This window comes from Flavobacterium sp. KACC 22761, from assembly GCF_034058155.1.
Taxonomy (GTDB): Bacteria; Bacteroidota; Bacteroidia; order Flavobacteriales; family Flavobacteriaceae; genus Flavobacterium.
The window spans coordinates 57,672-173,014 of the sequence record NZ_CP139148.1; the positions used below are offsets into that span (position 1 = coordinate 57,672).

94 protein-coding genes and 1 other RNA gene (1 of these 95 only partly in view) are annotated in these 115,343 nt (G+C 33.8%); 44 read left to right on the plus strand and 51 right to left on the minus strand.

Annotation, left to right across the window (positions count from 1 at the left end; genetic code table 11):
* Positions 1-219 precede the first annotated feature (219 nt).
* Positions 220-1,641: an RtcB family protein gene (locus tag SCB73_RS00240; protein ID WP_320568202.1), complete on the minus strand. Its 1,422-nt coding sequence runs from the start codon at positions 1,639-1,641 to the stop codon at positions 220-222.
* Between the two features lie 368 nt (positions 1,642-2,009).
* Between SCB73_RS00240 and SCB73_RS00245 the strand changes: the two genes are divergently transcribed.
* The 8 genes from SCB73_RS00245 to SCB73_RS00280 all read left to right on the plus strand — a co-directional run bounded on the left by SCB73_RS00245 (position 2,010) and on the right by SCB73_RS00280 (position 12,022).
* Positions 2,010-2,624: an HD domain-containing protein gene (locus SCB73_RS00245; RefSeq protein WP_320568203.1), complete on the plus strand. Its 615-nt coding sequence runs from the start codon at positions 2,010-2,012 to the stop codon at positions 2,622-2,624.
* Between the two features lie 264 nt (positions 2,625-2,888).
* Entirely contained in the window at positions 2,889-3,926 is a 1,038-nt protein-coding gene (locus SCB73_RS00250) for a helix-turn-helix transcriptional regulator (RefSeq protein WP_320568204.1), read from the plus strand.
* Between the two features lie 220 nt (positions 3,927-4,146).
* Entirely contained in the window at positions 4,147-4,605 is a 459-nt protein-coding gene (locus SCB73_RS00255) for a MarR family winged helix-turn-helix transcriptional regulator (protein ID WP_320568205.1), read from the plus strand.
* 58 nt (positions 4,606-4,663) lie between these two features.
* Positions 4,664-7,054, plus strand: a complete 2,391-nt coding sequence (locus SCB73_RS00260; protein ID WP_320568206.1) for a 3-hydroxyacyl-CoA dehydrogenase/enoyl-CoA hydratase family protein — start codon at positions 4,664-4,666, stop codon at positions 7,052-7,054.
* Positions 7,055-7,094: 40 nt separating this feature from the next.
* Positions 7,095-7,448: a four helix bundle protein gene (locus SCB73_RS00265; RefSeq protein WP_320568207.1), complete on the plus strand. Its 354-nt coding sequence runs from the start codon at positions 7,095-7,097 to the stop codon at positions 7,446-7,448.
* A 58-nt stretch (positions 7,449-7,506) separates the two neighbouring features.
* Positions 7,507-8,688, plus strand: a complete 1,182-nt coding sequence (locus tag SCB73_RS00270; RefSeq protein ID WP_320568208.1) for a thiolase family protein — start codon at positions 7,507-7,509, stop codon at positions 8,686-8,688.
* A gap of 232 nt (positions 8,689-8,920) precedes the next feature.
* A complete protein-coding gene (locus SCB73_RS00275; RefSeq protein ID WP_320568209.1) occupies positions 8,921-10,711 on the plus strand; it encodes an acyl-CoA dehydrogenase family protein in 1,791 nt (596 codons plus the stop codon).
* 216 nt (positions 10,712-10,927) lie between these two features.
* On the plus strand, positions 10,928-12,022 hold the full coding sequence (locus tag SCB73_RS00280; RefSeq protein ID WP_320568210.1) for a glycoside hydrolase family 18 protein: 1,095 nt from the start codon (positions 10,928-10,930) through the stop codon (positions 12,020-12,022).
* 78 nt (positions 12,023-12,100) lie between these two features.
* On the opposite strand, the gene SCB73_RS00285 is transcribed toward SCB73_RS00280, so the two are convergent.
* The 4 genes from SCB73_RS00285 to SCB73_RS00300 all read right to left on the minus strand — a co-directional run bounded on the left by SCB73_RS00285 (position 12,101) and on the right by SCB73_RS00300 (position 14,603).
* The gene (locus SCB73_RS00285) at positions 12,101-12,586 is read right to left on the minus strand and encodes a hypothetical protein (protein ID WP_132989919.1); all 486 of its coding nucleotides are present in this window, start codon (positions 12,584-12,586) and stop codon (positions 12,101-12,103) included.
* Positions 12,587-12,668: 82 nt separating this feature from the next.
* Positions 12,669-13,583 (minus strand): transporter, encoded by a 915-nt coding sequence (locus SCB73_RS00290; RefSeq protein ID WP_320568211.1) that lies wholly within the window; start codon positions 13,581-13,583, stop codon positions 12,669-12,671.
* Positions 13,584-13,620: 37 nt separating this feature from the next.
* Positions 13,621-14,142, minus strand: coding sequence for a DUF4251 domain-containing protein (locus tag SCB73_RS00295; RefSeq protein WP_320568212.1), 522 nt, complete (start codon positions 14,140-14,142; stop codon positions 13,621-13,623).
* 35 nt (positions 14,143-14,177) lie between these two features.
* The gene (locus SCB73_RS00300) at positions 14,178-14,603 is read right to left on the minus strand and encodes an META domain-containing protein (protein WP_320568213.1); all 426 of its coding nucleotides are present in this window, start codon (positions 14,601-14,603) and stop codon (positions 14,178-14,180) included.
* Positions 14,604-14,816: 213 nt separating this feature from the next.
* Between SCB73_RS00300 and SCB73_RS00305 the strand changes: the two genes are divergently transcribed.
* Both SCB73_RS00305 and SCB73_RS00310 read left to right on the plus strand, forming a co-directional pair.
* Positions 14,817-15,344, plus strand: coding sequence for a superoxide dismutase family protein (locus SCB73_RS00305; protein ID WP_320568214.1), 528 nt, complete (start codon positions 14,817-14,819; stop codon positions 15,342-15,344).
* A gap of 111 nt (positions 15,345-15,455) precedes the next feature.
* On the plus strand, positions 15,456-16,658 hold the full coding sequence (locus SCB73_RS00310) for an LETM1-related biofilm-associated protein (RefSeq protein ID WP_320568215.1): 1,203 nt from the start codon (positions 15,456-15,458) through the stop codon (positions 16,656-16,658).
* A gap of 39 nt (positions 16,659-16,697) precedes the next feature.
* Here the strand turns inward: SCB73_RS00310 and can are convergent, their stop codons facing one another.
* From can to SCB73_RS00330, 4 genes are all read right to left on the minus strand, one after another.
* Entirely contained in the window at positions 16,698-17,333 is a 636-nt protein-coding gene (can, locus tag SCB73_RS00315; protein WP_160782203.1) for a carbonate dehydratase, read from the minus strand.
* A 119-nt stretch (positions 17,334-17,452) separates the two neighbouring features.
* Positions 17,453-19,102 carry a SulP family inorganic anion transporter gene (locus SCB73_RS00320; protein ID WP_320568216.1) on the minus strand — a complete coding sequence of 550 codons (1,650 nt, stop codon included), beginning with the start codon at positions 19,100-19,102 and terminating at the stop codon, positions 17,453-17,455.
* Positions 19,103-19,180: 78 nt separating this feature from the next.
* Positions 19,181-19,465 (minus strand): hypothetical protein, encoded by a 285-nt coding sequence (locus SCB73_RS00325; RefSeq protein ID WP_132989912.1) that lies wholly within the window; start codon positions 19,463-19,465, stop codon positions 19,181-19,183.
* A 122-nt stretch (positions 19,466-19,587) separates the two neighbouring features.
* Positions 19,588-20,067: a Dps family protein gene (locus SCB73_RS00330; RefSeq protein WP_320568217.1), complete on the minus strand. Its 480-nt coding sequence runs from the start codon at positions 20,065-20,067 to the stop codon at positions 19,588-19,590.
* Between the two features lie 106 nt (positions 20,068-20,173).
* Between SCB73_RS00330 and SCB73_RS00335 the strand changes: the two genes are divergently transcribed.
* Positions 20,174-21,118, plus strand: coding sequence for a LysR substrate-binding domain-containing protein (locus SCB73_RS00335; protein ID WP_132989910.1), 945 nt, complete (start codon positions 20,174-20,176; stop codon positions 21,116-21,118).
* 31 nt (positions 21,119-21,149) lie between these two features.
* On the opposite strand, the gene SCB73_RS00340 is transcribed toward SCB73_RS00335, so the two are convergent.
* Both SCB73_RS00340 and mnmC2 read right to left on the minus strand, forming a co-directional pair.
* Positions 21,150-21,347, minus strand: a complete 198-nt coding sequence (locus SCB73_RS00340) for a hypothetical protein (protein WP_026730370.1) — start codon at positions 21,345-21,347, stop codon at positions 21,150-21,152.
* A 165-nt stretch (positions 21,348-21,512) separates the two neighbouring features.
* Positions 21,513-22,178, minus strand: a complete 666-nt coding sequence (mnmC2, locus tag SCB73_RS00345) for a tRNA (5-methylaminomethyl-2-thiouridine)(34)-methyltransferase MnmC2 (protein WP_320568218.1) — start codon at positions 22,176-22,178, stop codon at positions 21,513-21,515.
* A gap of 311 nt (positions 22,179-22,489) precedes the next feature.
* Here mnmC2 and SCB73_RS00350 point away from each other — a divergent pair, with 311 nt between their 5' ends.
* Positions 22,490-23,560: a branched-chain amino acid aminotransferase gene (locus SCB73_RS00350; protein WP_320568219.1), complete on the plus strand. Its 1,071-nt coding sequence runs from the start codon at positions 22,490-22,492 to the stop codon at positions 23,558-23,560.
* A 277-nt stretch (positions 23,561-23,837) separates the two neighbouring features.
* Here SCB73_RS00350 and SCB73_RS00355 read toward each other — a convergent pair whose 3' ends face one another.
* The gene (locus SCB73_RS00355) at positions 23,838-24,179 is read right to left on the minus strand and encodes a hypothetical protein (protein ID WP_320568220.1); all 342 of its coding nucleotides are present in this window, start codon (positions 24,177-24,179) and stop codon (positions 23,838-23,840) included.
* A 126-nt stretch (positions 24,180-24,305) separates the two neighbouring features.
* A complete protein-coding gene (locus SCB73_RS00360) occupies positions 24,306-24,686 on the minus strand; it encodes a pyrophosphohydrolase domain-containing protein (protein ID WP_026730373.1) in 381 nt (126 codons plus the stop codon).
* A gap of 81 nt (positions 24,687-24,767) precedes the next feature.
* On the opposite strand from SCB73_RS00360, the gene SCB73_RS00365 reads away from it, so the two are divergent.
* From SCB73_RS00365 to SCB73_RS00385, 5 genes are all read left to right on the plus strand, one after another.
* Positions 24,768-24,956 carry a hypothetical protein gene (locus tag SCB73_RS00365; RefSeq protein WP_132989906.1) on the plus strand — a complete coding sequence of 63 codons (189 nt, stop codon included), beginning with the start codon at positions 24,768-24,770 and terminating at the stop codon, positions 24,954-24,956.
* A gap of 190 nt (positions 24,957-25,146) precedes the next feature.
* Positions 25,147-26,367 (plus strand): SRPBCC family protein, encoded by a 1,221-nt coding sequence (locus tag SCB73_RS00370; RefSeq protein WP_320568221.1) that lies wholly within the window; start codon positions 25,147-25,149, stop codon positions 26,365-26,367.
* Positions 26,368-26,426: 59 nt separating this feature from the next.
* The gene (locus SCB73_RS00375) at positions 26,427-26,969 is read left to right on the plus strand and encodes an RNA polymerase sigma factor (protein WP_320568222.1); all 543 of its coding nucleotides are present in this window, start codon (positions 26,427-26,429) and stop codon (positions 26,967-26,969) included.
* A 33-nt stretch (positions 26,970-27,002) separates the two neighbouring features.
* Positions 27,003-27,416 (plus strand): hypothetical protein, encoded by a 414-nt coding sequence (locus SCB73_RS00380; protein ID WP_320568223.1) that lies wholly within the window; start codon positions 27,003-27,005, stop codon positions 27,414-27,416.
* 17 nt (positions 27,417-27,433) lie between these two features.
* The gene (locus SCB73_RS00385; RefSeq protein WP_320568224.1) at positions 27,434-27,892 is read left to right on the plus strand and encodes a sensor of ECF-type sigma factor; all 459 of its coding nucleotides are present in this window, start codon (positions 27,434-27,436) and stop codon (positions 27,890-27,892) included.
* A gap of 86 nt (positions 27,893-27,978) precedes the next feature.
* On the opposite strand, the gene SCB73_RS00390 is transcribed toward SCB73_RS00385, so the two are convergent.
* Entirely contained in the window at positions 27,979-29,040 is a 1,062-nt protein-coding gene (locus tag SCB73_RS00390; RefSeq protein WP_320568225.1) for a WD40/YVTN/BNR-like repeat-containing protein, read from the minus strand.
* Positions 29,041-29,276: 236 nt separating this feature from the next.
* On the opposite strand from SCB73_RS00390, the gene SCB73_RS00395 reads away from it, so the two are divergent.
* The 3 genes from SCB73_RS00395 (at position 29,277) to SCB73_RS00405 (ending at position 34,009) form a co-directional block, all read left to right on the plus strand.
* Complete coding sequence (locus SCB73_RS00395) at positions 29,277-30,536, plus strand: hypothetical protein (RefSeq protein ID WP_320568226.1); 1,260 nt, start codon at positions 29,277-29,279, stop codon at positions 30,534-30,536.
* A gap of 134 nt (positions 30,537-30,670) precedes the next feature.
* On the plus strand, positions 30,671-32,647 hold the full coding sequence (locus SCB73_RS00400; RefSeq protein ID WP_320568227.1) for a KUP/HAK/KT family potassium transporter: 1,977 nt from the start codon (positions 30,671-30,673) through the stop codon (positions 32,645-32,647).
* 147 nt (positions 32,648-32,794) lie between these two features.
* Positions 32,795-34,009, plus strand: a complete 1,215-nt coding sequence (locus SCB73_RS00405; RefSeq protein ID WP_320568228.1) for an RsmB/NOP family class I SAM-dependent RNA methyltransferase — start codon at positions 32,795-32,797, stop codon at positions 34,007-34,009.
* Positions 34,010-34,124: 115 nt separating this feature from the next.
* Here SCB73_RS00405 and SCB73_RS00410 read toward each other — a convergent pair whose 3' ends face one another.
* Together SCB73_RS00410 and SCB73_RS00415 are read right to left on the minus strand one after the other, a co-directional pair.
* On the minus strand, positions 34,125-35,168 hold the full coding sequence (locus tag SCB73_RS00410) for an AMP-binding protein (protein WP_320568229.1): 1,044 nt from the start codon (positions 35,166-35,168) through the stop codon (positions 34,125-34,127).
* Between the two features lie 21 nt (positions 35,169-35,189).
* Complete coding sequence (locus SCB73_RS00415) at positions 35,190-36,107, minus strand: CPBP family intramembrane glutamic endopeptidase (protein WP_320568230.1); 918 nt, start codon at positions 36,105-36,107, stop codon at positions 35,190-35,192.
* Positions 36,108-36,218: 111 nt separating this feature from the next.
* Between SCB73_RS00415 and arsC the strand changes: the two genes are divergently transcribed.
* The 3 genes from arsC (at position 36,219) to fumC (ending at position 41,334) form a co-directional block, all read left to right on the plus strand.
* Entirely contained in the window at positions 36,219-36,563 is a 345-nt protein-coding gene (gene arsC, locus SCB73_RS00420) for an arsenate reductase (glutaredoxin) (RefSeq protein ID WP_320568231.1), read from the plus strand.
* A gap of 95 nt (positions 36,564-36,658) precedes the next feature.
* Positions 36,659-39,118 carry a TonB-dependent receptor gene (locus SCB73_RS00425; protein ID WP_320568232.1) on the plus strand — a complete coding sequence of 820 codons (2,460 nt, stop codon included), beginning with the start codon at positions 36,659-36,661 and terminating at the stop codon, positions 39,116-39,118.
* A gap of 830 nt (positions 39,119-39,948) precedes the next feature.
* Positions 39,949-41,334: a class II fumarate hydratase gene (fumC, locus tag SCB73_RS00430; protein ID WP_320568233.1), complete on the plus strand. Its 1,386-nt coding sequence runs from the start codon at positions 39,949-39,951 to the stop codon at positions 41,332-41,334.
* A gap of 189 nt (positions 41,335-41,523) precedes the next feature.
* Here fumC and SCB73_RS00435 read toward each other — a convergent pair whose 3' ends face one another.
* Positions 41,524-42,732, minus strand: a complete 1,209-nt coding sequence (locus tag SCB73_RS00435) for an NAD(P)-dependent oxidoreductase (RefSeq protein WP_320568234.1) — start codon at positions 42,730-42,732, stop codon at positions 41,524-41,526.
* 240 nt (positions 42,733-42,972) lie between these two features.
* Between SCB73_RS00435 and SCB73_RS00440 the strand changes: the two genes are divergently transcribed.
* Both SCB73_RS00440 and ssrA read left to right on the plus strand, forming a co-directional pair.
* Complete coding sequence (locus SCB73_RS00440) at positions 42,973-44,175, plus strand: serine hydrolase domain-containing protein (RefSeq protein WP_320570110.1); 1,203 nt, start codon at positions 42,973-42,975, stop codon at positions 44,173-44,175.
* 255 nt (positions 44,176-44,430) lie between these two features.
* Positions 44,431-44,828: a transfer-messenger RNA gene (ssrA, locus tag SCB73_RS00445) on the plus strand.
* A 247-nt stretch (positions 44,829-45,075) separates the two neighbouring features.
* On the opposite strand, the gene SCB73_RS00450 is transcribed toward ssrA, so the two are convergent.
* From SCB73_RS00450 to SCB73_RS00485, 8 genes are all read right to left on the minus strand, one after another.
* Positions 45,076-47,316: a peptidase domain-containing ABC transporter gene (locus tag SCB73_RS00450; protein WP_320568235.1), complete on the minus strand. Its 2,241-nt coding sequence runs from the start codon at positions 47,314-47,316 to the stop codon at positions 45,076-45,078.
* Between the two features lie 39 nt (positions 47,317-47,355).
* On the minus strand, positions 47,356-49,788 hold the full coding sequence (locus SCB73_RS00455) for an outer membrane beta-barrel family protein (RefSeq protein WP_320568236.1): 2,433 nt from the start codon (positions 49,786-49,788) through the stop codon (positions 47,356-47,358).
* 365 nt (positions 49,789-50,153) lie between these two features.
* A complete protein-coding gene (locus SCB73_RS00460; RefSeq protein ID WP_320568237.1) occupies positions 50,154-52,088 on the minus strand; it encodes a B12-binding domain-containing radical SAM protein in 1,935 nt (644 codons plus the stop codon).
* Entirely contained in the window at positions 52,085-52,801 is a 717-nt protein-coding gene (locus SCB73_RS00465; protein ID WP_320568238.1) for a hypothetical protein, read from the minus strand. Before SCB73_RS00465 ends, SCB73_RS00460 begins: the two co-directional genes overlap by 4 nt.
* Positions 52,780-53,262 (minus strand): GNAT family N-acetyltransferase, encoded by a 483-nt coding sequence (locus SCB73_RS00470; protein WP_320568239.1) that lies wholly within the window; start codon positions 53,260-53,262, stop codon positions 52,780-52,782. Before SCB73_RS00470 ends, SCB73_RS00465 begins: the two co-directional genes overlap by 22 nt.
* A 24-nt stretch (positions 53,263-53,286) precedes the next feature.
* The gene (locus tag SCB73_RS00475; RefSeq protein ID WP_308069052.1) at positions 53,287-53,589 is read right to left on the minus strand and encodes a hypothetical protein; all 303 of its coding nucleotides are present in this window, start codon (positions 53,587-53,589) and stop codon (positions 53,287-53,289) included.
* A 243-nt stretch (positions 53,590-53,832) separates the two neighbouring features.
* Entirely contained in the window at positions 53,833-54,609 is a 777-nt protein-coding gene (locus SCB73_RS00480; protein WP_320568240.1) for a helix-turn-helix domain-containing protein, read from the minus strand.
* Between the two features lie 1,072 nt (positions 54,610-55,681).
* Positions 55,682-57,778 (minus strand): beta-galactosidase, encoded by a 2,097-nt coding sequence (locus SCB73_RS00485; RefSeq protein ID WP_320568241.1) that lies wholly within the window; start codon positions 57,776-57,778, stop codon positions 55,682-55,684.
* 309 nt (positions 57,779-58,087) lie between these two features.
* On the opposite strand from SCB73_RS00485, the gene SCB73_RS00490 reads away from it, so the two are divergent.
* Positions 58,088-58,960, plus strand: a complete 873-nt coding sequence (locus SCB73_RS00490; protein WP_320568242.1) for a DMT family transporter — start codon at positions 58,088-58,090, stop codon at positions 58,958-58,960.
* Between the two features lie 109 nt (positions 58,961-59,069).
* On the opposite strand, the gene SCB73_RS00495 is transcribed toward SCB73_RS00490, so the two are convergent.
* Together SCB73_RS00495 and SCB73_RS00500 are read right to left on the minus strand one after the other, a co-directional pair.
* On the minus strand, positions 59,070-60,497 hold the full coding sequence (locus SCB73_RS00495) for a SusD/RagB family nutrient-binding outer membrane lipoprotein (protein WP_320568243.1): 1,428 nt from the start codon (positions 60,495-60,497) through the stop codon (positions 59,070-59,072).
* Between the two features lie 12 nt (positions 60,498-60,509).
* Complete coding sequence (locus tag SCB73_RS00500; RefSeq protein ID WP_320568244.1) at positions 60,510-63,698, minus strand: SusC/RagA family TonB-linked outer membrane protein; 3,189 nt, start codon at positions 63,696-63,698, stop codon at positions 60,510-60,512.
* Between the two features lie 797 nt (positions 63,699-64,495).
* Between SCB73_RS00500 and gndA the strand changes: the two genes are divergently transcribed.
* The 6 genes from gndA to SCB73_RS00530 all read left to right on the plus strand — a co-directional run bounded on the left by gndA (position 64,496) and on the right by SCB73_RS00530 (position 70,703).
* Positions 64,496-65,905, plus strand: coding sequence for an NADP-dependent phosphogluconate dehydrogenase (gndA, locus tag SCB73_RS00505; RefSeq protein ID WP_320568245.1), 1,410 nt, complete (start codon positions 64,496-64,498; stop codon positions 65,903-65,905).
* Positions 65,906-65,933: 28 nt separating this feature from the next.
* Entirely contained in the window at positions 65,934-67,466 is a 1,533-nt protein-coding gene (zwf, locus tag SCB73_RS00510; RefSeq protein WP_320568246.1) for a glucose-6-phosphate dehydrogenase, read from the plus strand.
* Positions 67,447-68,163, plus strand: a complete 717-nt coding sequence (gene pgl, locus SCB73_RS00515; protein WP_320568247.1) for a 6-phosphogluconolactonase — start codon at positions 67,447-67,449, stop codon at positions 68,161-68,163. The genes zwf and pgl overlap by 20 nt, the downstream gene beginning before the upstream one ends.
* A gap of 142 nt (positions 68,164-68,305) precedes the next feature.
* Positions 68,306-68,815 (plus strand): Crp/Fnr family transcriptional regulator, encoded by a 510-nt coding sequence (locus SCB73_RS00520; RefSeq protein ID WP_320570060.1) that lies wholly within the window; start codon positions 68,306-68,308, stop codon positions 68,813-68,815.
* A 291-nt stretch (positions 68,816-69,106) separates the two neighbouring features.
* Positions 69,107-69,877 (plus strand): putative quinol monooxygenase, encoded by a 771-nt coding sequence (locus SCB73_RS00525; RefSeq protein WP_320568248.1) that lies wholly within the window; start codon positions 69,107-69,109, stop codon positions 69,875-69,877.
* A 40-nt stretch (positions 69,878-69,917) separates the two neighbouring features.
* Complete coding sequence (locus SCB73_RS00530) at positions 69,918-70,703, plus strand: type 1 glutamine amidotransferase domain-containing protein (RefSeq protein ID WP_320568249.1); 786 nt, start codon at positions 69,918-69,920, stop codon at positions 70,701-70,703.
* A 61-nt stretch (positions 70,704-70,764) separates the two neighbouring features.
* Here SCB73_RS00530 and SCB73_RS00535 read toward each other — a convergent pair whose 3' ends face one another.
* Positions 70,765-71,340, minus strand: a complete 576-nt coding sequence (locus tag SCB73_RS00535; protein ID WP_320568250.1) for a Crp/Fnr family transcriptional regulator — start codon at positions 71,338-71,340, stop codon at positions 70,765-70,767.
* 217 nt (positions 71,341-71,557) lie between these two features.
* Between SCB73_RS00535 and SCB73_RS00540 the strand changes: the two genes are divergently transcribed.
* From SCB73_RS00540 to SCB73_RS00550, 3 genes are read left to right on the plus strand one after another with little or no spacing between them, the layout of a single operon-like run.
* Positions 71,558-71,803 carry a 2TM domain-containing protein gene (locus SCB73_RS00540; protein WP_320568251.1) on the plus strand — a complete coding sequence of 82 codons (246 nt, stop codon included), beginning with the start codon at positions 71,558-71,560 and terminating at the stop codon, positions 71,801-71,803.
* The gene (locus tag SCB73_RS00545; RefSeq protein WP_320568252.1) at positions 71,790-72,347 is read left to right on the plus strand and encodes a cupin domain-containing protein; all 558 of its coding nucleotides are present in this window, start codon (positions 71,790-71,792) and stop codon (positions 72,345-72,347) included. The genes SCB73_RS00540 and SCB73_RS00545 overlap by 14 nt, the downstream gene beginning before the upstream one ends.
* A gap of 18 nt (positions 72,348-72,365) precedes the next feature.
* Entirely contained in the window at positions 72,366-72,923 is a 558-nt protein-coding gene (locus SCB73_RS00550) for a carboxymuconolactone decarboxylase family protein (RefSeq protein WP_320568253.1), read from the plus strand.
* A gap of 86 nt (positions 72,924-73,009) precedes the next feature.
* On the opposite strand, the gene SCB73_RS00555 is transcribed toward SCB73_RS00550, so the two are convergent.
* Both SCB73_RS00555 and SCB73_RS00560 read right to left on the minus strand, forming a co-directional pair.
* The gene (locus SCB73_RS00555; RefSeq protein ID WP_320568254.1) at positions 73,010-73,651 is read right to left on the minus strand and encodes an NAD(P)H-binding protein; all 642 of its coding nucleotides are present in this window, start codon (positions 73,649-73,651) and stop codon (positions 73,010-73,012) included.
* 187 nt (positions 73,652-73,838) lie between these two features.
* The gene (locus tag SCB73_RS00560; protein ID WP_320568255.1) at positions 73,839-74,399 is read right to left on the minus strand and encodes an NAD(P)-binding domain-containing protein; all 561 of its coding nucleotides are present in this window, start codon (positions 74,397-74,399) and stop codon (positions 73,839-73,841) included.
* A gap of 180 nt (positions 74,400-74,579) precedes the next feature.
* Here SCB73_RS00560 and SCB73_RS00565 point away from each other — a divergent pair, with 180 nt between their 5' ends.
* Positions 74,580-77,627: a ligand-binding sensor domain-containing protein gene (locus tag SCB73_RS00565; RefSeq protein WP_320568256.1), complete on the plus strand. Its 3,048-nt coding sequence runs from the start codon at positions 74,580-74,582 to the stop codon at positions 77,625-77,627.
* Here SCB73_RS00565 and SCB73_RS00570 read toward each other — a convergent pair.
* The 15 genes from SCB73_RS00570 to SCB73_RS00640 form a co-directional block, all read right to left on the minus strand.
* Positions 77,624-78,250 carry a response regulator transcription factor gene (locus tag SCB73_RS00570; protein ID WP_320568257.1) on the minus strand — a complete coding sequence of 209 codons (627 nt, stop codon included), beginning with the start codon at positions 78,248-78,250 and terminating at the stop codon, positions 77,624-77,626. The genes SCB73_RS00565 and SCB73_RS00570 overlap by 4 nt on opposite strands.
* Before the next feature lie 144 nt (positions 78,251-78,394).
* Positions 78,395-80,257, minus strand: a complete 1,863-nt coding sequence (locus SCB73_RS00575; RefSeq protein ID WP_320568258.1) for a TonB-dependent receptor plug domain-containing protein — start codon at positions 80,255-80,257, stop codon at positions 78,395-78,397.
* Positions 80,258-80,393: 136 nt separating this feature from the next.
* Positions 80,394-82,439, minus strand: a complete 2,046-nt coding sequence (locus SCB73_RS00580; protein ID WP_320568259.1) for a protein-disulfide reductase DsbD family protein — start codon at positions 82,437-82,439, stop codon at positions 80,394-80,396.
* Between the two features lie 143 nt (positions 82,440-82,582).
* Positions 82,583-85,399, minus strand: a complete 2,817-nt coding sequence (locus SCB73_RS00585; RefSeq protein WP_320568260.1) for a M16 family metallopeptidase — start codon at positions 85,397-85,399, stop codon at positions 82,583-82,585.
* Positions 85,400-85,410: 11 nt separating this feature from the next.
* Complete coding sequence (locus SCB73_RS00590; RefSeq protein WP_320568261.1) at positions 85,411-86,793, minus strand: TlpA family protein disulfide reductase; 1,383 nt, start codon at positions 86,791-86,793, stop codon at positions 85,411-85,413.
* Between the two features lie 26 nt (positions 86,794-86,819).
* Positions 86,820-88,295 carry an aspartyl protease family protein gene (locus SCB73_RS00595; RefSeq protein WP_320568262.1) on the minus strand — a complete coding sequence of 492 codons (1,476 nt, stop codon included), beginning with the start codon at positions 88,293-88,295 and terminating at the stop codon, positions 86,820-86,822.
* A 1-nt stretch (position 88,296) separates the two neighbouring features.
* Positions 88,297-89,169 carry a thioredoxin family protein gene (locus SCB73_RS00600; protein WP_320568263.1) on the minus strand — a complete coding sequence of 291 codons (873 nt, stop codon included), beginning with the start codon at positions 89,167-89,169 and terminating at the stop codon, positions 88,297-88,299.
* A gap of 65 nt (positions 89,170-89,234) precedes the next feature.
* Positions 89,235-90,710, minus strand: coding sequence for a PKD-like family lipoprotein (locus SCB73_RS00605; RefSeq protein WP_320568264.1), 1,476 nt, complete (start codon positions 90,708-90,710; stop codon positions 89,235-89,237).
* Positions 90,711-90,743: 33 nt separating this feature from the next.
* Positions 90,744-91,514 (minus strand): DUF4843 domain-containing protein, encoded by a 771-nt coding sequence (locus tag SCB73_RS00610; RefSeq protein WP_320568265.1) that lies wholly within the window; start codon positions 91,512-91,514, stop codon positions 90,744-90,746.
* A 15-nt stretch (positions 91,515-91,529) separates the two neighbouring features.
* The gene (locus tag SCB73_RS00615) at positions 91,530-92,975 is read right to left on the minus strand and encodes a RagB/SusD family nutrient uptake outer membrane protein (RefSeq protein WP_320568266.1); all 1,446 of its coding nucleotides are present in this window, start codon (positions 92,973-92,975) and stop codon (positions 91,530-91,532) included.
* Positions 92,976-92,980: 5 nt separating this feature from the next.
* On the minus strand, positions 92,981-96,298 hold the full coding sequence (locus tag SCB73_RS00620) for a SusC/RagA family TonB-linked outer membrane protein (protein WP_320568267.1): 3,318 nt from the start codon (positions 96,296-96,298) through the stop codon (positions 92,981-92,983).
* A gap of 171 nt (positions 96,299-96,469) precedes the next feature.
* Positions 96,470-97,618 carry a FecR domain-containing protein gene (locus SCB73_RS00625; RefSeq protein ID WP_320568268.1) on the minus strand — a complete coding sequence of 383 codons (1,149 nt, stop codon included), beginning with the start codon at positions 97,616-97,618 and terminating at the stop codon, positions 96,470-96,472.
* A 173-nt stretch (positions 97,619-97,791) separates the two neighbouring features.
* The gene (locus tag SCB73_RS00630) at positions 97,792-98,382 is read right to left on the minus strand and encodes an RNA polymerase sigma-70 factor (RefSeq protein ID WP_320568269.1); all 591 of its coding nucleotides are present in this window, start codon (positions 98,380-98,382) and stop codon (positions 97,792-97,794) included.
* Positions 98,383-98,790: 408 nt separating this feature from the next.
* Complete coding sequence (locus SCB73_RS00635; RefSeq protein WP_320570061.1) at positions 98,791-100,485, minus strand: ribonucleoside-diphosphate reductase subunit alpha; 1,695 nt, start codon at positions 100,483-100,485, stop codon at positions 98,791-98,793.
* Positions 100,486-100,497: 12 nt separating this feature from the next.
* Complete coding sequence (locus SCB73_RS00640) at positions 100,498-101,472, minus strand: ribonucleotide-diphosphate reductase subunit beta (protein ID WP_320568270.1); 975 nt, start codon at positions 101,470-101,472, stop codon at positions 100,498-100,500.
* A gap of 549 nt (positions 101,473-102,021) precedes the next feature.
* Between SCB73_RS00640 and SCB73_RS00645 the strand changes: the two genes are divergently transcribed.
* The 3 genes from SCB73_RS00645 to SCB73_RS00655 all read left to right on the plus strand — a co-directional run bounded on the left by SCB73_RS00645 (position 102,022) and on the right by SCB73_RS00655 (position 104,197).
* Positions 102,022-102,900: a helix-turn-helix domain-containing protein gene (locus SCB73_RS00645; protein WP_320568271.1), complete on the plus strand. Its 879-nt coding sequence runs from the start codon at positions 102,022-102,024 to the stop codon at positions 102,898-102,900.
* 72 nt (positions 102,901-102,972) lie between these two features.
* Entirely contained in the window at positions 102,973-103,800 is an 828-nt protein-coding gene (locus SCB73_RS00650) for a Rossmann-fold NAD(P)-binding domain-containing protein (protein ID WP_320568272.1), read from the plus strand.
* Between the two features lie 10 nt (positions 103,801-103,810).
* Positions 103,811-104,197 (plus strand): DUF5367 family protein, encoded by a 387-nt coding sequence (locus SCB73_RS00655; RefSeq protein ID WP_320568273.1) that lies wholly within the window; start codon positions 103,811-103,813, stop codon positions 104,195-104,197.
* Positions 104,198-104,404: 207 nt separating this feature from the next.
* Here the strand turns inward: SCB73_RS00655 and SCB73_RS00660 are convergent, their stop codons facing one another.
* From SCB73_RS00660 to SCB73_RS00680, 5 genes are all read right to left on the minus strand, one after another.
* Positions 104,405-105,652 (minus strand): MFS transporter, encoded by a 1,248-nt coding sequence (locus SCB73_RS00660; RefSeq protein WP_320568274.1) that lies wholly within the window; start codon positions 105,650-105,652, stop codon positions 104,405-104,407.
* Between the two features lie 16 nt (positions 105,653-105,668).
* Positions 105,669-105,896, minus strand: a complete 228-nt coding sequence (locus tag SCB73_RS00665) for a hypothetical protein (protein WP_320568275.1) — start codon at positions 105,894-105,896, stop codon at positions 105,669-105,671.
* Positions 105,897-105,902: 6 nt separating this feature from the next.
* Positions 105,903-106,499: a TetR/AcrR family transcriptional regulator gene (locus SCB73_RS00670; protein WP_320568276.1), complete on the minus strand. Its 597-nt coding sequence runs from the start codon at positions 106,497-106,499 to the stop codon at positions 105,903-105,905.
* Positions 106,500-106,721: 222 nt separating this feature from the next.
* Positions 106,722-108,323, minus strand: a complete 1,602-nt coding sequence (locus SCB73_RS00675; RefSeq protein WP_320568277.1) for a family 43 glycosylhydrolase — start codon at positions 108,321-108,323, stop codon at positions 106,722-106,724.
* A gap of 72 nt (positions 108,324-108,395) precedes the next feature.
* Positions 108,396-108,995: a murein L,D-transpeptidase catalytic domain-containing protein gene (locus tag SCB73_RS00680; protein WP_320568278.1), complete on the minus strand. Its 600-nt coding sequence runs from the start codon at positions 108,993-108,995 to the stop codon at positions 108,396-108,398.
* 349 nt (positions 108,996-109,344) lie between these two features.
* Between SCB73_RS00680 and SCB73_RS00685 the strand changes: the two genes are divergently transcribed.
* The 3 genes from SCB73_RS00685 to SCB73_RS00695 all read left to right on the plus strand — a co-directional run bounded on the left by SCB73_RS00685 (position 109,345) and on the right by SCB73_RS00695 (position 111,865).
* Positions 109,345-110,466 (plus strand): hypothetical protein, encoded by a 1,122-nt coding sequence (locus tag SCB73_RS00685; RefSeq protein WP_320568279.1) that lies wholly within the window; start codon positions 109,345-109,347, stop codon positions 110,464-110,466.
* A 98-nt stretch (positions 110,467-110,564) separates the two neighbouring features.
* The gene (locus SCB73_RS00690; RefSeq protein ID WP_204251647.1) at positions 110,565-110,999 is read left to right on the plus strand and encodes a hypothetical protein; all 435 of its coding nucleotides are present in this window, start codon (positions 110,565-110,567) and stop codon (positions 110,997-110,999) included.
* Positions 110,999-111,865 carry an IS3 family transposase gene (locus SCB73_RS00695; RefSeq protein ID WP_320568280.1) on the plus strand — a complete coding sequence of 289 codons (867 nt, stop codon included), beginning with the start codon at positions 110,999-111,001 and terminating at the stop codon, positions 111,863-111,865. Before SCB73_RS00690 ends, SCB73_RS00695 begins: the two co-directional genes overlap by 1 nt.
* A 57-nt stretch (positions 111,866-111,922) precedes the next feature.
* Here SCB73_RS00695 and SCB73_RS00700 read toward each other — a convergent pair whose 3' ends face one another.
* Complete coding sequence (locus SCB73_RS00700; protein WP_320568281.1) at positions 111,923-112,393, minus strand: YybH family protein; 471 nt, start codon at positions 112,391-112,393, stop codon at positions 111,923-111,925.
* 302 nt (positions 112,394-112,695) lie between these two features.
* Between SCB73_RS00700 and SCB73_RS00705 the strand changes: the two genes are divergently transcribed.
* Both SCB73_RS00705 and SCB73_RS00710 read left to right on the plus strand, forming a co-directional pair.
* A complete protein-coding gene (locus SCB73_RS00705) occupies positions 112,696-113,145 on the plus strand; it encodes a response regulator (RefSeq protein ID WP_320568282.1) in 450 nt (149 codons plus the stop codon).
* A gap of 10 nt (positions 113,146-113,155) precedes the next feature.
* Positions 113,156-115,343, plus strand: the 5' portion of a protein-coding gene (locus SCB73_RS00710; protein ID WP_320568283.1) for a PAS domain S-box protein. It continues 1,043 nt past the right edge of the window; only the first 2,188 of its 3,231 coding nucleotides appear in the window; the start codon lies at positions 113,156-113,158; its stop codon lies beyond the right edge, outside the window.

The following is a 115,343-nucleotide window of genomic DNA, read 5'->3' on the forward strand; positions in this document are numbered from 1 at the left end:
TATCGGGAGCAGAGTCGCTAAGTTTTTTTTAGCCACAGATTATTAAGATTAAAAGGATTATTTTAAAATCTGTTGAATCTGCAAAATCTGCGTGAAAAAATTCTTTGCGAACCTTGCGTAAATCTTAGCGAACTTTGCGGTTAAAATTATCATAAAGCGTTAGACGCACTGCCGTGCGCCTCTACACTGAAAACTGCGACCGCGACTGAACACTAAAAATCAATCCTCACGGCTTCCGTCATCAGCCATTCTCACTAATTTCGGTGTAAACTTCGCTATAACATCCACTAAATCCTGTTGTGCTTCCATCACCTGATTGATATCTTTATACGCCATTGGGGCTTCGTCCAGACCAGCTCCGATAAGCGTAACGCCATGATCTTTCAGAATCGATTTCATTTCGTTTTGTGTGATGTTTTTTATCGCTTGGGTTCTGCTCATTTGTCTTCCTGCTCCATGCGAAGCCGAATTAATGGCGTTCTCCTCGCCTTTTCCTCTCACCAAAAATCCCGGTGCGGTCATACTTCCCGGAATGATTCCCATAACGCCTTTTCCGGCTGGGGTTGCTCCTTTTCTATGTACGATCACTTCTTCGCCGTTCCAGATTTCTTTCCAGGCAAAATTATGGTGGTTTTCGACTTTGGCTAAAATCGTCGCACCCAAAGCACGTTCCATTTTGTTATGGATAATCTCGTGACAAGCCGAAGCGTAATCTCCCGCCAAATTCATCGCCAGCCAGTATTCCTGACCTAATTGCGAATTCATATCTAAATATGCTAAGTTTTTTGCTACTTCTGGAAGTTTACACTCATCTTTGGCGATTTTAGTATAATGTCCCGCAATTGTTGCTCCCATTCCGCGTGAACCGGAATGCGTTAACAAAGTGACGTATTTTCCTTTTGGGATATTCAAAACCGCATCGTCTTGCGCAAATTCCATGATTCCGAATTCCACAAAGTGATTTCCACCGCCTGAAGATCCTAATTGCGACCAGGCTTTATCTTTCAATTTCTTCACAAACGGATTCATATTGAAAGTTTCGTTCTCCAAAACCGCATGATCTGATTTGTACTGACCGTGAAATCCGTGACCTGCTCCAAAAATAGAATTCGCGATTAATTCTTTTTTGAATTTTGCTTCGTTTTCAAAGTAAAAATCTTCGGGAATATCATAGACCGACAACGCCATTCTACATCCAATATCAACTCCAACACCATACGGAATAATGGCATTTTTTGTGGCTAAAACGCCGCCAATTGGTAATCCGTAACCTTGGTGCGCGTCCGGCATTAAAGCTCCGGCAACTGTAACAGGCAATTTCATGGCAACTTCCATTTGTTTTCTAGCTCCGTCTTCAATATGATCCAATCCGTAAGCCGAATACGCATTTGGATTTTCATTTAAAGCGATGAAATCTTCTGGTTTTTCATTCGATTTTTCGATTAAAGCCACAGCCAGTTTGCTGAAGATTTTATCGTCGATATAATTTTCTGGAGTTTCTAAGACGTTTTTATAATGAGCAATCATTTCGTCACGTTTAAATCCGTGTCTTTTGCTGTTTATTTTTAAGGCAATTCCAATTATTTTTCCTTCTGGAAATCCTAATTCTAATATATCTGTTCCGTTTATTTGTGTTTTCATTTTTTTGTTTTTAAGAGACATTGCCAAGCGTAGGCATATTTCTCGCAAAGTCGCTAAGACGCAAAGTTTTTATTTATTAACACGCCGTTTGTCATTTCGACGTAAGGAGAAATCTTCGCAAGTAACTCCGCAATCAAAATCGCCAATCTTTGTAGAGTTTCTCGTAGAGATTTCTCGTTCCTCGAAATGACAAACTTTGTGTTTAAACCTAGCAATGCCTCATAAATTTACATTATTTAAATAGCGTCTAATTAATATGCTTTAAAAATTAAATTATTAATTCGTTTTAACATTACAAAGATTTCAAAACCACTACGCAATTATTTTGCGCAGTAAAAAAAGAATTTTAAATTTGAGTAAAAAACAAAATGAATTTAAAGGAAATTTATTCTGAATTACTCTCAAAAATTGGCTTTTCGGCAAATGAAATTCAGCAAAACTGGTTGGATTTAGAAAAGGCATATTCCCATAAATCAAGGCATTATCACAATCTCACGCATTTAAAAGAAATGATTGCCAGTTTTGAAACGTATCGCGGTAAACTTCAAAATCCGAATGAAATAATATTTTCTATTTTTTATCATGATTTTGTTTATTCGGCTTCTAAAAAAGATAACGAACTCAAAAGTGCTGAATATGCTTTATCTATATTACCAAAAAATAGCGATCTGAATAAACAATTAGTTTTTGATGCGATCTGCGCAACACAACAGCATCAGCAAAATGAAATTGAAGACATTAATTGGTTAATCGATTTTGATTTGAAAATCCTCGCTAAAGATTGGGAAGATTATAAAATCTATTTTGAACAAATTCGGAAAGAATATCGCATTTATCCTGATTTTCTATACAAACCCGGACGCGCAAAAGCGTTGAAACATTTTCTGGAAAATGAGTTTATTTTTCAAACGGATGAGTTTAGGAGTTTGTATGAAGAAAAAGCTCGGGCTAATATTGAAAAAGAGATTGCATTATTAACGTAAATGCGTGAGGGATTGAGGCGGTATCCTTTTGTGAAATGAAATGGAACAAAAGATATAGCCGAAAGCCCGACCCGCCTTTTTCGGCGGGGCACGCCCAAAATATACAACGCAGAATTAATCTCGCAAAGACGCGAAGTCGCAAAGTTTTTTATTTTTTGCCACAGATTAAAGGATTAAAATGATTAAAAAAAATCTGCCAAATCTGCCAAATCTGCGGGAAACAAAAACTTAGTGCCCTCGCGCCTTTGTGGCAAAACAAAAACAATGTCACAAAACAAAAACGCCTTAATACGCTACAAAACCATCGACAAATGTCTTCAGAATAAATACCGGCAATGGACATTAGAAGATTTAATCGAATGTTGTTCTGAAGCTTTATTTGAATACGAAGGACGACCAAATCCAATCAGCAAGCGAACCATTCAAATGGATATTCAACTCATGCGAAGTGAAAAATTGGGTTATAATGCGCCAATCGTGGTTTACGATAAAAAGTATTATAAATATGAAGACGAAGATTTTTCGATAACCGATATTCCGCTGACGGAAACCGACATGAATGTTTTGACCGAAACTGTTTCGATGTTAAAGCAATTTAAAGATTTCTCTTTATTCAATGATGTATCGGATATTCTACAGCGATTGGAAGATAAAATCTATGCCGAGAAATCGCATACCAAACCTGTTATTTATTTGGATAAAAACGAAAAATTAAAAGGGCTTCATTACCTGGATGAAATTTATCAGGCGATTATCAAGAAAATGGTTCTAATTATTACTTACAAATCTTTTAAATCTGCTGAAGAAACGAAATTTCATTTTCATCCATTTATATTAAAGGAGTTTAATAATCGCTGGTTTTTGATTGGAAAGAGAAAAGAATCGCAACCCATTACTAATTTGGCATTAGATAGAATTATTTCAATTGATTACGATTTCAACCTTCCTTATATAGAAGAAGATTTTGATGCAGATACTTATTATAAGAATGTAATTGGTGTTACTGTCAATTCAGGTTTGCAACCAAGGCGAATTGAACTTTGGGTTGATGCCAAAAATGCTCCTTATGTACTTACAAAACCTTTGCATTCGTCACAACGCTTAATTAAGGAAAATGAAGATCAAAGCATTATTGTTCATATTTTTCTTTTGCCTAATTATGAAATGGAACGCATTCTCTTAGGCTTTGGAGACGGAATCGAAGTGCTCCGACCCGATTATTTAAGAAATCGGATGAAAATGATTCTGCAAAAGGCACTTAATAAATATGAAACCGAAAATAAATCCGAAATAAATCCGTAATTCATTACAGAAAACTGAAATAAAGCTGTTTTAAAAACGAGAAACCCTTTTTTAAAGCATGAAAAATGTTAAAATCTCAAAAAAGAATAGTATATTTCAGTTAAAATTTAACCGCAAAACCCTAGAAACCAAAGACATTTTTTAATTAACCAAAAATTTATTTAAAAATAATATGCATGCATAGTATTTTTTAATTATATTTGAAATCGATATAGTTACTATGAAAGATAAAACGATAGATTATATTTTGAGAGCAACATGGCAAGCTGTTTCAAGAATGTATAATGAAGAAGCTGCAAAGTATGATGCCACAATGGCCACAGGATTTGCGCTTTTGAGCATGGACAAAGAAGAAGGAACGCCATCAACTGCTTTAGGGCCTAGAATGGGCATGGAAGCAACAAGCTTGACCAGAACCTTAAAATCTATGGAAGAAAAAGGCTTGATTGTTCGCAAAAAAAATCCAAGCGACGGAAGAGGCGTTTTGATCTATCTGACCGAATTTGGAAAAGAAAAAAGAGATTTATCTAAAAATACAGTTCTGAAATTTAATGAATCGGTAAGAAAACATGTTTCGGACGAAAAGCTGAATCATTTTATCGAAGTTGCTGAAATCATCAACGAGTTAATTCAGGACAAAAACATATTTAATCAAACAGAAAACGCAGAAAACGAATAGTATTTCATAAGATCAGAAATAATTCAAAAACTGCAAAAAAACAAACAAGTAACAAATTATGAAACGCACAATTAAAAAAGTTGCTGTAATTGGATCCGGAATTATGGGTTCAGGTATAGCTTGTCATTTTGCCAACATTGGTGTTGAAGTTTTACTGCTTGACATCGTGCCTCGCGAGTTGACAGAAGCTGAAGCTAAAAAAGGATTAACGCTTGAAAGCAAAGCCGTTCGCAACCGTGTGGTAAATGACCATTTGGCGAACTCATTAAAATCAAAACCATCTCCTATTTACAGTCAGAAATTCGCCAACAGAATTACGACTGGAAATACTACAGATGACATGGCAAAAATTGCTAATGTTGATTGGATTATCGAGGTTGTTGTAGAGCGTTTGGACATTAAGAAATTAGTTTTTGAACAAATCGACAAATTTCGTAAACCGGGAACTTTGGTTACTTCGAACACTTCTGGTATTCCAATTCATTTTATGAGTGAAGGAAGAAGCGAAGATTTTCAACAGCATTTCTGTGGAACACACTTTTTTAACCCTGCGCGTTACTTAAAATTATTTGAAATCATTCCTGGCCCAAAAACTTCAAAAGAAGTATTGGATTTCTTAAACGATTACGGATCTAAATTCTTAGGAAAAACTTCGGTTGTTGCTAAAGATACTCCAGCGTTTATTGGAAACAGAATTGGTATTTACGGAATCCAAAGTTTATTCCACCTTGTAAAAGAAATGGGATTGACTATCGAAGAAGTTGATAAATTGACAGGACCAGTTATCGGTCGTCCAAAATCAGCTACTTTCCGTACGGTTGACGTTGTTGGTTTAGATACTTTGGTACACGTTGCCAATGGTATTTACGAAAACTGCCCGAACGACGAACAACACGAATTGTTCAAACTTCCTGATTTCATCAACAAAATGATGGAGAATAACTGGTTAGGAAGTAAAACGGGACAAGGTTTCTATAAAAAAGTAGATAAAGATATTCTTTCTTTAGACTTAGATACATTAGAATATAGAGCGGCAAAAAAAGCAAATTTTGCAACTTTAGAATTAACTAAAACTATCGACAAACCAATCAATCGTTTTAAAGTTTTAGTAAAAGGAACTGATAAAGCAGGTGAATTCTACCGTAAAAGTTTCGCTGGAATGTTCGCTTACGTTTCAAACAGAGTTCCTGAAATCACAGACGAATTCTACAAAATTGACGACGCTATGAAAGCTGGTTTCGGATGGGAAAATGGTCCATTCGAAATCTGGGATGCTATTGGTGTTGAAAAAGGAATTGAAATCATGAAAGCGGAAGGTTTAGAGCCTGCTGCATGGGTAAACGAAATGTTAGCTTCTGGAAGCAAGAGTTTTTATACTGTAAAAGAAGGAGCAACTTATTTCTATAACATTCCAACAAAATCACAAGAAAAGGTTCCTGGACAAGATTCATTTATTATTCTGAACAACATTCGCGAAAGCAAAAAAGTTTGGAGCAATAGTGGAGCCATCATTCAGGATTTAGGAGACGGAATCTTAAACTTAGAATTCCAGTCTAAAATGAATACAATTGGTGGTGATGTACTTCAAGCCATCAATAAAGCAATCGACTTATCTGAAAAAGAATATCAAGGTTTAGTTATTGGTAACCAAGCGGCGAATTTCTCTGTTGGAGCTAATATCGGAATGATTTTCATGATGGCTGTTGAGCAGGAATATGACGAATTGAACATGGCAATTAAATTATTCCAAGACACCATGATGCGTGTTCGTTACTCTTCTATTCCAGTTGTGGTTGCCCCTCACGGAATGACTTTTGGCGGTGGATGCGAAATGAGCTTACATGCTGATAAAGTAGTTGCTGCAGCAGAAACGTATATGGGATTAGTTGAATTTGGTGTTGGAGTTATCCCTGGTGGTGGTGGTTCTAAAGAAATGACTTTAAGAGCTTCAGATTTATTCCGCAAAAACGACGTGGAATTGAACGTTCTTCAAGAGTATTTCTTGACAATTGCAATGGCTAAAGTTTCGACTTCTGGTTATGAAGCCTTTGATACTGGACTTTTACAACACGGAAAAGATGTTATCGTAGTAAACAAAGATCGCCAGATCGCTGAAGCTAAAAAACATGCATTGTTAATGGCTGAAGCGGGTTATACACAACCAATCAGAAGAAACGATATTAAAGTTTTAGGAAAACAAGCTTTGGGTATGTTTTTAGTTGGAACAGATCAAATGCAAGCTGGAAAATACATTTCTGAGCACGACAAGAAAATCGCAAACAAACTGGCTTATGTAATGGCTGGAGGTGATTTATCTGAAGCAACTTTAGTATCTGAACAATATTTATTAGATATCGAACGTGAAGCTTTCTTGAGTTTATGTACAGAAAGAAAAACTCTGGAGCGTATTCAATATATGTTAACTAAAGGAAAACCACTTCGTAATTAGTATTGAGTATTAAGATTTGAGTATTAAGATTAAAACAATTATGCATCAATTTGAAAAGTTGAAAATCTGGCAAAAGGCTATGGATATTGTAGAAAACGTCTACAAAGTTTGTGCAGAATTACCCTCAGATGAAAAATTTAACTTAATAAGTCAAATAAAAAGATGTGCAGTATCTATCCCTTCAAATATAGCTGAAGGTTCTGGTAGAAATTCTAATAATGAGTTTGCTCATTTTTTAGGAATTGCAAATGGTTCAACTTATGAATTAATCACTCAATTAATGATTTCAAAACGTTTGAAATTAATAGCTGAAGAAAAAATATCAACTATAATAAATCAATTAGTAGAAGTCAGCAACATGAATTTTGCGCTTCAAAGATCTCTAAAAAAATAATAACTATATCGATTGGCAGTCTTAATACTTAATACACCAATCTTAATACATTTTATAAATGAAAACAGCATATATAGTAAAAGCATATAGAACAGCAGTTGGAAAAGCTCCAAAAGGTGTTTTTAGATTTAAAAGACCTGATGAATTAGCAGCTGAAACCATTCAGTTTATGATGGACGAACTGCCTGATTTTGATAAAAAACGCATCGATGACGTTATGGTAGGAAACGCCATGCCGGAAGCAGAACAAGGTCTTAACGTTGGACGTTTGATCTCTTTAATGGGATTAAAAGTAGAAGACGTTCCTGGTGTAACAGTAAACCGTTATTGTGCATCTGGATTAGAAACTATCGGAATGGCAACTGCTAAAATCCAGTCAGGAATGGCAGATTGTATCATTGCGGGTGGTGCTGAAAGTATGAGTTATATCCCGATGGGAGGTTACAAACCAACTCCAGATTATAAAGTTGCTGCTGCAGGTCACGAAGATTACTATTGGGGAATGGGTTTAACTGCTGAAGCGGTGGCTAACCAATACAAAATCTCAAGAGAAGATCAGGATGAGTTTGCTTACAACTCTCACATGAAAGCTTTGAAAGCACAAGCAGAAGGAAAATTCGACAAACAAATCGTTCCTATTACTGTTGAGCAGACTTTCATCAATGAAAATGGTAAAAAAGAAACAAAATCATACGTTGTTAACAAAGACGAAGGACCAAGAGCTGGAACTTCTAAAGAAGCTTTAGCAGGTTTAAGACCCGTTTTTGCTGCTGACGGAAGTGTAACAGCAGGTAACTCTTCTCAAATGAGCGACGGTGCAGCATTCGTTTTAATCATGAGTGAGGACATGGTTAAAGAATTAAATCTTGAGCCAATTGCCAGATTAGTAAACTTTGCTTCTTCTGGTGTTGAGCCAAGAATTATGGGAATCGGTCCTGTAAAAGCAATTCCGAAAGCCTTAAAACAAGCGGGATTAACATTAAACGATATTGAGTTAATTGAGTTAAACGAGGCTTTTGCTTCACAAGCTTTAGCAGTTACTCGCGAGTTAAACATTAACCCAGAAATCGTAAACGTAAACGGTGGAGCGATCGCTTTAGGTCACCCTCTAGGATGTACAGGAGCAAAACTTTCTGTTCAGTTATTCGACGAAATGAAACGCAGAGGTAATAAATACGGAATCGTGAGTATGTGTGTGGGGACTGGACAAGGTTCTGCAGGGATTTACGAGGTATTGTAAGGAAGTATTCTCTCCTATTTGTCATTTCGACGAAGGAGAAATCACACTAGTAATTCGACAAAGTAGCCATCTAGTTTGTCATTCCGAGGAACGAGGAATCTCCGCGACAATTTTCTGCAAAGTTTGTCAATCGTTGTAGAGCTACTTGCGGAGATTTCTCCTTCGTCAAAATGACAAGATTGAGGAATAAGCATAAATAAAAAGATACTAAAACAACAAAAAAATAAAAGTCATGAGCGACAAAACAAGAGGAGGTCAATTCCTAGTTAAAGAAACAAAATGCGAAGATATCTTCACACCAGAAGATTTCTCGGAAGAGCAGTTAATGATGCGTGACTCTGTAAAAGAGTTCGTTGACAAAGAATTATGGGCGCATAAAGATCGTTTTGAGAAAAAAGATTACGCTTACACAGAAGCTTCTATGCGTAAAGCTGGAGAACTTGGACTTCTTGGAGTTGCGGTTCCAGAAGAATACGGCGGATTAGGAATGGGATTTGTTTCTACAATGTTAGTTTGTGACTACATTTCTGGAGCAACAGGTTCTTTCTCAACTGCTTTTGGTGCTCACACCGGAATTGGAACTATGCCAATTACACTTTACGGTACTGAAGAACAAAAGAAAAAATACGTTCCGCTATTAGCTTCTGGAGAATGGTTTGGAGCTTACTGTTTAACTGAGCCAGGCGCAGGATCTGATGCTAACTCAGGAAAAACTAAAGCAGTTTTATCTGAAGACGGAAAGTACTACTCTATTACAGGACAAAAAATGTGGATTTCGAATGCAGGTTTCTGTAGCGTTTTCATTGTTTTTGCTCGTATTGGAGATGATAAAAATATTACAGGTTTCATCGTAGAAAACGATCCTTCAAACGGAATTTCTATGAATGAAGAAGAGCATAAATTAGGAATCCGTGCTTCTTCTACTCGTCAGGTTTTCTTCAACGAAACAAAAGTTCCAGTTGAAAACATGTTGTCTGAAAGAGGAAACGGTTTCAAGATCGCAATGAATGCTTTAAATGTTGGTCGTATTAAACTTGCTGCTGCTTGTTTGGATGCTCAAAGAAGAGTTACTTCTGGAGCTGTAAAATATGCTAACGAAAGAATTCAGTTCAATACTTCTATTTCATCTTTTGGAGCTATCCGTGCTAAATTAGCTGAAATGGCAACTAACGCTTATGCTGGAGAAAGTGCTTCTTACCGTGCTGCAAAAGATATCGAAGACAGAATCGCTGCTCGTGAAGCGGAAGGAACTTCTCATCAAGAAGCTGAATTAAAAGGTGTTGAAGAATATGCTATCGAATGTTCTATCTTGAAAGTTGCAGTTTCTGAAGACGTTCAATCTTGTTCTGACGAGGGAATTCAGATTTTTGGTGGAATGGGATTCTCTGAAGACACTCCTATGGAAAGTGCTTGGAGAGATGCTCGTATCGCTCGTATCTATGAAGGAACAAACGAAATCAACAGAATGCTTTCTGTAGGTATGTTGATTAAAAAAGCAATGAAAGGACACGTTGATTTACTTGGGCCAGCAATGAAAGTTCAAGAGGAATTAATGGGAATTCCATCTTTTGATACTCCAGATTTCTCAGAATTATTCTCTGAAGAAAAAGGAATCATCGCTAACTTGAAAAAAGTTTTCTTAATGGTTGCCGGAAGCGCTGTTCAAAAATATGGTCCTGAATTAGATGCTCACCAACAATTGTTAATGGCAGCTTCTGATATCCTGATCGAAATCTACATGGCTGAAAGTACAATTTTGAGAACTGAAAAATTAGCAAAAGCTCAAGGCGAAGAAAAAGTTCAGGAGCAAATCGCTATGGCAAAATTATACTTATACAAAGCGGTTGATATCGTAAACTTAAGAGGAAAAGAAGGAATCGCTTCTTTCGCTGAAGGTGACGAACAACGCATGATGTTAATGGGACTTAAACGTTTCACAAAATACACTAATCTGCCAAATGTTGTGGCACTTAGAGAAAAAATTGCAGGAAAATTAGTTGCAGAGAACACTTATTGCTTCTAATATAAAAATAGTTTTTAGCTTTTAATTTGTTTAAGCCCGCGCAAGTCCGAAAATGCGCGGGCTTATTTTTTTGTTTTCATCTGAAAGACAGAACCTGAAAACGCAATATTTTTGCAGTAATTTGCAAATAATTCGTTAAAATTCAAATTAAAACGTTTTAGTATAGTTAAATATTAAATTCATTCCAGTATATTTAGCATTCTAAAAAACTAAAATATGAAACAACTTAACCTAATTACAATTTTATTTTTTCTGGTGCTATCCACAAATTCATTTGCACAGAAAAACAAAAAACTGGACATTATCGCTTATTACACAGGCGATTCTAATCTTATTGATCAGTACGAAGTCAATAAATTGGACCAAATTATATTCAGCTTTTGCCATTTAAGAGATGGTAAATTAAGCGTTGATTCTCCAAAAGATTCTTTAACGATTAAACACCTAGTTTCTTTAAAAGCAAAAAATCCGCAATTGAAAATTATTCTTTCGCTTGGCGGATGGGGTGGTTGCGAACCTTGTTCTGCTGCTTTTTCAACTGCTGAAGGTCGTTTGAAATTTGCAAAATCAGTAAAAGAAGTAAGTGATTATTTTAAAGTTGATGGTTTAGATTTAGATTGGGAATATCCTTCAATCGAAGGTCTTCCAGGACATTTGTATCAAGCTGCTGACAAACCAAATTTTACTGATCTTCTTAAAATTTTGCGTTCAACATTAGGAAAAAAATACGAATTGAGTTTTGCTGCAGGAGGTTTTCAAAAATGTTTGGATGAATCTATAGACTGGAAAGGTGTTGCGCCATATGTAAATCGCATCAATATTATGAGCTACGATTTGGTAAACGGATATTCTAAAGTTACTGGACATCATACACCATTATACAGCACAAATCCGAAAGAAGAATCAACCGACAGAGCAGTTACTTATTTAATAAAACAAGGAGTTCCTGCAGAAAAATTAGTTATAGGAGGCGCTTTTTATACCAGAACATGGAAAAATGTAGAAAATATCAATAATGGTTTGTATCAAGCTGGAGAACACACCCAAGGAGTTGATTTTAAAAACTTTGACACTACTTATACAGAAGCAAATGGCTGGAAATATTTCTGGGATGATAAAGCAAAAGCACCTTATTGGTACAATGCTCAAACCAAAACCTTTGCAACATCAGATGATCTTAAATCGATAAAAGCCAAATCAGAATATGCAAAACAAAAAAAACTGGGAGGCATTATGTTTTGGGAACTTACATTAGATAAAACGCATGACGGAATGGTTAACGCTATTTACGAAGTTATAAAAGCAAAATAGTTTTAAAATAATAAAACGGCAGTTATTTCAAAAATAGCTGCCGTTTTTTTTATTTGGGAAGATTCTCTAAAAAATTGTTTATTGAACCTTTGTTTTATCCAATTCTCCTATAAACGGAATTGCTTCTAAAATTTCGCTTCGGATGATTGTTTGCAAATAAACTTCAAGCTGAATAAACTTTGCCGCATTTATAGCACCAATTGCTTTCTTTGCTTGATTATATGTCTTTTCATATAATTTTTCATAAGCGATATGATTCTTTAAAGTTCCTTTTGCCAATTCATCGGCTTTGGCATCTGTCAAGGTTGCATAATTGGCGGCATAATCATTAATAAGCTGAAATTTTGTTTGGCCTAAAGCTTTACGCTCCGTTTCGTAATTATCATAAACTTTGGTAAAAGCCGCAGCTTGAGTATCTGACAAATTCATATACTGTTTTACTAAATCACTTTTAGATTTTCCGTAAAGACTTTGCAATACTTCAACATCTTCTTTAAATGAAGACTGCGCATGAACTGAAAACGTGGCAATGGCCATAATAAAAATAAGACTTAACTTTTTCATAGTTTTTGATTTTTAATTTGTTCTTAAATAATTATGCACTTTTAAATATATTGATTTTAACTGTTTTGTATTATTTCGAATTCTAAAAAAATGAGTATTGGTAAACCGCCGATAACGCATAATAATCCAAGCCATTATTGGTAAAAGCTCCAATATGATACTGAAATCTAATTGATTGCCCTTTTGCAATTGGTGTCGAAAATGTACCTCCTACCCTCCAATTATCAATTTGGCTAGCCTCAGGAACCCCGTCAATTATTGTTTTTCCGCCAAAAAACCAAGTTGTATTAAAACCAATCCACATTTGATTTTTAAAATAATAACTTGCATGTGCCTGCAAACTATACGTAGGTTTTTGTTCCAATTTTTTTCCTAAAAAATCATTATTATCGGTATAAAACCAAACTCCCCCATACGCTTCTGCATATACATGAGCGAATCGTTTCGAAATACCTATTTCGGGTTTTATTCCCCATCGATTTGTGCCAATATTAACGCGTTTGTCTTCAAAATATCGTCCTGTTGGAATTGAAGTTACCAAACTAACCCCTAAAATTGTTTTTTGCTGAAAAGACCTGAATTCACTTTTATCAAGAGCCGGCGAACCTAACAAATTTATTCCAAAACGCACTTTTGTATCGGCAAAACCAGTTCTTGAACCCGTCACAAGATCACCTGCAACCAAAGCAGAACCATCCATAAAAGTAAACGGAAGCGAAACCTGAATACGCGCCAACTTATTTGCCAAGCCAAAAGTCCTGATATAACTCGCCGCAATATTATGGCTCTGAATTTTAAAATCGGAAATAGGTAAAGAAGGTTCTGTAACAACATTTCCATCCATGAAGACGTATCCAAGTGCTGCAACATTGAGCTTTTTAGGTACATTGGCATAAGCTCTTGGTTCTAAATCTTGGCCATAACTTATTATGATAAATAAAAAAAGTGCTGTACAGAAGATTTTTGTCGGAAAAACAGAAAAGTATTTTTTTGGCATAAATTAAAGAATTGGCGATACCATTAAATTATAACTCTTACTTCTTAATTTCATCATTTTTAGGTGGATGCAGTTCACCATCATAAGAAATTGGAGCCCTATTGTTACTAGTAACCGATAAAGAAGCTCCTCCATCAAAAAATATTGTAAACAAAAGATCGAAAACATCATCTTTACCTTTCACAGTAGTTTTGACAGTAACCTTTTTTTTGCTTTTGTCAATTTTGGTATTTTCAGGAACGCCCTCGAATTTAATTCCGCCATCACCGCCGTAAGCTACATTATAAGCTCGACCAAAAAAAGGAAGATCACAGGTTGTTTTTGTTTCGTTGAATTTTAAAAAATAAGTATTGTAATCTAGATTCAAAAGCCTTCCGCCTTGCGGCGTTGCTTTTTGCGCTTCAAAAACAAAGTTTTTGGAGTCAATTAAAGCTTCAATTTCTTTTTGCTTTTGCAATTCACGTTCTGCTTTAAGTTCTTTTTTGGATTTTCCCTGAGCGAAAGCCGGAAAACTCAAAAAGCTTACAAACACTATTAAAATGGATAATTTAACTGACATAAAATAAAAATTTAAGCGTTAAAAATAGAATGCTTTTATTTTTTAGTAAATCGCATCATAGCAATATCTCCAGAAATAAAATTTAAAGTTTTTCCGTCATCGGTAACATCATAAGAAGTTATTTTTTGAAGCGTGCTCATAAAAACCTGCTCGCCTTGCCCGTCCATGCACATCATTTTCGTAACTGCCATTGGCTGGGTAAAATCAATTTTATTGCCATCAACAACTAGTTTTCCAGTAAATGAATTACAACTGTTGTTTCCTGAAACCTGATTTTCTTTTGTATTGAAATTGATCGTCGGCTTTTTATTGGGATATAAACCATCAAAAGTTATTCGTGGACCGGTAATGTAATTGAGTTCCCAATTTCCATCTAGTTTCGAAACTGAATCTGTTTTTTGGCATTTGCATGAAATTAGCATTACTGCAAAGAAAACAAGGGTAAAAAAATTCTTCATCATAACGTTAAGCATTAAAAATTAATGAAATATAAAACGAGATTTGGGAAATTTTTCGTTAAAAACCTATACGAATTTAAGCAATATTTTTGTGTTCTCAGCGCAAACTAGTATTAATTTACGCTTAATAGTTTTAGATTTATTTAACTTTTAAAGTAAATTTTATCACCTTTTTTATGTTAAATTTACTTAATTATTAATTTAAATGCCTCTCATATGAAAAAAGCAATTGTTTCTTTCGCTATAATTACAGCCTTAGTCATTGGCTGTAAGACCAATACAAAATCAAATGACGCCAAAACTTTAACTGTAAATTTGGAGCCAAAAAGCAACAGTACCGTTAGCGGAACTGCAACTTTTACAGAGAAAAACGGAAAAGTGACTTTTGTTGCAAAAGTTGCCGGATTGCAGCCTGGCGTTCATGCCATTCACATTCATGAAAAATCAGATTGTTCTGTTGCAGACGGAAGTTCAGCTGGAGGACACTGGAATCCAACTTTCAAAAAACATGGAAAATGGGGAGTTGGCGAATACCATAAAGGTGATATCGGGAACTTTACTGCAGATGCAAAAGGAAACGGAACGATCACTTTGACTACAGACGAATGGTGTGTAGGCTGTGGTGATGCAACCAAAGATGTTTTAGGAAAAGGTTTAATAGTACATCAAGGAACAGACGACTTCACCACTCAACCTACTGGAAATGCAGGCGGTAGAGTTGCTTGTGCAGGAATCATCAAATAATAAAAAAACGCAATAACCACTATTTTTTCACAAAATCTAGTGGTTATTTCATTTTAAATAAATCCTAAAACAAGAAAAAAAAATTAGCTTTGCATTTTCAAATTAAAGTTAATGATTAACGCATCGGCACCAGGCTGGATAGATAAGTTTTTTAGTGAACAGAAGTTTTCAGAAGCTATTCCTTTTGAAACCACTGATTCCTTTTACTATAAAGTAAGAGAAACTGGTTTTATATACGGACATATCATTGCTATTGATTCGCAATTTCCTATTCCGATAAAAGGCTGGTTTAAGACCGAAATTTCAAAAGTAGCGTTACTTAATACCTTGTATCATGTTTTTTGTTTGGAAAAAAGAAATTCTGAACCAAATAACTTTATTGCAGAAGCTTTAAAATTCTACAACCAAATGAACCCAGAGGGTTTTAATTTGTTTAAAATTTTGCTTCCAAAAGACACTCCTTCTCTTTCATTAGAAAACATAATTGACCAAAGAGTTCAAACAAACGACAGTATTATCAGTAAAAACTTTTCGCATTTAGTTACAAATGCTTTGTTGTTTATCGATGTTTTGGCCTTCAGACAATATTTAGAACATGGTGCTATTCCCGATAAATATTTAAAACGAATAGAAGAAACCGTTCTAGGAATCGTTGGACTTGCACTAAAAACAAAAACAGTCAAATCACAGCACGACGATTTATTGATAAAACTTTTTGAAGCATCAATTCGTTATTCTAAATTTTCGAAAGTTACAGTTGAAACGCTTGAAACATTGTCTTTAGATTATTTCAAAAACACTTTAGAACATTATTATTTGATCGATATGGCTGGAATGGCTTTGTGGAGTGATGGTGTTGTGGAGAATGAAGAAGCTTACTTTTTATATTCATTAGGTTCAACAATGGGCGTTTCAGATGATTTTGTGACCAAAAGCATTGCAACAACCAACACGTTTATTACAACTCATAAAAAGAAAATACCGTATTTTAATTACTCAAATCCGGTGAAACATTTTTATGACCAAATGACACACACAGTTGTAAAACTGATTATTAGAAACAAAAACCGATTGGTAAAAGAAATTGTTCAAAGCAAGGAATTGATGGTGCTTTTGGCTTATTCTACAACAAGAGATTTAGATGCCAAAGAAAAGAAAAAAGTAAAAAAACAGCTTTTGGATATCTGCAAAACTATTCCGTCATTGACAATCTTTTTGCTTCCAGGAGGAAGTTTGCTATTGCCGATTCTGATTAAGTTTATTCCGACTATGCTTCCGTCTGCTTTTAATGAAAATCTTGACGAAAACGAATAAAAAAAAAATCGCCCTTTTGAGGCGATTTTTTGTTTTCTATTATAAATCCAGCTGATAAACAGAGTCTAGTTCATCATTTGAACTGATTGTTACATTCAAATCAGTTACAAAACCAGAATTTAATCCGTAAACCCATCCGTGAAGCATCAAGTCTTGACCATTTTTCCAAGCTCCTTGTACAATTGATGTTTTAGCCAAATTGTAAACTTGTTCTTTAGCATTGATTTCAACAAAAGCATTAAAACGCTCTGTTTCGTCTTCAATTGAATTCAGATATTTATCGTGTAAACGGTATTCATCTTTAATATGACGAATCCAGTTGTCGATAATCCCAACTGATTGATTACCCATAGCTGCTTTTACACCGCCGCATCCGTAATGTCCGCAAACAATAATGTGCTTAATTTTTAAAACATTTACTGCATAATCTAGTACACTCAACATATTCATATCAGAGTGAACAACCATATTTGCAATGTTTCTATGTACAAAAACTTCACCTGGTTTTGCTCCCACAATTTCGTTTGCAGGAACACGGCTGTCAGAACATCCAATCCACAATAATGGCGGTTGTTGTCCTTTAGCCAAATCCGCAAAATAATTAGGATCTTTTGCTAATGAAGTTTCAACCCACTTCTTATTGTTTTCTAATAACTGCTCATAAAATTTTCTCATTTCTTTTATTTTTTGAATGGTATTTCTATTGCATAAGTGCATCAAAAAAACTTATGTAAAGTTACCTAAATTTTGATATTTCTTATGTCATAGAAATACTTTAATTTTTATTATTTATTTTAAAACTGTTCTTTTATCGTTTCTTTTTTCACCAAAGCTCTTTTAGCAACATCATAATAATGCTCAATGGTAACATGATTATTGTTTTCTGGTGTATTCTCCAACTCGTATGCCTCTTTAAAACCTTTAAGTTTTACTTTGATGTTTTCATCGATTGCACGTGTTTCTTTAAACTCACGAATCAGATCTAAAACATCATGAGCGATATACTCAGTATCATGAGCATTGATAACCACTTTAGAATTCTCTGGAATCTCGTTTAAAGTTTGTTTAATCGCTGCTTTATTCAAGAAGGAAACTTCCTGAGCTAAATCGATATGAATAATATCTCCATCTTCATACTCTTCTTTTTTGAAGATATAAGCTCTTTTTAAGTTTCCTCTCAATACAAAAATAATACTGATTATAATTCCCAACGCAACCCCTTTCAGCAAATCTGTAGCAACAACAAAGACTAATGTTGCTATAAAAGGCACAAATTGATATTTGCCCTTTTCCCAGAAATGCATGAAAGTTGCTGGTTTAGCTAATTTATAACCTACTAAAATTAAAACTGTAGCCAAAGTTGCTAATGGAATCTTATTTAAAATTGCCGGAATCGACAAAACACTAATCAATAAAAACAAACCGTGAATAATAGTTGACATTTTAGATTTTGCACCTGCATTATTATTTGCAGATGATCTAACTACTACAGATGTCATTGGCAATCCGCCTAAAAGCGAACTGATCATGTTACCAATTCCTTGTGCTCTAAGTTCGACATTTGTATCTGTATAACGTTTTTGAACATCCATTCTATCCGAAGCTTCGATACATAATAATGTTTCAATTGAAGCTACAATAGCAATTGTAACAGCTACAACCCACACTTGAGGATTTGTAACTGCACTAAAATTCGGAAGAATCAAAATCGATTTAAAATCATCAAAAGATTTTGGCACTGGCAACGAAACCAAATGTTCTTTTGCAATTGCCAATGAACTTCCAGACGAAACAAAGACTTCATTAAGCACAACACCAGCAATAACGGCAACTAGTGCACCTGGAACTAATTTCAAGCTTTTTAAAAATGGTACTTTATCCCAAGCAAGCAATATTACAAGTGAAACCGCCGAAATAACAACAGCACCTAATTGAATGTGATTGATAACATCAAATAAAAATGAAAACGAATTACTTCCATCGTTTTGAATAAAAGCCTGATCACCTTCAAAATCAGCGTCATAACCAAAAGCGTGGGGCAATTGTTTTAAAATGATAATGATACCAATACCGGCCAACATCCCTTCGATTACATTTGTTGGAAAATAATTTGATATACTTCCGGCTTTCAAAAATCCTAATGCTAATTGAATTATTCCTGCGATAAAAACAGACAGTAAAAACACATCAAAAGCACCAAAATCAGTAATAGCGGTTAAAATAATTGCTGTTAATCCAGCAGCAGGACCTGAAACGCTAATATGTGATTGGCTTAAATAACCTACTACTAAACCACCAACAACGCCAGCAATAATTCCAGAAAATAATGGCGCTCCAGAAGCCATTGCGATACCTAAACACAACGGAAGAGCCACCAAAAAAACCACCAAACCTGAGGCAAAATCAGATTTTAGGTTAGCAAAAAGATTGATTTTTTTTGTCATAACACAATACTAAAAAATTATTCATTAAAGACTGACCGCATTTATGCAAATGCAGTTCATTCAAGATAATCGGAAGTATTATGCCAAGTTAGGGGGTGGAGCAAAAATGCTCGGAGAAATATTCTCTAATTTTACAATATTTTCAGACGCTATGGTCTTTTTTTCAATATAAACTGGCACTATTACCTCATGCTGAAGTATTGCTGGATAAACAGCAGCCTTAAGTTCTTTATGTGAGTGCTCCTCTTCAGAAAAACTGAAAAACATAGACGTATCATTGCTTTTCTTCAATAACGTCACCACAGTTGGTGTTGCCAAGAAAGCAATGAATATGAATAATAATATGCGAGCAACTAATTTCATTGAGGCAAAAATAGCGTTAAAGAAATAAAATCAAAGTTTTTTTTATAGAAATTTAACACTAACAAAAAAGCAGAACGCAATTTTCATGTCATTCTGCTTTTAATTTATTAAAATACAATCATTTAAATCGTTTCTTCAAGCCATGCATTCATCATCCAGATTGTTTTTTCTTGCTCTGCGATGAAGTCGCTCATCATAGAATTTGTCCCTTCGTCATTAATTTCTCCAGACTTATTTAAGATTTCTCTTTCAATTTTCAACAAATCAGATAACGAATGTACAATTAATTGAACGGCTTTTTCATCATTTGAGATGTTTTTCCCAACTGTCAATTTATTATGTTTGATATAATCTTCAAAAGTATGCAATGGAGTACCACCAATAGTCAAAACTCTTTCTGCTATCATATCAATTTTAAGTTGAGAATCTGTATATAATTCTTCAAATTTTACATGAAGATCAAAAAAACGCTTGCCGCGAATATTCCAATGAATCCCTCTTAAATTTTGATAATATATTTGAAAATTGGACAATAAAATATTCAATTCCTGTACTAACAATTCTGATTCTTTTACTGGTAATCCTAAAATATTTGTTTTCATAATCTATTTTTTACACTAATTTACTACAAATTTAAAGTAAGTTCAGAAAAAATTATATAAATAAAAATTATATTTCCTTATTTTTGCATCAAAAATTACTATCAATATGACTATAACTCAACTACAATATGTATTAGCTGTTGCAGAGCATAAAAATTTTACTCTAGCTGCTGAAAAGTGTTTTGTAACACAGCCAACTTTGAGCATGCAGATTCAAAAAATTGAAGAAGAACTTAATATCTTAATTTTTGACCGAAGTAAAAAGCCAATCCAGCTAACAGATATTGGACAAAAAATAGTAAGTCAAGCTAAAAATATTGTCAACGAAGCGGACCGAATCAAAGATATCGTCGAGCAACAAAAAGGATTTATTGGTGGTGAATTCCGTTTAGGAATTATCCCGACCATTATGCCTACGCTCTTGCCAATGTTTTTGAATAATTTCATAAAGAAATATCCAAAGGTTAAGCTTTTGATCGAAGAGCTTAATACAGAAGAAATTATTGTGAAATTAAAAAACGGACATCTTGATGCTGCAATTGCGGCAACGCCACTTGAAGATGAAAAAATAAAAGAAATTGTTTTATACTTCGAGCCATTTGTAGCATACATTCCTGAACATCATGCTAGTTTTGAAAAACAAGAAATTGAAGTTGCAGACTTAAATCTAAATGAAATTTTACTTTTACAAGACGGGCATTGCTTTAGAGATGGAATCTTAAATCTTTGCAAAAGCGTTTCTGATATCGATCAAACTAATTTCCAGATTCAAAGTGGTAGTTTTGAAACTCTAATTAAATTAGCAGACGAAGGCCTTGGTACAACATTACTTCCGTATTTGCACACCTTGGATTTGAAAGAATCCGATAAACTGAAACTACGAAACTTTAAGGAACCAAAACCTGCTCGAGAAGTAAGTTTGATTTACCCTAAAAGCGAATTAAAAATGCAAATCATTGATGCCCTCCGATCCACAATTGCAGGCGTTGTAAAAGGCGCAATTGTTTTTCAGAATGTTCAAATCATCAGTCCGCTACAAAAGAAAGCGTAATAAAAAAGGAGCCAATTTGGCTCCTTTTCTTTTATACTTTTATCAGTAGTAGACTTTGTTTTAATTCTGGTTTCTCGATTACAAAACTTAACAACCATTCTTGTAATTGTTCCATTTCGTAAGGTAACAGTGTTTTGATAGCTTTTTCTAGCTCTTTGCAGAAAAGCACCGGATCGAAACTTACTCTCTCAAGTATTGATTTCGTGTAATCAAACATCATTTTTGACATAATAAAATAAGATTTTTGGGGTTATCTAATTTTTTAAACTCGCACCAAATTTAAACAAATAACCTTTATAACGACTCTTTTTAACTATTATTTTTAAAAACTTTAGCAACGAATACGTTTTCTTAAAACATATACATCAATCTAGAATTATTCTAAATAATTGATCTAAGCGTTTTTAAAAGCGCGAAACATTTCTCGTTTTCCTGGAGGACCAGCCAATTTTTCGACAGTAAAACCAACCGAAATCATATTTCTTTTCACAACTCCGCGAGCGGCGTATGTAACTAAAACGCCATTTGGTTTTAAACTATTGTACATTTTTTGAAAAATTTCTTCACTCCACAATTCAGGCTGCACCCTAAATCCGAAGGCGTCAAAGTAAATCAAATCAAAAGTTTCAAAATCGTCGATTTCATCAAAAAATTGTTTCCTTTTGGTTAACGAGAACGTGCGGCTAAGTTCGGTTTTCTCGTTCCATTCACTTTTATGCATTTTTTCAAAAATGTTGTCAAATTCCAATGCTTCCAACTCCGCAACATAATTCATCGCTAAAACTTCCTCTGAATTGACAGGATAAGCTTCTACTCCAACATAATCAATAACCTGTTTTTTTCTTTCTGATTCCAAAAAAGTAATAAATGCATTCAAACCAGTCCCGAAACCAATTTCTAAAATCGCTACCGAATTATTTTCAAATAACGAAAGTCCATTCTTTATAAATACGTGTTTGGCTTCTTGTATTGCACCATGTTTTGAATGATAACTTTCGTTCCATTCTTCCAAATGAATTGTAGTTGAGCCATCTAGCGTTTTAATTATTTCTCTTTTCACGATTTTCGAATTTTATAATGGTGTTTTACTGATTTTCAGTCTGTTTTAATCATCAAATTTAGTCAAAACTAATGCGTAAAGCCTTAAAAAATCGCGCTTTTTTCATAAATTCTTTATAAAACTTACTTAAAATTTTAGGTTTATTATAAGATAAATAAATCTCAGTTAAACACAGGAATTAATGCGGTTTTACCAAGGAAATTACATATTTTTCCGTAATTTTGCATTCAACAAAAAACTATTCTTCAGCAGATCACCACGTTATAAAATCATCTGTTTAGGAATTCAATTCGATAAAACTTTACATAATTATGAGTACAACTCAAACAAGCAAAATTGAAATCAGAAAAGCTACTTCTTCTAAGATAAGCTCTGTAGACTTTGAAAACTTAAGCTTTGGTGCTGTATTTACAGACCATTTATTTGAATGTGATTACAAAAATGGACAATGGCAGACTCCGGTCATTAAGCCTTATGCACCTATTTTAATGGATCCTTCATCAAAAGTCTTTCATTATGGTCAAGCTATTTTTGAAGGAATGAAAGCTTACAAAGATGAAAATAATGATGTTTGGTTGTTCAGACCTGATGAAAACTACAAACGTTTCAACAAGTCTGCAGTTCGTATGGCAATGCCAGAAGTTCCTGAAGATATTTTCATGGAAGGTTTGAATGAATTATTAAAAATAGACCAAGAATGGATTCAGAGAGGAAATGGAGCAAGTATGTACATCCGCCCATTTATGATTGCTACAGGACCTGGAGTAATTGCAAATCCTTCTGATGAATATAAATTTATGATTTTGCTTTCTCCTGCAAAAGCATATTATGGAGGCGAAGTAAAAGTAATCATTGCTGAACATTATAGTAGAGCTGCAAATGGTGGAATTGGTGCTGCAAAAGCTGCCGGAAACTACGCTGCTCAATTCTACCCTACTAACTTGGCAAACAAAGATGGTTTCCAACAAGTTATTTGGACTGATGATGCAACACACACAAAATTAGAGGAAGCGGGAACAATGAACGTTTTCTTCAGAATTAACGATACATTATTGACTGCTCCAACAAGCGAAAGAATTTTAGATGGTGTTACCAGAAAAAGTTTGATCGCTATGGCTGAAAAAGAAGGCCTTAATGTAGAAGTTCGTCCAGTTATTGTTTCAGAATTAGTTGAAGCTGCTAAAAACGGATCTTTAAAAGAAATTTTTGGAGCTGGAACTGCTGCAGTAATCAGCGTTATCAAAGGATTTTCTTATAAAGATGAATATTATGAAATGGCTCCTGTAGAAAATTCATACGCTTCTTTCTTAAAAGAAAAATTAACTAGTCTTCAAAACAAACTTTCTGAAGACACTTATGGATGGACCGTTAAAGTACAATAATCCAAAACCGCAATAAATAAAGAAACCCGATAGATTTAAAATTTATCGGGTTTTAAATTTTTATAGCAGTTGCCTAAATTTAAACAGATAGAAACATAGATACAATATACCTCAAGAATATTAAAAAGAAACATGTTTCTAACGTTCTGACGCTTGGCGAGGTTGGGAAATAAAGATGCGAGATTTTTCCAATATGCACAAATTTCCCAAGCACAAAACTATCTTTAAATTCAGCATAAAACCCCAATCGTGCCAAACGGCTGTTAGTGGCAGGTTTTTAATATTCATATTCTATATGGACTTTTGTACTGCTTTTCGAATCTTTTCCATAAACATCAAGATTACATTTCCAATGTGAATTTGGACCAAGCCACTCTTCAAGTTCAAACTTTTTGTCGTTATCAACTACAAATACACGATTGTTTTCCAATAAAATTTTTCCAGTTTTTTTATTCAAGTTGTTAATTAAAATATCTCCAGATTCAGAATCGTAATAAACATCTTGTAAATCTCCATAACGATCTTCAATATCCATTAAATGCAAACCTTGATAAACCATAAAGCCAAGTATAAAAACTACTGTTAAAATTCTAATTAATAATTTAGTTACTTTATTCATAATACCTAAGTAAACTTGTCTCTAACACATAGCTATGTGCATTAATACAAGTGAAACGCCCTCTTTTTAAGCGCATTAAAAACTATGATTCTATGTGTTTAAATATTTGAGCTAAAGATTTCATTTTTACAATAATTTCGAAAAATCTGGCTTGAAATAATTTGGACCTTTCATTACTTTTCCGTCTTCGCGATAAATTGGTTGGCCGTCTTCACCAAGTTTGCTCATATTGCTGCGTTGAATTTCATCAAAAACAGCTTCAATTTTATCCTGAAGTCCATGCTCGATAATCGTACCACATAAAATGTACATCATATCACCAAGAGCATCGGCAATTTCGACAATATCGTTATTTTGAACCGCTTCAAGATATTCTTCGTTTTCTTCTTTCATCAAATTATAACGAAGCAGCTTTTTTGTTGCTCCCAAATCAGCGATTGGCGACTGACTGTGACCTATTTTAAAAGCAGTATGAAATTCAGTTACTGCATCCAATTGTTTCTTCATGTTTTTAATTGATTAAATGAATTGGCAAATTAGTAACAATTCGTGTACAATTCTCTAAATTTGCCAAAAATAATTTCATCTATGTTTAGTCAAGGACAAATAATATTCGGAGTCTGCTTTTTTATTGCTTTTGTAATTGTTATGATATTTGCATATCGAAAAGACCTCGCGCTTCATAAAATATTCTACAAAGGAAATTACAAGGTTTTGCTTGTATTTCTACTCTTCATTGCTCTTTTATTTGTGATCAAAATCTTTTTCAAAAGATAATTTGTAGAATCCCGATTTTTACTTCCATTAAATAAATTTAAAAAAATATAATTAAACGCTTTCAAACACGTTTAATTTGAATATTTTTTTGATCAAAATAATTTATAAAGTGTACTTTTATCGCGATGCTATTTTTAGTGTGACTAGTAATAAAAATTTATAACTTTACGACACCAAACATTCTACCCAAATGAAGATTCTAAAATATTTATTTCTTTTATCATTATTAAGCTTAGTTGCTCTTACTGTTTTTGTTGCTACTCAAAAAGGTATTTTTACTGTAGAAAGAAGCAAGGTGATCAATTCGCCAAAAGCGACAGTTTACAACTACATCAATGATTTTAGGAATTATGAAGATTTTGAATCTTGGGCGGTTGAAGACCCTTCATTAAATTTTACTTTCCCAAATAAAACAGCTGGAAACGGCGCTTCATTTTACTGGACAGGAACAGAAGGTTCTGGAAATGCTATCACGCTAAAAACAAAAGACGGCGAAAGCATTCAGCAAAAAATGAAATATGACGGTACTGAAGCCGATGTGAATTGGACTTTCAAAGATACTTTGGCAGGAAAAACAAAAGTTACTTGGAAAGCAAAAGGAACAATGAGCTTTTTGTTCAAAATCTATACGGCTCTAAACGGAGGTTCAGATAAAGTTATCGGAACAATTTATGAAAAGAGCTTAGCAAACATTGACAAAAATCTGGATTACGAAACCAAAACCTACAATATAAAAGTTGACGGTGTGGTTCAAAAAACCGAAACGCCTTATATCAAACAGACATTTACAAGTGAAATTGCGAAAGTAACCAAAAATGCAAGAATTGTAATTCCGAAGCTTATTCGCTTTAGCGAAACCAATGCTTTACAAGCTACAGGAAAACCGTTTATTATTTATCATACTTATAATACCACAACTGGACTAGCCAAAATTTCGATTTGTTTGCCAATAAACAAAGAAATCTCAATTAGTTCTGGAAGTGATATTTTATCTGGCAAATTAAACGGATTTGAAGCTGTAAAAACAACTTTAACAGGTGATTATTCACATACTGCTGAAGCTATAGGAAAAAGTACAGCATACATCAACAATCAAAAAATTGTACCGGATTTAAGTTGGTCACATTTAGAAGTACTGACCGTAAATAAATTAGACACAAAAAGTCCGTCTAAATTACTTACTGAAATCTATTTCCCAACAAAACCAAAAGTTGTTCCGGTAACAGCTCCAGTTTCTGATCCATACAGCAATACACAAACAGATCCGTCAGCAGTAAACACAGCTACAGATCCTGCAGTTGCCAACCCAGCAACAACAACTCCTGTTGTGAAAAAATCGGTAGCCAAACCAAAACCTGCCGCACCTAAACCTACTACACCGACAACTACGCCAGAAGAAGATGAATTCTAAAACAAAGAGCATTAAACCTTTGTCTTAAAATTCATTCTAACTAGGATAAATGAAAAAATTTGACAGACGAGAAGGAATTTATACAACAATTATTGAATCCTAAAACGCAAAACGCAGCGTTTCAAAAACTCTTGTCTGATTATCAAAAACCGTTATATTCTCATATTCGAAACATTGTTTTGGATCATGACGATACCGATGATGTTTTGCAGAATACTTTTGTAAAAGTTTTTCAGTATTTAAAAAATTTCAAAGGCGAAAGCAAGCTTTTTTCTTGGATGTACCGCATTGCAACAAATGAAGCTTTGACCTTTTTAAATCAAAAAGCAAAATTAAGCGGACTGACATCTGAAGCTTTACAAACAAAAACTATTGAAAATCTAAAATCTGATACCTATTTTGATGGAGATGAAATTCAAATCAAGCTCCAAAAAGCCATCGTTACTTTGCCTGAAAAACAGCAATTGGTTTTTAAAATGAAATATTTTGAAGAATTAAAGTACGAAGAAATCGCTGAAATTTTAGGAACTTCAGTGGGCGCTCTAAAAGCATCTTATCATCATGCGGTAAAAAAAATTGAATTATATGTTACATCAAATTAAACCTTTTGTAAAAAAAACTATCTTATAGACATTATGAAAGCATTTAAATTAGAAAACGAACCGAAAATCAAATCTGGATTTAAAACTCCAGAGCATTATTTTGATGATTTATCGGCAAAAGTTTTACAGCAGATTAACGAAAAAGAAGTAAAAGTAATACCATTTTACAAACGCAAAAATGTAATTTCAATCGCTGTGGCCGCAGTAATTGTTTTTGCACTGATGATTCCTATTGTCAATAATTACAATGACACTTCTAAAGAACTTGACGAAGCTACTTTAGAAACCTATTTATCATATCAATCGAATTTGAACCAATACGATTTGATTCAAAATTTAGACACAAAAGACATTCAAAAACTAAATAAAAATGTTGCTATTGAGGATGAAACTCTTGAAGACATTCTAGCATCAAATCCTAACATCGAACACTTAATTTCTGAATAAAAAACAAAACTTAAAAGATGAAGATCAAAAATATACTGCCGATAATTTTGTTCATGATAAGCTTTTCATTTTACGCCCAAGGCGGAAAAATAGATGAAAAACGCGAAAAAATCAAAGCTTATAAAGTTTCTTTTTTAACAACTGAGTTAGAACTGACTCCTTCAGAAGCTGAAAAATTCTGGCCAATTTACAACGCCTATGATGACAAACAATTTGAATTAAGACATCAAAAAATGAAAGCGTATATGGAACGCCTGGATGATGACAATATTAATTCAATTTCTGAGAAAGAAGCTGCAGTCGTGCTTGCGCAAATGGAAAGCACAGACAAAGAATTATATCTTTTGCGAGAAAAATACAATGCAAACTTAAAAAAGATTCTTTCAGCAAAAAAAATATTGAAACTTAAAAAATCTGAAGATGACTTTAATCGAAAATTACTAAAGCAATATCGTGATAAGGCCGCAAAAGATTAAATAAAATACAACAGCGACAAGCCCCCTATATAATAATACTTACTTTATTATTTAGGGGGCTTGTTATTTTTTAAAGAATTTATTCTTTATATAAAAGTAATTCGGATCAACTTATTGTAACCTGCTGCTATTGCTGTATTCTTATTCACAAATCGGATTGTAAAAAGCTTAGAATCATCGGAAAGCTGTTTCCAAGTTGCGCCTCCATCTTGAGAATATTGAATGCCTGAAGCACCTACACAAACCAGCTCTCTTGCGTTACTTCCAGGCACGTACTGCACGCATGAAGCATATCCAAAACCTTGGTTTTGACCAATCAATTCCCAAGTTTTACCGCCATCTTTTGTGCAAATCTTGTTGTCTGAATTTTTCTCCGGAAACTCATAATCACCTCCTGCAGCAAATCCGTGTTTTGCATCATAAAAATCAGCAGTAAAAATTCCTGTCATTTCTTTTCCTTGAATAATTGGCGTATCAACAACTTTCCAAGTTTTTGCTTTATCTGGAGAATAAAAAACACGAGATTTTTTTCCGCCAGAAACCAGCCATGTATCGTTCCCTTTAATTATGATGTTGGTATTACTTGCTGCAAAAGCTGCTTCGCCCTGCGTATTTGTCGGTAATTTATCTGAAAGTAGTTTTGTCCAAGTTTCACCTCCGTCACGAGTCACAATCATCGAAAAAGTGTCTTCTGTAGGATCTCCAATTGCGATTCCTTCTTTTTCATTCCAGAATTGCATACTGTCGTAAAACACTTTTGAGTTAACTTCTTTATAAACTAATTTAACTTTTCTAGTCTTTTTGTCAATTTGGTACAACAACGCAGGATTTGCAACACTTAATAAAAAAATGCTTTTTGAATTTTGCGCGATGCTTCTAAATTCCAAATTAAGGGTATCGCGATAGATATGATCTTCAAATTTTTCTCTTTTGTCTAAATCAAAACAGCCAAAACGAGAGTTATCGGCACCGTACCATATTTTATTATTATCGATAGCAATCGCTCTAATACTAATTTTATCCTGAAATAAAACTTCGGTCTGCATTGAAACAAAGCCTCCTGCAATTGGTGCTTTATCATTATTTTTCAACGCTTTAAAGGACACCAATAAAACAAATAAACTAAAAAATAATATTAATTTTCTCATGTAGGTCAAGATTTAGTTGTTGCTAAAATACAATTATTTATAACATATAAAATAGCTTTTGTTTTTTTTGATCACAATCTTTTTAACAGCCTTTTCTGCAGAATCAAAATCAAAAACAAATCAACAAAACACAATACACTAAAAAACAACAACTTAAACCAAACAGAATCTGAAATTATTTTTTTGGCACAGTAATTGGATATTCCCTAACAACTAATTTTTTAATATTATTTGCCATGAAAGCGCACCTACTTATACTAGCATTTTTAACCATTGGATTTAGTTCTTGTTCTGCACAAAACCAAGCCACTGTTTATGCAAAAAATTCAGACATTAGCGACAACTTAGATTTAAGAGCGGTTGCTTCAATGTTTGGGGAATCAGCCAATCTTCAAGATTTTGAAAGAAGATTGAATGATCCAAAATACCAAATATCAAACCTTGACTTAAATGGAGACGATCAAGTTGATTATTTACGAGTGATTGAATCTGTTGAAAACAGAACTCACGTTGTAATTATTCAAGCTGTTTTAGACCGTGATGTTTATCAAGATGTCGCAACAATCGATGTTGAAAGAGACAATTACAACAAAGTTAGCGTTCAGGTTGTAGGAAACGCATATTTGTATGGCGCAAACTACATTTATGAACCTGTTTACAATGTTGTTCCGGTGATCTATAGCTCATTTTGGGTTACTAACTACAGACCTTACTGCTCAACTTGGTACTGGGGATACTATCCAACATATTATACAGCATGGAGACCTTACCCAGTTTACAGATATAGAAACAACGTAAATATTTGCATCAACGCAAACTACAGTTACAACTACGTAAATTACAGAAGAAGTTATGTTGCACCTACTATATATGCATCAAGACGTACTTATGGATACGAAAGAATGAGACCAAATTATAGTTTTGCTGAAAGACACGGCAATGTGAACAACAGATATGAATTGGATCAAAGAAGAGTAACCAGCAGACCTTATACTGCTTCTCAAAATACTAACAATCCAGTTAGATCTAGTGCCGGAAGACCTCAATATGGAGAAAACAGAGTATCAGATAGAAGCTATGGTTCTGATAGAAATACAGACAGAAATTACAATAACTCAAGTCGTCCTACAATGAGCAACAGAGAAAATCCTGCTCCTGTAGCGACTCCATCAAGACCAGATTACAGCAGAAACAATTCAGATAACAGAAATTACACTGATAGATCGGCATCACAAAACAATGATTCACCTAGAAGTTATCCTGAAAACAGAAGAATCTCAATGAATGATTCAAACAGCGACAGACCAGTTTCTGTACAAAGAAGTGAGCCTTCAAGAAATTATTCTGAAAACAGAGGAAATTCTGAAAACAGATCTTACAGTTCAAGACCACAAAACGCACAACGTTCTGAGGCGCCAAGAATGAGCCAAGAATCAAGAGGCGGGCAGCCACAAAGAGAAAGCGGATCACGTGGCGGTGGAAACAGAAGAGGTTAATAACAAAATCACATTTTCTAAATAAAAAAAAGAGCACAATTTACCAATTGTGCTTTTTTTTATCTTTTTAATTATAATTGTCGCTAATTTGTTTTAAAACAGTAAATTTGCAACCGTCTTTTATAAAATCAAACATGAGCGCAGCGCATAAAAACTTACATAGTAAGTTGTCTATTGGTGGTCTATTGATCACATTAGGAATCATTTATGGAGATATTGGTACTTCTCCGTTATATGTAATGAAAGCCATTCTTGGTGAATACGCGATAAATTCAGATATTGTTTTAGGAGGTATTTCCTGTGTATTTTGGACTCTTACTCTTCAAACTACAATAAAATATGTACTTATTACACTAAGTGCTGACAATCATGGTGAAGGTGGAATTTTTGCTCTTTACGCTTTAGTTAAAAAAACAAAAATTCAATGGCTCATTGTACCCGCCATTATTGGAGGAAGTGCGCTATTAGCCGACGGAATCATTACACCGCCCATCTCTATTTCATCTGCAGTTGAAGGAATCCGAGCATTCTATCCGACAATGGAAACCGAAACCATTATTTCGATTGTAATTGCCATTCTATTTATTTTATTCACGATACAGCAATTTGGAACAAAATTGGTTGGGAAATTTTTCGCGCCAATGATGTTGATTTGGTTTGCAATGTTGGGAACTTTGGGAGCAATTCAGATCTTTCATTATCCCGAAGTTATCAAAGCAGTAAATCCATATTATGCTTACCATTTATTATCGATTCATCCTGACGGTTTTTTTGTTCTTGGCTTTGTATTTCTTTGTACAACAGGAGCTGAAGCTTTGTACTCTGATATGGGACACTGCGGCAGAAAAAACATTCGTATCAGCTGGATTTTTGTAAAAGCAACTTTAGTATTAAACTACTTTGGTCAGGCTGCATATTTAACTCATCATGAAGGAAGCACTTTACAACAATTAGGTGGCGAAAACGGAAACCCGTTTTATTTGATTATGCCACATTGGTTTCTTCCATTCGGTATTGTAGTCGCAACTTTAGCAGCCGTAATTGCTTCACAAGCACTTATTAGCGGTTCATTTACTTTGATTAATGAAGCGATGCGTCTGAATTTCTGGCCAAAGGTAAAAATCAAATATCCTACTGAAGTTAAAGGGCAATTATACATTCCTTCAATTAACTGGTTATTGTTTTTTGGTTGTGTTGGAATCGTATTGCACTTCGAAAAATCAGGAAATATGGAGCATGCTTATGGTCTTGCCATTATTTTATGTATGATCATGACTACTATTTTGCTGAATTATTATTTGATTATGAAACGTGTAAAACTGTACTTTATGGTACCGCTGATTACGATTTATTTATTGATTGAATTCAGTTTCCTTTTTGCAAATATTACCAAGTTTGCCGAAGGAGGTTACGTAACTCTGATTATTGCAATACTTTTGATTTCGATTATGACGATTTGGTATTTAGCTAAGAAAATCAATAAAAACTATACTAAAGTGATCAAAATCGACGATTATAAAAAGGTATTAGTCGAATTGAGCAGGGATTTATCGATTCCAAAATATGCGACGCATTTAGTTTACATGACGAATGCCAATCGTGTTGATGAATTGGAGGAAAAAGTAATTTATTCGATTTTGCAAAAACGTCCAAAAAGAGCTGATATTTATTGGTTCGTACACGTAAATGTTCTTGGCGAGCCTTATAAAACAGAATACAAAGTAACTGAAATTGCCAAAGACGACATTTACAGAATTGACTTTAATTTAGGATTTAGAGAGCCTACAAAAATCAATTTAATGTTTAGAGAAGTTATTCGTGACATGGTGAAACGCGGCGAAGTAGATATCACGAGCCGTTATGAATCTTTGAACAAAAACAATATTATTGGAGACTTTAAATTTGTATTGTCTGAGAAATTCCTATCAAACGATAATGATTTAAGATGGCATGAAAATATTATCATGAACTCTTATTTCTTCATCAAAAAATTGAGTTTGTCTGAAGAAAGAGCATTTGGTTTAGATAGCAGTTCGGTTAAAATCGAAAAATTCCCGATGGTGCTTCACGCTCCTGAAAACATTGGCTTGACCCGAATTATAAAAAACTAACTGTTTATAAAATATTTCCAAAAAACACTCTTTTAAAACTTTATCAGAGTGTTTTTTTTCTTTTCAAATGAAAGTCAAGTGAACAATCAAAATTAAAAATTTAACTTTCAATCAATTAATAGTACCTTTGCAACTCAAATTAGAGAAATGAGATTACACAGAAATTTAGTTTATACTACCATCGATTCTTTAAATGCTATTTTCAACGAAGGAGAATATGCAGATAAAGTGGTAGCTAGAGCATTAAAAAAAGACAAACGTTGGGGAAGTTCTGACAGGAAGTTTGTTGCTGAAACCATATACGAAATTGTTCGCTGGAAACGTCTATATGCAGAAATTGCCGAGGTAAAAGAACCTTACGACAGAGATAACTTATGGAGAATGTTTGCGGTTTGGGCAGTTTTAAGAGGCTATCCAATTCCAGATTGGAGACAATTAGAAGGAACTCCTGAACGAAAAATAAAAGGCCGTTTTGACGAACTTTCAAAAGTTAGAGCTTTAAAAGAATCTATTCCAGATTGGATGGATGAATTGGGTGTGAAAGAATTAGGCGAAAAAGTTTGGGCAAAAGAAATTGCGGCTCAAAATCAACCGGCTAAAGTTATCTTAAGAACCAATACACTTAAAGGAACTAAAGAAAACCTAAGAAACACGTTGATGGATTTAAATATCGAAACTGAATATTTAAAAGATCAGCCGGAAGCTTTAGTTTTAAAAGAAAGAGCAAACGTATTTTTAACAGACGCTTTTAAAGAAGGTCTGTTTGAAGTTCAAGATGCCAACTCGCAATTAGTTGCTGGTTTCTTAGATGTTCAGCCAGGAATGCGTGTTGTCGATACATGTGCTGGAGCGGGCGGAAAAACATTGCATATGGCTTCGTTAATGAACAATAAAGGGCAATTGATTGCGATGGATTTGTATGAAAGCAAATTGAAGCAATTAAAATTAAGAGCAAAAAGAAATGGCGCTTTTAATATTGAATACCGAATTATCGACAGCACGAAAGTGATCAAAAAACTGCACGAAAAAGCAGATCGTGTTTTGATCGATGCTCCTTGTAGCGGATTAGGTGTTTTGAAAAGAAACCCTGATTCAAAATGGAAATTGCAACCTGAATTTATCGATAATATTCGCAAAGTGCAGAGCGAAGTATTAGAAAGCTATTCTAAAATTGTAAAACCGGGCGGAAAATTAGTTTATGCAACATGTTCTGTTTTGCCTTCTGAAAATCAAGAACAGGTTGAAAAATTCCTAAAAACTGAAATCGGGCAACAATTCAAATTTATTGAAGACCGAAAAATGCTGGCTTCTGAATCTGGTTTCGACGGGTTCTATATGGCACTTTTGGAACGTAAAAAATAAACATATTAAATTCCAATATTAAAATTCCAAATTCCAATTATTGGAATTAATCAATAAAAAAATCCCCAAATTCCAATCTTAATTATTGGAATTTGGGATTTTTTTATTGTAATTTTTACGATTGTAAAGAGGGCTTTCTTAGCAACTTTCCATTTTCATTTTCTTTAAATTTCGGAACAAAAACAATTTCTTTTGGTTTCTCGAATTTTCCTAAAACATCAAAAAAATCAGGAGCAAAATCTTGCTTCTCACCTTCGATTACCAAAATCAATTTTTCACCTAAAACAGAATCAGGAACTCCAGTTACAAAAAATCGATTTGAAATTTTCCCAACTAATTTAGCTTCAATTTGTTCAGGAATCAGCTTCACTCCTCCACTATTGATCACATTGTCAATTCTTCCTAAGAAAACAAATTGTTTATCGTTTATCAATTCAACCAAATCATTAGTAACAATTGGCTCATCAGAAATAGAAGAAACATAAATTACCAGACAACCACGATCATCTTTTTCAATTTTCACATTCGGCAAAATCGAAAAAGCGCTTTCTCCAACCTTTTTGGCCGCAATATGCGTAATGGTTTCCGTCATTCCATACGTCTCATATATTTCGCCGTTTAGTTTTAACAATTCTGCTTCAAGAGCCGAATCGATTTTGGCACCACCAATAATTAGCTTTTTTACATTTTTCAGTTTATCAATTGAATTTTGGACCTGTAGCGGAACCATTGCGACAAAATCATATTTTTCAGAATTAAAAGCCAAAGGTTCTGTACTTGGTGCTTTGACGTCGATATCAAGCCCCAAAATTAAACTTCTCACCAGCATCATTTTGCCTGCAATAAACTGAGTTGGTAAACACAATAAAGCTCTATCTCCCGGCTCCAAACCAAAAAAATCTCCCGTTGCCAAAGCTGATTGAATCATGGCTTGTTTTTCTAATCTCACTAATTTTGGAAGTCCAGTAGTTCCAGAAGTCGTCATTTCGATATAATCTTTATTATCAAACCAGTCCAAAAGAAATTCACCTATCGCGCGCTCATAAATATCCCCTTCTTTTATAAAGCTGTATCCAACACGGCATAAATCTTTTGCATTTAAATGATATCCGTTTATTTTAAAATAATTATGTACATTCTTATGTGTTAACTGCGTCATGATTATAAAATTAAAAGATTCTTAAATATTTATGTTACCAGTCAATTTTTCTTTCCAATTTGCCCATTTATACTTTTTGCTGAAAATAAGCAACAGTATAGGATAAACAATCACCACGGGCAATATTACATCAAGTCCTGCGGAAGGTTCAGACATATCTTTGAAAATGGAATGCGTTTGAAAAACAGTCCAATCTGACGTAACGAGCAAAGCGCCGGTCAAATTATTCGCGGCATGAAAACCAAGAGCCAATTCGATTCCTTCATCCATTAGTGTAATCACGCCTAAAAACAAACCTGTCCCGATGTAATAAAACATAATGACATATCCCATTTTTGCGACTTCGGGATTAAAAATATGCATGGATCCAAAAATCAGAGAAGTCATCATTAGCGGAAACCATCGATTTTTGGCCAAATTGGCAAACCCTTGCATCAAATAACCTCTAAAAACATATTCTTCGGTACTGGTTTGAATCGGAATGAGCAATGTTGCAATTACAACTAAAATCAAAAAAGGGACTAACTTAAAATTCCATATAAACTTCTCAGGATCTTTTAAATAGATCGCCCAAAAACTCAAGCCCGAAAAAATAGCCCAAATGATAAATGAAAACAAAATACGATTCCAATCTACTTTTTTTCTTGATGTTGTAACCGACAAAAGTGTCTGTTTATGAAGGTATTTTACAACAAAACAAACCCCTGCAAACGCAAAAACAAAAGAAATCATAACCAAAAACAAAGTCAAGTTTGGCTCAAACACTTTCAAAACTGCATTCTCTTGTGTTGGAATTTCTGTTTTATTCTTAAAACTAGAATAAAGAATAGCTACGGAAAGCGGAATTTGGCCAACAAACGAAGCCGCTATGATAATAACTGACCCAATGAGATACAGAAAAAATTTATTATGAGGTTTAATTCCTTGTTCTAAAAACATGTAATATAATTTTAAAATGAGAATTCAGTTTAATAAGTAAGTATTACTTTTGGCATTGCGAAAATACCTATTTTTTGCGTTAACTATCTTACAATATTTAAATATAACAAAATGATACAAATTTACCATAATCCTAGATGTGGAAAATCACGAAGCTGTCTAGCTTTTATTGATCAGTCAAAACAAGAATTTGAAATTATTCCTTATTTGACTGAAACGCCAAACTTTGATGAATTGAAAGAATTGCTTAAAAAATTAAATTTAGAACCTATTCAACTCGTTCGCATTAAAGAAAATATCTGGATTGAAAATTATAAGGGAAAAAATTTGAGCAACGACGAAATTATTCAAGCTATGGTCGAAAATCCAATTTTGATTGAACGCCCAATTGTCGTTAAAGACGGTAAAGCCATCATTGGGAGAGATCTTGATTTAGTCGCTGACTTTTTAGATTAATTACAAATTATTCAAATTAACATTTTTTTGTGATTTCCTCTTTAAACCTGGAGCCATATTTGGTGTCTAAAGAGCAAATGAAACCAAAAATAACAATGAAAAAAATCAAATTTGCTGTATTGCTTGTGCTTTTTTTTGCAAGTTTTTACAACTATGCACAACAGGCGCCTCCTGGTAAAAACAAGGTAAAAGTTACTGGAAAAGTTTTTGAAAAGGTTAGCAAACAACCACTTGAATACGCTACAATATCGCTTATGGCACCAAACGACACAAAGGTTGTTGCTGGCGGAATCACCAATCCAAAAGGTGAATTTGAAGTTGCTGTAGCACCTGGAACTTATGATATCAAGGTAGAATTCATTTCATTTAAATCAACTGAAATCAAAGGAAAAAATATTTCTGGCGACACTAATTTAGGCGTTGTAAATTTATCAGAAGATGCAGCACAATTGAATGAAGTTGTCGTTCGTGCAGAAAAATCGACTGTAGAAATAAAACTAGATAAAAAAGTTTACAGCGTGGGTCAAGACATGATGGTAAAAGGAGGGACTGTAAGTGACGTTCTTGACAATGTGCCATCTGTTTCTGTTGATACTGAAGGAAACGTAAGTTTGAGAGGAAGTGACAATATTAGAATTTTAATTGACGGACGACCTTCAAACGCTATTAATATTGCAGAAGCTTTACGTCAACTTCCTGCTGACGCAATTGACAAAGTAGAAGTTATCACCAATCCATCGGCTCGTTATGATGCTGAAGGTGGATCTGGATTAATCAATATCATTCTTAAAAAAGGAAAAAATCAAGGTTTTAACGGAACTTTTATCGCCTCGACAGGTATTCCTGAAACTTACGGATTAAGTGGTAATTTAAACTACAAAACCGAAAAATTAAATTACTTCACCACTTTAGGATATAATCACAGAACAAATGAAGGTGCTGGTTTAACCAACACTGAATATTTGAATGCTGACGGAACGCCTAAAGGTTTCCTTGATGAAGACCGCGACACTAAAAGAGAATCTGACGGTTTTAATGGAAGAGCCGGAATCGAATGGACTGTAGCACCAAACACCTATTGGACAAATGCTATTAACTACCAAAAAAATTCAGGCGACACAAGAGACTTGATTAATTATTACAATTACGATGCTGCTCACGCTTTTACAGGAACTTCTTTCCGTCTAAACAATGGAGATACAGGAAGCCAAAACGTTGAGTACACTTCGAACTTAATCAAAAACTTCAACGATAAAGGACATAAACTTACTGCCGATTTATCTATTTCTAAAAACGACGACAACAGCAATAGTACGATTACTGCTTCGCCAAACTATAATACTACTTTAAACGATCAAGTTCAAAAGCAGGTATTATTTCAAGCTGATTATGTTTTGCCATTAGGAAAAGGAAGTCAGTTTGAAGCTGGATATAAAGGAAGTTTTGGAGATTTGAACAACGAATATTTTGTAACTGATGAAAATGGCGCTAAAGATCCAAATCTGTCAAATACTTTAGAATACAAAGAAAACATCAATGCTCTTTACACGCAATATGGTTTCAAAGTAAATAAATTCTCGTACTTATTTGGTCTTCGTTGGGAGGATACAAATATCCATGTAAATTTATTAGAGACGAATGATTTCAACACTAAAAAATACAACAACTTGTTCCCAAGTGCATTTATTAGTTATGAACTTTCAGACCAAAGCAGTTTTTCAGCTAGTTACAGCAAGCGTTTAACAAGACCAAGAGGACGTTTCATGAATCCAGCGGTAAACTATTCAAGTAATATCAATATTTTTCAGGGAAATCCTGATCTAGATCCATCATTGACAGACAAATATGATATTGGATATATTAAACGTTGGGATAAATTAACGTTCAATACATCTGCTTATTTTGAAGACACAAAAGATGTTTTCAGTTTTGTCCGTACGCCAAACGGAAATGTAGTAAACGGCATTCCGGTTATTTTAAACCGTCCGATCAATCTTGGAAAAGAGCAAAAATTTGGTTTTGAATTTACTTTAAATTATACACCATTTAAAATCTGGAGAATCAACAGTAACTTCAACTTTTACAACGTAAAAACAACTGGAGAAAACACTTATGTTGATTTCAACGGAAATACAGTAATACAAAATCTTGACAATCAAGCCAACACTTGGTTTGCGAGAATCAACTCAAAATTGACTTTGCCATACAAAATCGATTGGCAGTTGAGTGCAAACTACAACGGTTCACAAAAAACAGCTCAAGGAAAAAACCTAGATATGTTTGGTATGAACACAGCACTCAGTAAAGATGTCTTAAAAGACAAAGCAACGGTTGCTTTCAACATCAGCGATATTTTCAACTCAAGAATTATGAGATCATATACGTATCTTCAAAATTCGACAACACTTGAAAGCCAAACCGCTTATAGCGAAATGCAGTTCCGTAAACGTCAATTCAACTTATCGTTTACGTACCGTTTCAACAAGCCTAAAGGTGAAAGAGACAAAAATGCAGCTCCAAGAGAAGGAGACGGCGGAGGAGAATTCCCTGGATAATATTGGTTAAATTCCAAATATTTAAAAATCCAAATTCTAAGTTTAAAACTGGAATTTGGATTTTTTTTTAAATGAATCCTAATTTATACAGAAACCCGACAGGTTTTTAAAACCTGTCGGGTTTAATACTTCAACTGGATTTGGAATTTGTAATTTGATCCCGAAACCTCGGGATGGAATTTGGAATTTCCTTTTTTTAGAATAAAAAAAAAAAAAAGGACTCACAATAGTGGTCCTTTTTTATGAAATCAATTTAAAATTAAATTGATTGTTCTTCTTGTCTTCTTTTAGCTCTCTTTTCTTTGAACATTTCCCAGCTAGCACCCGTAACCCAATAAGATACGAAACCAACCAAGAAAAACATTAACCAAAACCCTATAGTTAGTATGGTTAAGAAAAGTAAAAAGCCTAAGTACTGTGAAAATTCAAACATGTTTTCCGGAATTTTTGAATGTTACGACAAATGTAGCGTATAAATTCGTCCTTGGCAATAAAAACTAAATCAATTTTCGTTAAATAACATTTATCCGTATATTTATACTCATTTTAAATAAGGATTTTTTCCGAATATTATTCAACTCTCTAATTAAGAAGAATATGAGTATTTTAAGGAGCTGATACCTGCTGTCCGCTATATCTTTTTGTTTTTAAAGAAAAAACAAAAAGGATGTCGCTCCCATCAGGGCTATGGCACTCGTTTTCAAAAGAAATTTATAAAAAAAAAATCCGTTTCAATCAGCGTTTTACGAAGTAAATCAGCGTCATCCGCGTTCCATTTACCTCAACAGATATAACTCACATTTTCCAAATAACATTTTACAAACAACATAATGAAATACAGAATAGAAAAAGACACCATGGGCGAAGTTCAAGTCCCAGCCGATAAATATTGGGGTGCACAAACAGAACGTTCCCGAAACAATTTTAAAATAGGAAACGCCGCTTCGATGCCAAAAGAAATCATTGAAGGTTTTGCCTATCTAAAAAAAGCAGCGGCTTATGCCAACTACGACTTAGGCATTTTGCCAATCGAAAAAAGAGACGCCATTGCAAAAGTTTGCGACGAGATTTTAGCAGGAGAATTAGACGATCAGTTTCCGCTAGTAATTTGGCAGACGGGCTCAGGAACGCAAAGCAATATGAATGTCAACGAGGTTATCGCCAACCGCGCTCAGGTTTTGAAAGGCTTTGAAATTGGCGAAGGCGAACAATTCATAAAAGCAAACGATGATGTAAACAAATCACAATCATCAAACGACACCTTCCCTACCGGAATGCATATTGCGGCATACAAAATGGTTGTAGAAACCACTATTCCAGGAGTTGAAAAACTGCACGCCACTTTAGTAAAAAAGGCAACCGAATTTAAAGAAGTTGTTAAAATTGGCCGTACACATTTAATGGATGCAACTCCGCTTACACTCGGACAAGAAATTTCAGGTTATGCCGCACAATTAGCCTTCGGATTAAAAGCTTTAAAAAATACTTTAACACATTTATCTGAAATTGCTTTAGGTGGAACCGCCGTCGGAACCGGATTAAACACTCCAAAAGGTTACGACGTAAAAGTAGCAGAATACATTGCCAAATTCACCAATCATCCTTTTGTAACAGCAGAAAACAAATTTGAAGCTTTGGCAGCACATGACGCCATTGTAGAAACGCACGGAGCTTTGAAACAATTGGCCGTTTCATTAAATAAAATTGCAAATGATGTGAGAATGCTGGCTTCTGGTCCGCGTTCTGGAATTGGCGAAATCCACATTCCCGAAAATGAGCCTGGATCATCAATCATGCCAGGAAAAGTAAATCCAACACAATGCGAAGCTTTAACAATGGTTTGTGCGCAAGTTATTGGAAACGACATGGCAATTGCTGTTGGCGGCATGCAAGGGCATTACGAACTGAATGTTTTCAAACCTGTTATGGCTGCAAACTTTTTGCAATCGGCAAGATTATTGGGTGACGCCTGCGTATCATTTGATGAACATTGTGCGCAAGGAATCGAGCCAAATTACAAACGCATCAAAGAGTTGGTAGATAATTCATTAATGCTCGTTACGGCTTTAAATACAAAAATCGGTTATTATAAAGCTGCTGAAATAGCCCAAACAGCTCATAAAAACGGAACAACTTTAAAAGATGAAGCGGTCCGTTTAGGATATGTTTCAGCTGAAGATTTTGACGCTTGGGTAAAACCTGAGGATATGGTTTAGTTTTAAATGTTAATTATGAATGGTTAATTATTAATGATCACTATTCCGATAAAAAAATATGCATTGTCTGACGACTGAGCGAAGTCGAAGCCTTTTTATGCTTGAAGCCCTTCGAATTCGCTCAGGGTGACAAATAAAACAAAAGCCTGAAATATCAATTTCAGGCTTTTCCAATTTATAACTAACAATTTACAATTCACCATTATCGACATAATCCTGCAAATAACTAAATCGCTCCGTCAATTTTCCGTTTTCGGTAATTTTTGCGCGTTTTAGGATTCCGTCTTTATCACCGTTGAAGAAAGCTGGAATGACGTGTTCCATAAATTGTTCTCCAAAACCTTCGCTCGCATCTTTCGGAATTTCACAAGGCAAATTATCAACAGCCATCACTGCAACCGCAGCAGGATGGAAAAAATCTACTTCTCTATCTTCTAAAGGAAAATAACCATATAAAGGTTCTGCAATTGTTGACGAACGAACTGTACAAGCAATTGGTCCATTTACATCGCATGAAATATCAGCTACAACTTTCAATTTACAGTCGCTTGCGTTCAGCATTTCTTTAGTCAAAATCATTGGCGCATTATTAGCATGAAAATGTCCTGCAAAATAAATATCAGACACTTTTGTAAATCTCTCAAAATCTGATTCGTATTCTTCTGGATGCGTAACAAAATCTACAAAATCCAAAACTTGTCCATCTTTTCTTTTGTTGTATTCTAAAACGTCTAATTGTACATAAACCGTTTGTGCATATTTTTTAGTCAAGTAATTATCAACGGTAATTTCTTTTACTTTAATTGCATCCAGAATTTCTTTTGCTCCGCTCCCAACCTTTCCAGTCCCGGTAACAACAAATTTTAGAGCTGGCATTGTGATGCGCTTTAAATGCTTAATCAAATCCTCTTTCCCTGAAAGTGTTTCCGCTTTTGGAAGCTTGAACAATTCAAATTTAATTCCGAAAGCTCTGATTCCATTGTAAACGCCAACCATACCGGCGTATTTTCCAAAACCAATCAAACGATGATCGTGCTCATTTACAATCGTTTCATGATCGTACAAGTCAATTTTTTTTTCTAAAATAGCCTGAAGCAGTTTTCGGTTATGAGGCTGTTTTTTTATGGTATGTGAAAAAAAGAAATAGGCTTTATTTGGAATTAAATTTTCTACAGGAACTTCTTTTACTCCAAATAAGACGTCACAATCAGAAATATCATCTGTTACGGTTATACCCATACTTTTATATTGAAGATCTGAAAAAATCCTTATATCTGAACTCTCTACTTCCACTACAGCATCGTGATACTGTTGTTTTAATTTTGCTAATGCATCTGGAGCAAATACTACACGTCGATCTGGTGGGTTTTTTCTTTCTTTTATAATTCCAAATTTCATTTAAATAAGTTTAAAGCATTTAATAATATAACTTTTTACATCGTATTTGTTTCAAATATAACAAATTTCGTTAAAGTTTTGTTCAAAAATTACAATTTAGAATATTTAAAAACCGTTGAACACTGAATAACAATCGACTAACTATTTTTTTAGTTAAAATTATGTTAACAAAGCCTTTTCAAGTCGCTAAAATTTCAAAAACATAAATATTGAATTCTATATATTTGTTTTTCAAGAATGATGAAAATGAGTTTCCTTAAAATGACAAAGATACCACAAATACTTTTCCTAATCTTAGTTTTAAGTTCATGTGGCAATGATAAAAAGACTAGTATTGATCCAGCTTCAGTAGTTGAAGATACAATGCCAAAGATGAAGCCTTTAGGCCCAGAAAAAAGACTTTCACAAGCCTATATAAATTCCGTACAAGGCAGAATTAATCACTTTTATAACAAAAACTGGCCAAATAATAGTATGAATGGAAGTTTCTTGGTAGCAAGAAACGGACAAATTATTTTTGAACGATACAACGGTTACGCCAATAAAAATGAAGGCACAAAAATCACTGCCGACACTCCAGTGCAAATTGCCTCTGTGAGCAAAGTTTTGACGGCAACTGCGGTTTTAAAATTAGTTAATGCCGGAAAACTTGATTTAGACCAAAAAGTCAATACGATTTTAAAAACCTTTCCATACGAAGATTGTACGGTTCGAATGCTTTTAAGCCATCGTACCGGAATGCGCAATTATGCTTATTTTACTGATCATGATAAATCGGTTTGGGACAGACACAATCAGTTGACGAATAAAGACATTTTAAATCTTTTGGCAACAAAGGATATTGGTCTTGAAGCAAAAACCGGAACTCGTTTTGGTTATTGCAATACCAATTATGCAATGCTGGCGCTTATTATCGAAAAAATCACGGGTTTAAAATATAAAGAAGCAATGTCTGAAATGATTTTCAAACCCCTTGGAATGACGCATACGTATGTTTTTGATGATGACAAAGACAGAAAAAAAATTGTTCCTTCATATAAAGGAAATGGTGCAGAAATTGGTTTCGATTATTTGGATAATGTTTACGGAGACAAAAATGTTTTTTCAACTGTACGCGATCTTTTAAAATTTGACAGAGCAAGACAATCTCCTGACTTTTTAAAACCTGCTTTATTAAAACAAGTTTATACAGGTTACAGCAACGAACGCAAAGGAACCAAAAACTATGGTTTAGGAATCAGAATGATTAATTGGGAAACCGGTCAGAATTTTTATTTCCACAACGGTTGGTGGCACGGCAATACCTCATCTTACATTACTTTAATGAAGGAAAATGTAACGATTATTGCACTTTCAAATAAAATGACCAGAAACACTTATGCGGTTCGTAAACTAGCACCTATTTTTGGCGATTATCCATTTAATTTTAAGAACGAAGAGTAAAACTATATAGTCATAAAGTCGAAAGTCAAAAGTCGTAAAGTCTTTTAACAGTTGACCATGTTGACTTTATTTCTTTAATATACTAATTGCGGGAAAATAAAAAGACGCAAAAGAAAGAAAACATGTGACTTGAAAAACTTTACAGTTTTCGATTTTCTACTTTCGACTTTTGACTTTCGACTTTTGACTTTCGACTTTTTTAAAATTTTTAGTAGAAAGTAATTTCAAATAGTATAAATTTGCAGACTTATTTTTGGGGTCGACTGGTTTTGACAGCAAGTCGAATTGAACAGTAAGCACGTCGAGCATTGAGACCTTGCTCGTAAATATAAGATCTCAAACTTTTACACGGCGAAAATAATTACGCTTTAGCTGCTTAATCCGAATCATAGTACGATTGCGCCACGTCTCTACAAGGTAGGGAAGCTGGATTCTCCTGGAAAGCCTTGGTTTGTGGCGTTCCGTTCAGGGGAACCGTAAAAATAAACCTAGATTTCTATGAGCTTCGGGTAGATTTCGAAAATTAAGAAGATAAGTGTTGGGTGGTTGTTTCTGGCCTAGCTCAACATCGAAAATCCAATCAGGAAATAAGCGTGTAGAAAGCTCTTTAGTTGCTTGTTTGGACCCGGGTTCGATTCCCGGCGACTCCACAAAAAAGCCTGTAAACTCTTTGTTTACAGGCTTTTTTCTTTTGTTTGACAGTTAAGTGTTAATGAATTTAAATTTATCATACTGGAAACAAACTTTTGATCATTTCTTTTTAGCTAGAATGTAAATCAGATTAATAGCTAACTAACCTCTTTAAATTGAAATTGACAGTCTCAATATAATCATGCTTACACTAAAAATAATAGTAATTATTTGAGGTTATGCGATGAGAGATCACTTATGATATAACAACTATTCCCCCAATTCTAACTGATTTTTTACGAGTTCATAGTATTTCCTTTTTTGAGCAATTAGTTGCTCATGTGTCCCAGTCTCCGCTATTTCCCCTTTATCAAGTACAATTATTTGATCAGCATTTTTCACAGTGGAAAGACGGTGCGCTATAATGAGAACTGTTTTTCCTTTGAAATGATCAAGAATATTCTTCATTAATATTTTTTCATTTTTGGCATCAAGAGAACTTGTAGCTTCGTCAAAAAATATGTAGTCTGGATTTTTATAGATAGCACGGGCAACTAATATTCGTTGCTTTTGACCTGTACTTAATTCAATCCCAGAATCCCCGATTTTAGTATATTCCTTTAATGGCAAATTCTGAACAAATTCATTCGCTAATGATAAATTTAATGCTGAATTTAGTTTATTACTATCTGCATCTGTATCGGACATTGTAACATTATTGATTACAGTATCTGAAAAAATAAAACCACCTTGTAGCACTACCCCACAATGTTTTCTCCATACTTCAGGATTTAATGATGATATATCATTGCAACCAATATAAATAGAACCAAAGTTTGGGTCGTATAGTTTGAGTAATAGCTTGAGTAATGTTGATTTGCCACTACCACTTGCTCCAACGATTGCAGTAGTTTTACCAAACTCTAACTTGGTTGATATATTTTGTAATACTTGAGTTTTTGTGTTACCAAAATAAGAGAATGCAACATTAACAAGAGTAATATCATCTCTAAATTCATTTATGATATTTTTACTGTCAAAGTTATTTTTATTAAAATTTTCTATTTCTGTATTAATTACATTTGAATCATTTAATCTATCAAGACTCAACCTCGCTTCTTGTGAGGAAAGCAAGAAATCCAAAAGATTTTCAATTGGCGAATTCATTTGAGCTATTATAAAAATAATGCTCATTAGTTCTCCAATGCTCAATTCTCCTTTTACTACTGCATATCCTCCTAAAAGTGAAATCAAAATATTTTTTGTTTGAGAAAAAAATAGACTTCCCATTAATTGCAATTGGGATGTTTTTAGGATTTTAATATTAGTTCGGTATAATTTTTCTTGCAACAAATTCCACTTATTAATTCGAAAAACGTTACTATCAAATATTTTGACATCTAATACCCCTCCGATTGATTCAATGAGTGATGTTTGGCTTTCCGCTAATAATTCAAATCTAATGTAGTCAAGATTTTTTTTTCGTTTTAAAAATGAAATGATCCAAATAATAGCAATTATTGAACCGATACTAAATACTCCTAAAATGGTTAAATGTAGATGACCTAATATAAATATATATATTATTAATGAAAGAGCTGAAAGCAAAGAAGAAAAATAACCTGATGTAAGAAATGATTCTATTTTATCGTGATCTGCTATTCTCTGAGTGATATCTCCTACTTTTCGCGAATCAAAAAATGATGCTGGTAATTTCATCAATCGTGAAATATATTCAGACAATAAACTCCGTATTATTTTGGAATTTAGAAATAGTAGTTGCCATCCTCGAAGAATTTTTGCAAATAAACTTAAAAGAATTATTCCAAATTGTGAAAGGATAACCAGATTGATTATATGCATATTTTTAGGAATTATTCCTGTGTCAAATAATTTCTGGGTCAAAAAAGGAAAAAATAAGGCAACTATAGCCTCAAGTATTATGCAAAAAACAATAATGCTAATTTTTACTTTTTCTTCCTTGATGTATTTATATAAGTTTATTAAACTGTTATTATTTGCATGCCTTTTTTGTGTTTGCCTGTAAAAATTCGAGTACGGCTGTAAAATTAGTCCATAGCCTTTCTGCTCAATATTATTCGTCCAATTTGATACAAACTTTGAATAGGATACACTTACTAATCCTTTGGCTGGATCAGCAATTTTCACCCCTTTCGTTGCTATATTTGTTAATTTTTGAGGAGGAATTACAACAAAATGATTCTGATTCCAATGTAATATGCAAGGCAAAGGAATTATCCCATCTTGAAGTTGTGCTAATTCCATTTTTACAACTTTAGAATTAAGACATAAGCTTTGTGCAATTTTTTTTAAGGATAAGAAATTTACCCCTAATTTATCTTTATTGGCAATTTGTTGCAGCTGATTTAATGAAATAAATCTACCATAATAATTACAAATCATTTGTAAACATGCTAACCCGCAATCACTTGAATCAAACTGCCTAAATACTTTAAATTTATTTTTAAATTTTAAAAATAGGGTGCTCATACTTAGATATTAAAAAAACATTAATAGAAAAACAACTGATCATAGTCTATTTAATTCATCTGTATTACTCCCTTTTTTATTTTTTTCACTCTGCACTGTAATTTTTCCGAATGTATAGAACACACCAAGACGAATTGTTCTAAGGTCAAAATTTTGAATAAAATTAGTGTGCATGTTTTCAAAATCGGTTTGAGTCTTAGATATTTTACCATTTGTAATATCAAGAAAATTTAAACTTAAGGAAACTCTGTTTTTTAATACTAACTTAGATAGTAAGACATCAATGTTATATGTCCTATCTAAGTTATAAAGCCCTTTGAACGTGGGTGAAAGATAATTTAAAGAAATCTCACAGCTTAGATTATTTAATTTTTGAATTTTAAAAGAATTTACTAATTGGATTTGGTAAGAAGTTAATTGCTTTTTTAATCGTGTGTTATAAACATTACTGTTGATTGAATGATTGAAAATACTGTTAGATGTAGCAATATTCCAAAACTTAGTTATTCTCTTATTGTAATAAAAGGATAGACCTAAAGTTTTGTCGTTATCCATATTAAGTTTATTGTAAATAAAAGTTTGATTAGTAACATCCAGTTTTGGAATTTGAATAAATAAATCCGACGTGAATACACCAAATAACATGACTGAAAATGCTTTTTTAATACTGGTGCTGATTTCTAAATTATGAGAAAATGAAGGCATTAACAACGGATTTCCTTCTGCATAAATGTATGGATTGGTATAGAATCTAAATGGATTTAAATCAGAAAAAGTAGGTCTATTAATTCTATAACTATATGAAGCTTTATATACGAAGTCATTTTGGGGAATTGAAAAAGAAAATGATGGAAAAATTTTAAAATATTGGTTCTCGATTTTCAAATTTTTCTCTTCTCCTTTATATCTAAAAGACTCACTTCGCAATCCTAATTGAAACTCAATACCAGAATTAAAAGTACACCAATAGTTCGAATAAACAGCAACGTTAGATTCTTTATAGATAAAAATATTACTTCTTATAGTATCTAATATTCCACTTGAAGCCTCACTTTCATAATTTATATAACGTACATCATTATTCGTTTCGATTGTACTTAACTTGGTTCCGAACGAAAATGAGGATTGAGTTGATAGCTTCATTATATAATCTAACTTGCCCGAAATTATATTAATTTTTCTTGGAGTGAAACTTGCAAAATCATTGCTATTATATATTATGAAACTGTGCCCATCTATAAAGTTTGTTTTCGTTCTTGTGTCTTGTCGTTCTTGAAAATATGTATGATCAATGTCAAAAGAAAGTTCATCATTACGTTTCCCAATTAGTTTTTTTGCAAAAGCATTTACATTATGTGTTTGATTAGTTGTTAAAACTTGATTGGTAGTATGCATAGAGAAGTCAATAGAATTGTTGTATTTTGAAATATCCGAGTGGCTATTAAGCAGCATGTCATCGTAAAAAAGACTGCCTGTAGTTGATATTCCTGCACTAAACTTTGGTGTAAATGAATACTCATAAAGTAAGCTGTAATTATTGTCACTTTTCAATCTCGTTCTGTCCATTTTTTGTTTCCAAAATATGTTGTTATCTGAGAATCGATAATTATTCTCTAATAACTCGTCTCTATAATATTTTCCAGTAGAGCTATTTAGATTAACCTGCAAATATGAAGCTTTGCTTCGATATGTTATATCTCCAAAAAAACCGAATTTTGATAAACGTGTTTGGTCAAAGTTGACTTTCAATGTATATATAGCACCTAGAGATTTCTCTTTTTTCAAATTAATATTTATGATACCTACATTACCCTCAGCATCGAATTTGGAAGATGGTGTTGTTATGACTTCAACGTCTTCAATATTACTTACAGGAATTGATTTTAAATAAGATATTAATTGTTCGCTACTTAGTTTATAAGGTTTTCCATTGATTTGGATTTGAGCTCCGGAAATTCCTCTTATGCTAATTTCTCCTAATGAGTTCATAACAGTAAATGGTATTCTATTTAATAGTTCGTCAGCTGTTAAGCTTTCTAAGTTAGAATTACCTTGTGGGCTAAATATGATTCTATCTAATTTTCTTTTTATTGTTGATCGTTCTCCTATTACAGTAACACTATTAAGTTCTTCAGTTTTAATCAAGGCTAAAATACTTCCAATATTCAAATAACCATTATTATCTACTTTAATGAGTTTAGGAAAATCGAAAACGTTGTTTTCTGTTTCTGCAAATATTTTATACAACCCTTGTGTGGTTATTTTTATAGAAAAGTTGCCAAGAGAATCGGAAATACCATAATACTTAACAGAAGTATCATATGTATTGCTCGCGACAACTGTAACCACATATATCATTGTGCTTTCAGATTTCAATTGTCCAGTTATTTGAAAATCTACTTTGCCTTGGCAATATGAAATATTGATATTTACTATCAGTGATATTAGGAAATACAAAATACCTCTTTTCATATCTTCTTATACTATAAATAATATTTGCTTAAATAAGTCTGTTTTTAAATTGTCATCTTTTGTTGATTGACAACAATAAACTGCCAAAAATTATGTCTACTCAAAAAACTATTTAAATAAAATGTAAATCTATCTATTAGTGTTACGCTTAAAGCCAGAATGTACTATCCTAATATTAATGCTCTCAAAAGAAAACGGGAAGGTTTTAGAATATAATAAATTGTTGTTTCGGCGATAATTTGGATAATACTTTTTCTTGTTTTGATTTTCCTAATATTTGGTAGAGAAAGTAATAAGATATAATTAATCAACTGTCCTTTATGAAAAGTATTATAGTTGAAGTGTTTTTATAATCAATGTTTTTTTTATTTAATAACTAATTCTAGATAAATTGGTAACTGAAAACAAACTTCATTATAGTTTGTTTTTAATTTATAAGAATAAACATTTCCTACATTTTCATCCTCAATTTTTTTTTCATCAACTATTCTCCACCAATTTGATTTAAACTGCTCCGAAGTGAATGGCAATTCGGACATTGCATTATTTATCTTTTTATATAAGGATTCAAGGTTTATAGGTAAATAGTGTATTTTGATACCAGAGGTATTACCTTCAATATGACTTATGGGAATTTCATCTATACAATTATAACGGGAGCAATATAAGAGTGCGAGTTCTCTCAGAGCTGGATTATATTTACCTACAGAAAGTACATCAACTCCGATATCTTGTATCTCTTGAGCAAAGGCTGGCGTTTCTTCCATTGTTAAGCCCTCTTTAACATCAAATTCATAGTATATTGCTAAATCTTCATCTTTCTTGACTTTGGGTAACACTTCCATTTTGTCCCAAGCTGCATCTTTAACCAACATAAAGTTTGATACAGCAATTGCAGTCCCAACATTCTGCAATGAAGATTTATTCTTTTGGAGAAAGTCAATAATATTCATGGCTTCTTCTTTTGTTTCTGTAGGATAACCAACCATAAAATTCAATGAATTTGTGATACCATAATTCGATGACCATTGCAGTAAATCTTCAGCATATTTTAAGTCTGTGAACTTATTCATCTTAACTTGAATCCTATCTGTAACACTATCTAACCCCCATATAAGCCTTTTACAACCTCCATCTTTTAATTTTTTAAAAGTTTCTTTTTTCCATGCTGTGTGTAATCTTCCAAAAATCATCCAATAGATTTCTACTTTCATCTCTTTTAAACAAACAGATAATTCTTCCCCAAATTTTGGGACAAGATCCTCATCAACGAAATAGAAATGCTTCGTATTATACTTTTCTGACAAAACTTTTAAATGATTGGCAGCAGATGAAGCATCTCCATATCTATAATCTCCATATGTTTTATAGTGATTGCAGTAAAAACATTTTGCATAACTACAACCAATAGTTAATTCAAATGGTAATAATCTTACAGGTGCCAAATAGTCATCAAGAGGAAGATCTGAAAAGTCAGGGCACAAATCTGAAAATTTATCAGGTGCTCTATATGTTCTCTTTTCTTTAATATCAAGAAGGTCACAGAATTTTGAGGCATTAGCATATGGATAATACTCATCAAATATTTGAGAAAGTACAGCATGCTCAGGCAGTTCATTTTTCAAACGTGTTATCATTCCACCTCCAGCAACCATTAACCCTCTCCATTTTTTTCTTAAATATTTTGCTAAAGTAAATCCTGGAATCAATTGCTCATCCATAGAAAAAGTAATTGCAATCGCATCGGGTTTAAAGACCTCCAATTCAGATTGAATCCAGTTAGGAAATAATTTTATAAATGGATTCTCCCTTTCATCTTCGCAAGCTTGCAAAAGTTCATTGCTATTACTAACTCCATATCTCATTCTAAATCTTGACACTCCAATGTCCGTAAAACCATAATTACTTGAAAAAAGTTCCAATGCTTCTTCAAAAATTTTTAAAGCAAATTTGTAATTTCCAAAATCGTAGAATTTTTGCCCGTTGAATATTTCTAATGCAAGATCGATGTTATCAATTATATATTGCGAACGAATCAAAGCAGAAGATTTTCGCGCAAATAATATAAGTTCTTCTTGGGAAAAATCTGCTTTTTGTTTAAAAAGTTCTATGTCCTTTTCAATTTTTTTTTGTGAATCACTCAGCGTTACTTTGTTTAATACATGCAAATAAAACTTCAAATTCAAATCAATAATTTTACAATTATGTCCACGTCTAACGAGTTCTTGCTTTACTAATGGTAAAGCAAGGTGTGGCATGAACGAACGAACTTGTGGCGGGTAAATTAGTAATATGTTCATAAAATTTCATTTTTGAATAAATTAAAAAGCCAACTGTCTCCAAATAATTCATCGTAAACAGTGTGATTTGCTTTGTGTAGTTTTTCTAATTCTGATTTGTATTTATTAGTAAAGTCAATAGCACTTACATTGTTATCTTGTGTAGATTCTAAATAATTCAACCAAGACAAAATATAACATTCAGCTTTACATAATGTCTTTTCAATGATATGACTTGTAATTTCAAATGATGAACGAGTGCCTACAAAATGTTCCGTATTATCATCTCTATATATTGGATTTTCTTTTATTAGATCGCTGTCTTGAATAGCTTTAAATAGATTTTTAGGTAATTGATTTGGTGTTTTATATCCAAGGATGACACTAAAAGTTTTTGCATCTAATTTCAAATTCAAATTCATGGAAAGGACTGGAATGTTTTTTTTTTTTGGAAATGCCAAACATGCAACTATGTTTGAAGTATATTTAAAAGAACCTTGAAGAACAAACCAATTAAAATTGGCTTTATGAGATTCCCATTTGTAAAAATTATAAGCTACTGGAAAATATTTATTCTCAAAATTGACCAATTTTCCGTCGTTTATATAACGTTTTAGAGTAAACTCCAATTCTTCTAATCTTTTTGTTAGCCTCTGTTCATATAATGATATAGAACTTTTGATAAAACTATCAGCTAATTGTTGTATCGTTTCTATATTTTCTTTTGCATCCATACCATACTAATCTCCTGTCCTTTAATTATGCCAATATTTTGAAAAAAACCACACTCAACAAACCCCTTTTTTTTATGAAATTCAATGCTTGATTTATTTAAAGAAGATATATTAACTATTATATCTCTGAATCCTTTTTCTTTTAATTCTGCAAAAAGCTGATTTAAAATTTTAGTTCCTATTCCTTTTCCTAAATAAGCAGGATTTAAAAAATATGTCAATTTTATTGTCCTACTAAAAATGTTTTCTACTCGAAAAGGATAAGCAATACCAAAACCTATAATCATCTCATCTTTCAAAGCAATGTACCCCGCATATTTTATTCCCTCGTTAGTTAATTTAATGGCCTCACTATCTTTCATTAAATCATCAGAAAAAGTAAAGGGTGTTTTTAGTACGTAATAATTGTATATTCTCTGAATGTCTTTGTAATCCGAAGATTTAATTTTTACAATTTTCATAAAAAACTACCTCAATTAAAAAAACTATTTATCCATATCTCCAGGTTGTTGACCTAAAAATCCCCTATTATCAATTGTTGTTGAAGAAACCTTGGTCGTTCCACTACCTCCAATTAATAATTCTGCCTCCGCTTCTTCGATTTCTGAAAAGCTAAAAAATCCAGAATCTGTATTTATTCCGTTTGGTTCCAATATACCAACATGAGAAGTTCCATTTTTTATTGACAATTCTGCTTCTTTGTTGAATATTGCACTTGTGTGAATTCCTAAATCAGGAACACTAATTTTGCCATTACTAATCTTGGCGTTGAATGTTGCTTTATCCATTTTCCTAATATTTTAATTGATTTAAAAATGTTTATTTTTTTGTTATATTAATTTGAGGTAGTTTCTATTTTAAATTTATGTTGTAAAATGACAACAAATACTCATTAGTTTATCTCTTTGTTAATGTATCATTAGTTTTCTATATAATAAAAAAAATAAGATAAATCCTATACAAAATTAAAGAGTTAAAGAGAAAAAAAATTACCTTTTTGCGACAGTTTTGTTGACAATTTCCGACAGTTGTTACAAAATAATGTGACTATATTGTTTTCGAATTGTTGTGGGAGTATACTGCAGTATAGTTTTTATGTATCTATTAAATGTACTTACTTCTTCAAATCCCAATTCGTCTGCTATTTGATAAAAAGGAGTTAGCTTTTTACTGATAATAATAAAAACAGCTTTTAATAGCAAATGGTAACGGATAATAGCAATGGGACTAACCGAATACACCGTATTGCATACTCTTTGTAGTGTTTTATCTGTAATATCAAGCTCGTTAGACAAACTTTGTAGTGTTAGTTTGTGAGAAATTTTAGTTTTATATAGGATTTGCAAAAACTTTTCCCCAATTTTAATGTATTGCAACGATGGATGACTCTTATTATTTATATGAAACACCAATTCGGAGAGAAATCTCTTCGATTCAGTTTTTGATTTCAGTTCCGTAAATGATAAATCGCATTTTATTGATTTATCATTTTTGTAATATAAGCTGAAAAGAATTGATTTTTCAATATCGTTAATCAGACAAGTTGGTATTAAGATACAATAAAATTGTTTTATTGTGTTAGGCAAATAAAGTAAGTGTTTCGCTGGGATGTAATACAATTTGTCAATTGTTATCTTGTAAGTTGCAAAATCTATATATATAGATTCACTTTGGTTATTATCAAAAAACAGTAATCTGTGCTCATTAGTTACAGAGCCTCCGATATAATCTGTAGGACTAGTCAATAGGGTAGTTTCAGTTATTTCTTGGTGGTTGTGTTTGCTAAGTTTTTGGAATATTTCAATCATATATTTCTATTATACAGTTAATTATACCAGATTTTTTTATGATTTTTAATTGATTATTTATATCATTCCTTTTAGAAAAAAGAAAAAGATAATTATTTCCTTCTCCTTTTTTGAAAAGATCATTATACTCATTCAGATTTTAATGATACATTCCTCATGTATCTATCACGAATCTATTAGAATATCTAAGATTTAACTTGTAAACAAATTCTTTGAGTTATTTAGAGTTGTATTTTTTTGTTTTATCTTATAATAATCCCCTATAAATTTATGTACAAATTAATTGCGAATATTTGAGCTCGCGTTAAAGTCTTTTTTGTGGCTGGTTTACTAGACTTTTAGATTATTAAGATCTCTGCTGGTTAATATATCAAAATATGATGCACTTTGATCCGTACAAGCAATACCATATTCTGCAATTAATTTTTTTACTGTTTTATTAATCGCTTGGTCTACAAAACCTTACAAAACTTTTACTTTAGAATGCCGGAAAAATTTTGAATTCTCTCCTGTTTCAATATTTTTAAATGGGTATATTCTGATATTAATACATTATGTTTCCCAACCGTGAGCTATTCCATATATTATTTTTTTGTTTAAGGAAAAGCAACAATTAAAAATTCTTTACATTTTTTAATTATTACGTAATAATAAGAAATTACTTTATAAAAAAATACATTTTCATAATTTTAACATAATTTTACCTAGTAATAAATCACTAGTAACTATTTTAAATAAAGTAGATTTGGTTTATAATCTATTTTCTGCAATTAATTTATCAAGAAAAATTTCATAAAATTATAGACGCGAAAAGTTAAAAGTACCCGAATTTAAAATTGAGTTCAGGAACCTGATAAAATTAATTCAAGCGATTTTATTCTAACGCAAATGCATCACATTAAACCCCGTGCTAATTAATTACATGAATCTAAATCTTTGAAGTTATTTATTAAAATAAATTAATTAAAATAAAAACGGTCACAAAAACAAAGAAATACCACAAATCAAAAAAAGCCTGATAAAAATTCAACATTTTCATCAGGCTTTTTACTTACTTTTAAAAATTTTCTCATCAATATTTCCACACCAAAACATCAGCCGTTTTTATAGACTGAGTTCCAAAGATAATTTTCGAGCCTTTTGGCAAATTGAAATTATAAGGCTTATCAGAATAGTTAACTGCTATTCCGAAACCATCGCGATAATCGACCATTACTCCTTCTGGATAATCTTCTATAGGTGCGTTTTGCTGTTTGTATAATTTTCTGATTACTTGTTTTTCTAAGTCGCCATTTTTCGAATCTGTACCAACATATGTCACGGTTCCTTTTCCCAATTTATGTGAAATGACAGATGCCGTACCTGCATAAAAATCACCTTGATAAGTTGCCCAGATTTCTGTTTCTTTATCTGGTTTTAGTAAATCGCCCCAACTTGTCCACGCAAACTCTTGATTTTCAAATTTAATAGCACCAGGAGAATGAGGCATTAATAAATCATAGGATTCTATTTGAGATCCTATCAAACTCCAAATCGGCTCATAAAATTTTGCTTCCCAAAGATGTCCTTGACGATTTTGGATTCCAGATCGGCAACTCATGATTAAATTCCCACCATTTTTTGCGTACAAGGTTAATTTATCAATCAATTTTTGATCGATCATTTGATAAGCCGGCACGATCAAGAAAGGATATCTTGAAAAATCTGTTGTGTCTCTGACAAAATCAACTGGCGCACCAATTGACTTTGAAGCTTTATAATATTTTAAAAAGTGATTAATCGTATTCCATTCTTTGGTCTGTTTGTTCAATTCGATCCCCATCACATTATCCGGATTAAATAAAATTCCTGTTTTGCGTTTTAGATAGTAGTCTGGTAATTCTGCCTTTGCGTTATAGTTTTTTCGAAGTGTTTCTATTTCTTTTATAAATTGGCTGAATTCCAGTCCGCCCGGTGTTGGCGTTACGCCATCTGTACCAACGATACCATAGTGATACTGCTCATAACCATACAAAGGAGCACGGAAACGATACGTACATTCGAATTTACTGCCTCCTGCAAAAACATGCCAAAGCCACATTCGAACACTGCCCGGCAAAGGTTGCGGATTAATGCTTCCCCAGTTTACTTGCCCCGGTTGTAATTCCATACAACCATACATTCCTTTAAGCGGTCTGAAAAAATCATTAGCCATTCCGATAGCGGCGTAATCTCCCAAACGATATCCATTTTTCCCTATCCCTAAACTTCCGCCATAAACCATATAACGAGTGTAGCAATCAAAATCAAATTCTTTGCTCATACCAATAAAACTCTCATCATAAGCAGGTCTGTAGTTAGAAGTAATCCACTGATCCTTGCTTACATATTTGCGAATGACTGCCGCTTGAGAATCCAGAAAAGTAGCAGTTTCCTCATCAGCAAATCTGTAATGATCCAATTGCGAATGCAAATTCATTCCCCATTCTTTATGCAAGGGAATATTTATTTCACTGAAATCAGAATAAATACCACTCCAAAAACTATTGCCCCAAGCTTTATTAAGAGTATCGATATTCTGATATTTTTCCTTTAGCCAATTGCGGTAACGTTGTTGTGCATCTGCTCCATAATCCAGAAAACGTGCTGGTTCATTATCTATTTGCCAACCAATGATATTTTTGTTATTTCCATATTTTTTTGCCAATTGCTCGACCATTTTTAAAGAATAACTTCTATAGTAATTGCTCGAAAATGAGGCGTGTTGTCTAGAACCGTGATCACTTTTGGTCCCATCCTCATACGTAACGAGTACATCAGGATGCTTGCGCACCAGCCACACGGGAGGCGTTGCTGTAGAAGTGCACATGACAATTTTTAGTTTGTATTTTGCTGCAATTGCTACTGCTTTATCAAGCCATTTAAAATCATAAACTCCTTCTTGTGGTTCCAACTGTGCCCAAGCAAATTCTGCAAAATGAGTGAACTCAAAGCCCATTTCTGCAATTTTTTTCAAATCTCGATCCCATTGGCTTTCATCCCAATGCTCGGGATAATAATAAACTCCTACAGTAGTCAGATCTTTTTTGGGAAAGTACTTTTCAAACTTTTGAGCATTTGTCCCAACACAAACCATTGCAATCAAAAAAGTTAGCACGGACTTTTTGAATTTTCTTCTAATAAGCTTCATTTTTTATTTTACAGATTTATTGCTAATTAAATTAAAGTGTTAAATATACACTTTAATTTAAACGTAAAACAGTTATAAATTTCTATCTTTTCAAAATCTTTGTTTCAAAACTCAAAAGACATAAATAAGCTTAGGCTGTTTTCAATTTTAAAATTATCTTTACGAATATGTACACACAAGGACTTCTTTCACCACCACGATTTTAATATATCTCTGATTTAACGGAGCATACTTTCGGCGCGCTTGCCGAATGATTTTCTATGCTTATTTGATAATATTAAAATCAGCCACTTTTGGCACAAAAAATTCATGAAAAATTCTTATTTCTTATTGCATCTAGCCGTTTTTCTGGCTGGATTCACTGGTGTATTTGGCAAACTGATAACACTCAATGAAGGTTTGTTGACATTCTACCGAGTTCTCTTTTCGGCAATGATTTTATTTATCCTCACCCGAATTTTAAAAATTGGAAGCGATACCACAAATTCCGAAAAAAAATCAATTGGCAAAGTTGGAATATTGATTACCGTTCACTGGGTATTTTTCTATGCCAGCATTAAATATTCAAATATTTCTATTGGCGTAATTTGTTACTGTTTGACTAGCTTTTTTACAGCGATTTTTAAGCCTTTAATTGATAAAACGAATTTCAAATTTACCGAATTAGTGCTGAGCACTTTGACTTTGGCAGGAATCAGTCTAATATTTCACTTTGATGCTTCTTATCAATTGGGAATTATTCTTGGCGTGATTTCTTCGGCTTTTGCAGCGCTTTATACCATTTATAATGAGCGTTTGTTTCAGTTTTACGACAGCAGGCTTATCAATTATTACCAAATGGTTTCGGGCTCAATTTTCCTTCTTGTTTTATTGCCAGCTTATTTATACTTTTTTCCGGTAGAAACTATTTTTCCTAATTTAAGCAATACGATTTATCTCATTTTGCTGGCATTATTTTGCACCGTAGGGCTTTATGTTTTATTTGCCGAAGTATTAAAAAAGATTCCGGCTTTTACCGTAAATCTAACTTTTAACTTAGAACCCATTTATGCTATTGTGATTGCTTTTCTTTTTTTCAATGAAAGCAAATCAGTAAACGCTTCTTTTTATATCGGAATACTTTTTATTATAAGTTCTGTTGCATTGCAATCGTATGCATCTTCAAAAGCAAATTCTAAATAACTAAGATTTATAAATTTGAAAAGCCTGAAAATACTAGATTTTCAGGCTTTTCACTTTCAAAATATATAATTTCAATTGCTACATTTGAAATTCATCGGCGTGTAAAAATTTATTTTACATCAAACCAAAGTTTCGTTGTCAGCAAATCTTTGCCTTGATTGGCAACCGCAGCTTTATAACTGTCTCCGTTTAAAGATTGTTCTGTTCCTGGGTAAAAGAAACGAGAAGGAATTTGACCATCTAGAACTGTTGCTGGACCCGCTTTCAGAACAGGATAATCCAATCTTCTCCATTCTGTAAAAGCATCAAGGCCTTGTCCGTAGAAAGCGATCCATTTTTGTGTACCAATTGATTTAGCATAATTTGTAGCATCGTATTTTACACTTGCCTGATTCAAATAATTCGAAATCGCAGCTACATCCGTAATTCCAAATTGCGTGAACGAAGCCGTAATAGCGTTTTTATAATACTGTTCAGCATCTCCAGAAATATAGCCACGCGCCACAGCCTCAGCAAGATTAAACAACGTTTCTGAATAAGAAGCAATTACCGCTGGTGACGTTGAGGTTAAAAAGTATGTTCCCGGTTTTGATGTTTTGGCAAAACCTTGGCTGTTGGCATCACTGTTCGATAATCCGTTGGCTCCTCCAACATATTTGCCTACGCTAGCATCTGATGGCAATTGCGCATAAACTGGCAAACGCGGATCTAACAATTCATATAATTTATCCACCATTGTTTTTGAAATTCGGAAATCATCACGAGTTTCAAACCAAGCCGAAGCCGGATTTTGTTGAGGTGAACTGATGTAAGTAAATTTGAAAGTATCGGCATTACTGCTAATTAATCCGCCTGCATCGCTTGTGGCATCAATCGCTGCTTGTTTTGCTAAAGCTGGTTCTCTATCAGAAATTCTTAATGCAATTCGTAAGCGAAGCGAATTCACAAATTTTTTCCATTTTGCAATATCGCCTTTGTACACCAAGTCTCCTGTTACAGCACCGTTTGCAGCACTTAACTGAGACTGTGCCTGTTTTAAATCTTCAAGTAATCCGACATAAACTTCTTTTTGTGTATTATATGCTGGTGTTACTTTTAAACCTGCTTCTTTATACGGAATATTTCCATAAGCGTCTGTCAGCAATAAAAATGTCCAAGAACGCAATGTCAATGCAATTCCTTTATAATTTGAATTGGCCTGGTCTGCTGGAAAATTGATAATCGTATTCAAATCTGTTATCAATGTCGCGTACCCAGTATTCCATAAAGAAGTGAATGACGTATTTGAAACATCATATCGATCCGGCTCTGTATATTGGATTTTCGCCCAATGTTGTACAAATAATAACGACGAGTTAAAGTTATTTCCATCTCCCCAATACAAATCGGCTCCCTGTTTCAAAGATCCTGTTAATAAATAAGGTGCTAATGGCGTTTCGGTTGCATTTGGATTTTTATTGATATCATCCAAAGTATCATCATTGCAAGAACCCAGCGTCAATGCAAATAGTGTAATATATAATAGTTTTTTCAGCATGATTCCGAGTTTTTAAAATTTAAGATTAACGTTAAGGCTAAAATTTCTGGTTGTTGGCAAGGCTAAACTTTCTAGTCCTTGTGCATTTCCAGTATTGAAAGCTGTTTCAGGATCAATATTTGGCACATCTTTGTAAATAAACAATAAGTTACGGCCCGCAGCAGTAATGCTTGCTCCATCTAATCCTAGTTTCTTAGCTATTTTTTTGTCAACATTATAAGTCAATCTAACTTCTCTAAGTTTTACATAAGTCGAACTGTAGATATAAGCTTCGCTGATATTGTATGATGCTTTATAATATTCCTGCGCACTGATTACTTTATTGTTTGGCGTTCCATCTGCAAATACACCACCGAAAATCATTCCGTCATCATAAACTGTAACATTGCTTGGAGCAGCTCCGCCAGTTACCAATGTTTTTGGGTTAGAAGTATTGTTTCCTGGATAATAATAGCTCAATCCGCCATTTTCAGCACCACGGCCCGGAAGCGTCTGTGCTAAAACTCCTGTGTAGTTTCCGGTTCTGTTTGTTCCAGAGAAAAGCTCTCCTCCTACGCTTGCATCAACAAGAACCGAAAGTTCAAGATTTTTGTATGTAAATGTGTTCGTAGCGCCTGCCAAATAATCTGGAGTATAATGTCCTAAAACTCTTTTTGTCGGATCTGCTTTTGGCAATCCGTTTGCTCCTACTACGATATTTCCGTTTGCATCGCGCTCATAAGCTGTTCCGTAAAGTGCACCATAAGCTTGCCCAACTGATGCCAAAACATCAACACCTCCTGATGAACCAATAGTATAGTTTTGGATTTTTTGATCGTAATCCAAAATTTCAACTTTGCTTGTATTCTTAGAATAATTTACGCCAATGTTCCATTTGAAATCTTTCGTTTGAATTGGAGTTCCGTCCAACTGAATTTCAACACCGTGATTGTTTATTTTTCCGGCATTGATTAATTGCGAATTATAGCCACTTGAAGCTGTTGTTTTGATTTCTAAAATCTGGTCAAAACTGTTCGTGTTATAATAAGCTGCATCAAAACGCAATCTGTTTTTCCAGAAAGCAGCTTCTAAACCAACTTCGCTTGAACGTGTTGTTTCTGGCTTCAAATTCTCATTCAATTTTTTCTGAGAAGAAGTCTGAATCGGATTTCCATCAAACGCCGTTTGGAAATTGTAAACTGTCGATAATTGGTACGGATCTGCGTCATTTCCTACTTCAGACCAACCTCCACGTACTTTTAAGAAATCAAGTGTATTGCTTTTGATTTTCAAAGCATCGGTCAACACAACGCTACCATTAATCGAAGGATAGAAATAAGAACGATTATTGCTTGGCAATGTTGATGACCAGTCGTTACGAGCGGTAACATTCAAAAACGCATAATTTCTGAAACCCAATTGCGCCGAAGCATAAGCACTATAAACTCTTAAACGAGAATACGAATTTGATGAAGTCAACGGATCACGTGAATTCGTCAACGTGTATAAATCTGGTACGGCCAAACGTGGCGCTTTTTGATAATTGTTTGCATCACTATGGTTACGCACGTTGAATCCCGCAAGCGCATCCAAACTAAAATCGTCGTTCAAGTTTTTTGTATATTGAAAAATACCTTCTGTATTTCTTTCATTTACTGTGTAAGCATCTTCAGCATACGATCCGAAAGGTGTTCCGTTTGTGCCATACTTAATCGTATATTTTCTTCTATCATTATAATAGTCAGTTCCTGTACGGAATCTAAAATTAAGTCCGTCTATAATTTTTGCATCTAAATGAATATCTCCAATTAAACGATTACGTTGCTGACTTGTAGTGTTGTAATACGCATTCCAATATGGATTGCTGTAATAGCTGTTGTTCCAGTTTCTTGTCCAATCATTTTGAAGATCATTGATGTCAACTTGACGTCCGAACCAAAGAAACTGCAACATCACACCTGCAGCACGTCCGCCTGAAGGTCCACCTGGAAGTTGTGGCGCATCAGTAACGATATAATTGGCATTCACACCAACTTTTACGTTTTTAGAAATTTGGTAATTTGTATTAATAGTAAAATTTGTTTTGTTTATTTCACTATTTGGTACAGTTCCCAATTGTTTTTGATTGTTCACTCCCAAACGAAAATCTGATTTTTCGTCTGATTTGGCTACCGAAACACTATTGTCATAAGTAAGCCCTGTATTGAAGAAATCTTTTACGTTATTAGGATGCGCTACAAAAGGCACAGCAACTCCATTTGAATAAAATTGCGGAATTAAGCGCCCGTCTAATCTTGGTCCCCAGCTTTCATCAACTCCATCGTTGACACCGCCACCTTTACCATCTACATAGCTGAATTTTCCATTTGAACCTTGTCCGTATGAATTTTGGAAAGCAGGCAAAGTGCTCACTTGAGAAATCGTAATTCCAGAATTCACGCTAATACCTAATCCTTTTTGACCTTTTCCAGATTTTGTCGTGATCAAAACAACACCATGAGCCGCACGCGATCCATAAAGTGCCGCCGCGTTTGGTCCTTTCAATACAGTTAATGTTTCAATATCCTGTGGATTCAAATCGGCAATTGCATTTCTGAAATCACGAGTTGCTCCACCAAAATTTAGTTGAGAATTATCAACAGGAACTCCATCAACAACAAATAACGGTTGGTTGTTTCCCGCGATAGAAGTTTCTCCACGAATAATAATACGCGAAGATCCCATGTCTCCTTGTGAATTCGTAATACGAACCCCCGCTAATTTACCTGTAAGGCTGTTTAAGAAATTCGTTTCTTTTGTATTCACCAGTTCCTTTCCCTTAAGCGATTGAGTCGTATATCCTAACGATTTCTTTTCTTTTGTAATTCCAAGCGCTGTAACAACAACTTCTGACAATGCATTTTGTTCTTGTTCAAGAGCTATGACAACTGCATTTTTCTGAACAATAACTTCGGTTTTTTTATACCCTAAATAGCTTATTATTAATGTATATGGGAATTTTTGTCCAGTTTGGAAAAAAAACTTTCCATCTAAATCAGTTACCACTCCGTGCGTTGTTCCTTTAATATTGACCGAAGCCCCAATAACAGGCTCTTTTGTAACTGCATCAACTACTGTTCCTTCAAGTTTTGACTGGATTAACGGTTTCGTCTCTTGTGCCTTAACCCCTATGGAAATCAAGAAAATACACAACAGAATATATCTATTTAATTTTTTTTTCATTACTTTGTTTTAGTTTAATAAAAAGGTCAGCCGAAAACAGATTTATTCTATTTTCGCTTTCCTTCTAGAGATGACAATTTCTTTAAGCTTCACCATTTCTGCTGCAACAGAAATGGTTTTTTCTTTTTTATCTGCAACACATTCGTTTTTTCATTTTTCTTTTTTTTTATTTTGGGTTATTATTATTTTATTGGTCCATACAATAGTATTCCCCCTGCAATTGAGGTTTTTTGCTATAAAATTTAATAAATCAAGTATTGAAGAATTTTAGCAGAGACATCTCCTAAAACATAAACCGTCAAAAAGTTCTTGCTCGCTCAGAAATACATCTGACAGTTTTTAATCTTTATTTTAAATTCTACTAATTTGATAGAACAAAGGTAAATTTAAAAATAGTAACTCAAAAACTTTATGCGCTTTTTTTGCAAAAAAAATGTTAACTAAAATTTTTTAGCAATTTTAAATCGTTAAAAACTAATCAGTTAAAATAAAAATAAATTTTAGCGTGATATGAGAAATTTCTGAAAACAGCCTATCAAGGTCGAATTTACTGTATCGTTTTCGTTTAAAATAAATGTATTTAAAACACAAAAAAGTATCACAATAAACCCCAAAAGTGGACTATTTTACACCTCCTTTTTCATCATTTTTCTCTAACTTAGCGGTCTGTATTTTAAAACGTACGATTTAAAACAAACTTTGTTTTTCTGCAAACCACTGAACAAAAAAGCATTACTGTTTTTTCATTTATTTTTTTGCAGCAAACATTCTTCTAATAATTTAGTTAATTGAAAACTATGAACAAATTTGATTTTGGAATTGTAGGATTAGGTGTAATGGGCCGAAACTTACTTTTAAATATTGCCAGTCATAATTTTGCGGCTGCAGGTTTAGATTTAGACACAGAAAAAGTCAATTCCCTTCAGCAAGAAGCCGATGCAAACCACACAATTGAAGCCACTACAGATGTTAAGCATTTTGTAGAGCTTATCCAACAGCCAAGAGCGATTATGTTATTGGTTCCTGCAGGAAAACCTGTTGACAGTGCAATCGCTAGCTTGCTTCCTCATTTAGATAAAGGCGACATCATTATTGACGGAGGAAATACTTATTTCACTGATACGGACAGACGATTTTTAGAATTATCTGAAAAAGGAATCCATTTCTTCGGGATGGGAATTTCTGGCGGTGAAAAAGGCGCGCGTTTCGGTCCTGCTATGATGCCTGGAGGAGATCAAAAAGCGTATGAAAGACTTCGCCCTATTTTTGAAGCAATTGCAGCAAAAGTTGACGGAGAACCTTGTGTGGAATATTTAGGAAACGGTTCTGCTGGAAACTATGTAAAAATGGTTCATAACGGAATTGAATACGGAATCATGCAGTTGATTTCTGAAGTTTATGACCTTATGAAAAGAGGTTATAATATTGATGATGAAACCATTCAGAAAACTTTTGCAGAATGGAATCAAACTGATGATTTAAGATCTTATTTAATTGAAATTACCGGAAATATCTTAAAACAAAAAGACGAAGACGGAACGCAATTAATCAACAAAATCTCAGATTGGGCACGATCTAAAGGCACAGGAAAATGGACTTCTCAAAACGCAATGGATTTGCAAGTTCCAGTGCCAACAATCGATGCGGCGGTTAACATGCGCGATATGTCTAAAACCAAACCGGAAAGAATTGAAGCAGCTAAAAAATTAGTTTGGAACCCAAGCGAAACAAATGTTTCTCAAAGTGAAGCAATCGCCGCTTTAAAATCGGCTATGTATTTTTCTATCGTGGTGACTTACGCACAAGGTTTAGCGCAACTTCACACCGCTTCTAAAGAATATAATTACGGATTAAATCTGGAAACTGTTGCTAAAATCTGGCGTGGTGGCTGTATCATTCGTGCGACAATTTTAGAAGATTTCAGAAAAGCATATGTTACAAAAGCAGATTTGTCAAACTTACTTTTAGATAGCGGAATCGCTTCAAAACTAACAGAAAACCAAGCAGGAATGAGAGCGGTTATTCAGTTTGCAGTTCAAAAAGGATTGCCAGTTTCAGGATTAATGAACTCGTTGGCTTATTTTGATGCTTATCGTTCGGCAAATCTTCCAACAAATTTAATTCAGGCACAGCGTGATTATTTTGGAGCGCATACTTATGAACGTATAGATAAAGAAGGCGTTTTCCACACACAATGGGCTGAATAAGCAACTTAAAGCAACACAACTACACACAATGACTAAAAATAAACTAAAGAATCCAACAATCATTGTCATTTTTGGAGGAACCGGAGATTTGGCAAAGAGAAAGCTCTTTCCCGCATTTCAAAATCTGTACCTTGACGGACGCATGTCTGAAAAGTTTCAGATTATTGCTCTTGGAAGAGCAGAAAAAACCAATGAAGATTTTCGCGCTTATGTAGCAGAAAATCTGGCTCTTTTTTCAAGAAAAAAAGGAATTGATGATCCAGAAACCGAAAAATTTCTTTCGCACATCACCTACCACAGTCTTGATATTGACAAAGAAGAATCTTATATTGGATTAAATGAAAAAATCGAAGGTTTTGATACCGCTTTTGGCGAACGCGCCAATCGTCTTTTCTATCTTTCAATTACACCTTCTTTCATTTCAACGATTTCAAGCAGTATCAAAAAAATCGGACTTGCAGCAAATCCGAAACAAGATCGTATTATTATCGAAAAACCTTTTGGTTACGATAAAACTTCTGCAATTGCACTAAATGAAATGCTTTCGCAGACTTTCAAAGAAGAGCAGATTTACAGAATCGATCACTATTTAGGAAAAGAAACCGTTCAGAATATCTTGGCTTTCCGTTTCGGAAATTCGATGTTTGAACCTTTATGGAGCCGTAACTTTATTGATTTTGTCCAAATTACCGTTGCAGAAGAAGTCGGCGTTGAAGAACGAGGCGGATTCTACGAAGGAGTTGGAGCATTAAAAGATATGATTCAGAATCACTTGCTTCAAATTTTATGTATGACGGCTATGGAAGCGCCTGCGTCATTGAATGCAGATGACATTCGTAACCGAAAAGCCGATGTTTTGAAATCAATTCGTCGCATCAAACCAGAAGAAGTGGATCATTATATTGTAAGAGGTCAATATGATGCTGGAGAAATAAAAGGAGTTCCAGTTCCGGGTTATCGCCAAGACAAAGGCATTGCACCAGATTCTAATACTGAGACTTATGTGGCAATGAAAATTTATTTGGACAACTGGAGATGGCAAGGAATTCCGTTTTATTTGCGTTCAGGAAAAAGAATGGAAGAAAAACAATCTTCAATCATTATTCAGTTTAAACCAGTGCCACATTCTTCATTTTCTTATGGAAAAGAAGGAATGACTCCAAACCGATTGATTATCAACATTCAGCCTGCAATGGATATTAAACTGCAGTTTATGACCAAAAAACCAGGTTTATCAATGGCTCTGCGTCCAGCTGAAATGGTTTTTGATTATTTTGCTTGCTCTACAATGTCTCCAGAAGCTTATGAAACCTTATTGGCAGATGCTTTAGCGGGCGACCCTACCCTTTTCATGCGCTGGGATCAGGTGGAAGAAGCTTGGGATGCAATTGATACAATTCAGCAAGTTTGGAAAACAACCGCTCCTAAAAATTTCCCAAATTACAAAGCAGGAAGCTGGGGACCAGAAGAAGCTGATGAGTTATTAGCGCGTCAAGGCCACAAATGGATCCCGAATACACAAACAAAAGAAGAAGTTTTAAATGATACAGATTTACAATAACACAGAAGAAATCAATATTGCAGCTGCAGATCTTTTTGTAGCTTCTGCTCAAAAAGCAATTGCGGCAAAAGGAAAATTTACTGCTGTTCTTACTGGAGGCTCTTCTCCTGCAGGAATCTATAAATTATTAGCTTCTGATGCTTATAAAAATAAAATCGACTGGAGCAAAGTTTATATTTTTTGGGGCGATGAAAGATGGGTTCCATTAAACGATGATTTGAGCAATGCTAAAATGTCGTATGCAACTTTATTAAGCCACGTTCCAATTCCGCAAGAGAACATTTTTGAAATGTACAAAGATGGCATAACTCCTGAAGAATACGCTGCAACTTACGAGCAATCTGTAAGAGCAGTTTTAGGCGAAGAAGGAAAATTTGACCTGATTTTATTGGGCATGGGAGATGACGGACATACTGCGTCTCTTTTCCCGGGCGAAGCTGTTTTAGAAGAGCAAACTAAATGGGTTGATGCTTATTATTTAGCACCGCAGAAAATGTATCGAATCACGCTTACAGCTCCTTTAATCAACAAAGCAGAAAAAATTGTGGTTGTGGCTTTTGGCGAGAAAAAAACACACGCTTTGAAAGAAGTTACAACTGGCGAATACAATCCAACTTTATATCCAATGCAATTGATTAAACCAATTTCTGGTGAATTATTGTTTTTGGTGGATAAAGCTGCAGCTGGAACAAATTAATTTTGATTTAAAATAATTTATTAAATCGCAATCATCTAAAAATGGGTGATTGCGATTTTTTTTTGTATTTTATTGATTTTCACTAAAAAAACATATCGAGGAAATTGCTCCAATAACCACTGAAGAGTTTGAATATATTAAAATATTCTTCAAAGAGAAAAAAGTAAAAAAACACCAATATCTGCTTCAAGACGGTGATAAAGTGACTTCTGAATATTGGATTGTCAAAGGCATTTTCCGCGCTTTTCATATTGATAAAGACGGCAAAGAACACATTTTGCAGTTTGCTCTTGAAATTTGGTGGCTTTCAGATTACAATGCTTTTTTCAACGAAAAAGAATCAAACATCAATATTGTTTGCATGGATGATGCAGAAGTTTTATGCCTCGCACTTTCTGGACGTGAACAATTGGCATCGGAACTTCATAAAATGGAACATTTTTTCAGAATGAAATTGACCAGCGGTTATTCGGCGCAGCAAAGAAGAATTATTTCACTGCTTTCCAATAATCCAAAAAAAAGATATGAAGAATTTGCAAGCCTTTATCCAAACATAATGCAAAAAATTCCAAAAAAATATATAGCCGAATATTTAGGCGTTAGCCGAGAAACTTTAAGCCGTCTATACTCTTCTACTACTAGCCGAGATTAACAAAATGCAAGCGTGATTTTTATCGCGCTTTTTTTATATCCCAAATTCAACAGCAAAAATCATTCTTAACCAAAGTCAATGATTTTAAAGATGCTGTCAATCTACTTTTGTCCCGTAATCAATTATTAATCAAGCTTTTTTCAAAAGTGTGATTTGAATCACAATTTTAAAGTGAGTTCGATCAACCGCTAGGTTTCAAACTTGACGGAACTTTGTCTCAGATCAAAAGCTAATTATTTCGCTTAAAAAATTATTTAACTGAAACATTCAATAATTAAAAAAATAAGAATCATGAAAACAACTGCTTTTAAATCCATCAACAAAAAAATTATCGCTTCGCTAAATGTGCTAGTGCTTATGACCACGGCAACAAAAGCTCAAAATTCAACAATCGTAAAAACAAAGATTTTGAATGAAACAATTTCAAAAATGACTCAATATGAAGTAAAAGAAGGAGAAGTAACTCAGTTTCGCAAAACACTTTCAGATTATGTTGTTAGCGCAATCGCTTCAAAAGAAAATATTATGGCTGAAGCTTTCTTTGAAGAAAAAAATCCAAATGTCTTATGGCTGATTGAAAGATGGAACAACAAAAATGAATTAGAAAAATTCGGCAAAAAAACAGAAGCAAAATCATTGGCAACATTGGCTGAAAAATCGCTTCTAAAACCTTCTAAAACCTATTTCGTAAAAGATCTTGAACCGCTTACAAAGGAGCAATGGCGCAAAACAGCAAAAAAGGAAGACAACCAACTAGTCATAATGTTATTTGTTGATGCTAAAAAAGGAACACAGCAAAATTTTAAAGATACGTACCATATCGCAATGCCTCAATTTAGAAGCGAGCCGGGCGTTGTAACGTATCAGCTTTCTGAAATTGAAGGAGATGATACACAATTTGTTACTTACGAAAAATTCAGAAGCAATGATGCTTTCCAATATCATCTCAACTTTCCTCCCATCAAACCCGTAATCGAATATTTGGAAACTAGCATAAAAACCCAACCTTTTCAAAATGGCTTGCATAATCTAATTGAATTTGCACCGCTTACAAGAGAATAATCATAAAAAACAATTATCAACATTTTAAAAATTAGAAATCATGAAAAATTTAAAACAAGTTATCGCAGCAGGTTTAGTAGGCACAGCATTAAGTGCAGAAGCTCAAATTAATCACGAATTGAACGTGATGAATCAATTAGCGACTCCTTCGCATGTGTCTGTGATGCCAGTTTCACAATTATTAAATGCGCCAGGAAATGAGGCTTTAAGAGCATTCTTTTTTACTCCCGTAAAAGACAAAACGATTTTGAAAGGCAAAAAAATCGCTGTATTGGCTGCTGATGGTTTTGAAGAAATTGAACTTACTGGACCTGTTTGGTATTTCAGAGAACTTGGCGCTCAAGTTGACATCATCGCTCCAAAATTCAATCCAGCTCCAGCAAGATATGGATTGAGCACTCCTGAAATGGCAAAAACACATATTATGGCAATTCAATATTTGCAACCTGTTGGCTGGATTAAATTTGACAAAACCGCCGACCAAATTAAAGTAAGCGATTATGATGCGGTGTTTATTCCGGGTGGAGCTTGGAATCCAGACAACCTTCGTTATGACAAAGATGTGATCAAATTTATTCAGGATTTCAATAAATCTGGAAAATTGATTGCGGCTATATGTCACGCGCCTGTGGTTTTGGCTTCAGCTGATATTCTAAAAGGAAGAAAACTTACTGGATATTGGAACATTCAAAGTGATTTGAAAAACGCTGGCGGAATCGTTTCTGATCAACCTGTTGTAGTAGATTCAAACATTATTACCAGCAGACATCCAATCGATGTAGCTGATTTTTCTAAGGCTGTAGAAAGCTGGTTGGCTAAAAAATAATCATCATAAATCGGCGGAAGGTGAAATTCATCTTCCGTCTTTAAATTCTAGCCTAACACTGTTACTTGCCAATCATTCTTTTCCGAAGCCTGCTTAAAGATTCTGGCTTAATGCCAATGTAAGAAGAAAGCTGATTTTGCGAAATCATTTGAAAAAGATAAGGTTCCTTTTTTAGGATTGTTTTATATCGTTCTTCAGGAGTTTGAAAATGAAGCATTTCTTGTCTTTCGATAATAATCAGATAGGCATACTCTGCAATCAACCTTCCAAATTTTGACCAATTAGGACAACTGTTGTACAGCTTTTCTACTGCTGCATATTCTAATGCAATTACTTTTGAATCTTCCATTGCTCTGCAACTGTAATGCGCCATTCTTTGGGTAATAAAACTAGCAAAATCAACTAGAAAATCATTTGGCTTTGCAAATCTGCTATTGATTTCGTTTCCTCGATAATCGACATAAAACATTCTGAAAAAACCGCTTTCAATAAAATAAATATGACGACAAATTTCTCCTTGCTGTAAAAGATCGGTATCCTTTTTTACTTCGATTCTATTAATTATCGGAAGCATCAAATCATATTCTTCATCAGACATTGGGACAAATGATGTAATTACGTTCTTAAGTGCATCCATACTATTGATTTTAAAAGAAATAACCCGCTTAAAATTAGATTTTATTCTGCTAAATACAAAATTGCTTTCATTAAATTATAAAGTACGTTCTTAACCAAAGTCAATGGCAGGAACAAAATTACCACTCTATCTTTGTCATGTAAATAAGTTGAAAATCAATTATTTAAAAACCATTAATTAAAAATATTCTATTACTAATAATTAAAAAAACTGAATCATGAAAACTAAATTCAACATCGAAACAAAAACTAGCAAAAATTCAAAACTAGGATTCAAAATCCATCTTCTTGCATTTTTATTGGCAACTCCCATTGTATTTATCATCTGGTATCTAACTGATACAACTTATCCTTGGCCACTTTGGTCTACAGCTTCATGGGCTATCGGAATTATTTTCCACTATTTGGGTGTATTTGTATTTAAAAACAACAACCTTAAATACTATCGTCATGGAAACATTTAAACGTATTGTAACCGGTCATGATATTGACGGAAAAGCAGTAATTATTTCTGAAGAAATCCCTTCACGAACTTATATGGTAGGTGGTCCAAATGGAGCTAAATTCCACGAAATTTGGAATACCAAACAAACTCCAGCTTTAATCGATAGCATTTCTGTCGATCCTGAAGAAACCTCACTCATTTTAGGTCCGCCAAAACAAGGAACAAGAATTCGAGTTATTGATTTTCCGCCAGAAAGTGATGAAATCCGAAATCTTACTGCCGCACAAGCTGTTGAACATTTCAAAACCATGAAAGGCGAACATGCTTCAAAAGCTGATGAAAATGCTCCTCATCCGTTAATGCACAAAACCGAAACTATTGATTACGGAATTGTTTTAGAAGGCGAATTAACCCTAATTGTAGATCGTGGCGAAACTACTGCAAAAGCGGGCGATATTATCATACAAAGGGGAACAAATCATGCATGGAGCAATAAATCAGGAAAAACATGCCGAGTGGTTTTTATTCTGATTGATGGACAATTTGAAGAAAATCTTCGCTAAATCTAAAAACCAATTGTTATGCGAGTACATCCTATAAAACCAGAAACCATGAACGATGAAGTTCGTTATGTTCACGATGAGGTTTTTAAACTCATTACCCACAGTCAAGGTCCGGTTGTAATGACAAATACTGAAGGTGCTTTGACTGGACCATTTCCTCCCATGCTTGCTTTTCCGCAATTTGGTATTCCGGCTTTAAGTTTTGTACGCTCTCTTGATAATCATGCAACGCTTCCTAAAAAAGTCAGAGAAGTAGCCATTTTAACTGTCGGTGCGGCGTTTGGAGCAAGATTCGAACTTTATGCGCATGAAATTATGGCAAAACATTTTGGCTTTTCTTCAGAAGCTGTTGCGTCATTAGCATCTGGAATTTGTCCTTCTGAATTAAATCAGGAAGAAAGAATTGCATATGAACTGGCTTCTGTTTTAGCAAAAGGAAAAATCGTTCCTGATTCATTGTACCATTTTGCAACGGAAATATTAGGAAAAGAAGCCACAGCAGAACTTATATTTCTTATAGGCGCTTATGCATTACTTGCAACAGTCTTAAATGGTTTTGATGTTCCAGCGCCTTAAATTGCTCGAACAAAACTATTTTCCTAAAATTTAAAAAGCCTTAAAGAAAGTTCTTCAAGGCTTTTTAAATTATTTATTGTCTATTATTAATTCAGATTCAAAATTGCATCAAGCTCAAGAATAGTTGTTCCTTCAGGAAGTTTTTTTGGTCCTATTGCTAATTTTTCGGCTAAAAATGCTGTAGAAATTGGTTTTAGGTTTTTAAAAAGTCCAATTCCATTAAAGAATTTAATTACTTTGACTGAAATTTTTTCGCCCAAACGATCTGTGTTTTCCCTAATTAGTGGTCCTGGTCTAAAAACCAAGTATTGTTCAAAATGAAGTTCGGCTATAAAATCTTCCAGTTTTCCTTTCATTTTGGAATAAAAAACACTGCTTTTCGCGGAAGCGCCATAAGAAGAAACCAATACAAACGATTTAATATTATTTTCTTTCCCAATTCTCGCAAATGCGGCAGGAATATCAAAATCTATTTTCCATTGATTTTCCTTTGAACCTGCAACTTTCAGCGTCGTTCCTAGGCAAGAAAAAAGAACATCACCCGTAATTAAATCCTTAAATTGATCTATTTTAGAAAAATCGACAATATGTTCTGATAATTTTGGATGCGTTTTCCCAATTGAACGTCTAACGAAAATTGAAATAGAACTGTAATCATTGTTCTTCAAAAGCGCTTCTACCAATTCTTTTCCAGTTGAACCCGTAGCTCCAATTATTATTGCTTTCATACTATCGTTTTAGGAATTACATTTCTTTCTGCTAAAAATACTTTCATACTGAAGAAATTCATCATAAAAATAAATAAAAAAAACTGCTTAAAAAGCAGTTTCAAAAACTTTAGATTTTAAAGTGAATTAATATAACCTTCAACGTAGCATAATAAAAAAAATTCCCCCTTTTTTTATTTATTACTTTTTAGTTTTGCGAATACGCGAACTTTGTTTCCAGATACATTTCTTCGAAATCAATTCCAGAAAAATTTAAAGTTTTTAAAAAGTGTTTAACTTTATTTTTTGCTAATTTGTTTGATCCTGTATAAAACAATTCATTATTTTCCAGCTTTTTATGCGTTGGCACTGGAATATCAGAATCAACAATATTGTGAATTTTAACTACATGGGCTTCTGGTAATAAAGAAGCTATTATTTCGCCAGAGGATTTCATATTCAAACTTGGCTCTAAACATTCTAAACTGTAAATTGGATTGTTTGCATGTACCAATATTTTCTCCGTCATATCTGGCAAATCAGATAAAAAAAGCTGAATATCTTCCCGTGGGATGAACAATACGAGCATTTTGGCTTTTGCAGCTTCGCGTCGGCTGACTAATTTTACCTTCCCGTCCATCATCTGAACAAGATCTCGCATGTGGCTGTTGCTGCGTGTATGGCTTATTAATACTTGGTGTCCCGATTTAGCAGCACGTGCGGCCAAATCCATTGTTGTTCTGCAAACTCCTATAAATCCAATTTTCATATCTTTTTATTTTTTAATCTACTTCGATTCCATAAAAAAATTCTTAAATCATAAAAGTAAAATATTAACATCACAAATATAAATCTATATTGTAATCAACTGATTTGTAATAGCGTACCAATAAACCTACATTTTTGTAGATTTAAAACTACAAACCGCAGATTATAAATTTTGTTTGCTATGTTTGCGTGTACAAATCTGATTGCACAAATGACGTTATCTACCACTTTTCGTTATTGCTGTTTTTTCCTGCTACTCACTGTGGCCAAAGGTTTCTGCCAAGAAAACTATGCTTTCAGATGGTATACTGCCGATAATAATGAATTGCCCCAAAGCAGTATAAAAGCGATAGTTGCAGATAAATACAACTTTATTTGGATGACAACTGAAAACGGACTTGTACGATATGATGGCAATACTTTTACCGCCTACAATTCTTCAAATACAAATTTGCAAGGAAGCCGATTTACAGATATTTTTGGGAGTGTCGAAAAAGACAGCTTGGTTTGTTATAATGAAGGAAAAAAAGAGCTGGCGATCATTACTGGCCGAAAAATAAAAGTCATCCAAAAAAAACCACCAATCTATAACTACAATAGAAAAGGCAGGCATTCCTTTTTGCATGATGGGCTTCCTTCCTATCTCACCATAGATCCTAGTGAGCAATTTTGCATCAAAACTTCAAATGGAAATATCTTTTTTGTTGATAATGATGAAGTAGAATTATGTGATGCTAAAATGAAGCGCCTTTATAAAATTGCATATAAAAACAATTCCGTTTTTAACTTTTTTGCAATTGGAAATACTCTTTTTTATCTCAGCGATAATGGAAATTATGATAGTTTTTCAATAAGCGGAAAAACTTCGGGACAACTCGATCCGAAGGTTTTTAAAACAAAACCCAAGATTTTCTGGAACATTACCACTGGACAGATTTTTCTTTCCTTTAAAAACAAAATATACCTTGTCGAATTTAAAAATGGCAAACTTTCAGCCAAGTTTATTGTCGAATTCAATGACTTTGTCAACAGCAATATCGCTTCCATTTACTATGATCAATCCAATCAAAAATTGTATTTAGGAAGCAATACAAATGGTTTGTGCATCATTACTTTTCCCGCTTTTAAATCAGTTAAAAAGGAATTTGCAAAATCTGAGGCTTATTATGCGGCTCAAGCTTTTACTGACAGTACTATAATAACCCCAATAGGACTGATTTTCGACAACAAAAAACTAATTGACAGTTTATCTTTTGAAAAAATTATTGACTTAAATGAAAAAATAACAATTGCTCAAGATGAACAAAAAAACATATGGCTTTCTAGACGTAACAATGTTTTATGTTATTTAAAAAACTCGGGATATAAAAAGTACATTACTTATAGGTTCAACCAAAATCCCAAAACAATATTCTGTGACAACGAAAACAATATTTGGGTTAGTTTGGCTCATAACGAATTCCAAAAACCAAAATTATACTGCATAAAAAACGGAAAAATACATTTGATAGCGCTGTTTGACGCAAACATCAATTTTATTGCTGAGTATGATGCAGAGACGCTTTATTTAGGCACTGAAAAAGGTCTTTTTAGATATGAGAAAAATTCTAGAAAACTATTTTTTATAAAAAGTACGAATCAAATAAACATCAGAAGTATTTTTATTGACCATGAGAGAAAAATATGGCTGACCACTTATGAAAAAGGCTTTTTTCTTTATTCCTCAGATCGCAAGCATCTCCATTCTTTTCCAAAAGACGAAGACGAATACCTTAACTCTTCACATTCTATCACCGAAGACAAAAATGGGTTCTTTTGGGTTCCAACAAACAAAGGTCTTTTTCAAATATCGAGAAAAGCTTTGCTGGCCTACCTCAAAGATAAATCAGAAGCTATATATTATCATCAATACAACAAGGCCGACGGCTTTTTAACCAATGAATTTAATGGTGGATGCCAACCTAGCAGCAATTTCCTTAAAAACGGAAATATTGTTTTGCCTTCTATAAATGGCTTTGTATTTTTTAATCCTTATAAAGTTAGGCCGTTGCTCCCTGGAAAACAGCTTTATATAGATCGCGTAATTGTTGATCAAAAAGAGCAACAGCCGAGCGACATTATTGTTTTGCCAAACGGTTTTCAAAGAGTCAGCATTTTGATTGCTTATCCTTATTATGGCAATCCTGAAAATCTGCATATTGAAGCAAAACTCGAAAAAAATGCCAACAGCCGTTGGGAACGCATAAAAAATGAACGATCAATCTCCTTTACTACTTTGCCTCCTGGCGAATATAAATTGATGATTCGAAGTTTATCGGGATTTGATTCTAAATATGTTTACAAGAAAATCTTGCTTAAAGTTCCTGCCAAATTTTACCAAACCGTATGGTTTACCGCTTTGACCTATGTTTTGCTTATCGGATTTCTAATTTCGTTATGGTACATCCGATTGTATTACATCAAAAGAAAAAATATAAAGCTCAAAGAAGTTATTGATATCAAAACAAAAAAGCTGGCTACAACAGTCAAAAAACTGCAAAAGACAAAAAGCAACCTAAAACAAGAAATCAAACAGCAGGAAACGTTGGTAAAAAGCATTAGTCATGATATCAAAAGCCCTTTAAAATTCTTGACCAATTCAATCACGCATTTATTTGAAAATGAAACCATTCAAGAAGATGCACAACTAAAAAAACACGTAGGAACAATTAAAATGTCCACAACGCAGTTGTATGAATATGTTGAAAATCTGATCAAATATTCCTCGATTTTTATTGAAGGAAAAAAACTCGAAGACGACTCCTATTCCTTATACAATTTGATTGAAGAAAAAATTGATATTTTTGAAAAAATCGCCGAAGCCGAAAATATAGAAGTCATCAATAGTGTTGACCCAAAACTTCGCATTAGGACAAATAAAAAAGCATTATCGATCATTATCCATAATCTGGTTGATAATGCCATAAAAAATGCTCCAAACGGACATGTGGAATTATTTTCTGGAACCAAAGATAATATCTTGCTGATCACCATTATTGATAATGGAAAAGGAATGAGCAAAGAACTTATTGATTATTATCTTGATTTTTATAAAAATCCAATTGTAAAAAATTACCACTTAGGATTGCACATGATTATTGAGCTTTTGTTGATTATTCACGGAAACATCAATATTACCAGCACAGAGGGCAAAGGAACTGCTATTGAAATAATGGTCGAATACGATTAATATTCATACGTTTTGAAAAGATTGATCAGTTCAACCAAGTTTGTGATTTTTAGTTTTTCAAAAAGCCTTGCTTTATAAGTACTCACCGTTGACATGTGAATGTTGAGCATGTTTGAAATTTCAAGATTTCCGTTGCCGTTTATCAGCATTTCGGCAATTTGAAGTTCTCGTTTAGAAAGGCTTTCTAACGGGTTTTTGGATTTTTTATTTATTCGAGTTTCCAACAATTTGCTTACAAGTTCTGGAGAAACATAAGTCGAAGTCTCAAAAACAGAATTGATTGCAAATATCATTTTTTCCTCGCTGCAAAGCTTATTCAAATAGCCATTTGCGCCGGCAGAAATATATTGCAAAGCATATTGATCTTCTTCATGAGCCGAAAAAACCAAAATTTTTACAGCAGGCTGAATCGCTTTAATATCGGCGATCATTCCGGTGTTTTTTCCGCCTGGAATATTGATATCCAAAAGCACTAAACAGATTGGTTTTTCTCTTAAAATCGCAAGAGCTTCGAAGAAATTTTCGGCATGTGAAATTTCTACATTTTCGATTTGTTTTTCCAAAACCATCGCAACGCCATTTCGTACCACCAAATGATCGTCAACTATTAAAATTTGCTTCATAGAAAAAAGAATTCGTATCAAATTAACACACTATTTTTTAAACAATTAAATTTTTAACGAAAAACTTTTTAGCCGAATCAAACGCACAAAAAAAGGAACAGCAAATTCGCTATTCCTTTTTTATATTTTCTAAAAAATCAAACTTTAAAAAGTTACAAGCTTCACACCCAATGTGAACCATCTTGATGGCAGTGGAACTGCTCCTACTTCGTAATATGTAGTATTAAATATATTTTGAGCGTCTAAAAATATGGTGAATTTATGAATCGACTGACTTACTCTAAAATCGTTAATCCAATACGATGGTCCAGTAATTCTTTCGTTAAAACGCGTAGCAAACAAAACAGAGAAATCTTTAAATTGATAATCAATTGTATTCGTAATTTGATGTTTTAAGGATGAAATCAAGTATTTCGAATAAATTTCTGTTCGTGAACTTTTAAAATCTGAATCTAAATAAGTATAAGCTAAAAGAATATTCAATCTAGAATCTTTAGAAAAATCGAATCTGTAAATGCCACGCAAATTGATTCCGTTTGTATTTAAATCTCCTGTGTTTTGGCTCTGCCAAGGAACTGTCGTTGCGTTTCGCATCCAGTCGATATAATTATCAATTTTTCTATAGAAATAATTCGCATTCAAACTCAAGGCTTTTTTATTGTATTTGAAGCCAATTTCACTCTGAAAAGCATTTTCTGAATCTAAATCGGGATTTCCAATATTTCCAGTTTGCTTCAAATACAAATCTGTAAACGATGGGATTCTTTGGCTTGTTCCAACATTTCCAGTAATTTTGAATGCTTCTGAAATTGCATAACTGGCATCAATTCCGGGATAAATCTGCCATTTATAATCGGAATTGTAATTCAAATATGTTCCAATATTTACATCCAATTTATTGGTAAAACTCGTTCTATATTCGGCGTAAAGCCCAACATTTTCGCGATCGTGATCTCCAATATTTGATGAATGAATATTTTCGTTTCTGAACTCCGCTCCAAAACCAATTTCTCCTTTTGCCAATTTAACGGTAGAATTCAATTCTCCTGCAATCGAGTTGGTATAATGCTGACTTCTTCCAACAGCCAAATTAGAGTTTCCTAAATAACGATAATCATCATAATTGTATCTGTAAGTCACTCTAGGCATAATTTTCCAGCTATCTGTAATAGAATGCGTGGACTGAATATTGGCAAATGTCGTTTGAACAATTTCAGTCGAATTCTTATCTCCCGGAGCCGCGTAAAATCCGTTAGCTCCAAATCCGTTATTGATGTAACCTGCCGAACCTAAAATTTGATTCTTATCATTGATTTGTACATTTCCTTGATAGAAAATTTTATTGTTCTCGAATGCCGTATTGTATCGATAACCATTGCTTTTGTCATGAGAAGCAAAAATTAAATGTTGTTGCTTTTCTTTTCCTAAAACAGCTCCGGCTTGAATTCCAGTTCCGTAAAAAGTATCTCCTGTATCTTCGGAATCTTTCTCGAAATTTGAACCTGCATAAGTGCTCACTAAAAATCCAGAATCGGTTGGTTTTTTTGTAATAATATTGATCGCTCCAGTCAAACTATTGATTCCGTAAATTCTTGCTGCGGGCCCGCGAACCACTTCAATTCTTTCGATAACTTCTACCGGAAGAGGCAAATTAAGCATGTTGTGAGCGGTTTGTGAATCAATCACTTTTGCTCCATTTAAAAGAACAACAGTTTGCTCAAAACTTCCGCCATCAACACTAATATCGGCTTGTGTTCCAAATGGCCCTCTTTGTCGAATATCAACGCCATTGGCATATTGCAAGACTTCCTGAAGTGTTCTTCCCGGAAGTTTTTTAATGGTTTCGCTAGAAATAATGTAAACATTTCTATTTTGCTTTGAAATTGGAGTACTAAAGCGATTCTCGTTAATTATAACTTCATCCATTTGATTGATGGAATCTTTCTTGGTCTGTGCGTAAAAATTGGTACAAATTACTGTCAATACAGCAATATAGATTTTCTTCATTTTGGGTTTACTGATTTTTTTGCAAAAGTAACACCTTATTCTGCCCTGCACAAGCACTAAAATTTGCAAAAAAAAAGGAATAGCGGTTTTGCTATTCCCTTTTTTCAATTTAACCTTGGGTAACAATAAATAAAAATTAATTAAAACTATTTTTAAAATTCGAAACTCCACTTTGCAACCAAGCTAAATAATCCTCAATATCAGGATTATATGCCGAAGTTTCATTCAAGGTTTCGCCTTCATTATTTACCAATACATAAAAAGGCTGTGCATTGGTTTTGTATGTAACGGTTTGGAATTCACTCCATTTCTGCCCGATATATTTTATTTTTTTTCCTGTCAATTCAGAAACTACTTGTTCGTTTTGAGGCAATTCTCTTTTATCATCAACATAAAGTGAAATCAAGACAACATCTTCTTTCAAAACTTTAAGCACTTTTTGGTCAGACCAAACATTATCTTCCATTTTTCGGCAATTTACGCAGGCATGTCCTGTAAAATCGATCATTACTGGCTTGCGCATTTTTTTGGCGTAGGCCATTCCTAAATCATAATCGGTAAAAGCGATAATGTTATGCGGACCAAATTCTGCTCCTTCCGGCAATTTTGCAGTCAATTCGTCTGAATTTGCTCCTAAACCACTCGGAATTTCACTGTAATTCAACGGTGGCGGAAAACCACTGATTAATTTTAAAGGCGCTCCCCAAATACCCGGAATCAAATAAATGGTGAACGATAAAACAACAATTCCGAGACTCAATCTTCCGACGCTGATATGCGATAACGGACTGTCGTGCGGCAACTGAATTTTTCCAAACAAATACAAACTCAGCACTGCGAAAATCGCAATCCAGATAGCTAAAAATGTTTCTCTTTCCAGCCAATGCAATTGCAAAACCAAATCGGCATTAGATAAAAATTTAAAGGCTAAAGCCAATTCTAAAAAGCCTAAAAACACTTTTACTGAATTCAACCATCCACCCGATTTTGGCAATGAATTCAGCCAACCGGGAAAAGCCGCGAAAAAAGTAAAAGGCAAAGCCAAAGCCAACGAAAACCCAAACATTCCCACAAAAGGCGCAATCCCGCCTCTTGAAGCCGCTTCGACCAATAAAGTTCCTACGATTGGGCCTGTGCATGAAAACGAAACAATTGCCAAAGCCAAAGCCATAAACAAGATTCCGATAATTCCTCCTCGGTCTGCCTGACTGTCCACTTTATTTGCTAATGAATTTGGTAGCATGATTTCAAACGCTCCTAAAAATGACATGGCGAAAACCAATAAAAGCACGAAGAAAACCAAATTAAACCAAACATTAGTCGAAAGTGCATTCAGCGAATCGGCACCAAAAGCCCAAGTAACTACAGCACCAAGAAAAATATAAATCGTAATAATAAAGATTCCGTAAAAAACAGCTTTTCTAATTCCTTGTGATTTGGTTTTGCTTTGTTTCGTAAAAAAACTAACAGTCATTGGAATCATCGGGAAAACGCACGGCGTAAGCAAAGCGGCAAAACCGGAGAAAAATGACAACATAAAAATCGTCCATAAACTATCTAATTCAGCTTTGCTTTTCTTTTTTGTAATGACTGGTTTTATGGCAGAATTTGATTCTTTTACAGTGATTGGTTCGGTCTGAACCTCATCGATTGCAGTTGAATCAGGCAATATTCTTTCTGATTTTGCCTCAGAAACAATTTTCTCAACCGTTGCGACCGCTGTCGCAGATAGGCTCACAGAAAATTCTAGTTCATCATAACTTGGCGGAAGGCAATTTTCATCGTTACAAACCATATATTCAACCTCAGCTTTGATTTTAAAAGGTTTCTTTCCGATGCTTTTTATTCGTTGTCTAAATGTTGTTTCTTTTTCAAAAAACTTAATCGACATTTTAAAAACAGGATCATTGATCGTTTTTCCTTTTTCTTCTTTTACATTTCCGATCACATGAAAATCGGGGCTTTTAGTAAAAGTAAAATGAGTTGGAATAGGCCCTCCGTCTGAACCTTCTTGGCTATATAAATGCCAGCCAGCTTCTAAAGTCGCTTTTGCCTGCAATTCATATTCAGTATCTGAAATTTTTTCGACACTGGTTTTCCACTTTATGGGAGTATAAATCTGAGCCTTTACCATTATTGTAAACAACAACAGCAGACTCACTAAAAATATGTTCTTGTTCATGAATATTTTTTTTAGAAAAGAGGGCTGAATAGCAAAAAACAACCCTCTCGTAAATTCCGATATTGCAATTAATAATGCTTACTAATTCAAAATATCAATTGATTACGGAAGTACAAATTAAATTCTGGTAAAAGGTTCTAAGATTATTTCAATGGCTTAAAAACAACCTCCATAGCATCGGCTTTGTTTAAAAAAGAAGTGGCAAATTCCTGAATATCTTTTGCTGTAATGTTTTTTACGATATTTTCATAAGTTGCAGGATCATCCATATTGTATTTATTTTCAAAATAATTATAGATTAGGTTCATGCTGTAGCTGTTAAAGTTTTTGCTGTCTTCTCTTGCTTTCAAATAATTTGTTCTAGTTTTCTCAATATCTTCCGAAGCGATTTCGCCTTTTTTGATTTTATCAATTTCCTGATAAACAATTGGCAGTAAATGTTCGACTTTATCTGCATCACAGTCAAAATTGATATTCATTTTTATTCTTGAAATTGGCAATTCCTCAAGACTTGCAATAACTTGTGCGCCATATGTTCCGCCTTCTTTTTCACGAAGACTTTCAGTATATCGCAACGTCAATATATCACCTAAGAAAGAAGCCAATATTTTGTTTTTATGGCTAAAAGCACATTCTTTCAAAAATCCTATCCTAACTGAACTTTTAGGCGTTTCCATTTTAATGAAAATATCTTTGTCAATTTTACTTGAAACCCATTTTGGAACATCCTTTTTAAACTTCTCTTTTCGTTTAATACCGTTTATACTTGCAATATATTTTTCTAATAAAGGTTTTAAAACTTCTGGTGTAACATCTCCAACAATATAAAATTCAAAGCTTGAAACATCGGCAAAACGATCCAAATAGAAAGCTTTCATGTTCTCAAAAGATAAATCATCAATGAATTGCTGGTTCATTATACGCACTTTTGGATTGTTTTTACCATAAATTGCAGAGGTCAAACTGTCTTTCATTTTAGATGAAATATCATTTTCTCTGTTTTTTAAAGAATTCTGCATTCTCTGTTTCAACAAATCGTATTGGTCTTTATCAAATCTTGGTTTAACAAAACGTAAATGAACCAATTGCATCATTGCTTCAATGTCTTTTACATTTGCAGACCCTGAAACTGCTTCTGTCAAATTATTTATATCTACAGAGATTCCTACAATTTTTCCTTTTAGTACTTTATTTAACTCAACATTCGAAAATGCTGCTACTCCTGACATCATTGCCAGATTTGTTGTCGAAATTATTGAAGGCATATCTTTAGGATCATATAAAGATGATCCTCCAAGACTAACGGCTTGCAACATAACTTCTTTTTTATTTTTATCAGCAAATTTATAATGCACTTTCACGCCGTTACTTAACGTAAACGTAGTCGCCCCTATTTCCTTAGTTTCTTTTTCAGCAACAATTTTACCTGGCTTTAAATCCGTATCGTCCATTAGTGATTTAGTCACAAAAGTATCTGCGTACGGCTGCAATGAAGCATCGTTTTCTGCTTTCTGAATGATATCAAATGCTTTTTCCTGCATTAAATTTTCTTCGCCTTCTACACCTGTAACCGTTACAACACGGTTTTCTTTTGTGTATAATTTTGAAATTTGTTCCTGAAGAATTTTGCTGTCAATATTTTTCAAAATGCTTTTTGTCATTTCAAATTCTACCGTAGGATCAGCAATTACTTCGTGGTTCAAATAATCATCTTTCACCATTCCGATTACTTGTTTATGCGAAATCTCATTTATTTTTTCCAAATAATTTTCGTAACCAGAAATAGTTTCTTTAGCGGCTCTTTCGATTTCTCCGGTTGAAAAACCAAATTTATACGCACGAACCCATTCATTCATTACAGCTGTAAAAGCTTCAGCTTGTTTTCCTGGTTTTGGCAAAACGCTCAAAATCCAGACATCATTCAAACGAGTATAATTTTGATAGCCAATTTGTGCGCCTTTAAATGGGCATTCTTGTTTTTGTGCCATTTCTGACAAACGATTGTTCAAAATTGAAAAAGCAATACTTCTTTGGGTCGATTTTTCTAAATCGGCATACGTATTCGTTGTTTTTTCAGCTTTATGACGAATCATTAAACTGATATTTGAAGCTGAAATTTCTTTATCCAAAGCCAATTTGAAAGTTGGTTCTGCTCTTTCTGGAATCGCAATTTCAAAACGCTTTTTAGGATTTACTGGCGACGGAATATCAGCAAAAAGTTTTTTGATTTTCGCTTCAACTTCATCTGAATTAATATCTCCAACAATAGCGATTGCCTGCAAATCTGGACGATACCAATCTTTATAAAAATCTTTTAACGCCTGATATTTGAAGTTTTTAATAATTTCCATATCGCCAATCGGCATGCGGTCTGCATAAAGCGAATTGTTGTAATAATATGGCGCCAACTGATTGTAAATTCTGGCGCGAGCATTTTGCCTTGTGCGCCATTCTTCGGTAATTACGCCACGCTCAGCATCGATTTCTTCATTCGTCAGAGACAAAAAATTTGACCAATCATGCAAAACCAATAAACAAGTGTCGACAACTCCACCATCTTTTGACGGAATATTATCCAAATTGTAAACTGTTTCATCTGTGCTTGTGTAAGCATTGATGTTTTTTCCGAAAACGGCACCTTGCTTCTGAAGCGTATTCAAAATGCCTTTTCCTTCAAAATGTTTGGTTCCGTTAAACGCCATATGCTCCAGAAAATGCGCCAGTCCTTTCTGCTGGTCGTTTTCTAAAATCGACCCAACATTCTGAATAATATAATAACTTGCCGTATTTTTATTGACATCTGTCGGGTAAATATAATACGTCATTCCGTTTGGAAGAACCCCTTTTTTTATTTTTTGGTTGACTGCAATTGGGTCTGCAGATTTAAAATTCTGCGCTTTCGCGGATGAGAAACACCCAACGATGAATAATAAAATTGATATTTTTTTGCTGTACTTCATAAAGCTGCTAATTAACCTTTCAATAATTTATCCAACTGCACTCTTAATTCTGGATTTGACGGACGAAACGCATCGGCATTGATGATGTTTCCTTTTGTGTCAAACAATAAAAATCTCGGAATCGCATTTACATCGTAATTTTTAGCTACATCAGAACCAAAATCTTTATCAGCCATTAACTGAATTCCTTTTAATTGTTCTTTTGTAACAAAGTCTTTCCATTTTTGAGCGTCTTTTGGTTTATCCAATGAAAGGCTTACAAAAACAATATTTTTTCCGTGATAATCTTCCTCGATTTTTTTCATGTGTGGAATCTCTGCTTTACAAGGCCCGCACCAAGTTGCCCATAAATCAATGTACACAAATTTCCCTTTGAAATCTGAAAAAGAAACAGGTTTATCGTTTATGTCATTATAAGTAAAATCCAATCCTTTTTGCCCCACATTTTTATGAAGGACTTTTTCGTATTCTAATAAAAATGCTTTACTCGCGTCAGAAATCATAAAAGGTTTAATGCTCGGCGCAATTTTTTCGTATTCTTCAATTTTCATTCTTGAAGTTGCCACTTCTTCACGAAGATATGCATCCTTTAAAGCTGAATCTGTAATATGAGTAATTGATTCTGTTAAATCCAAACGCTTTGGTTTCTCACCACCATTAATGCTTACATAGAAAAAATAATTTGTCATCAAAGAAACTCCATTCGCTAATTTTAACAAATCTGGATCTGTAAATTTCTTGTCTGTCATCCAAGTTTTAATTACTGCTGGACGATCGTCTTTGTCTGGAAACACAGATCTTGGCATTCTAAAAAAAGTATAAGTAAGTTCTTCAACATCTGTCGCTACAGCCAATTTTAATAATTTATTGAAATTCGCATCTTTTGTTTTAATTGATTTCGAAAATTCATCTGCTTTGGCAATACCTTTATCAATAAACGGATAAAATTCTACATACGATACATTTTCACCCAAACGTGCAAAAGGCGCAAATTCGTTGTAGATTTCGTTTGCTTTTTGCACCAAAGCATTTTGTCCGATATTCTTTCCGCTTAAAACGTAATTTGTTTTATTGATTACCAGATTTAAGTCTAGTTTAGGTTCTAAAAACAAACGAATTAATTGGTTTCTACTTTTCATTTGACCGTAATCTACATAATAAAAGCCAGCAGCTGAAACTGGTGTCATAAAGCCGAATTCCCCCAGCGAATTAACTTTTGCGGTAGCAGCAACGACTGGCTTTCCATCTTCAACATTGTAAAGCGTAATTTCTTTTGTTTTTAAATCTGGAATCGAGATTGTTCCTCTAATAACTGCATATTCTGAAAGGTTTGCAGCAAAACTCATTTGAACCGTGATGAAGGTCAAAATGAAATAAAAAATGTGTTTTTTCATTGTTTTTTGTTTTTTGGTTGATATTTTTAAATTGAAATTTGCATCGATTGATCGCCTTGCTCGATGATGAAATCTTTGGTTTCTTTACTCTCTTTTAGCTTTTTAAGATTTTCTGGATTCAATAAATCTTTGGCTTCAAAATCATTGATTTGAATGACCTTGGCTCCCTCTTTTACTTTCTTTAAATCTTCATTTTGCTGATCTATAATTCTTTTTACTATCAGGTTTTGATTTTCGTCAAAATCTAAATTCATTCCTCCTAAATAGAAAGAGGACATTTTTTTGAAATTTTTATTGGGTTCCAGATAAACTGTTTTATGCAAAAGATCAATGGTAAAATTGAAACGTTTGATCAAATCGATTCCCAGAGAACCATCGGCGAAAGCCCAGCTTTTATTGGCTTCGTCATATTCCTGAAGCGCGATGGTTACATTTGGGAAATTATTTCCGTTAATGGCAATATTCGGAATCGCGCCACCGACAATTTTGGTTTGTTTTCCTAAACTATAATTCACCGAAGTATATTCTGTTTTTAGACTTGCTTCGAGATTATTTTTATGATTGAAGGGGCCGTAACCAATTAAATCGTAACCTGCTCCAGTATCAAAAGTGAAATTGCCTTCGACTGATTTTTTGTCTTCAAAAGTCAGATTCATTTTTACTACCGGAAGTCCCGATTTATAATCAAAAACCATAGGTTTTGCTTTTCCCCAATACTTAAAATCTCCAAAATTGTATAAATCAATTGTCATTGTATCAAAATTGACTGATGTGATATAATTGCGAAGCAAATTGGCACCAAATAATCCATCATAAACGCCGTGTTTTGGAAAAATGACCAAACCTTGATTTTTCAAAACCTGATCACCAATGTAAATCGTATTATCTGCCGAATATTGCACTTGCTGACTTCCGCCAACCACCGAAGCCGATTTATTTTTCGTCACTACAACTCCAGCTTTGTATGCGCTATCAGGATTCAACGCCATTCCGTCTGCGCCTGTGTCAAAAAGCATTAAAAACTCGCGATCGGCTTTGTTTAGTTTTATTTTAATGGCAATTCCGTTTTCAACAATTTCAAACGGAATACTGGCTACTTCTTTTACTTCAGCATTTCTGTCGACTTTGTACAAACCATCAAAAAACGTCACATACAAGATTTTGTTCTCTGAATTGAAAACAATTTGGGTTGGCTTTTTCTCTTTCCCTTTGAAACAAAAATCAGCCAAAACAAAAGTTTCATTTTTGATTTTCGCCGATTTTCCGATTTGAATCGAATCTAAAACCGGAAAAGCTTTGAAAATACTGTTAAGGTAAAATTCGTTTGACGAAGAATCTCCCACACCAACTGTAAATTCTGACGCTAAAAGATTTTTGATGCTCGTATAATCTTTTTGCTGAAAAGCTTGTTCAAACGCTTTTACGCTTTCTTGAACACTCTTTTTTTGCCCATAATTGATATAGCACGAAATTGTCAGTGCGAATACAACTAACTTTTTCATTTTACTTTTGCAAAGTATAAGGATTATTGACAGGTGGCTTTTGTGCACCAAAATCTTTTAATAAAATGCCTTCGTATTTGGTCCATTCTTCTGGTGTGTACAATTCTTTTGCCTCAGCAAGCAATGCTTGGAAACCTTTTAAATCGTTCGTTTTTTCGAATTCTTTTCTTTTACGTTGCAAAATGGTAAATACGTGGTTGGTAACACTTGATTTCCCATAATCTGTAGCGAACTTCTTGCTTGACAATAGAAAAAGATCATCATATTGTTTGCCAACTCTTAATCCAGTAACAATTACAAAAGAAACCTCATCTGTAGCGTCTTTAGATTTTAAGTAGCTATCGATTACATCAAAAGGCACATTCCTTTTGTTTGCCATATAAGCTTGCACATAAAAATCTGGGTAATCCTTTTCATTGATCTGGGGACTATATTTTTTAAAAATTCCTTTTTTAGCCAAATCTTTTGCATTTTGAAGCAATGCTGTAAACTGCTCTACAGTTTGAAATCCTGAAGCAATATCAATCACTTTTCCATTCGGATTTATAAATAAAAAAGTTGGAAAACCAGTAACGCCGTATTTCATGCATAACTTTTTGCCAATTTCCTCTTTCAAAATATCCGATTTGAAAGTCACGAAATCTGCACTCAAAACACTGGCAACTTTAGGATCTGGAAATACATCTTTGTCCATTTGTGCGCACGGCATACAGCCCGTAAAATACAAATCGACAAAAATTAACTTTTTCTCCTTTTGTGCTTGTTTTTTAGCTAGTTCCCAACTATCATCAGCTGGATTTGTCTGTGCATTTAAAGCAATAGAAGAGCTGGCAAGCAGCAAAACTGCACTTGCGATTTTAAAAAAACGTTTCATAAAATGTGGTTATTTAGCCGAATGAATTTTAAGAATTCATCCGGCTTTGATTTAACAATTTTTAATTATCTAGTACGATAAGCAACATCAACAATTTTACATAAACCAGAGTAACTATAGTCAAGTACTAAATTTCCGTTTACAGGAGGAACTGTAAATAATTCTAATTTGCCCGTTGTACCATAGCTTCCAACGATTAATTTTTTAGTATATAATTTATTGGCTCTTGCATTACAATCCAGATAAGTGATTTCTTCACTGCCTTTGTCCAGCATTAATTTTGCAGACTGAGTTCCGTTGTCATACTCGTATAGTTTTCCTCCAACAGCATAAAACAAGTAACCAGAATCTGGACTTACAGCAAATTTTGTGGCTTTATCAATATCTGGTGCATTTAGGATTTCTTTATAATAAGTCTGTGCCAAGGCTGTATTAAATCTCAAAAGATGGAATTTTCCAGTTGTAACATTCTTCAGAACTGCAAAATTCTCGAATGAATTAAAGTTTGAGGTTGTCATATATACCAAATCACAATTGGTATTATTCCAATCTAAAACAGTTGGAGATCCCGTTAACGGAGGCATTGCAGAACAATTTCCTTTTGAAAAGCTATAACGGACAAAACGACGATTATTTTGATCATAAAAAATAGGAGGACCGGCAATTGTTCCTCGGTTTTCTGCAATAAAAGGTGCAGCATAGAAAGGTTTTGTCTCGATATCTAAAATATTTTGAGGCAAGCCATATCTAATTTGATTTGATCTCACATAACAATAAATATTTCCTTTACTATAAATAATATTTTCTGCTGGTGCAGCAGATTTCATAAAATCAACACCAAAATTGGTTTCAAAAGCTCCGCCAACACTTTCATAAGCGATATTTTGAGATTCTGTCCAAGCAAAAGAATCTGGTTCTAATCGAGCGGTGCCTGTTTCTGTGGCAGTAACATAAATTCCGTAAGCGGTAGAAGTCGAAAGCGCTGATCCAAAACATTCTACATCAACAGCTTTTCCACTCAATTTTAAAGCCGAGCCTGCAGCATCTAAAACGTCTGTAATAACTCGTGTAGTACCATTTGGAATTATAGAAACCATATCTAATCTCGCTTTTCCATCAACATCACCAACTACCATCCAGCCTTCATAAATAGCCGAAACTACATTTAACGTAAAATACTTCTGTTGCCAAGTAACTCCGGTAACTTTATCGGTAATTAAATAATAAACCTGATATTTTGCAGGCGGTAACTTTATTATGGCATCAATATCTTTTGATGTACTTATAATGTTTCTGGCGCTACCTAACGCCACCCATTGGAATGTATAACGATCAGGATCTGATCCATCATCTTTGGTTGGGTTCAAATCTGGAGAAAGCTTAAAACGTTCCCCTGTATAAACGGTATACTCTTCTTGTATTCCCGTTACATTTAAAGTATTGATCTCAGTATAATTATAATTTCCCTCATCACTTACACAACTATTTGCCACAGTAATCAAAAGCAGTAAAGCGATTTTTATTTGTATCTTTTTAATCATTTTAATATGTTTTATATGAAATGAATTTGATAATTATAGAACGTACATTTCGGTACCATCTTCTTCGTAAATCGTATTTCCAGATTTCTTCTGATCAGCCAGATAACGTTTCATAAAATTTTGATAATACACTACATCTGGAACTGTAAGTCCTGGCGAACCCAGTTTCTGTGCAAACATTTCTGGCTTCAAATCCATTAATTCGCACATCAAAAAGAATTTTTTGGCAGTAAAAGGTCCCAAATAAGCTGCAAACCATCCTGGAGGCTGCGTTAATTTGTCATCAAAAGTTATTTTAAATCGAATAAAACTCATGGTTTTCTTTGTAATTGCATTCACTACTTTTGTTTGCATTTTTGTGGTAAACCATTCATTTTCTTCCAGATTCAAAACCAAGGTGTACTGCTTGGTTTTCATGTCTGGAGTTCTAAAAAAGGGAACATCTACGGTATCAACTCGTCTTCCTGCATGAAGGTAAATTTCTTTAGGAAGTGTAAAATGTGTCCCTTCAATTGCTGTACTTGATGGATCTACGGTAAGTTTTACTTTTCTATCTACATCACTTAATTTTCCCTGAACCCTAATCGGAATTTTAAAAATTCTTCCTGTAATAGTTGATTTATCTAAACTGAAGCTAAATCCTGTACTGTCACGAACAGGTTCACTAATTCCATTGGGAGCATACAAAGCATTAGAAAAATAAATATTATCCGTGTCTTGGTAAGTTGCAATTTCTTCTTTCTCACAAGATGTAAATCCTAAAAAAGAAACGAAGATTATACTTAAAATCAATATCTTATTCATATTTAATCTTTTAAATTATTGAAAGTTAATTTCAGAATCCGGCATTGGAACTACATATTGAACAGCGCTCATGGTCACATTTCCAGAAGTCGCAGAGCCGTTTGGAATTGCCGTAGAGTTGATTCTTTTGTAATAGAAAAACAACTGCCCTTCGCCAATAAATTCTTTTTTATATTCTTTAGTAACTTCAGTTGTTAAAACTGCTGTTGCGGCTAAATTCGTCAGACCTCTGTTAAAGCGAAGTGTGTTCAAATAAGAAATTCCAGTTGCAGGAACCGTTGAGGTTTCAGCTGCGATTAAATACATTTCTGAAAGTTTAAACATCGGAATCTGAAAACGAAACACTTTAGTCTTATCTGTAACATCTTCATATTTGTAGAATGTTTTCTGCGTTTTTCCTCCCACAATTGGAATTTTCCAGCTTGGAAGACTTCTATAATCGTTATCATTTGATTCAAAAACGGCATTGATTCTGACCAATAACGGAGCATATATTTTATCATCGGCCAAACTAGAATCGAATAAATCTTTTTGTTTGGTATATAAAGTATAATCACTAATCGAGAAGAAATTTTCTGAAAAAAAAATACGATCTGGATTTGCGGCATTTGTAGCTTCTAAAAATGGAGTCCAAGGAAATAGCGTATTTGATTTCGTAAAGTTTATCACTTCATTTGCGATTGTTGAAGCACCTGTTTTATCGCCAGCATACAAAAGAACACGTGCTTTTAAGCATTTTACTGCCAAATAATTCATTCTATTTCCTCTATTTACAGAATAATACGTATTGCCATCAAAAGCTCCTGAACCTATATATTTTCCAGTTGTCAAAATCGGGTCATTTGCTAAAAGAACTAAAGCCTGATCTAAATCAGCAAGCACTTTTACAATTACATCTTTAGCTGGAAGAATTGGATTATTGGTTGGTGCATATTTATCATAATAAGGTATTCCTGGATCAGCGGGAGCAACTTTATAGATAGGCCCATATAGACGAAGCATATCAAAATGAAGCATCGCACGAATCGCAATCGCCTCACCTTTTAGCATATCGGCTTTTTCGGCAGAAATTACTCCAGCATGTTCGTCTATACTTTCCAGAAATTTATTAGCTGATAAAATAGTTGTAAATGCTGTTTCCCAAATATTCGAAAATGTAGTTTTGGCTACTTTTTCCGCATAAGCATAAGTTGAAATCTGCGCTTTATCAGGGTATGAAGTCATATTATACTGCTGTCCCAAAATCTCAACTGCATCCATAGTCAACTGTTTACCATAAAGATTATTAGAAGCTAATTGCAGATAAAGACCATTATGCACATTCTGAACTCCTTTCTCCGAATTGTACAACTGAGATTCTAAGATTTTGTCCTGAGGTACCACGTCTAGAAAATCACTACAGCCAACAGCTGTAAAAGATACTATAAGAAGGAATGAAATTTTATTTAAATACTTTTTCATACTAATTAAAATGATAAGTTTAAACTAAGTGAATAAATTCTTGAAAAAGGATAATCGATACCTCGTTCTGCTTTGATAGAAGACAATAAGAAAAATTCATTTGCGAATACATTAAGTCCTAATCCTGTTAGTCCTGCTCTTTTTAGCCAAGCTCTATCGGTTACTCGATATCCTAAACGAATCGACTCTCCTGCGATATAATCGTCTTTTTGAATAAAACGAGAGGATATTGGGGTTTCATTTGTTAAACCAATAGCTTTGAATTGTGCTTCTTGTCCTGGTGTTGTCCAACGATCTGTAAAAGCTCTAACATCTTGATTTTCAAAAATACTTTGCTTAGAAATATTCTCTACTTTGTTGTATAATGCTGTATTGAATCGCTCTGCGCCAAAACTGTATCGTACAAATAATCCGAAGCTAAAGCCCTTATACGTCACGTTTGTAGAAACAACTCCTGTAGCAGTCTCTCTCGAATTCCCCATTACAACCTCATCTTTTTTGTCTAATGTAAAAGTCGATTGTCCATTTTTCTTCAAGAAAACTTCTCTACCTGTTGCAGGATCGATTCCTAATGAAGGAACAGCCCAAAGATCGTTGCTGCTCGCTCCATCATAATAACGAGTAAGACTTGATGTTTTTTGAGCAGCGTCATTTAAAGAAGAAAGCGCATTATTGAAACCACCTAATTTATTACCGCCTGAAGCTCCCATTATACCAACGCCCCAGATAAAATTCTTTTGAAGATTATAAATAAAGTTGTAGTTCACTTTCCACTCGATACCTTCTGTATCTAAATAACCAACATTTAACGGATATGAATTTACTCCTGTTGAAGCCGCTAAGTTTATAGCAACAATTTGTGGAGAAGTTTTACGTTTGTAAGCACCTAATGTTGCTGTCAGTCTGTTTCTGAACATCCCCAAATCTAATCCAACAGATAAATCTTTGGTTCTTTGTGGTTCTAAATTTGGATTTGCCAATTGAGAAACGGCTAATCCTGGGCCAAAAACATTAGTATTAATATTATAAGTATAAACATCATAAGAAGCAAAGCCTAATAAATTTTGGTTTCCTGTCTGCCCTATGTTTCCACGAAGTTTTAAAATATTGACAATGTTTTCATTCATTTTGAACTCATTGTTGATATTCCATCCCAAACCTACGCCCCAATATGGAGAATATTTTTTGTTGGTTCCAAAATTGGTTGCTCCCGACATTGTCTGTGTAAAATCAAACAAATATTTCCTGTCGTAAGCATAGTTGATTTGATTGGTTAAATCAACGTTTCGAATTAATTGAGTATATACTTGAGGTTTTCCGTTTGCCTCATATCCAAAAGCAAATGCTGGGTTTCCTTCAACACCCAATGGAAATCCTCTCAAAGTGGTACTAAAAGCATTATTTGTGGTTTCTGATGCAGAAGCTCTAATAGTGTAATTGAAAGAATGCACATTTCCAAAAACATTAGAATAAGTAGCTCCCAAATTAGCATTCCATTTATCAGTAATTGCCTCATTTTTGAAATATGATCCTTTTTCCGTCGCAATATTGCTAATATATCTAGTATCGTCTGGTGATACAAAAACAGTTGAAATTGTACTGTTTCTAGATACCGATAAAGCTCCCGTCGTTTTAAGATGCGGATTTATGTCATAATTAATAGCAAAGTTATTGGTAAAATTGAAGGCATTTGATTTATCATAACTTCCCAAGAAAACATTGTAAAGCGGATTTGCTGCTTGATTTACCACAATATTTTTTTGCTCCAATGGAAATGAAGAACCGTCCAAATAGCGTGTTATAACTCCGTCTTTATTATATTTTGGATAATACGGACTTACTTTTGCCCAAGTTTCAAAAGAACCATAAGGAGATTCTTGATTATCTCCTCCAGAAACAAAAAATTGATTATTAATACTCAATTTATTTTTGCGGTAAGTTAATGTTGTATTATATCCCCAGGTATTATGCTCAGTTCCTTTCATAGTTCCTGTAAGCTTTTTATAATTGCCTGCGATATTAAATCTGAATTCATCACTTCCTCCACCAAAATTCAAACTGTGTCCAGATGTAATCCCCATTTGGATTGGCTCATTTAACCAATATGTATCAATTCCGCTACGCACACCTGCTAAACGTCTTTGATATTCTTTTTGTACTTTAAAGTCAAATTCAGAAGCAGGATTAGAAGTAGTATATACTCCAGAAAGTCTCTCAAACTCAAGTTTTTGTTCAGCATTCATTAAATGATAAACACTTAAATCTGCTACTTCATAAGAAGAATTATAAACATAATTGAACTGCAATTGTCCAGGCAGAGGTTTATTAGTTTCGATAACTACAACACCGTTCGCAGAACGAGAACCGTACAATGCCGTTGAAGCGGCGTCTTTTAATAAAGTGATGCTCGCAATTCTGTTGATATCTAAATCGACAACTTGCTGCAAAGTTGTTGGAAATCCGTCCAAAATAAACAACGGTTGATTTGGATCGTCCCTAAATTGGCTGTCAACTTGATTGGCTGTTAAACTTGTCTGCCCTCTCACCTCGATTGTTGGCAGAATATTCGGGTTCGAACCTGCAATATTGTTATTGACAACAATAAAAGATGGATCTAGTGTTTTTAAAGCCTGAACTGCATTTTGAGTCGAAATTTGTCTTAATTCTTCTCCTCTAAAAGTCGTTACCGCACCAGTTATCAATTCTTTTTTACGAACTGTAACTCCAGTATTTACCACAACCCCTTCAAGTTCTTTTCGTTCTTCCTGAAGTTTAACGTTGATTACTTTTCTCTTATTAACCTCAACAATTTGTGCTCGATGGCCAACATAAGTAAATAAAATCTGTCCATCTTCTGGAGCTGTAATAGTATACCTTCCGTCAAAATCAGTTTGAACGGCTGTTTTTGTACCTTTTACAATTATGTTTACGCCCGGAAGCGGTTCATTTTTATCATTGGTAACGATACCTTTGATTTCAATAGATTTGGATTGCAGTACTACAACTTTCTCAGCTGGTATTTCTTTTACTAAAATTATATTTCCATTCGTAAAGCTGAAATTGAAATTTTTGCTTGGAAAACTGGCTTCCAGTAAATCATTTACCTTGATTTTACCCTTTTTCAAATGTACTTTTGGCAATTTCTTGAATAAATCTTCCTGATAAATAAAAGTGTAGTCTGTTTGTTGTTTGATAATGTCAAAAACTTCATCAACAGTTACCGTTTTATCGGTTGCAATTACAATTTTTGTGTTTTGTGAAAATAAATTTGCGGGAGAAAAACCAAAAATTGCAGTACAAAACAAGAATATAAAAGTTCTCATAATGTTAATAATTAGCCGTTTTCTAATATAGAAAATAGCACTGGTTAATTTAAATTTCATAAATTTACATGTTAATTGGTTGGTTGGTTTTAAAACTGATTAATTGATTAATACACAGAAAGGGATGAAGTGCGGTACGGTGAGAGGTCTGAACTTTAATCCCTTTTCTTTTTATTTTATTATAATCTTATTGTCTTTTTTCTCATAGGCATTAATGAAATTAATATTCTTGATCGTGGTTAATATGTCTTCTAATTTTTGATTTTTATTCAAAACACCATTAAATCTTACGTTTCCTAGAGCAGGATCTGCAAACTCAATATCAACATCATACCATCTAGACAATACTTTTGCGATATCTTTAAGTGGCATTCCTTTAAAAACAAACAATCCTTTTCTCCAAGAAATTTCGTTGTACACATCAACTTCAGAAATTGAAATACTTCCGTTAGAACCACTAATTCTAGATTGTTGGTCTGGAGCCAAAATTTCTTTATTACTGGAATTGCTCACAGCAACTTTCCCTTTTACCAATGTGGTATAAATTGTCGTTTCGTCTTTGTAGGCCTTAATATTAAATTCGGTTCCAATAACTTCAACATTCTGTCCTTGAGTTTTGACTTTAAATTTTGAGCCTTTATGTTTTGTACTTGGCGAAACTTCAAAATAAGCTTCTCCGTAAACCAATTCCACTTGTCTGATTTCGCCATCCACAAAAGCAACAGGATATTTTAATTGTGATTCTGAGTTCAGCCAAACTTTTGTACTATCGGCCAATTGAACAAAAAACTGTCCTCCTCTTGGAATCGTTAAAAAATTATTTGCGATCGCGGCAGTTTTGCCATCTTTTGAATTGTAGATTAATTTCTCGCCATTACTAGAAACATTTCCTTGACTATAGGATTCTCCCCTTTTCAATTCGATAACAGAACCGTCTTCTAATGTCAATGTTGCTTTATCGCTTCCAATCAAAATATTTTTATGAGCAACAACTGGAATATTTTGTCTTGTATTTTTTCCTGTATGGAATAAAAGCGAAATTGAAATCAGCATCGCCACTGAAGCCGCAACCGCAACTTTAAAACTTGTTCTAGAATAAAATGGCCTTAGCGGAATAATTTTTGTTTCTTCAGACTTTATTGTCCTCTGAATCCGATTCAGCATTTTATTCTGAATTTCTTCTTTTGATCCTAACGCATCATCCCATTCTTCTGAAGTTTGAAAACTTTCGTAAAAATGCAACAACTGCTTATTCTCCTCCCGATTCGTATCGCCAGAAAGATATCTGTTTAATAACGTTAAGAATTCTTCTTTTTTCATTTTTTTTATTATTAATGCAGGAGTATATTAGGTAAGTATCTAAAAAGACATTTACCCCCTAGTCCAAATTCTATTTTTTTTTGATTTTTTTTATCCTTTTAAGAAAAACCTCGCCAGAAACCAGAAAATTCAACGCTTTAGGCTTATAATCGGCAAACATTTTTTGTTTTCTTTTAAAGATTTTCAGAAAGCCATAAAATCATCGCCGCGCCCAATGAGCTTCCCATCGACAAACGAATCGTTTGAAGTGCTTTTGTAATGTGATTTTCGACTGTTTTGATTGAAATATTCAAACGCTCAGCAATTTCTTTATGACTAAGCTGTTCTTCGCGACTCAGTTTATAAACAGCCTGACATTTTTCGGGAAGTGCCTCAATAATCAAATTAAGTTGTTGCACTAATTCTTCATGCATCAACTGTGTTTCGGGCGTTGTATATTGAAAACGTTTTTCTAAATCATCAAAAAGCTCGACCTTGATTTTGTCTTTATTCTTTTTTAAATGATTAAAAACTTGGTAACGTGCACAAGCATACATATAGCCTTTTAAAGAAATGTGGATTTCTAATTTTTCGCGATTGTGCCAAATGTTCATGAAGATATCCTGAATAATATCTTCGCACAATTCTTTATCTTTTATGATATTATAAGCCGAAATAAAAAGTGCCTGCCAAAAGGTATTGTACAATTCCGTCAACGCCGATTCATCTCCGGAGCGAAGACGATCAATTAAAATCTTATCTTGATTTGAGGATAACGATTGCAACTTTTTGGCTTTTGGAAAATTGAATAATTCGCAACAAACTTAATAATATTATCTAATAATCCTAATTTGCTCAACCACACAACGCGCGCTTAACATTATTCAAATAATTCCATGAAAGTCTCTAATCGCTATAAATTTGATAATTTCACAAACTTAAAAATCTAAAAAATTTGACTTTATATAATTTTTTAGATTTTAAAAACAGATTTTTCAAACAGCCCTTTGTTAAGATAAAATCATTTTTTTGTCAAGAATAGCTAAAATACCGTAGCCAATTTCTTAGATCGCAAATTTGAGCGAAAGCAACTTTTAGAAATTAGTAAAAAAACTTTACTATATTTTTTAACACTTAGTTTGAAAATACTCTAAGGCAAAAAAAAATCGGAAGAAACTTCCGATTTTAAATTTTTATGATTCACAACTGCTGCAGGTAACCAAACTTGTAACCAATTCTTTTGAAACACTCTGGCTTCTTTGGTAATACAAGCTTTTGATTCCGAGTTGCCAAGATTCGATCATTAATCTATTTACTTCTTTAATAGGCAATTCTGCAGGAATATTAAGATTTAAACTTTGTCCTTGATCTACAAATTTTTGACGAATCGCAGCTTGTTGTACAATTTCGAGCTGACTGATTTCTTTGAACGTTTTAAAAACGTCTTTTTCGGTTTGCGAAAGTTCTTCCATGTGCTGCACGCTTCCTCCATTTAGCATAATTCCTCTCCATACCTCTTCGTTGTCAAGGCCTTTGTTTTCCAGCAGTTTTTTTAAATATTTATTCTTGCGCATAAAATTTCCTTTGCTCAAACCTGCTTTGTAATAATTACTACTAAAAGGTTCAATTCCCGGAGAAGTTTGCCCTAAAATTGCTGATGATGACGTTGTTGGAGCAATAGCCATTGTAGTTGTATTTCGTCTTCCGTATCCTTTTAGCAATTCTGGTTCACCATAAATTCGGGCTAAGTCTTGAGTGGCTTTATCGGCTTTGTCGCTAATGTGTTTGAAAATTTCTGTTGTTTTCATTTTAGCTTCCAAGCCTTCAAACGGAATCATATTTTTCTGTAAATACGAATGCCATCCTAGAACTCCTAAACCTAAAGCACGATGTCTTTTTGCAAATTTATTCGCCGCAGAAAGATAATAATTGCCTTCGGTTTTCTCTATAAATTCCTGTAAAACGGCATCCAAGAAAAATATCGCCAATTTTACGGCTTCAGTATCTTTCCATTCCTCGTAAAGCTCCAAATTCATTGACGAAAGACAGCAAATAAATGATTCATCAAAATCAGATGGAAGCATAATTTCACTGCACAAATTACTCGCGTTGATACGCAGATTTTTATCTTTATAAACTTGCGGTTTGTTTTTATTTACGTTGTCACTGAAAAAAATATAAGGCAATCCTTTTTGCTGACGGCTTTCTAGGACTTTCGCCCAAATTTGGCGTTTTTCAATATCGCCGTCAATCATTTCTTGCATCCAATAATCAGGAACGCAAATTCCTGTGAATAAATTCTGAATTGGATTTCCAATGCTTTTTATCTTTAAAAATTCCTCAATATCAGGATGATCAACATCTAAATATGCTGCAAATGCGCCACGGCGAACGCCACCTTGCGAAATTGTATCCATTGCAGTATCAAAAAGTTTCATAAAACTTACGGCACCACTACTTTTTCCGTTATCAGTTACGGCGCTTCCTCGGCCACGCATTTCACCAAAATAACCTGAAGTTCCACCGCCAATCTTTGTTTGCATAATAACCTCGCCAAGCTTGTGCGTGATTCCTTCAATTTTATCCGGAATATGAACATTGAAACACGAAATTGGCAAACCTCGTTCTGTACCCATATTTGCCCAAACTGGCGAGCTGATGCTCATCCAGCCGCGTTCGATCATTTCAACAAAAGACTCTTTCAGTTCAGGTTTATAAAGTCTTCTAGCAGCCGCTGCACAAATTCTGTCAATTGCACCTTCGATCGTTTCACCTTTTAAAAGATAACCGCGATTCAATATTTGTTCACTTTCGGAGTTTTTCCACCACATTTTATTTCCAGCGTCGCTCATCGGTCTGCTTTCTTCATTTATATCTATAATATTCATCATTTTATGCTTTTAGAACAAATCATTTGCCGTTATACTCTTATCATGTTTCGTATATTCTACTGGTCTTTTTGCAAAAAAATCATCCAGACTGTTGGCAAAAACTTCTTCTTCAAACCACAACATTGCTTTATAATCTTCTGCAGAAACATCAAAAACAGTAGGAATTCCAATTTGTTTTAAACTTTCATCTAGTCTAAATTTCATGAAATTAACCAAATCTGGTTTTTTGATTGATTCGATTTCTCCATCTTCAAAAATCCAATCTAAAATATCGGATTCCACATCAATCGAATATTTAACGGTATCCCTAATCGTCAATAAAGTTGCATCGTCAAAATAATCTGGGAATTCCTCACGGATTTTATTAATAATATAAATGCCTCCATTCGCATGAATTTGTTCATCAATTGAAGTCCAAGCAATAATATTGCTCACATTTTTCATGTAGCCTTTGAATCTTGTAAACGAAAGCAAAATGGCAAACTGACTGAAAAGCGAAACATTTTCGATCAAAATACTGAACAAAATCAGCGAAACCATATACTTTTTATTGTCTTGCGAGCGTGTATCTTTTAAAACATTTGAAAGATAATCAACACGTTTGCGGATTACTGGAACATCAAGCAATTTTTCGAATTCATCATTATAGCCTAAAACTTCAAGTAAACGCGAATACGCTTCAGAATGTCTGAATTCGCATTCGGCAAAAGTAGTTCCGAGTCCATTGAATTCCGGTTTTGGAAAATGCTCATAAATATTTCCCCAAAAACTTTTCACTGCAACTTCAATTTGCGCAATGGCTAGTAAACTGTTTTTGATTGCTGTTTTTTCTGCCACTGACAAATGCGAATGAAAATCCTGCGTATCAGCAGTAAAATCGACCTCTGTATGAACCCAGTACGCTTTGTTTATAGCTTCAGTAAATTGCAATACCTCCGGGTATTCAAAAGGCTTATAATTGATTCTTTTATCAAAAATTGACATAATGTAAAATATTAAATGGTGGATAATTCATATTAACGAAATGCCGATTTGGGAGGTATTTTTGCATTCCGTTACTTACAAATTTAAGCCAGGCATTTTTGTTTTACTTTCTCTTTCATGTTAAAAATCGAAGCAATTATCAACAAGGAAAAATGCAGTTTTTTATTTGTTAAAAAAGTATTTATCAACAGCTCATTTTAAATCTATAATACGCAATAAACCAGTTATTTGAAAAGAATCTAAATTAAGTTGTCAACAGAAAAAATCTCTTTTATTCTTCTATTTAAAAAAACAGTTATCAACAGCAAACTCGAAAATGAGCAAAATTTCGTCTCTGAGCCTGTTACAAAAAACAGCTTTTGAAGTCTCATTTTAAGATCTAAAAAGTTCAAACTTTAAAAAAAACAGATTAAAAAAATAAAACTAATTGTTTAATTTTAAACAATTTACAAAAATTAAGAATTGTTTAAAGTCTAATTTCTAAATCTGAGTAAAGAAATAAAAATGAGTTTTTTCTCTTAAACAATTCTCAAAATAAATCAACATAAAATGACAACCGATATTATAGAATTGAATGACTTTATTGTTTTGATCGAACAATCAAACACAACAAAAACTATAATTCAAAGATGCGAAATTGACGGCGACGCAGTTGGATTTGCATTTTACGGATCAGGCAATGTCGAACTCGAAATCAAGCACAATAATCAGACAAAATATTTGACGAATACGACCGGTTTAGCGATTTGTTTTTTCGGAAATCAGAAAGTCGAATTCTCACATAAAATTGAGCCCGATAAACCTTTGCAATCCATCAGCATTTTTACAAAACTGAAGCATTTGAATTCGCTTCCGCAGGCCGAAAAAGAGATTTTTGAAAAACAGCTTCCAGAATTATTGAATCCGAAAGAACATTTTGTAAAAGGACCATCTTATTATATGACTTTAGACATGCAATTGGCGGTTCAAAAAATCTTCAATACGACTTATACGGGCAACACGCGATTATTATTTTTAAAAAGTCAGGTCAACGAACTTTTGGCTCATTTTTTTGCACTTTTGAGTACCGATGCTAAAATTGATTTTTCGGAAATTGACAAAAACAAATTGTATAAAGCGAAAGAAATTGTAACCACACATTATTCGAAACCACCATCAATTACGCAATTATCGCAAATGGTGGGTTTGAACAGCAATAAATTGAAAAAGAATTTTAAAGAGCTTTTTGGAATTCCTGTTTTCAAATATGTTCAGGAAGAACGACTTCATAAAGCGTATGAATTGCTACGCGAAAGCGAAAAAACCGTTCAAGAAGCTGCTTGGGAAGTGGGTTACGAAAGTTTGAGTTCGTTTTCAAACGCTTTTCATAAAAAATTTGGAATGCGACCGACTGAAGTTCGGCTTCAATTCCTTTCAAACAAATCATAATTCTTTTGCGACAAATGATTCATTTTTAATCTAATCAACTTTGTATCAGTATTCATTTAAAGAAATATTGATATGAGCAAAAAGAAAATTTTAGTCTTGGGTTCCAATGGGAAAACAGGGCGCAGAGTAATCGAAAGATTGAAAAACAATCCCGATGTCGAAATTCGTTTGGGTTCTCGATCTGAGAAAATTCCTTTTGATTGGGATAATCAACAAACTTGGAAAAATGTGCTGCAAGACATTCAAACCGTTTACATTACCTTTCAGCCTGATTTAGCCATTCCTTCTGCAGTTGATACAATACAGAAATTTACGCTTTTGGCAACAAAATTGGGCGTGCAAAAAATGGTTTTATTATCTGGAAGAGGTGAAAAAGAAGCGCAGCTTTGCGAAGAAATCGTAAAAGAAAATGCTAAAAACTGGACAATCGTTCGCGCAAGCTGGATCAATCAAAACTTTAGCGAAAGCATATTTTTAGAACCCATTTTAGCCGGAATTGTTGCTTTACCAAGAGCCGAAGCGCTTGAACCTTTCACAGATGCAGATGATATTGCTGATGTTGTTTTAGAATCTCTTTTAGATGAAAAACACAACGGAAAAACGTATGAATTAACTGGCCCAAGATTATTGACTTTTAAAGAAGCCGTAAATACAATTGCCGAAGCGAGTGGCCGAAATATCACTTTTCAGAGTTTATCATTAGATGAATATTCACAAATGCTTCGAGAATTTCAAGTTCCTGAAGATCATATTTGGCTTGCCAATTATCTTTTTGAGCAAGTTTTGGACGGAAGAAATTCGAATATAACTTCGGATATTGAAAAAGTTTTAGGCCGAAAAGCAAAGGATTTTACCGCTTACGCGAAAGAAACTGCCCAAACTGGAATTTGGAATTCTTAAAACTTCAAAGATGAATTATTTTAGAGCAACTTTATCGGGTTTCTTAGTTTGGATTTTGGTCAGTATTTCGTTTTATATTTTGGATCAAATTCCGTTTATAAAGAAATTCTTCTGGCTTCAATCGTTAATTGTTATGTGTGGAATTGTATTTTTTGGGATTTTTGGAGCTAAAATCTATTTCAGAAAAAATTCTCAGACAAATGGTTTGTTACTTGGAATCGCAATGTCGGCAACCGCTTTAATCTTGGATGTTTTGATAACCGTTCCTTTTGTAGAAATACCAAATAGAAGAAGTTATTACAGTTTTTTTACTAGTCCGGTTTTATGGCTTTTAGCAACTATTAATGTGCTTTCAGTTTATTTTTATTGGAAGAAAAACAATTATTTGAAGTTATAAAAAAACAAAAAGCTTGTTCAGATGAACAAGCTTTTGTTTTTCTAAAATGTGCTTTAAAGACATAGAAACATAGATTTATAATCTAATTAAAGAATGTAAAAGAGAAATATATTTCTTCCACATAGCAACTATGTGCATTTAAAATAAGTGAAACGCCTTTTTGTAGCAACAAAATCTATGTTTCTATGTGTTAAAACAAATATCTGATTAGGCGATTAAATCTTTAACTTTCTTTTTTGCCAATTGATCTACGCGCCATATTAAAAACACAGTAAATAGTGTAACTACTGCAATTACATAGCCTAGAATATCGTAATTTTCAAGCGGTGAAGTTTTTGTCTCTTGATGTACAATAAAACCCGCACAAACTGCCGCGATCCCGCCGGCAATTTGCTGTAATGATGAGGTAATAGACATATACGCCCCTCTGTCTTTCATATCAGGAATTGCAGTATTTAGAGTCGTTGCTGGAATCATACGGCTCATGATTCCCATAAATAAAACCATATTGATCACCACTATTTCCCAAAGCGGAATTGGATTAAGATTGGTATAAATCAATATCATGATCATTGATATTGAAGATCCTATCGCAAATAATTTAAACTTGCTTACTTTGTCACTTAATTTACCAATAAGCGGCATGATGACCAAAACTGAAAGTCCCGTAAAGAAAAATACCATTGGCAGTTCAAGCTGGCTGATATGAATATTATTTACTAAAAAAGCACTTCCGAAAGGCTGCAACATAAATCCTCCAACAGAAAGAAATGCAATTGCGGCAAAACCTACTTGATATTGCTTGTTGCTTATAGTATGCCAAAGATGCAAAAACGGACTTTTATCTGATTGCAATTCCAAGTGTTTTGTTATTGGTGGTATTTGTGTAAAAACGGCAATAAGAATCAGCACAGCTAAAACCGCGATCATAATAAAAGCAGAATGCCATCCCCAGTTATTGGCAAAATACAACCCAACCGGAATTCCTAAAATCTGGCTTGTTGCAAAAGCCATTTGTATAACGCTCATAACGCGTCCGCGCTGTTGGATTAGGAATAAATCAGTCACAATGGCTAGCGATATTGAACCAATTACGCCACCAAAAAGTCCGGTCACAATACGCGCCATAAGCAACATTATGTAACCTGTAGAAAGCGCACAAAAAACCGTTCCGATAATAAATCCGATGTAAAAGAAAATCAATAGTTTTTTTCGGTCAAATTTATCAGCAAAACCTGCCGCTAATAACCCGGAAATTCCGGCACTAAAAGCATAGGCAGATACAGCAAAACCAAAGTTTGATGTTGTCATATCTAATGTTTTCATTAAAATATCTCCAAGCGGAGAAATAACCATAAAATCAAGTATGACAGTAAATTGTAAAAGTGCTAATATGGCAATAATAATTTTTTGATTTGAAGTGAAAGCTGGGCTTTCAATGGTAGTTTTTTCCATTTAATAATTTGAATTTTTAAGATAATTCCTGGCACGCATGGCCGAAATCGCGAATCAATTTTATAATTTCTTCTGGTTTCAATGTTTCCGAAACCACTCGAAGAACGCAATCAACGTCTTCGCAATCAATACTCCAATCCTGAATTTGCGGATGATTGCTAAGAATTTGATAGGCAATAGAACTAGAATCTATAGTTCCAATATTAGTTTTAAAAATATGTATTGTGTTTAAATCTGTTTCCATGATTTTTCAAGGTTTTAAGCCTTTAACAGCTGCTTGAAAGGCTTCTTTCATAATTTCTTTCGTAAGCACAAATGGTTTTCCTCCCATACTTTTGCGTTCGGCATGCATGTTCAGCAAGGTATAAAGAGGTCCGTATGCCACACACCAAAATGCTTCAAAACTCATTGGGAGAAGTTCTTTGTTTTGAAGTGCATTTTCTGTAAATTGGTTCATAATGGCTCGAAAATCGGCAAACTCACTAATCGAGTCCAAAATGATTTCTCCGTGTGGCGAGTGTTTGATGATTTCAAAAAATGCAACTTCTTTAGGATATTTCATTGCAAAGTTGGCGCGGTTTTCCCATTGTTTCCACAAACCTTCTTCAAATGGCAGGTCTGGCGAAAAGTCTTTAATAGTGCTTTTGAAAAACTTCAGCCCGATCTTGGCTCCTATTTTTTGAATCAAATCATCTTTGTCAGCATAATAAATATAGAGCGTACCAACAGAAATTGAACAGGCTTTCGCCAATTTATTCATACTGAAACCTTGAAATCCTTCCTGCACGATTTGGTCAATCGCCATTTCAATAACCAATTTTTCCTTATCAATATCTCTAATTCTCATAGCTGTATTTTTTTGACAAAGATAAAACAATAAATGAATGAACGCTTTTTTATTTTTTTTTTTTACTGTGATTTGTTAGAAGTAAAATGTGAAATGCACTACGTAACTTCTTTTCATAAAAAAAGTCTGTAAACAAAACGCTGACAGACTTTAAAAAACACTAAACAAATTAAATTACTTTCTTCTCAAAATACTCACTTCTTGCTTCTTGGCTCTTTCATCTCACTTCCCACTTCTCACCAAAGAAACATCATCAATAAAACAAAAAGATTTTGCTTTTCCATTGGCAAGAAAACCAACTTCGGCCTTTCCTCCTTTTACTTTTATATCTTTTATGACAATTGTTTTCCAATCGACATTTTCTTCTTTGATGGCAAACTGAAATTTCTTTCCGCCAGTTTCTGCATAGATTTCGAGATTATTAAAACCTTTGCTATTTTTTACTTTCGCAGTCAAAGTATAAAGTCCGTCTTCAAGTTTTACATATGGCGATGATTCAATTTTTTGAAAAACTTTTCGATTAAAATCAACTTTATCACTAATATTCAAGCTCTTTTCTCCAATAACCGTTTTTCTTTCTAATTGCGTATTAAAATGATTTAAAACTGGTGAAGTAACAGTATCTAAACTTATTTTATTTCCTTCAATAGCTTCGGTTGCCCAGCCGGTCATCTGAATTTGAACGGGTTTTACAGGACTCGGAATATGTCTACGATCGGCTTCAAAACTTCCGTTTCTCACATAATTATTAGCGACGTCGACTTTCCATTTTCCCGTTTTGGCATCCAAATTCCAAGCGCTCAGCGAATTAAAATAGGGCTCACTTCCATCAAAAGACATTGGACACCATTGGTTATACCCTAAACCATTTCCAGCAAAATTGGCCCAACGGTCGCCACAATACACAATTGTTTCCTGTTGCGTTCCTTTTACAGAAAAGAAAAATCCTGTTTGCGAAACGTGGGCAAAATCTTCTTCAGCTCCTTTTGTAACCAGCATTTCATTCGTTGGACGATATGGACCACGAATATCATCGGCAACTAAATAATAAGCAAAGGAAGAATCCCAACCGTAGATGTTTGAAGCATACATATAATACTTGTTTTTGTATTTGAACATGCAGTTTCCTTCTCGGCTTTCGCCTTTAAAAATTTCGGTACAATCTAAAAGATTTACTTTTCCATCTTTTATTCCAATTTCAGAAACATAAATTTTATTTCGTCCTTTTCCATAAGAATAAATCAAATATGATTTTCCGGTATCTTCATCGGTAAAAACGGTTTGGTCGCCAGTATTGCTGGTTCCAATCATTTTTTCCATATTTATTTTCTGATGCCAGACAAACTGGCCTGTAGGCGAATCTGAAAGCGTGATTAAAACTTCGCTTCCATGTTGTACAAATAAGGCATATTTATTCATTTCTTTTATAAAAGCGACGCCTAAACGTCCTACCCAGGTTTTTCCTGATTTATTGACTTCGTCTTTTGTCAAGACATTGGCTTCAAGTGTCCAATTAACCAAATCATCTGAACTATAGCAAGTAACAGCTTCAAAATTATTGACATCGAGCGTAATAGATGGATCTTTACGATAGAGATCGGCTTCAGCATAATGAACACCATACCAAAAGTATTTTTGCTTTCCTGTTTTTGGATCTGGAAATTTAAAAATCCCACCTCCTTGACTATTAAGCGGAAGTCCGTCTTTGGTATTCCAAAAAACATCATTTTTGATGGTGCGATTCTGGGCTATCATTTTTTGTGATATTCCAAAAGAAAACATTGCAAGAACAACGCTTAAGAAATACCAATTTTGAATTTTCATAATTATTACGGTTAGTTAGTTCGTAATAAAATTATTGAATCACGCTAAAGTTTGCGTCATGTACTATCCTGTTTAATAATAGATATTTAAGATTATGGCAGATTTTGAATTGTCTATAATTTTTTCAAGTCTTTTAAAAAAGACTTCGCTCACCATAGGGCAACCGTGGCTTCGAGAAATATAATAGTCCTGCTCTTCTTCAGGGACGGCTGAATACGAATGCAAAACAACGGCTCTTTTTAAGGCATTGCTGTTGCTTTGGTCCAAACCATTTAATTTGTAAGATTTTCCGAACATTCCTTTATAAGATTTTCCAATTGCATATCGGCCTAAAGATGTAGCATTTGAATTGGGTTCATTACTAAATTTCAAGCTTCCCGCAACTCCAGTTTCTGATCCGCAACCATGCGCAACAAGTCCTTCGTCTATAATTTTGTCGTTTTCTAAATCATAAACAAAAAATCTGTTTTTGCCAGACTTGATTTTCATATCAATAAAAAAAGCAATTTTAGTATTATAAGAAGGACTGCTTTTGATTTTTTCTTTAACTTCAGCAAGCTGATTATTGAATCGTTCAACATCTGTTTCTGTCCAATTTTCTTTGCCTGATATTACATTTGGATTTCCAAAAACAGACAGGGAAAGGAATATGATTAAATTGAAAATTTTCATAAAAGCGGTATTAAAAATTTATCCAGAACAACTTTTCAAAAAAATTGTTTTTTACGATGCAAATTTACCACGCCACTCCCTTAAAAATTAGGACATAAAAGACTTAAAAACAATAAAATAAGATATAATTATCAACGAAAAAAAGATTTATATTTTTCAAAAAAAACTTCAAAATAAGCGTCTTTATTGAGGTTTTCTAGTTTATCGCATTTTTGCGAGAACAGACTCTTAAACTTCAAAACTAAAACACTGAACTAAAGTCTTTTACAATAAGAATTTTAAGATTAATTCTTTTTTATATGCTTAATATTGTATAACTTGCATATAGCAAATAAAAAATCTACACATTATGAAAAAAATTCTATTCTCTATTTTAGTAGTTGCGATTAGTATAATGTATCAGCCGATTTTTTCGCAAACCGAGGATACCGAACCAGCTTTAGGATTGCCCGGTGACAATTTAGATCTTTATGCTGTTCTGAGTCTTTTTCAAAAATCAAAAACAATTGAAGAATTTGAAAAAAAATTAAATCTTGAAGAAACTGGGATCAATAACTTGGATCTTAATCTGGATAAAAAAGTAGATTTTATAAAAGTAGTCACCAAAAAGAATGGCAATTCCTTCACTTTCATTCTTCAAGTAAATGTAAATAAAAGTGAAACTCAGGATGTCGCAATTATTTTAGTTGATAAAGATAAAAACGGAAAAGTTTCACTTCAAATGGTTGGAGATGAAGATCTGTACGGAAAAAACTATGTAATTGAGCCCAAAAAAGATGTACCAGCAGTAACTGCAAATCCAGCCTATAAAGGTGAAAATCCTGTCACTGTCAGCACTCCTGCGACCACAGTAGTTGTAGAACAAGCACCAATTGTTCAATATGTATATTCTCCTGCTTACGTTCCTTATTATCCGCCGTATTATTACGGTTATTATCCTCCTTATTTTGCTGCTTTTACGGTATTAGCAGTTGGAATTTATCGTCACAATCACTGGTATCATGGCGGGCATTATGGTTATCACGGAGGTCATTATGGCGGACATAACAACATTATCATCAATAACAACAATAGAAACAGCATTAATCATTACAACAGCAATAGATCGAGGTCGAATACTGTAGCACGAAATAATTCGGGAGGCCGTTATGGCAATAGTGTTTCAAATCGTGCAACAAATACAGGACTTTCAAATAGAGGTTCCTCAGCAAATCGTCCTTCTGCAGGAACTTCAGATAGAGGCTCAAACAGAGGTTCTTCGGCAAATCGTCCTTCTGCGGGAACGTCAGATCGTAGTTTTGACAGAGGGTCATCATCAAATCGTCCTTCAGCAGGAACCTCAGATCGTAGTTTCTCATCGCCAAATAGAAGTTCTTCTAATTTTAGCTCTGGAGGCGGAAGAACAAGATCTGGTGGTGGAGGTTTTAGTGGCGGAGGCGGTTTTGGCGGAGGCGGCGGACGCAGACGTTAATCAAAATACAAATGCATAAAAAAAGATCGGATATTATCCGATCTTTTTTTTATATCATCTGTCTTGTCCTGAAATAGCGATACACAAAAAGTATCATTATGGAAAAAGATCAAGAATTACGCTATGTAAAGCGCACCCAAAAAGATTACAGCATGTCTTTTAAGCTTCAAATTGTTCAGGAAATAGAACAAGGAAGAATTTCAATTTCCCAGGTTAAAAAAGATTATGCCATTCAGTCCCGTTCTACAATCGTTCAATGGCTTCGAAAATTTGGTAACTTTGATTGGGACAATCAAACACCTTCTGCTATGCCAAAATCTCCTGAACAAAAAATAATGGAACTTGAAGCCAAAGTGAAATTATTAGAAAAACAAAAATCATTTTTAGAACAGCAGGCTTACGTTGCCGATAAAAAAGCTATTATTTTCGATATGATGATTGATATAGCAGAAAAAGAATATCAAATTGACATTCGAAAAAACTCACCACCCGAACAATCGAACATTTTAAAGAAGAACATCAACAAACAATAATGTTTGCCTGTACTTTGTTCGGGATAGACAGACAGGTTTATTATCGAAGAATAAAAAGAACCAGTTCCAGAAAGCTTATTGCCTCAGAAGTTATTAGTCTGGTTTTGAAAATTAGAAATACAATGCCCCGAATAGGGGCAAAAAAACTGTATTATCTTTTAAAAATCCAATTGAATCAACTCAAAATCGGCAGGGATAAATTTATAGATATACTTAGAGCTAATCATTTATTAATAACACCTAGGCGTTCTTATCATATAACAACAAACTCTCATCATAGATTTAGAAAGCATGAGAATCTAATATTGGATTTAAAAATCTGCAGACCAGAACAAGTCTGGGTATCAGACATAACTTATGTCGGAAAAAGAGAGAATCCATGTTATTTAAGTCTTATAACAGATGCTTACTCTAAAAAAATAATGGGTTTTTATGTGGCAGATAATATGAATACTAAAAGCAGTTTAACAGCTTTAAAAAATGCAATAAAACAGCGCCGAGACAAAGGAAAAACATTAATCCACCATTCAGATAGAGGACTTCAGTATTGTTCTGATCAATATCAAAAACTATTATATAAAAACAATATAAGATGCAGTATGACACAAAACTCTGATCCTTATGAAAATGCAGTGGCGGAGAGAATAAATGGAATTTTAAAACAAGAATTTAATATTGATAAATTTAATCAGCAACTTGCTGTGATGAAGATTTTAATAAAAGATGCAATTGAGGTTTATAATAATGAAAGACCCCATTATTCTAATTATATGCTAACACCCAATCAAATGCACAAACAAAACATAGTAGAAATGAGAACTTATAAAACAAAAACACCTGCAAAAAAAGTTTTTACAGGTGTTTAATTAAATATATTTGTCTAATAATCTGTATCGATTATTTAGGACTAGTCAATCATTTATTTATTGATCTGAAACGCTCATATCTCTTACACAAACATATTTCCCATCTCTTTTCACAAACAAACTCATATAGTTTCCTGTATTTATAATGGCTTTTGTAGAATCTGTTACCTCAAAAGCCCCAGTTTCTACAACTTGATTTCCGTCATCTGAAACAAATATTTCACCAGTTTTAAATGCAATCTGATTGGAGTTTGAGCCAACATTATCTTTCAAAAACTCTAAAATATTAGCTTTTCCAACCAAAGGAATATGGTTTTGGTAGTAGCTAATGGCATCATCTGCATAATAGCCGACACTTGTAAGCTCACCTGAATTATAAACTCTAGCAAAGTCATCTTCCTTACTTTGAATTTCCTTTTTTATTGCTTCTTTATCAACCACTACAGGTTCTTCCTTTTTTGTATTGCAGGCAAAGATAGAAGTTAAAACACCTAACAATAAAATTCCTTTTAAAAGATTGTTTTTCATATATTTAAGGATTTAAAACTATACCTTAAAAGTACTTATAAAAATTAAAATATCAAGTTATTTCCGATAAAAATATTATCCGGTCATAATGAAGATTTTCAAAAACATTTTGCTATATTTAAATCAATCTGAATTGATTAAAGCAATACAGGCCCTTACACGAATGTTTTTGACCGAATTATAGCAAGTTATTCAGATTATATTGATTCTTTGTCAAAAAAATAGCCATATATTAGCAGGAGAAAAAGCTTATTATTGAAAATCAAAAAACGCTTTACATTTAATTTACCCCCTTTTTTAAAATGAATAAAACCCATTACAATATTTTACTTGCAGACGACGACGACGACGATTGCTCTTTTTTCAAAGAAGCTCTTGACGAATTAAACCTTCCGGTAACTCTTGTAACGGTACATGATGGCGTGCAGCTAATGGATTATTTAAGAACACATTCGCACAGCAACCTACCAGATATTCTTTTTCTCGACTTGAATATGCCCCGCAAAAATGGCCACGAATGCCTGAAAGAAATTAAGGAAATTCAAGAATATGAGACACTTCCTGTGATTATTTTTTCGACCTCATTAGATATTGAAATTGTTGATTTGATGTATCAAAAAGGCGCTACACATTATATACGAAAACCTGGCGAATTTTCTAAATTAAAGGCTGTAATCAGCAATGCTTTATCAACCACTGTCGAAAATAATCTAAAACAGCCTGCAAGGGAACAATTTGTTCTTCAGCCGTAATTTTTTAGGAATGAACCACAAGGAATATTATTTTCTAGCCGATGGCGGTGAAATGGGCGAATTAACACGATCCAAAGATTGGAGCAAGACTGCTTTAAGCCATCCTGATTTATGGCCAAAAAGTCTGCAAACAATGGTTTCGGTGATGCTCAATAATCCTATTGGAATGTACATTGCTTGGGGAACTTCGTACATACAACTGTATAATGACGCCTTTCGCCCTATTTTGGGTTCAACAAAACATCCTGACGCTTTAGGAATTGGTTCTAAAGAAACATTTTCCGAAATTTGGGACACTATCGGGCCAATGTTTGAGGATGTTATGAATGGCAATGCTGTTAGCTATTCTGACCTAAAACTCATTTTGAATCGGAATGGATTTGATGAAGAGTGTTATTTCAACTTTTCCTATACTCCAATTAAAACTGAAAATGGAAATGTTGGAGGCATATTAGTGACCGTTGTTGAAACTACCGAAAAAACTGAGCAGCTTTTAAGCAAAGCAAAAGTTCAAGAAAGCGAGCAAAAAATAAGGCAAATTGTAGAAAATGCGCCTTTCCCAATTGGGGTTTATGTGGGAAAAGAACAACGCATCGAGCTAGCCAATCAATCCATTATGGACGTTTGGGGAAAAGGAAATGATGTTGTTGGAAAATTATACACTGAAATTCTTCCTGAACTTGACAATCAATCTGTTTTTGAGCAAGTAAACCATGTTTTTGAAACTGGTGAAGCCTTTCATAATAAAAATGCCCGTATTGACATTACCATAAATGGTAAACTGGAAAGCTTTTATTTCAATTACAGTTTTACCCCGCTTTACGATACAAATGGAAATATTTATGGCGTAATGAATACCGGAGCAGAAATCACTGACTTGCATCTCGCCACAAAAAAAATAGAAGAAGCCGATAAACGTTTTCGAAATACCGTAAAACAAGCTCCGATAGGAATTACTATTTTGCGCGGACCAGATTATATGGTCGAAATGGCCAATGAAGCTTATTTGAAAATTGTTGACCGAGAAGAAAGTACTTTTGTAGGCAGACCGCTTTTTGATTCGCTTCCTGAAGTTAAAGAGAGTGTAAGTAAACTTTTATCTGACGTACTAACAACTGGAATTCCTTTTCATGGAAATGAAGTTCCAATTCCTTTGAATCGCTACGGAAAACTTGATATATCCTATTTCGATTTTCTTTATAATCCGCTAAGGGAAGAAAATGGCGAAATCTCAGGAATCATTGTTACCGTTACTGAAGTAAGCGAAAAAGTTGAAACTCGAAAAAAGATCGAACTTAATGAAGAAAGGCTTAAAATTATAGTTGAAGCTAGTGAACTTGGCACTTGGGAACTCAATCTAAAAGAAAACAAAATTCACTATTCACAACGTTATTTAGAAATCCTTTCCGGACATAAAGAAACGGTTGATCTAAAACACGAGCAATTACTTACTTTCATTCATCCAGACGATTTACATATAAGAAATAAGGCTTATAACGAAGCACTTGTTTCAGGGATCATCAATTATGAACTAAGAGTGATTTGGCATGACAAATCGGTTCATTGGCTTGAAGCCAAAGGAAAAGTTTTTTTTGATGCCGAAAATAAACCAGAAAAACTTCTTGGAACAATAAGAGATATTACCGACGAAAAAAACCATCAACAGGAACTGGAGGAAAGCGAAAAGCGTTTTCGTTCTTTAACCGAAAGCATTCCACAGTTAATCTGGGAAACAGATGAAAAAGGAAACTCGCTATTTGTTTCTGGGAAATGGGTTGAATATACCGGAATGCTGCCTGAAGAACAAATTTGGAAAAGCATGATTCATCCTGATGATTTTGATGAAAACATGCGAGTTTGGAGTCACAGTCTTGCCACGGGAGAAATTTATAAATGCGATGTCCGAATCAAAAGATACGACGGCATTTACAGATGGCATACTGTTATTGGAGAACCTGTTTTTAATGACGAAAATAAAATCATTAAATGGGTTGGTGCTTTTACAGATATTCATACTGAAAAGGCATTTACAAATGAGCTTGAGCAACAAGTAACCGCAAGAACTAAAGAACTTAGCCTGATGAATGAATCGCTTCAAAAAAGTGAAGAACGATATCATTTGATGGTGGAGGAAGTTCAGGATTATGCTATTTTATACCTCAATCACGAAGGTATTGTTGAAAATTGGAATTTAGGCG

Excerpts from the sequence above, each read along its gene's own strand:
- SCB73_RS00480 (WP_320568240.1), bottom strand. The coding sequence starts at position 54,609 with ATGATTGAAATATTCCAAAAACTTAGCAAACACAACCACCAAGAAATA.
- SCB73_RS00310 (WP_320568215.1), top strand. The coding sequence starts at position 15,456 with ATGATTAACGCATCGGCACCAGGCTGGATAGATAAGTTTTTTAGTGAA.
- SCB73_RS00440 (WP_320570110.1), top strand. The coding sequence starts at position 42,973 with ATGAAAATGAGTTTCCTTAAAATGACAAAGATACCACAAATACTTTTC.
- SCB73_RS00695 (WP_320568280.1), top strand. The coding sequence starts at position 110,999 with ATGTTTGCCTGTACTTTGTTCGGGATAGACAGACAGGTTTATTATCGA.
- SCB73_RS00635 (WP_320570061.1), bottom strand. The coding sequence starts at position 100,485 with ATGAATATTATAGATATAAATGAAGAAAGCAGACCGATGAGCGACGCT.
- SCB73_RS00700 (WP_320568281.1), bottom strand. The coding sequence starts at position 112,393 with ATGAAAAACAATCTTTTAAAAGGAATTTTATTGTTAGGTGTTTTAACT.
- SCB73_RS00255 (WP_320568205.1), top strand. The coding sequence starts at position 4,147 with ATGAAAGATAAAACGATAGATTATATTTTGAGAGCAACATGGCAAGCT.
- SCB73_RS00400 (WP_320568227.1), top strand. The coding sequence starts at position 30,671 with ATGAGCGCAGCGCATAAAAACTTACATAGTAAGTTGTCTATTGGTGGT.
- SCB73_RS00395 (WP_320568226.1), top strand. The coding sequence starts at position 29,277 with ATGAAAGCGCACCTACTTATACTAGCATTTTTAACCATTGGATTTAGT.
- SCB73_RS00415 (WP_320568230.1), bottom strand. The coding sequence starts at position 36,107 with ATGTTTTTAGAACAAGGAATTAAACCTCATAATAAATTTTTTCTGTAT.
- SCB73_RS00580 (WP_320568259.1), bottom strand. The coding sequence starts at position 82,439 with ATGAACAAGAACATATTTTTAGTGAGTCTGCTGTTGTTGTTTACAATA.
- SCB73_RS00280 (WP_320568210.1), top strand. The coding sequence starts at position 10,928 with ATGAAACAACTTAACCTAATTACAATTTTATTTTTTCTGGTGCTATCC.
- SCB73_RS00555 (WP_320568254.1), bottom strand. The coding sequence starts at position 73,651 with ATGAAAGCAATAATAATTGGAGCTACGGGTTCAACTGGAAAAGAATTG.
- SCB73_RS00455 (WP_320568236.1), bottom strand. The coding sequence starts at position 49,788 with ATGAAAAGAGGTATTTTGTATTTCCTAATATCACTGATAGTAAATATC.
- SCB73_RS00705 (WP_320568282.1), top strand. The coding sequence starts at position 112,696 with ATGAATAAAACCCATTACAATATTTTACTTGCAGACGACGACGACGAC.
- SCB73_RS00540 (WP_320568251.1), top strand. The coding sequence starts at position 71,558 with ATGAAAACTAAATTCAACATCGAAACAAAAACTAGCAAAAATTCAAAA.
- SCB73_RS00260 (WP_320568206.1), top strand. The coding sequence starts at position 4,664 with ATGAAACGCACAATTAAAAAAGTTGCTGTAATTGGATCCGGAATTATG.
- SCB73_RS00595 (WP_320568262.1), bottom strand. The coding sequence starts at position 88,295 with ATGAAAAAGTTAGTTGTATTCGCACTGACAATTTCGTGCTATATCAAT.
- SCB73_RS00500 (WP_320568244.1), bottom strand. The coding sequence starts at position 63,698 with ATGAAAAAAAAATTAAATAGATATATTCTGTTGTGTATTTTCTTGATT.
- SCB73_RS00680 (WP_320568278.1), bottom strand. The coding sequence starts at position 108,995 with ATGAAAATTTTCAATTTAATCATATTCCTTTCCCTGTCTGTTTTTGGA.
- SCB73_RS00475 (WP_308069052.1), bottom strand. The coding sequence starts at position 53,589 with ATGGATAAAGCAACATTCAACGCCAAGATTAGTAATGGCAAAATTAGT.
- SCB73_RS00380 (WP_320568223.1), top strand. The coding sequence starts at position 27,003 with ATGAAAGCATTTAAATTAGAAAACGAACCGAAAATCAAATCTGGATTT.
- SCB73_RS00545 (WP_320568252.1), top strand. The coding sequence starts at position 71,790 with ATGGAAACATTTAAACGTATTGTAACCGGTCATGATATTGACGGAAAA.
- SCB73_RS00485 (WP_320568241.1), bottom strand. The coding sequence starts at position 57,778 with ATGAAGCTTATTAGAAGAAAATTCAAAAAGTCCGTGCTAACTTTTTTG.
- SCB73_RS00650 (WP_320568272.1), top strand. The coding sequence starts at position 102,973 with ATGAGCAAAAAGAAAATTTTAGTCTTGGGTTCCAATGGGAAAACAGGG.
- SCB73_RS00610 (WP_320568265.1), bottom strand. The coding sequence starts at position 91,514 with ATGAATAAGATATTGATTTTAAGTATAATCTTCGTTTCTTTTTTAGGA.
- SCB73_RS00450 (WP_320568235.1), bottom strand. The coding sequence starts at position 47,316 with ATGAGCACCCTATTTTTAAAATTTAAAAATAAATTTAAAGTATTTAGG.
- SCB73_RS00525 (WP_320568248.1), top strand. The coding sequence starts at position 69,107 with ATGAAAACAACTGCTTTTAAATCCATCAACAAAAAAATTATCGCTTCG.
- SCB73_RS00675 (WP_320568277.1), bottom strand. The coding sequence starts at position 108,323 with ATGAAAATTCAAAATTGGTATTTCTTAAGCGTTGTTCTTGCAATGTTT.
- SCB73_RS00325 (WP_132989912.1), bottom strand. The coding sequence starts at position 19,465 with ATGAAATTAGTTGCTCGCATATTATTATTCATATTCATTGCTTTCTTG.
- can (WP_160782203.1), bottom strand. The coding sequence starts at position 17,333 with ATGAGAAAATTTTATGAGCAGTTATTAGAAAACAATAAGAAGTGGGTT.
- SCB73_RS00645 (WP_320568271.1), top strand. The coding sequence starts at position 102,022 with ATGACAACCGATATTATAGAATTGAATGACTTTATTGTTTTGATCGAA.
- SCB73_RS00570 (WP_320568257.1), bottom strand. The coding sequence starts at position 78,250 with ATGAAGCAAATTTTAATAGTTGACGATCATTTGGTGGTACGAAATGGC.
- SCB73_RS00530 (WP_320568249.1), top strand. The coding sequence starts at position 69,918 with ATGAAAAATTTAAAACAAGTTATCGCAGCAGGTTTAGTAGGCACAGCA.
- SCB73_RS00295 (WP_320568212.1), bottom strand. The coding sequence starts at position 14,142 with ATGTCAGTTAAATTATCCATTTTAATAGTGTTTGTAAGCTTTTTGAGT.
- SCB73_RS00470 (WP_320568239.1), bottom strand. The coding sequence starts at position 53,262 with ATGAAAATTGTAAAAATTAAATCTTCGGATTACAAAGACATTCAGAGA.
- SCB73_RS00360 (WP_026730373.1), bottom strand. The coding sequence starts at position 24,686 with ATGAAGAAACAATTGGATGCAGTAACTGAATTTCATACTGCTTTTAAA.
- SCB73_RS00245 (WP_320568203.1), top strand. The coding sequence starts at position 2,010 with ATGAATTTAAAGGAAATTTATTCTGAATTACTCTCAAAAATTGGCTTT.
- SCB73_RS00240 (WP_320568202.1), bottom strand. The coding sequence starts at position 1,641 with ATGAAAACACAAATAAACGGAACAGATATATTAGAATTAGGATTTCCA.
- SCB73_RS00670 (WP_320568276.1), bottom strand. The coding sequence starts at position 106,499 with ATGAGAATTAGAGATATTGATAAGGAAAAATTGGTTATTGAAATGGCG.
- SCB73_RS00385 (WP_320568224.1), top strand. The coding sequence starts at position 27,434 with ATGAAGATCAAAAATATACTGCCGATAATTTTGTTCATGATAAGCTTT.
- SCB73_RS00615 (WP_320568266.1), bottom strand. The coding sequence starts at position 92,975 with ATGAAAAAGTATTTAAATAAAATTTCATTCCTTCTTATAGTATCTTTT.
- SCB73_RS00435 (WP_320568234.1), bottom strand. The coding sequence starts at position 42,732 with ATGAAATTTGGAATTATAAAAGAAAGAAAAAACCCACCAGATCGACGT.
- SCB73_RS00300 (WP_320568213.1), bottom strand. The coding sequence starts at position 14,603 with ATGATGAAGAATTTTTTTACCCTTGTTTTCTTTGCAGTAATGCTAATT.
- SCB73_RS00585 (WP_320568260.1), bottom strand. The coding sequence starts at position 85,399 with ATGAAGTACAGCAAAAAAATATCAATTTTATTATTCATCGTTGGGTGT.
- SCB73_RS00410 (WP_320568229.1), bottom strand. The coding sequence starts at position 35,168 with ATGACGCAGTTAACACATAAGAATGTACATAATTATTTTAAAATAAAC.
- SCB73_RS00305 (WP_320568214.1), top strand. The coding sequence starts at position 14,817 with ATGAAAAAAGCAATTGTTTCTTTCGCTATAATTACAGCCTTAGTCATT.
- fumC (WP_320568233.1), top strand. The coding sequence starts at position 39,949 with ATGAAATACAGAATAGAAAAAGACACCATGGGCGAAGTTCAAGTCCCA.
- SCB73_RS00335 (WP_132989910.1), top strand. The coding sequence starts at position 20,174 with ATGACTATAACTCAACTACAATATGTATTAGCTGTTGCAGAGCATAAA.
- SCB73_RS00320 (WP_320568216.1), bottom strand. The coding sequence starts at position 19,102 with ATGACAAAAAAAATCAATCTTTTTGCTAACCTAAAATCTGATTTTGCC.
- SCB73_RS00330 (WP_320568217.1), bottom strand. The coding sequence starts at position 20,067 with ATGAAAACAAATATTTTAGGATTACCAGTAAAAGAATCAGAATTGTTA.
- SCB73_RS00685 (WP_320568279.1), top strand. The coding sequence starts at position 109,345 with ATGAAAAAAATTCTATTCTCTATTTTAGTAGTTGCGATTAGTATAATG.
- SCB73_RS00365 (WP_132989906.1), top strand. The coding sequence starts at position 24,768 with ATGTTTAGTCAAGGACAAATAATATTCGGAGTCTGCTTTTTTATTGCT.
- SCB73_RS00270 (WP_320568208.1), top strand. The coding sequence starts at position 7,507 with ATGAAAACAGCATATATAGTAAAAGCATATAGAACAGCAGTTGGAAAA.
- SCB73_RS00250 (WP_320568204.1), top strand. The coding sequence starts at position 2,889 with ATGTCACAAAACAAAAACGCCTTAATACGCTACAAAACCATCGACAAA.
- SCB73_RS00490 (WP_320568242.1), top strand. The coding sequence starts at position 58,088 with ATGAAAAATTCTTATTTCTTATTGCATCTAGCCGTTTTTCTGGCTGGA.
- SCB73_RS00425 (WP_320568232.1), top strand. The coding sequence starts at position 36,659 with ATGAAAAAAATCAAATTTGCTGTATTGCTTGTGCTTTTTTTTGCAAGT.
- SCB73_RS00590 (WP_320568261.1), bottom strand. The coding sequence starts at position 86,793 with ATGAAAAAACACATTTTTTATTTCATTTTGACCTTCATCACGGTTCAA.
- SCB73_RS00620 (WP_320568267.1), bottom strand. The coding sequence starts at position 96,298 with ATGAGAACTTTTATATTCTTGTTTTGTACTGCAATTTTTGGTTTTTCT.
- gndA (WP_320568245.1), top strand. The coding sequence starts at position 64,496 with ATGAACAAATTTGATTTTGGAATTGTAGGATTAGGTGTAATGGGCCGA.
- SCB73_RS00550 (WP_320568253.1), top strand. The coding sequence starts at position 72,366 with ATGCGAGTACATCCTATAAAACCAGAAACCATGAACGATGAAGTTCGT.
- SCB73_RS00350 (WP_320568219.1), top strand. The coding sequence starts at position 22,490 with ATGAGTACAACTCAAACAAGCAAAATTGAAATCAGAAAAGCTACTTCT.
- SCB73_RS00665 (WP_320568275.1), bottom strand. The coding sequence starts at position 105,896 with ATGGAAACAGATTTAAACACAATACATATTTTTAAAACTAATATTGGA.
- SCB73_RS00405 (WP_320568228.1), top strand. The coding sequence starts at position 32,795 with ATGAGATTACACAGAAATTTAGTTTATACTACCATCGATTCTTTAAAT.
- SCB73_RS00290 (WP_320568211.1), bottom strand. The coding sequence starts at position 13,583 with ATGCCAAAAAAATACTTTTCTGTTTTTCCGACAAAAATCTTCTGTACA.
- zwf (WP_320568246.1), top strand. The coding sequence starts at position 65,934 with ATGACTAAAAATAAACTAAAGAATCCAACAATCATTGTCATTTTTGGA.
- SCB73_RS00655 (WP_320568273.1), top strand. The coding sequence starts at position 103,811 with ATGAATTATTTTAGAGCAACTTTATCGGGTTTCTTAGTTTGGATTTTG.
- SCB73_RS00460 (WP_320568237.1), bottom strand. The coding sequence starts at position 52,088 with ATGAACATATTACTAATTTACCCGCCACAAGTTCGTTCGTTCATGCCA.
- SCB73_RS00690 (WP_204251647.1), top strand. The coding sequence starts at position 110,565 with ATGGAAAAAGATCAAGAATTACGCTATGTAAAGCGCACCCAAAAAGAT.
- SCB73_RS00565 (WP_320568256.1), top strand. The coding sequence starts at position 74,580 with ATGTTTGCGTGTACAAATCTGATTGCACAAATGACGTTATCTACCACT.
- SCB73_RS00640 (WP_320568270.1), bottom strand. The coding sequence starts at position 101,472 with ATGTCAATTTTTGATAAAAGAATCAATTATAAGCCTTTTGAATACCCG.
- SCB73_RS00495 (WP_320568243.1), bottom strand. The coding sequence starts at position 60,497 with ATGCTGAAAAAACTATTATATATTACACTATTTGCATTGACGCTGGGT.
- SCB73_RS00600 (WP_320568263.1), bottom strand. The coding sequence starts at position 89,169 with ATGAAACGTTTTTTTAAAATCGCAAGTGCAGTTTTGCTGCTTGCCAGC.
- SCB73_RS00465 (WP_320568238.1), bottom strand. The coding sequence starts at position 52,801 with ATGGATGCAAAAGAAAATATAGAAACGATACAACAATTAGCTGATAGT.
- SCB73_RS00575 (WP_320568258.1), bottom strand. The coding sequence starts at position 80,257 with ATGAAGAAAATCTATATTGCTGTATTGACAGTAATTTGTACCAATTTT.
- SCB73_RS00660 (WP_320568274.1), bottom strand. The coding sequence starts at position 105,652 with ATGGAAAAAACTACCATTGAAAGCCCAGCTTTCACTTCAAATCAAAAA.
- SCB73_RS00625 (WP_320568268.1), bottom strand. The coding sequence starts at position 97,618 with ATGAAAAAAGAAGAATTCTTAACGTTATTAAACAGATATCTTTCTGGC.
- SCB73_RS00265 (WP_320568207.1), top strand. The coding sequence starts at position 7,095 with ATGCATCAATTTGAAAAGTTGAAAATCTGGCAAAAGGCTATGGATATT.
- SCB73_RS00355 (WP_320568220.1), bottom strand. The coding sequence starts at position 24,179 with ATGAATAAAGTAACTAAATTATTAATTAGAATTTTAACAGTAGTTTTT.
- SCB73_RS00535 (WP_320568250.1), bottom strand. The coding sequence starts at position 71,340 with ATGGATGCACTTAAGAACGTAATTACATCATTTGTCCCAATGTCTGAT.
- SCB73_RS00340 (WP_026730370.1), bottom strand. The coding sequence starts at position 21,347 with ATGTCAAAAATGATGTTTGATTACACGAAATCAATACTTGAGAGAGTA.
- SCB73_RS00285 (WP_132989919.1), bottom strand. The coding sequence starts at position 12,586 with ATGAAAAAGTTAAGTCTTATTTTTATTATGGCCATTGCCACGTTTTCA.
- arsC (WP_320568231.1), top strand. The coding sequence starts at position 36,219 with ATGATACAAATTTACCATAATCCTAGATGTGGAAAATCACGAAGCTGT.
- pgl (WP_320568247.1), top strand. The coding sequence starts at position 67,447 with ATGATACAGATTTACAATAACACAGAAGAAATCAATATTGCAGCTGCA.
- SCB73_RS00560 (WP_320568255.1), bottom strand. The coding sequence starts at position 74,399 with ATGAAAATTGGATTTATAGGAGTTTGCAGAACAACAATGGATTTGGCC.
- SCB73_RS00370 (WP_320568221.1), top strand. The coding sequence starts at position 25,147 with ATGAAGATTCTAAAATATTTATTTCTTTTATCATTATTAAGCTTAGTT.
- SCB73_RS00605 (WP_320568264.1), bottom strand. The coding sequence starts at position 90,710 with ATGATTAAAAAGATACAAATAAAAATCGCTTTACTGCTTTTGATTACT.
- SCB73_RS00390 (WP_320568225.1), bottom strand. The coding sequence starts at position 29,040 with ATGAGAAAATTAATATTATTTTTTAGTTTATTTGTTTTATTGGTGTCC.
- SCB73_RS00275 (WP_320568209.1), top strand. The coding sequence starts at position 8,921 with ATGAGCGACAAAACAAGAGGAGGTCAATTCCTAGTTAAAGAAACAAAA.